We start from the raw sequence: 113,020 nt of genomic DNA on the forward strand, positions 1-113,020 counted from the left end.
ATCGACGCCTGATAGGCGGACTTGCCCATCCGCATATGGCGCACAATATTCTCAATCTCCACAATCGCATCATCGACCAGAACCCCGGCCACAAGGCCCAATGCGAGCAGTGACAGCTGGTTAAGGTTAAATCCCAGCAGATCCATAAACCAGAATGTCGGGATGGCCGATAGCGGAATGGCAACCGCAGAGATTACCGTGGCGCGCCAGTCACGCAGGAAGAAAAACACCACAACAACAGCCAGTATCGCGCCTTCGACCATCGCCGCGATGGAGCTGTCATACTGGTCCTGCGTATACTTGACCGTGTTAAACAGCGGGATGAAGTTAACGCCGGGATTTTCTGCCTCAATCTCGCCGATCACCTCTTTGGCTTCATCAAAGACGGTCACGTCCGAGGCGCCTTTGGCACGCGACATGAAAAAGTTCACGACCTCTTTGTCACGGACCATACTGATCGAGGTACGCTCGCTAAAACCGTCTCGTACCGTGGCCACCGCGGATAGCTGGACGGTCCGCCCGCCGCCAAGGCTGATTTGTTTTTGCGACAAATCATACGCGGTCGCGGCATTGCCAAGAACGCGTACAGATTGGCGTGTGCCGCCAATTTCGGCCATACCGCCCGCAGCATCGATATTATCAGAGCGTAAGACCTGATTGATTTGCCGCGCCGTGACACCGAGCGCCTGCATTTTGGCTGGGTCGAGAATCACCTCGATCTCTCGGTCAACGCCGCCAAACCGGCCCGCTTCACCCATTCCGTCAATCGTGAGCAAACGCTTAGCAACCGAATCATCGATAAACCAGCTGAGCTGTTCGATCGTCATGTCATCGGCTTCGACCGCATAAATGCCCAGGAAGCCGCCAGCGATTTCTTCCTTGCTGATGCGCGGCTCCAAAATACCCTCTGGCAGGCTGCCGCGGATCGTGTCGATGGCGCTGGTCACCTCGGCAACAGCATCGCTGGGGTCTGTACCGATCTCGAATTCGATGAACGTGTTGGTGCTGCCCTCACGTGCGGTTGAATTGAGCGTCTTGACGCCGTTGATATTGCTCACCGCAGACTCAACCAGTTGAGTGATCTGGTTTTCAATTTCCGTCGGCGCGGCGCCGGGCTGGGAGATCGATACATTGACGGCGGGAAATTCGATATCCGGGTTATTCACCACATCCATGTCGCGGAAACTGAGAATTCCTGCGAGCGTGATGGCAACAAAAAACACCAGCGGAATAACCGGGTTTCTGATCGACCATGCGGATATGTTGCGAAAATCCATGATACTTAACCCTTAGCAGCTCTCGCCGGTTTCTCTGATCCAACCGGCTTGCCGTTCACATCAACCAATTGCGGGGAAATCAGTTCGCCTTCGGTCAGGAAGCCGCCAGCGCGCAAGACAACTTTCTCACGGCCCGTCAGGCCGTCCATAACTGCAATGCCTTGTGCCGTGACCAGACCGGTTTTCACACGGCGGCGCTGCGCCTTGTTGTCGGCCCCGACCACAAACACATAGGCTCCATCATCATCGGATAGAATTGCCGATTCTGGCAGCATCGGCGCAACCAATGTACCGCTGGCGATGGTGGCATTGGCAAACCCGCCGGGCCGCAATTCAGGCGCGTAAGGCAAGGCAATGCGCGCTGTCCCCTGGCGGCTTTGCGGGTCAATAACCGGTGAGATCTGCCATATTTGGCCGGTGAAATTTTTATCCGAACCAGTCGGCACAATCGTCGCTTCCAGTCCGGTAGACAGAGCCGCAAGATCAACTTCGCTCAGCTGCGCCATCATTTCCATTTCCCCGCCTTGGGCAATTCGGAACAATGCTCCAGAACCTGCGCTGACCACCTGACCAGGCTGCACCATCCGCTCCAGCACGAGACCTGATGCCGGAGCAATAATGTTAAGCCGCGAATTGCGCGCGCGCAGCTCGCCAACCTGGGCCTGCGCCACTTTTACACGGGCGCTTGCCGCATCGCGCGTTGCGGTCAGCCGGTCAATATCAGCTTTGCTGATGAAGCCGCGCTCAACCAGTTTGAGCGCGCGGTCAAGATTGGCCTGGGCGAGATTGGCATCTGCGCGCGATACCTCCACCTGGGCGGACGAACTGGCCACTTGCTGGTTTTGTACCGATCGGTCAATGACCGCCAGCACCTGACCTGCGCGTACCCAGTCACCCGCATCAACCGAAACCAGCGTCACACGCCCGCCCTCGCCGGCCACGCCAACGGGCAGTTCGCGCCGCGCCGCCAACGTACCCACCGCGTTAATCCGCCCCTCAATCGTGGTTTGACCCGGTGCGATTACACTTATCGCCGCTGCTTGACCTTCACGGTCATCACCCGCGGGTACCGCGCCTGTGCCCTGCGTTACGTAATAATATGCACCGGCAATCAGGCCGAGCAACAGGGCAATAAGCAGAATAATAATCGGCAGTTTGCTGCGCTGTGTGCGCGCGTCCGACATATCGAATTTTTCATCCGAATATTCAGCAGTTTCTGCCCGGACAGTGGTTGCATAATTCATAGTCAGTCCTGATCGCGCTTGGTCATCATTTGCCAGACACCGCGTCAAAATGGCGCCCGCTCGGCAGGTGTATTATACGCATATATCACCCAGCGCAAACACTGATGCTGCCTGTTTAACCGCTACGCGCACCATGCCGGGCATGCAAGCAGATGCTCGACCGGCGACATTCCCAGCCGATGAACACCCGTGCGCGGCACAGCAATTCTTGCTCTGAACACATAAAAAGGGCGGAGAAGTTGCCACTTCCCCGCCCTCAAATATCTATAATGTCTGCGTGATCTAGGATTAGAACCTAGCGAACGCGGCCGCGTTGGACCAGATTCACAATTCCGAGCAAGACCACCGCACCAACGACAGCAACAAGCAGCCCTGTCAGTGAAAATTCCTGAACGCTGCCGCTAATTCCGAAGAATCCAGCAACCCAGTTTCCGATAACCGAACCGACACAGCCGACAACGATGTTCCAAAATATACCCATAGATGCATCACGGTTCATCACCATGCTTGCAAGCCACCCGGCGACACCGCCAACGATAAGTGCGATAATCCAACCCATACTAACCTCCTGATTTTTTAATGTTCTGCACAGTAACGTGTCTGCGCAGGAAAGCGTTCCCGCTCAATCAGGAAAACAGGACATAGGATCAGTTTTCGGGTGGTGTAGCAGTTTAATATTTAAGCTGGCGCTCATACAAATCGCGGTAATGCTGGATCCGCGTGACGCGCAGGCCTTGCATGCCTGAACGATCGACTGCGCGCTGCCAAGAGGCGAACTCTTCCAGAGTAAGCCCGTAGCGTTCCAGCACTTCGTCAATAGTCAGCAGACCGCCATTGACCGCAGCCACCACCTCTGCCTTGCGGCGAACAACCCACCGGCGTGTTTCCGGCGGCGGCAGGTCAGCAATAGACAGCGGTTCGCCCAAAGGACCGATCACTTTGTCAGGACGTATTTTTTGGTTCTCGATCATGGCTGCTCTCTGATTGGCATTGGCGCATCGTCTGCGCTGGCCATCACCCTTGACGCATCCACTTTGCTATGCCCTAAAATAGTTGGGTTAACGCGGACGTCTGTTTTGTTAATATGCGCGCTATCTGCTTCTGCTAGAGCCTTGGACAGAACGGAAAAGCTGCCCGCATTGGCCAATGCCGCAGGGCTCTTGCCGCTGCGCAATTCACGTGCAGCATCGAAATGTGCGACCAGCTCTGGCCAGCTTATCAGGCGTAAACCGCCCGCCTCCAGCGGCTCTGACGAGTCAGCAATAGGGATAGATCCTTCGAACATTCCCTCTCTCTAGAACGGGTTAGTCAAGATCAGGTAAAGCGCCAGTTTACATCTGGTTAGGATTACCAAACGGAATGAAAGGGCCGCTTGGAAACCATGTTTTGCCCTCTGCAAGACCTGATGCTGCCACACTAGCGATATCGATACGCTACGTGTAAAGGCGCGGCATGACCACGCAGACGCTTTTTGATTCCGCGCTCGATAGCGCCGCTTTGTTCGATCTGCCGCGCGCACCGCAGGATTGCCGCATCGTCGTAGCCATGTCGGGCGGTGTAGACTCATCGGTTGTCGCTGCTTTGGCCGCCGCCACTGGCGCCGAAGTTATCGGCATTACATTGCAGCTATATGATTACGGCGCGGCAACCGGCCGCAAAGGCGCGTGTTGTGCCGGTGATGACATTGGCGACGCGCGCGCAGTTTGCGACCGCCTGGGTATTGCGCATTATGTCTTCGATCATGAAAGCGCCTTTCGCGAAGAGGTGGTCGAGCAATTCGCCGATGATTATCTGGCCGGGAAAACACCGGTTCCCTGTATTCGCTGCAATATGGGGCCAAAATTTACCGATCTGCTGCGGATGGCCAAGGAACTGAACGCCGACTGCCTGGCCACCGGCCATTATGTGCGCCGGTTGGTAGGGGCCGCTGGTCCAGAACTGCACCGCGCGATCGATCCGGCGCGTGATCAGTCTTATTTCCTTTACGCAACGACACAGGACCAGCTTGAATTTATTCGCTACCCGCTCGGCGGCATGCCCAAGGCGCAGGTACGCGCATTGGCCGAGCAAGCGGGCCTGCGTAATGCGACCAAGCCCGACAGTCAGGATATCTGTTTCGTTCCCGATGGGGATTATGCCAAAATCGTCCGCTCAGTCCGGCCCGAAGGCGGGCTGCCGGGCGCGATCGTGCATGCGCAAACCGGTGAAGAGCTGGGCCAGCACAAGGGCGTGATCCATTACACTGTCGGCCAGCGGCGGGGCTTGGAGATTGGCGGCTTGCCAGAACCACTTTATGTCGTCGGACTGGATGCCGCAAACGCGCAAGTTCTGGTCGGCCCCAAAATGATGCTCGCAGTGCATTGCGCGAATATTATCGAAACCAACCGCATCGGCCCATTGCCCGATGCGCCTTTGACGGCCAAAGTCCGTTCCTTGTCCAAGCCTGTCCCTATAATGCTCGATGGGCCGCTCGGCGCGAGCATGGCGACGACAATCCGCTTTGCGCAGCCGGAATTTGGTGTTGCCCCGGGGCAAGCGGCCGTCATCTATTGCGGCGATCGTGTGATTGGCGGGGGATGGATCGATTCAACCGATTGATCGCCATACAGGCATTCAGTCGGGCCAACGTCCCAGGACGCAGCCATAGCCTTCGCGGTATGTTGCCGTTTCCGATATGATCAATGGAAAGCGCGCCGTCACGCTTTTGGCCTCGGCATCTTCTTTGAGCGAGATCAGCTCCATGCCGTTCAGCTTGTCTTTCTCGCAATCGTCCAGATCACGCCCGCTCACAAACCGGCAGGAACAGGCGACCCGCGCCGTATAGGCCGTGCCGGCACCTGCGTAACCCTGGATCGGTGCGCGGAAAAACCAAACCGCCGCCGCGGCCGCTGCGATCACCAGCAAGAATACCCAGAGCCAGCGGCGTGACGATGCGGCGCGACCATCTTTTATCATTGCCAAGCGTTTTCCTGTGCGCGAGTGAAGTCCCCATGACCGGACTATACTGTGCCCATATCGCGCGCTGCGCTATCTTGCCAACCTTTCTGCCGCTAATTCTTGCCGGATGCAGCGATGCGCCGACGGCCAATGTACCGCTGACTGATGCGGCGCTGGCCGCAGTGTCCAACAATGCCGGTGCGCCAAGCGATATACTCGCGCGCCAGATTGATGACCTGTTCGCCAAAGATGGCTTGGGTGAAACGCGGGCTTTACTGGTTTATCACAATGGAACGCTGGTGGCAGAACGATATGGCGCAGGATATTCCAAGGATACCCGTTTTGTCGGTTGGTCGATGGCAAAAACAGTCACTGCAGTGATGATCGGAATGCTGGTGGCTGACGGGCGCTTGCGGCTCGACGAATCGGTGCCCGAACCGCGCTGGAACAGGCCGGGTGATCCGCGCGGTGAAATTACGTTGCGACAATTGCTGCAAATGCGCGCCGGGCTGCGCCATACAGAAGCTGGCGATCCGCCTTACGAATCGTCCGAAGTGCGGATGCTGTTTCTGGATGGCCGTGATGACATGGCCGATTGGGCAACGTCCCAACCGCTAGAGGCAGAGCCAGGCGCAAAATTTGAATATTCAAGCAATACAACGGTCATTTTGGCCGATGTGGCGGCGCGCGTGCTCACCAATAGTAGCGATCCTGATACGCGGCGCGATGCGGTGGAAACCTATTTGCAAACGCGGCTGTTCGGTCCGATTGGTATGGATTCTATCGTTACCGAATATGACGCCAATGGCACGCTGATCGGTGGCAGTTTAATGCATGCATCGGCCCGGGATTGGGGCAAATTTGGGGAATTTCTGCGGAATGGCGGCTCTGTCCGCGGAGCGCAGATTGTACCGCGCAAATGGATCGACTTTATGACGTCTCCCAGCACGCGCAGTCCGCATTATGGCGGGCAGACATGGCTTAACCGGCCCACTGGTGACAACCAGCACCCGTTATTCCCTGATCGCGCCCCCGAAACGATGTTCGCAGCCATCGGGCATATGGGCCAATATGTGCTGGTATCCCCCACACAAGGCCTAACCATTGTGCGGCTTGGCCATTCGACCAGCGAGGAACGTCCACCCATGCTGCAGGAGCTGGCGGATATTATGGAGCTGTATCCGGTGCGGTAACGCGTCAGGGTAAATGAAAAACGCCTTCGACCACCGTTACACACGGCCCGCCTAGCCATGCACGCCCATCTCGTCCGTCTCCTTCGAGACGGCAGATCAGATCACCCCCTCGCTGTGATGCCTGATGCGCCGTGAACTGGTTGCGGCCCAAACGCTCTGCCCAAAACGGTGCAAGTGCGGCATGCGCTGCTCCGGTCACGCTATCCTCGTCAACGCCCCATGCGGGCACGAATACCCGGCTGACAACGTCGTGACTGCCGCCCGGCGCAGTGCAGATTGCCATGATGTCGATCGCCCCCAATGCACGGATATCAGGGGCTAGTGCGCGAATGGCAGCCTCATTTTCATACAGGATTATGGCGGTTTGCTCTGCCCCGCTGACCGAGTGGAACACTGTGCCTGCGCCGCCCAGTGCCGCCATCAGCGCCGCATCATCGCGTTTTTTTACTATAGTAACCGGTAGCGACAGTTCATAGCCGTTCTTCGTCTTATAAACCGCAAGAATATCGGCTTTGCGCGTGCGGAAAGTGACACGATCGCCTGGCTTCGCGCCATCGCGCGTCAAGGCGACATGGCCCGCGGCCAGAGTGGCATGGCCGCACAATGCCACTTCGGACGTGGGTGTAAACCAGCGGAGCTCATAATCCGCTGCGCCGGTTGCGTCGGGCACCATACATGCCGTTTCCGCGAAATTGTTTTCCGCACCAATGGCCTGCAAAACCGCATCATCAAACCAGCTTTCAAGCATCATCACTGCTGCCTGATTGCCCGTGAATGGACGGTCCGCAAAAGCATCAACGTGCCAATAGGGGAGATCTGTCATGTCTCTTTTTCCAATTTCTCAAACTCGTCGCTTTCAACCAGCGTATTTCCCGGCTCGTCTACATGGCCCGCCGGGTCAATATGGATCAGCAATTCCATATTCGGGAAATGCTGCGCCAAATCACGCTCGACCCGGTCGCTGATATTATGCGCCTGTTCGACTGTCATACTGCCCGGCAAATCAACATGAAACTGCACGAAGTCCTGATTGCCGCTGCTCCGCGTCCGCAAATCATGCAAATTGCTAAGCTCCGGATGCCGGGCCGCGATCTCAATGAATTTCAGACGCTTTTCCTCTGGCCATTCACGGTCCATCAAATGATCGATCGCCTCGCCAGCAGCCCGCCAGGCCCCCCATACGAGCCACGCCGCTATTGCAAGGCCGAATAACGGATCCGCGAACTGAAACCCGGCATATTGGTCAAGCACCAATGCCGCAATAACCGCCAGATTTAGCAATAAATCCGATTGGTAATGCATATGATCAGCAGAAATTGCGACCGATCCTGTCCGTGTGATCACGTGCCGCTGCCACAACAGCAACAGCAGCGTGGCGGCAATGGCAACTATCGACACGCCGATCCCGAGCGGTGCGGCGCGTGTCGTTTCCCCTTCCACCAAACTGATAACAGACCGGAAACAGATTGCCGCCGCAGACAGGGCGATCAATAGCACCTGGAATATCGCCGCAAGCGCCTCTGCCTTGCCATGCCCGAAACGGTGGTTTCGGTCCGCGGGTTGCGCGGCAATCCATACACCGGTCAATGTCGCAATGCTCGCAATCATATCCAGCATACTATCGGCCAGACTGCCGAGCATAGCCGCAGAGCCGGTTTCAGAGCTTGCCCATAGTTTGAGAGCTACCAGAAATATGGCTGTGATGATCGAAGCGCGCGCGGCGCTATGCGTTAGCGCAGCGCGATCTGCTGATGAATCTGGCGCTGCATCGCGGGTCATGGATACAGCAGGCCGTCATCCCAGCCGCCCGGCCCGCGCGTGAACCGGCGGCGGTCATGCAGGCGGTTGGGCCGGTCCAGCCAGAACTCAAACGCGGTGGGTTTGACGGTAAAGCCCGTCCAATGCGCAGGACGTTCTACTGGGCCATTATTGAACCGTTCCTCTGCGGCCTTGAACCGCTCAACAAATGCGGACCGTGCCGGCAAAGGGCGAGACTGGTCAGAGGCGACCGCGCCCAGTTGCGAATTGCGCGACCGGCTGTGAAAATAAGCATCGGCCACCTCTGGGGTGACTTCGCTAAGCGGCCCCTCGATGCGGATTTGCCGGCGTAGGGATTTCCAGTGAAACAGCAGCGCCGCCTGCGCATTTGCGCGTATTTCCCCGCCTTTGCGGCTTTCTGCATTGGTATAAAATGTGAAACCGTCTGCATCATGCCCCTTGAGCAGGACCATCCGCACCGACGGACTGCCATCAGGCGTGGACGTCGCCAAAGCCATCGCATTTGCGTCATTGATTTCGGTTTCAAGCGCGTCGTTAAACCACAGATCGAACAGGTCGAAAGGATCGGATGAAGGGATTTCGCTGTGTAATTGTTCTAAACTCATGAGTGCGGCTTTAACGGCTGGTGGAGTGAGTGAAAAGACACATGATCGATCTTGGCGACGGGGCAATTACTATGCAGCAATCGCTTGCGCAGCAGCACTGTTGCACCTAGCTAACACGCTATGAGTGATCCGTATGCAACCTTGGGCGTGGCCCGCAGCGCGAGCGAGAGCGAAATTAAGAGCGCCTATCGCAAACTGGCGAAGGAACTGCACCCGGACAAGAACAAAGACAATCCGAAAGCGACCGAGCGTTTTTCAGCGGCCACACAGGCATATGATTTGCTGTCTGACAAAACCAAGCGCGCGCAGTTTGATCGCGGCGAAATTGATGGTGACGGCAATCCGGCCAGTCCCTTTGGTGGTGGCGGGTTTGGTGGTAGCCGGGGGCATAGTGGTATGGGCGGCATGGGCGGCCGCAGCACACAACAGGGCGGCTTCAATGCGCAGGATTTCGAAGGGTTCACGCCAGAAGGCGTTGATCTGGGTGACATTTTTGAAGGTCTGTTCGGCGGTGCCGGCGCGCGCAGCCAGTCTGGCCCTTCGGGCTTCGGGCGGCGCCCTCCTCCTCCGCCACCGCGTAAAGGGGCCGAAATTACGTACCGCTTGCGCGTGCCCTTTATCGATGCCGCACGTCTTACCGAGCAGCGCATCACACTGGCGGATGGCAAGACCATCGACATGAAATTGCCCGCCGGTGTGGAGGACGGCACCAAGGTCCGGCTGAAAGGCAAAGGTGAGAAAGGCGCAGGCGGGGCAGGGGACGGCATCGTGGTTATTTCAATCGACAATCACGCATTTTTCCGCCGCGATGGCAGCAGCGTGCGCATGGATCTGCCGATCACTCTGGATGAGGCGGTAAATGGCGCAAAGATCAAGGTTCCCACGGTTGATGGCGCCGTGATGATGACGCTGAAACCCGGTACCAATGGCGGCACTGTGCTGAGGCTCAAGGGTAAAGGCTTTTCAGCCAAGGACGGCGCGCGCGGTGACCAATTGGTCACATTGGAAATTACCCTTCCCGAAGACCTGTCTGAACTGAACAGCCGGTTGGATGGTTGGCATGACCATGACAATCCGCGTAAGCAAATGGGCGTCTAACGCTTAGTCAGACTATCACATCACACGAGGGATCTTCCGATCAGCCACTCTCGCGACATAGAATCCACTCCTGTACCGTCTCTGTCGCCCGAAGCTCGCCGGAGAAAGCGTGATCTGGTAAAGGGTAAGCTGGGGCCGGGCTCGCGGATTTTTGATATCGTTCGCCGAACCATCGCTGGCGCGTGGAATGATGGCTTCATCCATGCTGGCAATCTTGCCTATCTGTCGATGCTTTCGATCTTCCCGTTCTTCATTTTCGGTGCCGCGCTATTTTCTGCAATAGGGGAGGAGAGCGAGCGTCTTGCGCTCGTCAATGCGATGCTTGTGGCTTTGCCGCCAACCGTTCGCGGCGTGATTGAACCGGTGGCACGCACCGTGGTGGAATCGCGCAGTGGTTTGCTGTTGTGGGTTGGCGGCGCATTTGGCCTGTGGACCGTATCCGGCTTGATCGAAACGGTGCGCGACATATTGCGGCGCGCTTACGGAACCGAGGCGACATTGGCATTCTGGCGCTCCCGTCTGCTGTCAGTCGGCATAATTATCGCTTCGGTCATCGTGCTGATGCTCTCACTCATCACGCAGTTTCTGATCGGCGCGGCGCAGCAGGTTATCGCATCTTACATACCGTGGTTCATGGAAGCGATGAACGAATTATCGCTGTCCAGAATTATACCGGCGGTTGGCCTGTTCGGGTCGATTTTCATGTTGTTTATCACATTGACACCGGTTCAATATCGCGGGCGGCGATATCCCAAGTGGCCGGGTGCTGCATTGGTCACCGCATGGTGGATCGCAGTGACCATTGCCTTACCAAAAGTTCTATCGAATTTCGTCGATTACAACCTTACCTATGGCAGCCTTGCCGGGATCATGATCTCCCTCTTTTTCTTCTGGCTGGTCGGCCTTGGCATGGTAATCGGCGCAGAGCTCAACGCTGCACTGGCAAATCCGCCAAATGAGAGTACCCCAGACAATTCTGATGGCGTAGATTTAGTGAAGGACAAGACGCAATGAACGGTTTGATGGCAGGCAAGCGCGGGTTGATTATGGGCCTCGCCAACGAGAAATCGATCGCTTGGGGTATCGCAAAGCAATTGCGCGACCAGGGGGCGGAGCTTGCCTTTACCTATCAGGGCGATGCCCTGGCCAAACGCGTAAAACCATTGGCGGAGCGGCTGGGATCAGATTTTACATTTGAATGCGATGTGTCGGAAATGCATGCGCTCGATACTGCATTTGAAACACTTAAAAGCCGCTGGGACACAATAGATTTTGTGGTTCATGCAATCGGGTTTTCCGACAAGGCCGAATTGCGCGGCCAATATATCGACACCAGTCTCGACAATTTTTTGATGACGATGAACATCTCTGCTTACAGCTTGGTGGCTGTGACCAAGCGCGCAGCAGAGATGATGCCCAATGGCGGATCGATCCTGACATTGAGCTATTATGGCGCGGAGAAAGTGATCCCGCATTATAACGTCATGGGCGTCGCCAAGGCCGCGCTGGAAACCAGTGTGCAATATCTGGCAAATGATCTTGGGCTGCAGAATATCCGCGTCAATGCGATCAGCGCGGGCCCGATCAAGACGCTGGCCGCCAGCGGTATTGGCGATTTCCGTTATATCCTCAAATGGAACGAACTCAATTCACCTCTGCGCCGTAATGTAACGATTGACGATGTCGGCGGCTCTGGCGTCTATTTCCTGTCCGAATTATCGTCCGGTGTCACAGGTGAAGTGCACCACGTCGATGGCGGATATCACGTGGTCGGTATGAAACAGGAAGACGCACCCGATATCGCGCTGGATTGACGGCTGTTACTTACTTCGAGACGATTTTGAGCTGGTTGATCTCACCGCGAATAGGCGAACGCCCAGACCAAGATCGCGCATAAATCGCAACCCGGGCGTAGTCACAGCGACCGGCAAAGTTTGGTAAGTCGATTTGCATGGGGCGAATTCGGAAAGGTTGATCAAGGACGGGCTCTGGATCGCCAGGACAACTAATTTGCATTCGAACATCTTTAACTTGCGCCGCTGGGGTAAGCGTGTGCGAGATTTGCAATTGTGCCCGAGCCGAAGGTAGTGCAATGAGGCGCTCCGCAAGAATGCCGCCCTCACCTGTGCGGACGAACACCTCTATTGCCGTACCGCTAGTGACTGATTGTGCGCGAAAGCCAGTTTCGCTCGCAAATTTCCAGTCGAAAGGGATGAACTCTGATTGCCATGAAATATCTGATGCGCTGGTAGTTTTCGGACGCTCCGAAACGGCCTTGAGATATATCTCATGAGCGGCATCTGCTTCACCAACTGCCAACAACCCTGAAATTAACCGTCGATCGATATTTTTATGTACGTGATCACGCGCAAGACGTAATCGGACTAAATTTGGCAAAGAAGCTTTGTCTTTGGCAGCAAATTCTAGGAATTGGCCATGCCAATCTGAGCTATTATCAAGTATTGCAGCCAATTCAAAAGCAGCCTCTGGGTATTGTAGAGATTCCGCCAGCACGGGAAAGAAACGGCTTTTTTGTTCCGGGTGAACCCTAACGATATTGTCTAAATTAGTCAGGGCTTCGGCAAAGTTTTTTCTATCGATATGCGATTCTAGAGCTAAACCCTGGAGTAATAAGTCTCGCCTGTTCAATTTTGAGGCCAAATCCAAAATCTGATTTTTTTTGTCTATGTCCTGTTGAGCCAAAGCGATGATGCCAAGCGATTTGGGCGTTAACGGTTCAATTGCAAATGACTTCTTTGCGATGGCTCGTGCGGCTTTTGCCGAAGGAGCAATATCGCTTTCGATTTTGACTCCCGCAATGAATTTCTGCGTGGCGATCTTTTCCAAAACAACACCATTTTGGGGCATTAGCAATGCAGCCTGCTCTGGGCTTTCACGAAGCAAAACATTGCTACTCGTTTGTGCTGCCATTACTATTGCCAGAAGGATTCCGACTATTGACGCAAAGGCTAACCGCACGGGGTGCGCTATCATTTAACTTTCCTGTGCAACTTTGCCGGTTTCACCATACCCGTAACCGTAGCCGTAGCCATACCCGTAACCGTAAGTTGAATTACGTTGGTCAAGCATGGTTATAAGTCCACCCAAAATATTGGCATTGGCTGAACGCAGACGTGTCAGAGCGTTGTCAATTGCGCGAATATTTGCACCATTGGATTCAACAACGAAAACGACGCCCTCAATTGCTTTCGACACTTCTAGAGCGTCCGCAAGCCCTAAAACAGGTGCTCCATCAACGATGATCTGATCGTAGTCTTCGAGCGCAGTCTGTACAATGTTGGATAAGGCAGGTCCAGCAAGAAGCTCTACTGGATTTGGCGGTTTGTGGCCTGTCGGCAATAAATCAAACCCATGTGAATCGATTTCAATTGTACATTCTGGCAACGACGCTTCACCGACCAGCAATGCACTAAGACCTATTTCTGGTGTGCTGTCGTAGCCGAGAAAGTCGCTCAGGCCTGAGTTGCGTAAATCAGCGTCAATGAGAAGCACTTTCTTGCCGAGTTGCGCAAAGCTGCGTGCCAAAGCGACGGAAGAGATACTTTTACCTTCATTGGGACGGGTGCTCGTCAACATGACAGAACGCGGGGCCCCTGTGGAGGTGAGGAACATCATATTGGTTCTCGCTGCCGAGTAAGCCTCACTTATCTCGGAGCTACGGAGTTGGATGGCTTCAACGATATCTTGGCCTTCTAAACGAGGGATTAGTCCGAGAGCGTACAGCCCTAGGCGACGCGAGATGTCTGATGGATCCCTGACAGTATTATCCATTGTTTCGCGAACGTATACGAGCAGTACCGCGAAAATTGATGAAAGGCCAAGGCCAACTAACAAGTTAAAAAACAAGGAAGGATAATATGAGCTCGATGGTGCGACCGCGAGGTCTACTAAGGTAATATTATTTTTACCTGCACCAGCAGCTTCAAGTCCTTTATACCGCTGCAAAAGCGCATCATAGATCTGACGATTGGTATCGACTTCACGTTGCAAAATACCATATTGAATACCCTGATTTTGCTGACCCAAGAAGGTGTTTTTAGTTTCGTTTAATTTTGCTCGGAGCAAACTCTCCTGCAACCTTGCTTTTTTGAGCTGCGACCGTAAGCTTTGATCATCATTGGAGTTTTCACGAGAAATAGCCTGCCTAATGGCTGAAATCTCAGCCTGTTTAGACTTGATTTCAGGGTAAGCAGGACCAAATTTTGATTGGAGCTCCGCCAACTGTGCTTGTGCCTCGGCCAACCTTGATTGTGAAGCAGCTAGTCCACTGTTGGCATTTTCATTGGAGGCACCGGCTCGTAAGGCACTTTCCGCTCTGATACGTTCTGTTGTAGCCAGAGCCAATGCCTCACTTAACAAAGTGAGTTCAGAGCCAATAAGCGACTGCGATGCAGTTTCTGAACCGCCCTGCTCTCCACCGCTATTTAATATTACAATACCGTTAGCATTAGCATATTGAATAAGCTCGCTTTCAGACAAGGACAGCCTCTCACGCAACTCTTCAATCTGCGCGTCCAACGAGTCGCGCGCCTCGATATTATCTCCAAATTGTTTCTCGTAATTCGCACTCAAAAACTCTCTAGCCCATAAGTTTGCAATGCTTGCCGAAACATCCGGGTCGGGACTGGAAAACTCCAAATCGATCAGAGACGAGTTTTCGACTTTCGTGATAGTGATGTTATTGAGCAAAATCCCAACTATATAACGGGCTGACACGTTTTGTTCTTCATCTATATTGAAGGCGTCTAGAAAATTCGCATCCCTGGTCAAGTTGCCTGAATCGACTACACGTTCGGCAACCGAGTACGATTGCAGCAATTCGATTTGAGTCGTGATGTAAAGACGATCATCGCCCCTGCCTTGCAATTCAAAGGTGTCAATTGCGGTTGCATTTTGCTGTGTCAGCAAAATTTCAATCCGAGAGGCGGCTTTGTATAAGTCGGTGGAAAGTAGGGTGACGACAAGGCCGGCCAACAAGCCTGCTATAACGATTCCAACCAGCCAATATTTAAGCTCCAACGCTTGGATCAATAGCCTATCAAAGTCAATCAGGGCATCATTTCGAGATACATCGTCGCCTATTGCCGCGCCTGGCAATGTTGGCATTTTTTGGGTATCGTAATCAGCTCGTGTCATAAAATTGCAATCAGTTTAGCACGCGGTCGACAAGTACGACACTCGTCGACAATAGTGGAATAAATCCAAGCACTGTTTCTAAATTTCGGCGCGCAACTGAATCGCCAACTGTCACAATATCACCTGGATATAACCGAGGGTCCGTATAGTTGCCGCGCTGGATGGCTTGGATATTGTACGCGCCGATATACCGTCGCCCATCGACTTCTCTAATAACCAGCACATCATCCTTTTTAGCATAGTCAGCCAGCCCGCCCGCATTATTAACTGCGCGCAACAGAGTGGGCGAACTTACTGCCGGATAGGATCCCGGCTTCGACACCTGCCCGCCAACTGAAATCGAAGGCGCCCCTAAAGAAGTTGCCTGCACACGGACCTGCGGATCAATCACATAATCACCCCGCAAACGGTCTGCGATGATTTTCGCGGCTTGCCGAGTAGTCTTGCCCTGCAAATAAAGATCACCGACCAAAGGATAGCTGATGTAACCCGAGCCATCCGTGATATAGGTACCACTCAGAAGCTCAGATTCAGAAACCACAATTTCTAATGTTTCCTGAGTGCCAATTATATGTTCTGTTAGCCCTGTGGGAGCAGGAAGAGCATCCAAATCCGCTACCTCTATTGTGGGTTCAGAGCCGTAAGGTTGTGTGCTAACACAGGCAACCAGGGCAAAACAGGTGCAAAAAAGAATGAACAAACTTTTGAGTGGTGTAATCATATGTGCCTTGTTTTATTCGTGCGGCCTTACCCATAGTGATGCCGTATGCAAGGGTGTTCTTCAGGCTAAATGGAAAAATACATACCCCCTTGCTCTGTGCAGACCTATCACGTTCATAAACTCGTATCGCATAGTGCCTAATCGGTTGCCGGCTCCAAGATCAGTGCAGCTAGTAGAGCGGTTATGGCAAATTGGAATAGTGGGGTTCTTAAAGGGTAATCCACTAGGCTCGCGAAAACGACAACTGCTGCGCATCCGATCCAGAACACCTGAGTTATGAGTTGTTGGCGATTGGACGCACCAAGCCCAGTCAAGCACCGCAAGAAACCAATTCCACCAATCACCAAGATGGAAAGGGCGGGAACACCGCCCTCAATAAAAAACTGCGCCCAATCATTATGGGCCTGATTCACATACTCTGGAGTCATAAGTGCCGCGGGCTCATATATGTGATATACCTCTTCAAATGATCCAAAGCCGGCACCCCAAAACCAGAATGTTGAAACCATCTCAGTTAGCACAGGTATTATTTTGAACCGCATATCGTCAAAGGCTCCGGCGCTTGTTAAAGACTGCAAGGCAGGGGCACGGTCAAATGTGAAAAACAGCGTGGTTATAGAAGTTATGGCAACCAACAAACCGACGGATAAAAGCCTTGATCCGATAGGAACACCAAATATGGTAGGCAAATCCTTTTTAGAATGTTTGTTAAGCCCTAAGTGAAGCAAAAACATAGCCGCACTAGCCAACAAAGCGAACAACGTAGAGAGTAGCCCTGCTCTAGAACCTGCCGTCAGTGAGGGCAGCAGCACGAAAACGAACGCGCCAAACAACAGAGCACTTTGCCAATGTCGAGAGTGCTTACGGTTTTGGTCACAAATAATATATGCGATGACCATGAGAGAAATTGCCCCAAACACTGCAGAGTGATTTTCGTTAGCGAACAATCCCACTGCGCTGCCGTGATTTGTGATGCGGTATTGATAAAGCCACTCATTTCCGGAACTGATAATCTGTGCCAAGCCGATCAATGCATCGACAAAGCCGATAGAAGCCACAACATACAGCAGGGTTGTGCGCTTAACTTTTGTCACCACAATGATCAGCAGGGCAACAACTGGAATTATAAGGCTGAACAGTGCGTTGAGGGTTCTTGTTGGAGTAAGTGACATCGGGCGCCAATAATCGCCCTGCCCTACTAAGAGAGACAGCTCTGCAACAAATTCACGACCTGGCAGACTTTGCCAAATCGAAGGCGGTAGCGGTATTAATTGCAGTATCATAATGACGAGCAGCACAAGAATACATATGAGAGGTGCTCTGAACGCTTTAGCGGCGACAGGCTCGTAGAGATATATCGCAGGAATTAGAAATAACGCAGCAACTGGTCGAAGGATCACCAGCTGTCCCGCATCCGCTCGAGATGCCCCGCCCAGAACAGCAACGGCCACCGCTAAGACAGCAAACATGGCCCAGCCCCCAGCGCCCACCGCGCCTTTTTTTTCTTGCAGTTTGAGGGGTTTATACAATCTTTCAGCCCTAAACGATCCAATGTCATACAACACTGATATGCCGCACAAACACAGCATTCAGTCTATTTTCAGCCTGCCTTTTGCCGCAAAAACTAGGTTCACTTTCCTGGCTTTACCCTGTACCAGCCCGGCCATCGATAGTGCCATTACGAAGGGTCGTCTACATATACAACGCTGGCGTATGAGGTGTTATGGATATTTTGAATGACCGTCTGGAAACGCAATGACTGATTCTTCTAAGAAAATCGCGATAATAGGATTGGGATATGTCGGCCTACCACTGGCGGTAGAGTTTGGAAAAATTCGCGATGTCGTTGGGTTTGATATCAATGAGCATCGGACTGCTCAGTTGCAAGCCGGAATTGACGAAACTTTAGAAGTTGAAAAAAAAGAGTTTGCGGAAGCAAGGCATCTTACTTTTACGGCCAACAGCGCTGACTTGGCTTCTGCATCTATATACATAGTAACGGTCCCTACGCCAATTGACGAACAGAAGCGTCCAGATCTCACGCCACTGATAACGGCATCCGAAACTGTAGGCCGAGTGCTTAAAAAGGGTGATATCGTGGTCTATGAGAGCACCGTATATCCCGGTGCAACTGAGGAAGATTGCGTCCCTGTGCTCGAACGCATTTCCGGACTTAAATTTAATGCTGATTTCTATGTTGGTTACTCGCCAGAGCGTATTAATCCGGGGGATAAGCAACATCGTTTGCCTGATATCCTTAAGGTTACTTCAGGTTCTACGCCTGAGATTGCTGATGCGGTTGACAAATTATATTCAGACATCATCACTGCTGGCACTTACAAAGCGGAAAGCATTCGCGTGGCAGAAGCTGCCAAAGTTATCGAGAACACGCAGCGTGACCTGAATATAGCACTGGTCAACGAGCTTGCGATTATCTTCAATAAAATAGAGATTGATACAGATTCCGTGCTAAGGGCTGCTGGCACAAAGTGGAACTTCTTACCTTTCCGTCCCGGCCTGGTGGGAGGGCACTGTATCGGGGTTGATCCGTATTATCTGACACACAAGGCAGAGGCTATGGGGTACCACCCACAAGTGATACTCGCCGGACGCCGCATAAATGACGGTATGGGTGCATATGTTGCGGGCCGGTTAGTGAAAGCAATGCTAAAGCGCAAAATCCAAGTTAACGGTTCACGCGTTTTGATACTTGGACTTGCATTTAAGGAAAATTGTCCTGACCTCCGCAACACGCGAGTGGTAGATGTAGTCGCGGAATTGCAAGACTATGGCGTGGTGGTCGATGTTCATGATCCCTGGGTCAGCGCAAAAGAAGCGCGACGGCAATACGGAATTGAGTTAATTCACCAGCCTCCAAGCAGCGCCTATGACGGAATTATTCTAGCAGTTGCGCATGAAAATTATCATGTAGATGGGGCGACAGAAATCCGCAGCTATGGACATCAGGACCATGTGTTCTGCGACCTCAAAAGCGTTTTCCCACCCGGTGAGAGCGACTTAAGATTGTGATGGACATAACGTCATTAGAACAAGCTGTGGGACCAAACATATCACTCAGGCTTATACAGCCTGAGGATGCATCGTATGTCCATCATTTGAGAACTAGCTCAAAGTATAACACGCACCTATCGCAGGTTACTGGTACAGTAAATCAGCAAAAGAAATGGATTGAGGGGTACAAGAAAAAAGAATCTGTAGGACGGGAGTTCTATTATGTAATAGAACGCAAAGATAAAATACCTTGTGGGGTAATTAGGCTATATGATATTAGCTTGGACCGATACACTTGGGGTAGTTGGATTTTGGACGAGAACAAACCCCGAAAAGCTGCACTTGAGAGCGCATTACTTTCATTTGGCATTGGGTTTGACGTGCTTAAACTTGACGTTGCAAAAATTGACGTGCGTTTAGAAAATAGCCACGCTGAAGCGTTTTATCGTCGCTTCGGCATGGTCGAAACTCACAGGACGGACAGAGACATTTTTTTCGTTTATTCGCGTAGTCAATTCCAGGCAGACAAATATGCCTACTACGACATCCTTAGTGAAGACGAGTAAGATGGCAAGATTACCTGAAACCAGCTCTTTACCTCCTAACGCTTCAATCTCTGGAAGTGCCGTGATTGACTCTCGCGCGATTTTCGCTGGTGATGGAATTGTCTTACGTGACAACGTGCGACTCGATGCTGCCTGCGTGATTGGGGAAGGCGTCACGATTGGTCAGGGTGCTTGGGTCAAGGCGGGGGCAGTTGTGCTGCGTTCTGTACCGGCCAATGCAATTGTAGAGGGTAACCCAGCAGAAGTTGTTGGTTATCTGCACGGAAGGCGCTTAAATGAACGGCCTTGTCCCACACTCATAGACATCCACAGTTATGATCACGTGGAGCGCCCGGCGCGCATACCTTTGGATATCAGCGATAGTGCCTTGTATTTAATGCGAAGGATAGATGATGCGAGGGGCGCTTTGACTGTTGGAGAGGTGCCGACAGAACTGCCGTTTACGCCCAAAAGATATTTCGCCGTTTTTGACGTTCCCACAGTTGAGCTGCGCGGCGAGCACGCACACAAGTACTGTCAGCAATTTTTGATATGCTTACATGGTTCTTGTAAAGTGCTTTTGGATGATGGCCAAAAGCGCAGTGAGGTCATTCTAGATCGACCTGATATGGGTGTGTTTATGCCCGAAATGACTTGGGGTACGCAGTATCGCTACACCTCGGATGCAGTGCTTCTGGTTTTTGCCTCCCGACCTTACGAAGAAAATGATTATCTGCGTACTTACGATGAATTTCTTGCCGAACTAGAAATACGTAAAACATGACAATACCATTCCTTGACCTTGGCTCAGCGTATCGTGAGCTTAAACCGCAAATTGATAACGCGATATCCCGCGTGCTTGACAGCGGGTGCTATATTCTTGGTCCAGAAGTTGAGGCATTCGAGGCCGAGTGGGCGGCTTTTTGCGAGGCCGACTATGCTGTTGGATTAGCAAATGGCCTAGACGCATTGACTTTAGCTTTGAGGGCACTTGATGTAGGGCCTGGCGACGAAGTAATTGTGCCATCTAACACCTATATCGCGACATGGCTGGCCGTAACCAATGTCGGCGCGACTCCAATCCCGGTAGAGCCTGATATGGCCACCTATAATATTGATCCTGCCCTTTTAGAGTGCGCTATAACTCCGCAAACACGGGCAATTCTTCCGGTGCATCTTTACGGCCAACCAGCAGATATGCATCCTATCCTAGACGTAGCAAAACGTTATAATTTACGTGTTATTGAAGATGCTGCGCAAGCGCATGGAGCGCGATATAAAGGACAAAGAATAGGGGCGCATGGCGACATTGTTTGCTGGAGCTTCTATCCCGGTAAAAACCTCGGAGCCCTTGGAGATGCTGGGGCAATTACCACAAATGATGCCAAGTTGGCCACGCGCGTTTCCATCTTGCGCAATTATGGTTCTCAGCAAAAATATATTAATGAAGAAATTGGCGTAAATTCACGGTTAGATCCGCTTCAGGCTGCGGTTTTGCGAGTAAAGCTAACGGTGCTGGACGAGTGGACAGAGCGCCGCGCCATTATAGCAGCCACATACACAGATGGATTGAAAGATACTGGTCTTATTTCGCCCTACGTTCCCGACTGGGCCCAGCCCGCTTGGCACTTATATGTGATCCGCACGCCTGATCGGGCAGCACTTCAAGTGAGACTAGCAGATGCCGGAATAGGTACGCTTATCCATTACCCTATTCCTCCTCATATGCAGAATGCCTATTCAAATCTTGGGATAGAACCAGATGCGCTACCACTAGCCCGAGATTTAGCAGGAGATATGCTAAGTCTGCCTTTGAGCCCGCATTTACGGCGCGAAAATGCGTATGACATAATTCGCTTTGTTGACTCAAAATGATTTCAAGGCTTTTCAAAGGTGCCTTCAGGCGTTTTGTAAGATTTACTAGAGTGCAAAAATTTAAATTGCTTTCCACGAATACTTCGGTCGGACCAAATCCACAGACTTACCAGCCGCTAAATTTAGTTGGTGAAGGAACCATTGAATTCGGAGAAAAAGTGAAGATTGGAGTAGGTAGTTCACCGAGCTTTTGGTCTTCTGAATGTTACATTGAGGCGCGAGAAGATTCGTCTTTGGTGAAAATTGGGGATTATACTTGGATTAACAATAATTTTTCGGTTATTTCTGAAAGATCTTTCATAGATATTGGTGAAAATTGTTTCATAGGCCATGACGTGTTTATCATAGACAGTGATTTTCATTCTATTGATCCTGATCAGAGGCATGCCGGGCAGTCATCTGCATCACAATCGGTGACTGTGGGAGGAAATGTCTTTGTTGGCTCTAGAGTTATCATATTGAAAAATACCGACATTGGGGCTGGCAGCGTTATTGCTGCTGGGTCAGTGGTTTCTGGTAAATTTCCTCCTCGAAGTTTAATTGCTGGTAATCCAGCCAAGATTGTGAAGTCAATTTAATTGACTCAGGCGCGCGGGTTGGTCCGCTCTATGGTGGTTATAGGTTCTGCACAGGCTGTAAATATTCTGATTTCAATAGTCAGAATGAAAGTGCTGTCAATCTTACTCGGCCCCAGCGGTGTCGGCCTATTAAGTGTTTACAGCAATTTTCAAATTACTGTGCAACAGGCGTCTGGGATCGGCATGAGCTCCAGTGGTGTTCGTGAAATTGCAGCTTCGCGTGGAGAACCAGTAGCTCTGAGCCGGGTGCGCCGGGTTTTATTTGCCGCCCACCTTGTGCAAGGCGGGCTGGCAATGGTCGTTGTTTGGCTGCTGCAGAACGAGATTGCTTCACTGTTGTTTGGCAGCACGGCACACGCAACAGAAGTCGGGCTCATAGGGGTTGCAGTTCTTTTTGCGCTATTGAGTACTGCGCAAACTGCCTTGTTACAGGGCATGCGTCGTATAGCGGACCTTGGCCAAATAACCGTTATTGCGGCCTTTCTTGGCACAATAGCGGGACTTGGCGCGGTGTGGCTCAAAGGCGAAGCTGGTTTGATTGTTTTTGTCATAGTGCAACCTTTGTCTACGGCCCTGATTGCACTGCGGTACACTCGACGTCTGGCCAAACCAATAAACCTCAAGTTGTCGCTCGTGGAAATATGGGAAACTTGGAAACCGCTGGCTTCGCTAGGCTCTGCCTTCATGCTGGGCGGGTTGGCTACAACTGTTACACTTCTGCTGGTTCTTGGCAGGATCACACAAGAACTTGGCCTAGACTCCGCCGGACACTTTGCTGCAGCTTGGGGTATTTCGATGACATATGTTGGCTTGCTTTTAGCCGCGATGGGTGCAGATTATTATCCTAGACTAACCGAAGCTATCACAAACCGGGCTGCGGCTGTTGATCTTATGAACGATCAGGCCCAATTGGCACTAGCCATAGGGGGGCCAATTTTGCTGCTACTGATCGGCTTGGCACCCATCGCTATTGCTCTATTGTATTCTGCAGAATTCGAGCCTTCCGTTAACTTACTGCAATGGCAGACTGTCGGTAATGTATTCAAACTTGCAAGCTGGCCGCTTGGCTTTGCTATCGCTGCCTCTGCTAGAGGTAAGACTTTTTTAGCCATACAGCTAAATTTTAATATCCTGTTTCTTTTGATGCTTTGGCCCACTCTTGAAACGTTCGGTATACAAGTAGCAGGCCCAGCGTTCACCCTCGCATATTTCCTGCACTTCTTACTGGTTGTTTTTCTGGTTCGTAACATTCATGGCTTTTGTTGGCAGTCTCTGTCCCTCGGCCTGCTGGGTTTGCATGCTACTCTTTCCATATTATTACTTTCTCTCGCGCTAACAGCGCCATTTGCGGCAGCCTTGGCATCGCCGATTTTTGCTGGAATCACGGGGCTTTTCGGCCTACGCGTCGTTCTAACCAAAGTGGGCACTGAAGGGCGGCTAGCTTCTAGGCTTTCGGGTCTGTACACTCTCATCGGTTGGCCGATACAGAATATACACAATGACTAACTCTAACCTTAAGCCTCCGCTTGTAACATTTGCCCTCTTCACATACAATCAGGAGGATTATGTGCGTGAAGCAATAGCGGGTGCTTTTGCTCAGACGTACCAACCGTTAGAAATCGTTCTTTCTGACGATTGCTCAACCGACGAAACATACGAAATTATGAAGGAAATGGCCGAGAAATATACCGGCCCGCATAAGGTGGCTATCCGCCAGAACAGCGTCAATGCAGGCACGCTGCGTCATGTGCAACAGGCTGTGGAGGCAAGTTCAGGTGAATTGATAGTCATAGCAGCCGGGGATGATGTTTCGCGCCCAAATCGCGTCGCAAGACTTTATGAAACTTGGAGCCAGTGCGACAGCTGGGCTGTATTTTCAGACTTCGCCGAAATCGATGATCAAGGTAAAATCACTGCTTATCACAAGCAAAATGACTGCATTGCAGCTCCAGGATATAGATTAAGATCTTATATGAATGGCCCGGTCAACGAGCGAAGCATCGTTCATGGCGCCACCTCTGCGTATGACAGATCGCTTTTCCAGTTTCTTGAGCTATCAGATGATGCCTATATCCTTTCAGAAGACGGAGCCTTGAGTTTACTTTTACATATTTTGAACAAGGATGTGTCGTACATACGAGAGCCACTCGTGGAATATAGAGTGCACGATAGGTCTCTAACCAATTCGAAAATAGGCCGCAATTCGTGGTCAGACCTGGTTGACGCGGAGACGAAAATAGCCAAGCACGCACTGTCGCAATCTCACAGGTGTTCATTCATTCTTGAAGCCAACCGTCGCTTTTCTAAAGGGGACGAAAAGCGCGTTGACGAGCACAAGGTATTCCAAGACTATAAAAGGCAACAACTATTAGCTAGTTGGTGGGACATTCGTCCGTCCCAACGCCTAAAAGGCATTATCAAGCACAAAGTCATGTTTGAAAAATGGGCGCTTCCGCGAATTCTGCCGATGAAAATCTTTCTATCTTTCAAATACGTATCCGAAATTTTTCGGCGGTATTAGTTCGCGATTCTCTAGATTATCAGTTTTGAAAAATAGGTGCCTCCTCCAGCCTGTCTAGTTGAAAGAAAGAGCGATATGAAAATTTGGTCTGGTTTGCCATTTAAAATCGTAAGACTTTTTAGAACTTTGCGTAGCAGGTTAAAAATTCACGAGCTTCGTCTACGTGGGGTCGACATAGCCGATGGCGCGTTTGTTCATCATAGTGCTGTATTAGAACCATCTGGCGGTACAATTACTATTGGCGAAGGCACTTATATCGATAGCGGGGTCATCCTACGTCCGCTTGGTGGCCTGATTAAAATTGGCAAGAACTGTTCCATAAATGCGTATTCTGTTCTTTATGGCGGCGGCGGCCTAGAAATTGGTGATAATACCCGAATAGCAGCACATACCGTTATCATCCCTTCAAACCATATTTTTGCAGACCGCGATATACCCATTAAAGATCAAGGGCTTAGCCAAATAGGTATAGTTGTTGAAAACGATGTTTGGGTCGGTGCTGGTACCAGAATCCTAGACGGTGTGACAGTTAATACCGGCGCCGTTATTGGGGCGGGATCGGTGGTAACAAAATCAATCTCAAGCAACACAGTGGTCGTCGGTGTCCCTGCAAAGCAAATTGCATTTCGATGAAAATTAACAGGCAAAAAGCGATTAGGGCGTTACTGATCACTCCACAACTCAAAGCCCAAGGCGGTCGCGAGCAGCTGTCTGACTTATTAATGAATAGCTTACGCCGAGTGGTAGGTGGCCAGTTGGAGGTTTATCGCCTGCCTCATCCTGATACGCGAATACCGATAACAGAACGTATAATGGGGCGGATAGACGGCATCACTTCTCGCGTAGAAAGAGAGTTGCTTACCCATCTTTCTAATTCATCCTACGATTGCGTTTTGATTGAAGGGTCCAACCTAGGTCGGCTGGCGCAGACATTAAAAAAAGCAAAAATCACTATCCCAATCGTAACGTTTTATCATAATGTTGAAGCTCGATTTTTTTGGGATGGATTTCGCGCCAATCCATCGCTGCGTTCTATAGGTGTTTTGGCCGCAAACATAGTTTCAGAATTCAAGGCGTCTAAATATTCTGATCGCCGCGTCATGTTGACAAATCGTGATTCTCAATTGTTGGAAAAAATATATTGGAGAAAAGGCACAGACATTTTACCGATGGCTTTGCGTGATCAACTCACATTAGCGACAGAAAAAACCGGACGCCCCTACCGAGAACCATATGCTCTTTTTGTCGGAGGTGCATTTTATGCAAATGTTGAGGGCATGGCATGGTACGCTCGCAAAATTGCTCCGCATGCGCAAATACCGACAGTAGTAATCGGCCGCGGTATGGGCGCGCACAAATCCAGACTAGAGCAATGGGGCGGAGTGCATGTCATTGGCGCCGTTGATGATCTAGAGGCGTGGTACTCTCATGCGCAAACCGTAGTAGCGCCAATTCTCTCTGGCTCCGGTATGAAAACAAAAACGGCAGAAGCCCTGATGCACGGCAAGCCTGTGATAGGTACTCCAGAGGCTTTTGTGGGCTATAATCTCAGCGATAATGTTAATCTGAAGGTTTGCCAGAAACCTGCAGAATTCTTAGACGCATTGAAGCTTGCCGCTGCAGACTCCACAATGTTCAACGAAGAATTGCGGGCTTTATACGAGGGGAATCACTCGGAAAAGGCGATGCAAGAACGCCTTGCTGTGATTTTGGAGCACGTTACTCGAGACAGCGTTTATCGTAACTCCGAGGCTCGCTAGGGATGCGGCAAACTATATCGTGCGTTCAAGTTGGGAAAACAGGCAAACCTTTGCCCACCAGAAAACGAAATTCATGTCCTGTTGCGCATTATATCATTACATTATAACGCAATCTTCCTTTGCCCGAGGTGATCGCATTCAAGCCCCAACGGCTGAACAAGGGTACGAATCGTAATGAAATATTTGTTAAGATCATTGGTACCAGCTTCCATGCAGGTTCCGGTTAAATACATGATAAACAAGTGGAGAAAGCAACTCGAGCCTGAAATGGAATTGCTGCCTTTTTTGGCTAAACCAGGAGAGAGGGCTCTCGATATCGGTGGAAATCGAGGGCTATATACGTACGCTCTTTGGCGGCTCGGATCGAAGGTAGATGTCTTCGAACCTAATCCTGAATGTTCGAAAGTCCTAACTGCGTGGGCCTCAAACAAAAAAACCGTGGTTGTTCATACAGTCGGGCTATCAAATGAGACAGGCGAAGCAGAACTTCACATTCCTTTAGACAAGTTTGGTAACGCGCACGATGCTTCTGCATCCTTGAACCGATCGGTTTCCGCGACGACACGCGATGAGCGCATTGTACTATCTACGTTGGATAGCTTCGCTTTTGATATGGTGAGCGTCGTAAAAATTGATGTAGAAGGACACGAATATAATGCGCTAATGGGAGGGAAGCGATTGTTTCAATCCCAACGCCCAAGTTTAATAGTGGAAATTGAGCAAAGGCACAATACCGAATCAATAAGCAATATTTTCTGCCTGATAAAATCATGGGGATATTGCGGTTACTTCTTGAGGGCAGGAAAGCTTGTTGATTTAGAGCTATTTGATTTGCACAAAGATCAAAATTTAGAGAATCTTGCTAAAAATATTGGAAGTTACATAAATAATTTCTTGTTTCTACATACAACCCGATTGGAGCAGGGCTCATACACAGATCTTATTTCCAAATGGGGTCCTAAATGAAAATATTAGTTATAACCCCTCTGTTCGCAATAGCTGGGGTACCATTGGCTCAAGTGCGCTTCGCCAACGCCTTGCAAACAAGAGGGCATACAGTCGAATTGGTAATTGGACATGTGCATGCAGATCATGAATTTACGCCGCCAAAAAATTTGAAGGTCACAATTTGGAACAAACCTAACGTACAGGGTATGTTTTGGCCACTGGTTCAATATTTGCGCCGAGAGAAGCCAGACGTCGTCTTCTCTGCGGAAGACCATCTGAACATCGTGGCGCTTATGGCAGCCATTGTAAGTCGGTCTAAAGCCAAGTTTAGCGGCTCTTGCAGAGTTACGCCCTTTGATACCTATTCGGACAAGCTATTTAGCAAGGGCTGGTTGTTGAAACAACTCGCTAGGTTTGTAATGAAGCGCGCTGATGCTTTAACGTGTGTTTCCAAAGATATGGTTGCGCAGTACCAACGCGTGTTTTCATCACCGCCCCATCAATGTGTTTATAATATCGTGGATGATACGCAATCGCGTACAAAAATGCGCGAGAGCTGCGACCATCCTTGGTTGCAAGAGGGACGTACAACCCCTGTCGCAGTAGCCGCCGGCCGTTTGGCCACATGGAAGGGGTTTGCCGGTGCGATCGAAGCCATTCATCTGGTTAATAAACGTCGGCAAATCAGATTGCTTATATTGGGCGACGGCCCATTACGCTCAGATCTTCAGGAAATGATAGAAAGCCTCGGTCTAGCTAATATCATAGAATTGTCAGGTTATGTTCAAAACCCACTTAAATATTTCACGAAGGCCGACATCTTTCTCCTATCCTCGTTGGTGGAAGGTATGCCTAATGTCTTAGTAGAGGCAATGATGTGCGGCTGTACACCAGTGGCTGCTGACTGCCCCACAGGGCCGCGCGAATTACTACAGGGTGGAAGATTCGGATACCTTGTACCAGTCAAAGATGCCGCGGCCATGGCCGAGGCAATCGAAGCTGCATTAGACAAACCCATATCGAAAGAAAATCTAGATTTGGCTGTGGCGCCGTTCAAAGAGGAGCTCGTTCTTGATCGACACTTTGAAATTTTAGGCGTCCCGGGATGAAAGTGGCCCTCAATGCTACCAGCCTTAATGATCGACCTTCTGGTGCTCGGCATCGCTTCGTCGGTATCTACGGGCCTTTGTTTAAGCATCTCAAAGATGTGGAATTCATTATATATGAGCCTAAGGACTGTAGCGTCGTCGACTGGTTCCCAGATCAGCCCAACATTTCAAACCGGAAAACGCCTATTCCAAGCTTTGGGAGAACGGGAAAATTTCTGGCTGGCATAAATTATTGGCCACGTGCGTTATCCAAAGAAAAGTTCGACATATTCGAAGCTATGCATCTGCCCCTTACACGGCCGCCTGCAGGAAAAACTATACTCACCATTCACGATATACGAGGATTAAACAAACAAAATAATTTTACCAACCGCGCTTTGTTTGCCGCCGTTTTGAAAGACGCTTTGAAGCGCGCCGATCACATTGTCACTGTTTCTCATACTATGCGTTCAGAAATTTTAAAATTTCATGCCGCAGCTTCTGTATCTGTAATTTACAATGGCATTGACAAGGCTGCGATGGCCAACGTGGCCAAAGGGCGAATAGATAAGTTTCGTACTCGATACGGTTTAGCGCAAGAGTATATCCTCGCCGTTGGACATTTCGAGCCGCGAAAAAATTATCCTCGCCTGATCGAGGCTATGTCTCTATTGAAGCAGCGCGGGACTGATTGCCCCCTCGTGATTATCGGTAATGATAGCGGAGAAGCATCGGCATTGAAGCGGTTGATCGTAGGACTGGGTCTAGATCAGCAAGTTACCTTACTGACAGGCCTATCTGATGATGACGTCCGTTGCGCCTATCTAAATTGTAAACTATTCGTATTTCCATCATTTTATGAAGGGTTTGGTATCCCAATCCTGGAAGCAATGGCTGCTAGAAAACCAATGGTACTCAGTGATGTAGCTATATTTCGGGAGATCACACAAAATCGCAGTATTTATTTTAATCAATATTGTGTTGAATCAATGGCGGATGCCATTGAAATTGGAATATGTTCTGAGGAGGCCGTTGCCAATATGGTCGAATATGGTGACCAACGCTTAGAAGATTTTAAATTTACGCGGCAAGCAGAAAAGTTGGCGCAACTATACAAGGCCCAGTCATCACAATGAGATATGCTCGGACCACAATGAGGTCCCTATGCTTATAGGTATTACTTTGTGCACCAAAACCTTAGGTTGGATGCAGCCAGACAGCTTTGGATGTCTTTGGCTCAATGCAGACCGGGCAAATTGATATGTGCGGAATTTGTGGATTGCTCCGCCCTGCCTTAAACCGTGATTTGAAGGGCGCCGTCACCCAGATGGCAGATGCCTTACATCACAGGGGGCCGGATGAGTGCGGTATTTGGGCAGACCGTGAAAATGGCATCGCCCTTGGCCATCGCAGATTGTCTGTTCAGGATTTGACTGCTGCCGGTTCGCAGCCCATGACATCGGCCTGTGGGCGCTATGTTATGGCGTTCAACGGCGAGATATATAATCATCTGACTTTGCGCTCAGAACTGCATGCTACAGGATTTACATCGGCTTGGCGCGGTGAGTCGGATACGGAAACACTTCTAGCAAGCATTGCGCAATTAGGAATCAAAAGAGCTTTAAAACGGGCCTACGGTATGTTCAGCCTGGCTGTCTGGGATACAGAACGCCGCCAGCTCCACTTGGCGCGTGATAGGATGGGAGAGAAACCGCTTTACTTGGCCCGGATAGATCAAGGTTGGGCCTTCGGATCAGAATTAAAGGCATTGCTGTCTGCCCCTGATTTTAACGCACGCCTTTGCTGTGATGCAATCACCTCGTATCTTGCATACGGCTATGTTCCTGACACGCAGTGCATATTTGAGGGCGTCGAAAAAGTGCCCCCTGGTTATATTACCACCTTGTCGTTGACTGGCGATACGTATGCTTCCGAGCCCTTCGATACTTTTAACGATCTACTTAACAGCGGCCTTGCATCTAGAAAGCACAATGCTCGAGACCCTGTAGATTTTGTCGAAGCGACTCTTACCCACGTTGTGAAAGAGCAGATGTTAAGCGATGTGCCGCTTGGGAGCTTTCTATCTGGCGGAGTGGATTCATCGTTAATCACAGCTCTTATGCAGAGCCATAGCGCGCAGCCTGTGCGAACATTCGCAATTGGTTTCAAAGAACAACGCTTCAATGAGGCTCAATATGCTGCTATTGTCGCAAAGCACCTTAAGACAGAACATGCTGAATTTATTCTTTCTGAAAACGATGCGTTAAACGTAATCACGAACCTTCCAAATATTTATGACGAACCTTTTGCAGATTCTTCACAAATTCCAACAGCTTTATTATGCCGAGAGGCACGTAAAGAGGTTACCGTAGCGTTGACTGGAGATGGTGGTGATGAAGTGTTTGGAGGCTATAATCGACATGTAATTGGCCCTAAGCTTTTATCTCGTTTGCAACGTATCCCGCGCAGCCTGCGCCGCTTTACAGGGAAGGCAGTATTATTCTGCGCCCCGGCCGTGGGTCGGGAGCGCGGACTGTTACGTCAATTTATGTCTAAGATGCACATGCCCGTAACATTGTTAGATACAGCAGTGAAATTAGCGCCCAAATTAGACCAAATTGATGCGTTGTCGAAACTTTATGAGCATTTTACTCAAAGCGCTTACAGCTCAGAACTTTTGCTTCAAGAGACCACAACACAACTGCCTCTTGCAAAGTCATTTGACGTTGAAGGTGCGGAATGGATGATGGCTATGGACAGCGTCACATATCTAAGGGGCGATATACTGGTTAAAGTAGACCGGGCGGCAATGGCTGCTTCACTAGAAACACGGGCGCCTTTTCTTGATCCCAGAGTCATCAGTGCGGCTTGGAGTTTGCCACTCGAGCTTAAAATCTCAGATGGCAAAGGAAAACAAGTGTTGCGTTCCTTACTTGATAGGCATGTTCCAAGAGACTTAATAGATCGTCCAAAGCAAGGTTTTGCAATTCCTATAGATCGCTGGCTACGCCAAGACTTATATCATTGGGCCGAAGCTTTGATATCAAACGATGATTTGATCGGATTTGTTAAACTCGACTCTGTTTTCGTGCACAAACTGTGGACGCAGCACCAGCAACGCGCGGCTAATAACGGCACAATACTTTGGACCATTCTAATGCTCTTGGATTGGATTCAGCATTATCGCGGGCACCTTACAGGTTTACCCATTACAACGATGCAACGTGTTGATAGCGTGTAACTGATGCTACCGTATTGGGCCTTTTTCGCTGTGCTCGCTATGATAGCTATGGTGTCTGATTCTCGGATTGACTTGCGAAGAGATGGGACACACGCGCTGCAAATTGATGCCGTATGGATTTTCGTAATCTTGTCACTGACCATTATAATCGGCTTTCGATATGAAGTAGGCGGCGATTGGGCCAATTATTATCAGTACCTTGCAAGCGCGGCCAATCTAGATTTTTCTGATCTATTGACTTTAGAAGACCCTGGGTATTGGGCGTTGAACATTCTTTCGAACAAGCTTGGATTTGGCATAACCGGAGTCAATGTTTTTGGCGCCCTGCTATTTTCTACGGGGCTAGTAGTCTTTTGCAGAAGTCTACCGCGAGCTTGGCTGGCGTTGGCCTGCGCAATGCCTTACCTCGTGACTGTAGTTGCAATGGGTTACACTCGGCAAGCAATAGCTTTAGGCTTTGTGATGATTGGTCTCGTCATGCTATCCCGCACAAACTTCAAAGCTTTTGTAGTTTGGGTCCTGTTGGGAGCATTGTTTCATAAATCGGCTGTTTTGATGATACCGATTGCAGCGTTGACGATTTCGACGAATCGCTGGTTTACTTTTTTGCTTGTCGGGGTTGTAACATTTTTAAGTTATTCAGTTCTGTTAGAAAGCAGCGTCGATCGTTTCATACAATTCTATTCCGATGAAGTTATGCAATCTTCAGGGGCCTTGATTAGACTAGCAATGAACCTTACGCCTGCAGTGCTTTTTCTAGTGTATCGCAAGAGAATTATATGTGCAGAGCAAGAAAAAAGAATTTGGACATTATTTGCTCTAATGGCGATCTTTATGTTTTTCGTATTTTTTCCGACCAGTCTTAGTACGGCCCTTGATAGAATGGCTCTTTATTTAATTCCCTTGCAATTGTTTGTTTTTGCACATTTACCGGATGCATTGGGCGGTTACAAAAGAAGAAACCAAGTTATTGTAGTAGCAATTCTAATATATTACGCTGCCGTCATGTTTACTTGGTTAAATTTTGCGTCACATTCGAGATATTGGGTCCCTTACAACGTCGGGATAATCTAAACGGTATTTGCGCTCAGCGGTAATATCTGAGTACTGCGGCGCAATTGAGGAATATGGCGTAGGTTTTAACGAGTTTTTTGTAATTAGGCTCAGAATTTATTGATCGAGCCAGAAGATGACGGTTGCGGCGATGCAGATGGCGGACATGAAGGTGTGTGCGCAGCGGTCGTAGCGGGTGTGGATGCGGCGCCAGTGCTTTAATCTGCCGAACATGTTCTCAATCTTGTGGCGCTGGCGATAGAGGACTTTGTCATGCGGGATGTGGACTTTACGATTGGCCTTTGACGGGATGCAGGCGGCGATCTTGCGGCTGGCCAGTGCTTCCCGAAACCAGTCAGCATCATACGTTTTGTCACCGAGCAAGGCCTTGACCTTGGGAAAGGCGCCGATCATCAGCGCCGCGCCTTTGAAGTCGCTCATCTGGCCTTCGCTCAGCAACATGATCAGGGGGGCGTCCATAGCCATCACAGACCGCGTGAAGCTTGGAGTTAAGGCCGCCTTTGGTGCGCCCGATACGTCTGGGAACAGCCCCTTTTTTAACAGGCTGGCCGCCGTGCGGTGCGCCTTGACGTGCTCCCCTGAAATGTGACCGTTTTTTGGTAGAGTCTGACACAGAGGAGTCAGACGAGAATGAAACGAAGCCGTTTTAGTGAAGAGCAGATCATTGCAATTTTGAAGGAGCAGGAGGCAGGGATGCCGACCGCTGATGTGTGCCGCAAGCACGGGATCAGCTCAGCGACGTTCTACAAATATAAATCGAAGTTTGGCGGTCTGGAGGTGTCGGATGCGCGGCGTCTGCCGACGCTGGAGCAGGAGAACGCACGGCTGAAGAGGCTGCTGGCGGACCAGATGCTGGACAATGCTGTGCTCAAGGATTTGACATCAAAAAAATGGTGACGCCCGGTGCAAAGAGAGACGCCGTTGCTCATGCCCGCGAACAGCATGGTCTGAGCGAGCTCCGGGCGTGCAGGTTGGTTGGCGTAAGCCGCCGAGTGATACGGTATGAGCCCACAGGATCTGACGACAAGGAACTACGTCAGAGACTGCGCGAGCTAGCCAGTGAGCGCAGGCGGTTCGGCTATCGCCGCCTGGGCTATTTGCTGGCACGTGAAGGGCTCACACCCAATCACAAGAAGCTGTTGCGCATCTACCGCGAGGAAGGCTTGATGGTTCGCAAGCGTGGTGGTCGCAAGCGAGCGCTGGGGACCCGCAGACCCCTGACACTGCCTGATGGGGTAAACCAGCGATGGTCTTTGGACTTCGTCTCTGACAGCCTTGTATGCGGCAGACGGTTCCGCATGCTGTGCGTGATCGATGACTACACGCGAGAGTGTCTTGCCCTTGTGGCGGATACATCGCTGTCGGGTGGCAGCAGGGTTGCGCGTGAGCTGGATCATCTGATCGCCTTGCGCGGTAAGCCGCGCACAGTGGTCAGCGATAATGGAACAGAGCTTACCTCATCAGCCATCCTGCGCTGGTCGCAGGAGCGGCGGGTTGAGTGGCATTATATCGCCCCTGGCAGACCGATGCAGAACGGCTTCGTGGAGAGCTTTAATGGCCGCCTGCGTGATGAATGCCTCAACGAGACCCTGTTCACCTCGCTGTCGCATGCTCGAAGCGTGCTCACGGCATGGAAGGAAGACTATAATACTGTGAGACCACACTCGAAACTGGGCGGCAAGACACCCGCCGAGATCGCCGGCAAAGCTGTATGGGGGCATGCCCCCACACAGCTTGCCATCCCATCAAACATCAATAATGAAAGAAAAAGACTCTACCTCTGAATGGTAACAATCGGGGGAGCACGTCATGTCGTATTTATGATTAGCACATCGGTTGCGCATGCTTGCTTCAACACCAATGTCAACGCTAATGCATCCTGACACTAGCAAATTGGCTAATTCGTTGTAATGCTGTGATGTGCTTGTGAGGCTGATACGATTCCAATTATGGTATAGCTCAGCGACAAGCGGGTGGCGCGCGTCCAAGCGCAACTCTCAAGGGAGGTAGCAACGCTCGAGGTCATCATGCTTTAAACTGAAAAGAGGTCCATCGTCCATAAAATTCATTAAATGCTACGTCAAAAAATTTTGACGTTCAATCAAAAGACATTACAATATGATAAGTTTTTTAATATCCAAAGCAAAACAGAAATATCCGCCGCTTTTTTTGGCAGTCCAGCTCTTTCGAAATAGAGTGGGTTCCACTAATGAAACTTTAGAAGAAATTCACCTGAAATACAGAAATCCTCAAAATCAATCTGACGTAGCGCTGGACCTCGGCTGCGGGAAAGCACCTAGAAACCTATTTCACGCAAAAACCGTTTATGGAGCGGACTTGCAAGAAGATATAGCATCGAATGTTTTAGAGGTTAATTTGGGATATCAAAGGTTACCTTTTGAGGATGCGAGCATAGACTATATCACCGCATACGATCTACTTGAGCACATTCCTAGACACTCCGAAAGTCGCGAAAATGGCAGAGCACCGTTTATATTTTTAATGAATGAAATATGGCGCATTTTACGTTACGACGGTGTGTTTCTTTCGGTTACGCCGATATATCCCTATATGGCGGCTTTTCAAGATCCGACCCACAATAATATTATTACCTCTGATACATTTGAACTTTATTTTTGTCGGGAAAAATATGCGATCGCCAACCACTATGGTATAAAAACTAACTTTACAATGCTATATAAAAAAATGCAAGGTCAGCACCTAGTTGCTGCTTTAAAAAAATGAATTTGTGTCTGTTTTAAAAAGCCTTTTCTATTTGTTAAGTGCGTAAGATTATTTATGGATGTTAAAGCAACTTATTTAAATGACATCAAGATCATTGCCGCCGATAAATTTCATGACGATCGAGGTTGGTTTTCCGAGTCTTGGAGTGCTGCGGCTTATGCGGACCAGGAGCTGGGGTTTGATTGGGTGCAAGACAACCATTCTTTCTCTGCAGAAAGAGGTACCTTGCGCGGGCTGCATTATCAGAATCCGCCTCATGCGCAGGATAAGCTGGTTCGCTGCACCCGTGGTTCGATTTGGGATGTTGCCGTTGATTTTCGCAAGAAATCCCCGACTTTCATGAAGCATGTCACGGTTGTTTTGTCAGCCGAGAACGGGCGTCAATTACTTGTTCCAAAAGGTTTTTTGCATGGGTTTTTAACGTTGACCTCGAATTGCGAGGTACAATATAAATGTAGTGATTATTACGCGCCTGATTGTGATGCAACAATCAGATGGAATGATCCCGACCTTGCCATTGACTGGCCGATAGACTTTGAGCCGAATTTATCTGAGAAAGACTCAATCGCCCCTTTTGTGACTGATACCTCTTCACCTTTCTAGGAAATTTCATGCGTATTCTCATCACTGGCGGCGCTGGTTTTATCGGATCGGCTGTTGTCCGTGCGGCAATTGCAGCGGGCCATGAAGTGATCAATATTGACGCACTCACCTATGCTGCCAATCTGGAAAACGTCGCATCTGTTGCCACCGATCCTGCCTATGTCTTCGAAAAGGCGGATATCCGAGATCGCGCAGAATTGGAAAGGATCTTTGCCGCGCACGCACCCGATGCAGTCATGCATTTGGCTGCAGAAAGCCATGTGGACCGGTCGATTGACGGACCCGGCGATTTCATTGCGACCAATATCACCGGAACGTTCAACATGCTGGAGGCGGCACGCGGATATTGGATGGATCAAGGCAAACCGGCAGATTTCCGGTTTCATCATGTCTCTACCGATGAAGTCTATGGAAGCCTAGGGGCATCGGGTTTGTTTACCGAAGATATGCCGTACGATCCCAGATCGCCTTATTCGGCATCGAAAGCATCCTCCGATCATCTTGTCCGCGCATGGCATGAAACTTACGGCCTGCCGGTCATAATCACTAATTGCTCCAATAATTACGGACCGTTCCATTTCCCGGAAAAGCTGGTTCCGGTGATCATCATCAATGCCCTGCATGGCGCGCCCATTCCTGTATACGGAAAAGGCGAGAACGTTCGCGATTGGCTTTATGTTGACGACCATGCAGGTGCTTTGCTGGCGGTCATCTCGCGCGGCGAAAACGGCAGAACCTATAATATTGGTGGCAATAATGAACGCCGGAATATCGATCTGGTGATGACCATTTGCGAACTGCTCGACAGGTTACGCCCCGGCGATACCCCGTATTCAGAATTGATTGAATTTGTTACCGATCGTCCTGGTCACGATATGCGTTACGCAATTGACGCAAGCCGGATTGAACGAGAATTAGGCTGGAAACCCTCAGTCTCGGTCGAGGAAGGTCTGCGGAAAACGGTGGAATGGTACCTCACCAACGAAGCCTGGTGGCGCCCCTTATGGGAGGCTGGCGCCGGTAAGCGGGCAGGGAGAAAAGCATGAATCTTCTGGTGTTCGGAAAAACAGGTCAAGTTGCTGCCGAACTTGCCAAAGCTGTGCCACGCGGGTGGGTCGCGCAATTTCTGGACCGCAGCGAAGCGGACCTGGAACATCCTGAAGAATGTGCGGCACAGATTAACAATATTCACCCGGACATTATCATCAATGCCGCTGCCTATACCGCCGTCGATAAAGCGGAAGACGAGGAGCCGCGCGCCCATGTTATCAATGCATTAGCACCGGCGGCTATGGCGTCTGCGGCTGGCCAGATCGGTGTACCTTTTGTTCATATATCGACCGATTATGTTTTTGACGGATCTGGAAATACTGCCTTTCTGCCCTGCGACGCGGTCAATCCGCTCGGGGCGTATGGTCGTACAAAACTGGCAGGCGAGCAGGCCGTTATGAGAAGCGTGGCACAGTGGTTAATCATTAGGACCAGTTGGGTTTTTAGCGGGCATGGCAGCAACTTTGTCCGGACCATGTTACACTTGGGAGCAAAGCGTGACGCGATCAACGTGGTTAATGACCAATTTGGCGGCCCCACTCCGGCGAGCGCAATTGCACGCTGCCTGATCACATGCGCCCAGCATATGCGGGACAGGCCCGTTGGCGGCATACATCACTTTGCTGGTCAACCGGCGGTTAGCTGGGCAGGCTTTGCTGAAGCCATCATGGATGAATCTGAGCTCGATTGCGGCATAGACGCCATTCCTTCCAGCGGCTATCCGACGCCTGCAAAGCGCCCGGCCAATTCACGGCTGGACTGCACATCATTAGAACAAGAGTTCGGCATCAGCGCCCCTGACTGGAGAGCCGAGCTTCCGCATGTTATCAAGGAGCTAAGGCAGTGAGTCAGCGCAAAGGCATTATTCTGGCCGGCGGGTCAGGCACACGCCTTTGGCCAATAACAATTTCGGTCTCCAAACAATTACTGCCTATTTATGATAAGCCGATGATCTATTATCCGCTTTCAGTTCTGATGCTTGCAGGGATTCGTGAAATTGCAATCATCACAACCCCTGAAGATCGGGAGCAATTTCAGCGTGCTTTGGGTGACGGCAGTCAATGGGGTTTGCAATTTCAATATATTGTGCAGGCCTCTCCTGATGGCCTAGCCCAAGCTTATCTTTTGACCGAAGACTTTCTTGATCGCGCACCTTCCGCAATGGTACTGGGCGACAATATCTTTTACGGACATGGTCTGCCTGACATTCTTTCATCCGCCAGTAAGCAAACTCAAGGCGGAACCGTATTCGGTTACCATGTAGCCGATCCGGAGAGATATGGTGTAGTAGCATTCGACGAGAGCGGCGCGGCGAAGCAGCTGATTGAGAAGCCGCAAATCCCGCCATCCAATTACGCCGTTACCGGCCTGTATTTCCTTGATGGCAGAGCCAGCGAATTGGCCAAACGCGTTAAACCATCGCCCCGGGGCGAGCTGGAGATAACAGAGCTTCTTCAGCTCTATCTGGACGATAAATCCCTGCAGGTGGAAACCCTTGGGCGTGGCTTCGCGTGGCTCGACACTGGAACGCATGGGTCCCTGCTGGATGCCGGGAATTTCGTACGTACTTTGAGTGAGCGACAAAGCTACCAAGTCGGTTCCCCCGATGAAATCGCATTCCAGATGGGATGGATTGGGCGTGATGGTCTGCAAATCAGAGCTGATGCGTTCAGAAAAAATGATTACGGGCAATATCTACAGGCACTGGCTGATAATAGCTAAAGCGCGCTGTCAAGATGCCGCAAGGTCTCCATATCATCCTGACTGTCAATGCAGCGTGGAACATCGCAAATTTCAGGATGCCTCTTATCCGGGCACTTCTGGCAAACGGACACACAGTCACTGTACTGGCACCAAAAGATGATGCGGTTGAAACATTGCGTAATGTCGGGTGCCAATGGGTGGATCTCGAAATAGATAAACAAGGCCTCAACCCGCTCAAGGACGCCAAACTGATTGCCGAGTTTCGCAAACATTTTAAATCATTGAAGCCCGATATAATACTCAGCTTCACGATTAAAAATAATGTGTTCGGGGCTCTTGCTGCAAAACCGCTTAGAATTCCTTTTGTGCCGAATGTCACTGGCCTGGGCACCGCATTTTTATCAAGCGGAATATTACTACGTTTGGCACGCGGATTATACCGTACAGCATTTCGTAGCTTACCCGTTGTGTTCTTTCAAAACAGAGATGACAGAGACCTGTTTGTGAAATTCGGCCTGATCGCTCCAAACCAAGCACAATTGCTTCCCGGATCGGGTATTGATTTGAGCGCATTTTCACCTGCTCCCTACTCTGATGGTACAGGCGCGCTACGTTATCTGTTTGTCGGACGCATTATTCGCGACAAAGGCGTCATCGAGTTTGTGGAAGCCGCCCGTATTGTGAAGGCAGAACGAAGCAATATTCGCTTTCAAATGTTGGGTGCCATTGGTTTCGCCAACCGAACTAGCATTCCCGTTCAGCAGGTGCAGGAATGGCAGGATGAAGGATTGATTGAATACCTTGGAATAACCACAGACGTGCGGGTTCCAATGGCGGATTCCGATTGTATCGTACTTCCATCGTACCGCGAAGGTGCCCCGCGCACTTTAATTGAAGGGGCGGCATTGGGCCGCCCAGCTATCGCGACCAACGTACCCGGGTGTAATGCGGTCGTGGATCATGGCATCACAGGCTTGCTCTGCGCAGCCCGAGATTCCTCAGCTTTAGCCTGTGCTATGCTGCAATTTGGAGAGATGAGCCAGGCGGAAAGAGCAGAAATGGGCCGCAAAGCGCGCTCGAAAATCGAGAAGGAATATTCTGTAGAGCATATAATTGCAGCCTATCGCGGCGTAATTGCCGCAATGGTAAAATAGCCTCTCTCATGCCTACCTATGTTGCCTTGAACGGAGCAACTCTTTACGAGTTGGCTAGTTTAAAATTATATATGATCGCCTAGGGGACCAGCGGTGATAATACAGCAAGGCCAACATCTGGCGCTAGATCGCGGCAATCCCCTTTCAGAGCCAAGCGTAAAATTTATCTGCTACCTATTGTTCGGCGTGCTGACCCCGTTTCTCGTGTGGTATGCTTTGCGGCTCCCGTCGTTTCTCGGTAACTACATGCCGAACACCGCAATCGCTACCAGCATAGCCGCTTTTTTTACTTGGTATACGCTCGAAAAATTTCGGTTTTACGCCAAAGCACGCATTCTTTCCTACGTAGTTCCCATCAATCTTCTGACATTCGGTAGCGCATTTGCTATTATCGGCCTATTTAGGGCGCCGTATAGTACCTCGCTTTTTTTGAGCGGCTTTGCTGCGACCATCATAACCAGCTATCTTCTCACCGCGCTAACGCGTTTCGGCAGCAGGACTGAATATATCGCACCTGGCGGACAGGTGACCGAATTACGTGAGCAAGCCAACCGGGTGCTTGCGAACTCTCCTGCGGAGCTATCGCGTATGATTGACAACCGGGAATTGTTCGGATCAATCGTCGGGGATTTACACTTCGATCATCCGCCAGAATGGGCGCGGCTGTTCGCAAAAGCGGCTCTGCACGGTATTCCTGTGTACCATTATCGCCAGATAAGCGAATTGGTGACGGGGCAGGTGCGGATTGATCACTTGAGCGAAAACGTCTTGGGATCTCTGATACCCAACCTACCCTATATGGCTGTGAAGCGCGGTGTTGATGTTCTCGCTGTGTTCGTGGCTTTGCCGGTATTGCTCCCCGTTTTTGTGATCATTGCAATCCTGATTAAAATCGATTCCCAGGGGCAAGTCTTTTTTATTCAGGACCGCGTCGGTTTCCGCGGGGAAGTCTTTCGTCTGGTGAAATTTCGTACAATGGTGCCTCGTGAGATTGGTAACACTCCGGAAGCGCAGCGCGAAGATTCAATGACTCAATCGGATGATGATAGAATAACCCGCTTGGGCAGGTTTATCCGTAAAGTCAGACTGGATGAATTACCGCAAGCCTGGAATGTTCTTAAAGGTGAAATGAGCTGGATTGGCCCGCGCCCCGAAGCGATGAGCCTGTCAGAGTGGTACGAGAGTCAAATTCCGTTCTATTCCTACAGACACATCGTCCGTCCCGGGCTAACCGGATGGGCACAGGTCAATCAGGGGCACGTCACAAATCTAAATGATGTGAACGCCAAGCTTCGATACGATTTTTACTACGTGAAAAACATATCGCATTGGCTCGATATGCTGATTGCGCTCAAAACAATCCGCGTCGTTTTACGCGGGCTCGGCGCAAAGTAACTGTCACTCTTTTAATATCAGGGGCCTCAAATCTCATGCGCAAAGTTCTGGTTACCGGTTCTGCTGGTTTTATCGGCTTTCACCTATCCAACCTGCTTTTGAAAGAGGGGTTTCAGGTAATCGGGTTTGATGGAATGACTGACTATTATGATGTTCGCATCAAAAAGCGGCGCCATCAGATGCTGCTTCAGAATGAGCACTTTTCCGCGCATGTCGGCATGCTTGAAGATTTCGAGGCTCTGCGCGACCTTATGCTCGCGGAGAAGCCTGACGTCATCGTCCATCTCGCGGCGCAGGCCGGTGTCCGGTACAGCCTTGAAAATCCCCGCGCCTATCTGGATGCCAATATTATCGGCACATTCAACATCATGGAATGCGCGCGCGAACTGGCCGTCGATCACCTGCTGATGGCATCAACTAGCTCGGTATATGGCGCGAATGAGGATATGCCGTTTGACGAGCTGGAGCGGGTCGAAACACCGATGACATTTTACGCCGCGACCAAAAAAGCCAATGAATCTATGGCGCATAGCTATGCCCATTTGTGGAACATGCCAACGACTATGTTCCGCTTCTTTACGGTCTATGGGCCTTGGGGGCGCCCCGACATGGCGCTGTTCAAATTCACCAAGGGTATCCTCGATGGGACGCCCATTGATATTTACAATCACGGCGAGATGTACCGCGATTTCACCTTCGTGACTGATCTGGTTCGCGGCATACGCCTGCTGATCGGCGCTGTGCCAGAGCGGCGCGAAACCAAAGACGTCATCGCTGAGGGTGACAGCCTGTCACCTGTTGCCCCATTCCGGGTCGTTAATATCGGCAATAGCGATAAGGTGAAATTGACTGATTTCATTGACGAGATCGAACGCCAATGCGGAAAAGAGGCCAATCGCAATTACATGGAGATGCAAAAAGGCGATGTACCGGCGACATGGGCCAATGCTGAACTGCTTAAACGCCTCACGGGATATCAGCCACAGACCGATTACCGGGAAGGAATCCGGCAGTTTGTCGAATGGTACCGCGCATATTATAGTGTTTAGATGGTTTAACTTGCCAGACGTAACCCGGGCTTGCCCGGCTGCCCGGCGGTATTGGGCCAGATACCGCGCGTATCATAAACCAGTGCGCCGCCCCGCTCCTGTGCTGGGACGACTTTGAAAATATCGTGATCGACCAGGACAATTAGAATGCCGCAATTCTCGAGCGCAAAGTCGATATCGACCAGTTCAGCACCCGTATTATCAAATTCCAGCGGAAGCGCGCTGGCATAAGGTTCGACAATCTTCACCCGTTCGCCGAACCGGCGAGCGATTTTGCCAGCGATAAAGCGAGCAGGGCTCTCGCGGAAATCATCTATATTCGCTTTGAACGCCAGGCCCAGGCACGCTACCGGAACGCCCGGATTGTCTTCAATCAGCTTGCTTGCGGCAGCAACCACGTGATGCATTTTTGCGTCGTTTACTTCGCGGCCGGTGCGAATAAGCGGTGAATGATCAGGCGCGCCATGAATGATGAAATAGGGGTCAACCGCGATACAGTGGCCGCCCACACCGGGGCCAGGCTGAAGAATGTTGACGCGCGGGTGACGGTTAGCAAGTTTGATAACTTCCCACACATCCAGGCCCATCGCGTCAGAAATCATCGATAGCTCGTTCGCAAAGGCGATATTCACGTCGCGATAGGCATTTTCAACCAGCTTGGTCATTTCTGCCGAACGGGCATCTGTCGTCACACAGGTGCCGCGCACAAATTGTTTGTAAAACGCCAATGCTTTGCGGGCGCATCGCGGTGTAATGCCGCCAATGGAGCGGTCGTTATGTGTCAGCTCCTCCAAAATCTTGCCCGGCAATACGCGTTCCGGGCAATATGCGATCGATATGTCGGGTGTGCCATCGGTTTTGCCGGGCATTTTGAGATCAGGGCGCAAACCGGCGATCATATCGCGCATCGCCTCTGTAGTGCCAACCGGCGAGGTCGATTCCAGAATTATAGTGTCACCCTGTTTTAATACGCCTGCAACTTCGGTCGCAGCTGACATTACGTATGATGTGTCAGGCGTATGATTTCCATCCTTCTCGAACGGCGTGGGCACTGCAATTACAAACACATCAGCCGGTACGATTTGCGTTGACGCCTTCAGAGTGCCGCGCTGGACAACGCCGCGCACAAGACCATCCAGATCTACTTCCTCTATATGGATTTCGCCGCGGTTAATCGTGTCTACCACGGTCTGGGACACATCGATTCCGGTTACCGGGCAGTTGGCGCGCGCGATAATCGCCGCTGTCGGCAAGCCAATATAGCCAAGGCCAATAACGCAAGTGTTGGGTTTGTTGTCGCCGCGCATGATATCCTGCCAGTGTTCGTGTGTCCGGCACCCATACGGGCAGAGAGTAAATATTGCGGTAACGCTGGCAGTCTATCCTTGCGCCAAAGCTGTTACAATCCGTGCGACGGCATGTCCGTCACCAAACGGATTGTGCGCGGTAGACATGGCGGCATAGGCATCTGCATCGTCAAGCAGCTTGAAACACTCCGACACGATGACATCAGCATCTGTCCCAACCAGTTTGGCGGTTCCTGCGTCAACCCCCTCTGGGCGTTCTGTGGTTTCGCGCATCACCAGTACCGGCTTGCCTAGAGCGGGTGCCTCCTCCTGAACACCGCCACTGTCGGTCAGCATCAAGGTGCAGATATCGAGCAGCCGCGCAAAATGCGGATAATCGAGCGGTTCGATCAAGGCGACATTGTCGAGCCCTGCGAGCTCCGCATTCATCACTTTGCGCACATTCGGATTGAGGTGGACGGGGAAAATCATGGCGACATCGTCCCGCATTGCAATACGGCGGATAGCTTCGGCGATCGCTTCCATTCCCCCACCAAAATTCTCGCGCCGATGGCTGGTTACGCCAATGATCCGCCTCCCGGCAAAGCGGGTCTCAAGGTCGGCAAGATTGTTAGCGAGACCGGGGTTATTGGTGATCTGGCCGGTGATCCAGTGCAAGGCGTCGATTACCGTATTACCGGTGACATGAACTGTAGCTGGGTCGATGGCTTCTCGCTTCAGCGCATTGGCTGCCGTTTCAGTCGGCGCGAAATGCAATGCGGCAAAGCTGCCAACAATCTTGCGATTGACCTCTTCGGGCCAGGGGTGATGGATATTACCGCTGCGCAGACCCGCCTCTACATGGGCGACAGGAATTTTACGGTAATAGGCCGCCAGGGCTCCGCTCATGGCGGTGGCCGTATCACCTTGAACAATGACCCAATCAGGGTTCTCTTTGTCGAGCACTTTGCCGATACCGGTCAGCAGATTGGCAGTAAGGCCATCCAGCGTCTGGTCGGGCTGCATCAGATCAAGATCATGATCCGGAACAATCCCTGCAATGTCCAGCACCTGGTCCAGCATCCCGCGATGCTGGCCCGAAACACATACACGCGAATCAAAGCGCGGATCGGCGCTGAGCGCATGCACGAGCGGAAAGAATTTAATGGCTTCGGGCCGGGTGCCGAAAACAGACAGTATTTTGATTGGTTTGCTCATGCGCCCGCCCATAGAGCAATAAAGTTACCAGCGTCCACGCAATTAGCGCAAGGACCTAGGGAGCGTTCGGGTCCGGCAGAGCGCCTTCTTCGCCCGCAATTTCGCCGGCGCGTTCACGCTCCAGCCGTTCAGTATATTCGCGCTCGATCTGCTCGACCCGGTCTTGCTCCTCAGCAGCGATTGCATCAATCTCGCTCAGCCGCTCTGCACGCGCTGCGGATATAAGTTCACTAAACCGGACATTGGATCCCTCGCGCTTTTCACCATAGGCTTGCCGAAGCAATTGCTGAGTGCAGCCAGTAAACCCGCCCGCACCTACGGTCGAACACGAAAGCGTACCGAATGCGCCAGTCATTTCCAGTGATTCCACCCGTTCAGCCCAGGCTTCATTTTCAGGATTATCGGAGAACCGTAAGGCTTCGGGGATACGATACCTGTCGCCTTCGGGCAGACGGGCGATGACAACAATTTCCTTTTCACTGCATTCTGGTGCTTCATCATCACCATATACAATCGCCATGCAGACATCGTCACTCGGCGCGTCCTGTGCTGCGGCAGAAGTTCCGCCAGCCATCAATCCAGCCCAGCACAGTGCGGCTCCCAATAGCGGCGATATAATTTTCATAGTGACTATCCGTTGGTTTGAGAGTTGAAATATCCCTTATCATCTGCGGCGGTGAATAGGATATGAAGGGCGTGGCTGGCTTAGATCCGCTCCGAAATCTTGATCGCGACTTTACAGCCCAGCCGGATTGCACTCGACAGTAGCGGGTATGCAGGAGCCTTTTCCGCACCAGCAGCCAGTGCAGCATCGCGGTGTTCCCGCTCATCTTCGCGAAATTCCTCAATCATACCCGCCAGTTCCGGGTCAGCATCGGTTTCAGCAAGAGCATCAAGCTGATCGGAATAATGTTTGTCAATCTCGGTTTCCACCGCCGCAGTACAGGCCATGGCCGCTTCGGGGCCGAGCAAGGCCGTGCCTGCTCCCAGCGCATAACCAGCCACCGACCAGAATGGATGCAGTGCCGTGGGGCGAACACCGCGCCTTGCCATTAACGCATTGAATTTCTTATGGTGGCCATCTTCCTGTGCCGCCATTGCTGCAATTTCTGCCGATAGCGGGTGACGATCACCCATGACTGCCAATTGTCCGGCATAGATACGCGTCGCGCCATATTCTCCAGCCTGATCGACCCGGATCATCCGGTCCAGTTCTGCCTTATTCATGCTGCACTATCCTTTGCCAAGTTTGGCCTTATAATACCCTTATTAAACCCGGCTAACATCCGGCTTCATCAAAATTACTGAAATCGCGATTGCTGAACCTGTGGAGATCACACAGTTCCAGCCGGCAAGACTGATCCCGAACAAATCCCACGGTGCTGCGTCGCAGCGCACCATCGGTGCGTTCATCACAGATTCTAGCGCATTACCGCCCGCTGCAGCGGCGATTATGGCACAGCTGGTAATGCCGTCCCACCAGCCATATTCAACCCCGGCATGAAAGCCGCCGATTGCGCCTGACGCCAGAATGGCAACAGCTGCCAGCCCGGTCATCATGCGCCTAAATGGCGTAGCTATTGATGAAAGAGCGAAAGCAAGCGCCGCAAAATGCGGCCAGCGTTGCCACCAGCACATTTCGCAAGGATAAAGCCCGAAAATAAGTTCCGAAACATACGCACCGCCGAGCAAAAGAGCCGGAACCGCAATGGCTAGAGATTGGGCTGTTTTAACGGTCGGAGCAAAAGCCATACACGATAATTAGGGACTTATCGGGCCCGCGCAACTGCATTCGGTGCGCCGCGCTGCAAAGTCTCCAGCGCATAATACAATTGAAAGTCTGCAACGCCCCGCTGCTCCAGCTCTGCGGCTGTCATTTGAAAACGCGGATCATCACGCTTGTCGGTCTCCAGAGCCTTGTCTTCCAATTTCAGCTCATTAACCAGATGGCCGCGCAAATCGGATTCGCGCATCTGGAATTTCGTCCGGCGCTCAAGGTCGGGGTCAGAGAGCTGCGGAACGTTAATGTCGGGTGTGATGCCGCCTTCCTGAACCGAATTGCCAGCGGGAGTGTAATATCGTGCTGTCGTCAATTTCAGGGCGGTGTCGCGGGTAAGCGGCAGAAGGGTCTGCACGCTGCCCTTACCAAAGCTCTGATCGCCCATAATGACCGCCCGGCGGTGATCTTGCAGCGCGCCCGCAACAATCTCTGAGGCAGAGGCGGAGCCTGCGTCAATCAGCACAATCATTGGCAGACCTTCGGCAATCTGACCGCGAAACACGCTTTCTGCATCATACAGGATTGTCTCGCCGCGCGCTCGGCCGCGCTGCGAAACAATCCGCCCGCGATCAAGAAACAGATCGGACAGGGCCACGGCCTCATCAAGCGAACCGCCTGGATTGGAGCGTAGATCAAGCACCAGGCCCGATACCCGGCCAGTGGCTTCGCGCTGGATTTTCTGCCACGCCGCATAGACATCGGCGCCCACATCGCGGGAGAATTCATTGACGGTAATCACGCCGATATTACCGGTCTCGACTGTGTACGTCACCGGTTCCAGTTCGATCACGCCGCGCGTCACGGTTACATCAAAAGGTTCCTCACGCCCGGCGCGGAAGATGGTCAGCCGGATGGAAGTACCGGCGGGGCCGCGCATCCGTGAAACCGCCTCATCCAGTTCCCCCCCATAGATCAAATCACCCTCAAGATGGGTGATATAGTCGCCCGCTTTCAGGCCCGCTTCTTCTGCGGGGCTGCCGCGGAATGGGGAGATGACTTTTACAGCGCCATCATCCAGCACAACCGACAGGCCTAGCCCGGAATAATTGCCATCAATCATCGTATTGAGACGCTCAAGATCCTGACCATCGAGATAGCCGGAATGCGGATCGAGCGATGCGAGCATCCCGTCAATCGCGCCGCGAATCAGCTTCTCATCATCAACCGGCTCGACATAGTTCGCTTTGATCTGCTGATAGGTCGCGAATAATTTCGAGAATTCGGGGCCAACGCGCCCGTCAACTTGGGCCAAACCAGCGGTGGTGGCCGGTATCAGGGCAACCGCAGTAACCAGAGCGGCAGAACGGGCAAGAGCAGCGAATTTCATACAGAATGACCTCGTGATTTAACAAAGGTCTATCGCGCAATTGATGTGAACGCCAGATGATGATTGCTGTGCCGTCCCGGAGCGGGGCGAAGAGCGGACAGAAGCTTACTGTAAAGCCTCGCCCAAGCTGCCCGGGTTCAGCGTATCTGATCGAGCGGATTGACCGGCTTGCCATCGCGCCGCAATTCCAGTGTCACCACCGGTTGATCGACGCCGGCGACCCCAAGCGGCGCGCCTGCGACCAATGCGTCACCTACACTGACATCTGTTCGGGCCATGCCGGTCACCAGGCTTGTCCAGCCGCCATCATGTTCCAATATCACGATCCGGTCATATCCGCGATAGGGCCCAGCAAAGGCCACGCGCCCTTGCGCCGGCGCAGTGACTTGGGCTCCGCTGCGCGGGGCAAGCGACAATCCTTTCACGCGAATGCCGCTCTCGCCCATATCGCCAAAACCCGCCACAGTCCTGCCAGTGACCGGCAGCTGGAAGGCAGGCGCGCTGCCGGTGGCAGATGATGGCGGTAACCCGCCCGCCGCGGCGATGCCCCGTTCAGGGCTATTCGGGCGCAGGAGCGGACCCGGCAAATCGGCCAAAGATTTTCGAACACGCGCTTCGGCACCAAATTTTTCTGCCAAAGCATCCAGATCGCGCGCTTGTTCTGCCAAGGCTAAAGCACGCTCATTCTCGCGGTCGGCCCTACCCCCCGCTTGCCGGGACACCAGACGTTGCTGAGTCTCGAGAATTGCCAGGCGTTTCTGCCGCTCTTCCAATTCGGTTTCGCTTGTCTGTAGCGCGGCGAGAGCCTGTTGTGCTTCTTGCTCAAGCTGTTTTCCGCGATCAATCTCAGCCCGCAAAGCCGCAGTACGCTGCCGCACTTGCGGAATGGTGCTGTCCAGCATCGCCCGCAAATATACAGTTTCGCGCACACTGCCGGGCTTTAATGCCGATAAAGCGAGAGGGCGCCGCGCCAGTTTTTGCAACGCCCCGGTTAGCCGGACCAAAGGCTCTCGCCGTTCAGCCAGGCGCCGGTTTAACTGCGATCTTTGGCCGCCAATGATGGTAATGCGCGCCTCGGCAGCGGCGATACCCGCTTCCGCCTGCTGGATCCGGGCTGCCATCGCAGCTGCTTGGCGCGCCGTGCGCTCGGCCGCTTCGCGGGCGTCCTCCGCCTCCGCTTCCAAGCGTTTTCCGCGAATATCTGCGGCGTTGGCGTCTGCCAAAGCCCGCTGTAAAGCCTCGCGCGCTTCGGCGGCGGAATTGACCCCGCTGCTCTGCTGGGCCCAGACCGCACCGCCTGCAAGACAAACGAATGCCAGCGTTGCCAATGCTGCATAAGCGGGATGGGTCAGGCGGCGCATAATCATCCTTTGCCCGATCATCACGACCGATGATAGGGGTGGCCTGAAAGGATCGTGGTGGCGCGGTAAATTTGTTCCATCACCATCGCGCGGGCCAGCAGATGCGGCCAAGTCGCTCTGCCGAAAGCAAACAGAATATCTGCCTCGCGCCGCGCGTCTGCGCTATGGCCGTCGGCAGCGCCAAGGATGAAGCGTGCCTCCCTAACGCCATCATCGCGCCATTGGCCCAGTATACTGGCAAATTCTTCTGATCCAAGCTGCTTTCCGCGCTCATCCAGCAATATTGTGCGTAAGGGCGCTTGCGGCGGTGCAATATTTCCGCCTGTCTCTGGCAATTCGGTCAATTTAACCGGCCAGGTGATCCGTTTCTCGTAGCGCGCCACCAGTTCAGCCTCTGGAGAACGGGCTATTTTTCCTCGTCCGATAATATGCAGCAGCATGCCTATCGCTTGCCTGATCGCACGGTGCCCGGCGCTTATGCCGCGCCGTTTGCAACCGGAGGAGCATCACCAAAGGCCCACATGCGTTCCAGATTGTAGAAACTGCGCACCTCGGGGCGGAACAGATGGACAACCACATCGCCGGCATCGATCAAAACCCAATCGGCCGCAGGCAAACCTTCCAAGCGGACTGGACCATGACCGTCTTTCTTGAGACGCTCCGCCAGCTTCTGCGCCATTGTTGCAACCTGTCGAGTCGAGCGACCTGACGCGATCACCATATGATCGGCAATGCTGCTTTTACCAGCCAGCGGGATCGTCACCATTTCTTGCGCCTGATCATCGTCAAGCTGTGCGTGAACAGTGGCCAGCGATGTGCCCGGCTCCGCAATGACTGCTGGAACGTCTGGATGGATGTTCGTATCTGTAACGGTTGATGATGTTGGCGCCTTGGTCATGGACGGTGCCGAAACTCCTGTGTGCAAGGTAATAATATGTCTTGTGTAGTGACCGGTATGAGGCAATCGCGCATCATTGCGAAACCTGCCCGGCCTGATGGTCGTCGGTAACAATCCGGTGCGTCACTTGGTCGCGGGGCGCGCTGTTTATCATACGCGATGCCCAATCCGGGTCCGCCTGGCGGATTGCCGTCGCAGACCGTGTGTCGGGATCAAAATTCAAAATCACCAGTGCCGGTGCGCTCCATTGTGTCCGCTGTTTGAAAACGCCCGCAGCGACACGATATCGCCGCAACCATGCCATTGCCGGACTCGCAATCGCTGCTCTGTTATAGCCAGGGCGGGCAATAACCGCAATCGGCATGGTTCGCCCGATTGTTCGCCATTGCCGCCAAAGGTGAAACTGGGCCAAATTATCGGACCCCATCAGCCAGACAAAATCATGCCCGGGATAACGGCGCGCGATCGCCCTGAGAGTATCGCACGTATAGCGGGTACCGAGCTGCTGCTCAATGGCGGTCACCCTTATCGGGGCGCGGCGCGCCTGCTCAATCGCCGAGTGGACGCGCGCAGAAAGCGGCGCCATCCCGGCCGCTGGTTTCAGAGGATTTCCCGGAGAAACGAGCCACCACGCCGCGTCCAGGCCGAGCGCATCCAAAGCGAACCGTGTAATGCGCCAGTGCCCGCCATGCGCAGGGTTAAAACTGCCGCCAAGCAGGCCGATTCGCATGATCAGGGGCGCACCTGGCCGGTGCCGCGGACGCACCATTTATAGGTGGTCAAACCTTCCAGCGCGACTGGGCCGCGGGCATGCAAACGGCCTGTGGCAATACCAATTTCGGCCCCCAGACCGAATTCCCCGCCATCAGCAAACTGGCTGGAGGCGTTAACCATGACTATGGCAGAATCGACCCGGTTGAGGAATTTTTCCGCAACATCGGCGTCGTCAGTGATGATTGCGTCGGTGTGACCCGATGAGTGATCCGCAATATGCGCAAGCGCCTCGTCCAGCCCGTCGACAAGGCGAACTGACACAATCGGTTCGAGATATTCTGTATCCCAATCGCTGGATTGCGCAGGGGCAATTCGGCTGTCGATGGCCATCACCCTCGCATCGCCGCGGACCGCGCAGCCCCCTTCGATCAGACGCTCCAGCACGCCATGCGCGCCGCCAAATTGCGTATCGATCAGCAGACTCTCCATCGCGCCGCAAATCCCCGGACGGCGCATTTTGGCATTGAACGCCACCTCGCCAGCCATAGCGGGATCGGCGGCAGAATGGATATAGGTGTGACAAATACCGTCCAGATGCGCCAGAACGGGAACTCTGGCGTCCTGCTGCACGCGCGCGACCAGCCCTTTGCCGCCGCGCGGGATGATCATGTCAATTTGCCCTGCCGCCGCCAGCATTGCGCCCACTGCTGCGCGGTCTTGCGTTGGAACCAGTTGAACCGCAGCGGCAGGTACGCCGCCAGCCACAAGTCCGGTCACAAAGGCATGATGGATGGCGGCGTTGGAGCGTACAGCTTCGCTGCCGCCCCGCAAAATGACAGCATTACCGGCACGGATACACAGCGCCGCAGCATCCGCCGTTACGTTGGGGCGGCTTTCGTAAATGATTCCCAAAACCCCGATGGGAACCCGCACGCGGCTAAGCTCGAGACCGTTGGGCCGCTCGCTTTTCTCCAATATTTCGCCAACTGGATCGGGCAGGTCCGCCACCGCCTCCACCGCCAGCGCAATGCCGTCCAGTCGGGCGTCATCCAGTCGCAAGCGGTCGAGCATAGCCGGGGACAAGCCGCCACGTTCGCTCTCGGCGCTATCTTTGGCATTGGCCGCCAGTATGGCGCCGGCCGAATCGCGCAGCGATGCAGCGGCACGATGCAAGGCAGCGGCCTTTTGCGGATCGCTCAATTGCGCAAGATGGTGCTGGGCAGCGCGCGCAGCGGCGGCGCACCGGCCGACAATCGCTTCGGGGGTGTTAGCTGATGATAGGCCGGCTTGCATGGAATTACTGTAGCAGTGAAATGCGGCGATGCCAGTGCCCGGTGCCAGTGCCCGGCGCCAGTGCGGGATACCAGTGCCGGTAATCTGCAGGCCAGCCGGTCAATAAACATATGCCAGCTGGCATAACTACGCACATTCTGGCCGGGTTCCGCCATAATCGCTCGCTTCATCGCGGGACTCCGTCACCTCGGCGTAATCAAACGGTTAACCGATTCGACGGTCACCGATTCGCGTGATAACGGCGCGCCAAGAGAGAGAATCGGTTGGGCCGCATCACGGGGGAAGCCTCATTGGATAACAATTTATCTGCCAACGGTTGGAAAAGCCGGGTGGCTGGCTGGTTCCCAGACCGCGAATTCTTCATGCGGTCGCAGGGGCAGGTCCGCTTCATCAAGGTTTCATCCACGGTCCAGAAAGTGACGGCAGCGTTGGCTCTGGGCGCGTTGCTTGTCTGGGCAATATCGATGGCGATCATGGCGTGGAGCCAGTACCGCGCGCAAGCTGACCGTAGTTCCTTGCTGGAGCGCGTCGCGGAGGTCCAATCTAAAGAAGCACTGGTTGCAGAATATTCCGGCAACATCGAAGATAAAATTGACGAGCTGGAAAAGCGCCACGAGTTTCTCGAAGCGATGGCGCCCATGCTGCCCGACGATGTCCAGGCGGATGAAACGGTGTCCGATTCCTCATCTGAAACAGCCAAGGCCGTGTCCGAAGTAAGTGCATTGATTCCCGAAGCGGCTGGCCTCATTCAGTTTGAGGCCGAACAATTGGCTTTCGTTGAAAATCTGACGCGCTATGCAGACCGCCGGGCTGCGCGGGCTTCCAACGCCATTCGCAAACTCGGCCTGAACCCTGATGCCATTGCAGTTGCCGCTGATAAAGATGCGATGGGCGGCCCGCTTGAACTGCTGACGACCGGCGCCAATGGTAAAATTGATCCCCGGTTTGAGCGGCTCGGCCTGAGCATGGCCCGGATGGCAGCGTTAGAGCGCGGACTGGATGGTATTCCGCAGGTTCTGCCAGCTGCTCGGGAAAATCTTTCATCCGGCTTCGGATACCGCAGAGACCCGTTCAGTGGCGGCGGCGCGATGCATTCCGGCCTTGATTTCCGCGGGCCCTATGGTGCGCCGATATACGCAGCGGCCAAAGGCACGGTGTCATTCTCCGGATGGAAATCGGGCTATGGCAAAACAGTCGAAATTACTCACGGTAATGGTATGCTGACACGGTATGCGCACATGTCGCGCTTCGCGATTGCCAAGGGGCAGACGGTTGATGCCGGGACCGTTATCGGAGCGATCGGCAGTACCGGGCGCTCAACCGGACCGCACCTACATTTTGAAGTGCGGATCAACGACCGCGCGGTAAACCCATTGCCGTTTTTGGAAAGAGCTCCCAATGTTCTCAAAGAAGCCCGAACACCCGGCGCCGCGCGCCAATCTGGCCAGTAAGCCGGTGGCCAATAATTCAACGTTTTCGGTCATCGGATCGGACGTGACGATTAAGGGTGATGTGGCGGCGACAACAGAGCTGCATGTCGATGGCGCCATTCAAGGCGACATCAGCTGCGCGTCAATCGTTCAGGGCGAAACCAGTACGATCGAAGGCGCCATAGAAGCCGAAAGCGCACGGATGGCAGGTGTGGTAAAAGGGTCAATTTCAGCCCGCGAGCTGGTGATCCTGCGTAGCGCGAAAATTCACGGTGATGTGCATTATGATGCTCTGACCATCGAACAGGGCGCAGAAGTGGAGGGGCGGTTCGCCCCCAAGAAAGCCGCCGGCGAAGCTCCGTCCAAGTCAAAAGCTTCCAACAAAGGCGGAGAGCCTGCGCTGAGTGTTGCCAGCTAGGCCTGTATTTCGGCACGCAGCGCCTTGCGGTCCAGTTTTCCGATCATGGTTTTGGGCAGTTCGTCACGGATCTCCATATGCGTGACCCGCTCATGCTTGCCTATTCGCCCATTGAGCCAGCCGGTGAGCGCCTCGGCCGTTTCCTTCGCTCCTTCATTGAGCGTAACAAAAGCATGCGGCGTTTCGCCCAGATAATCGTCAGGCATGCCCAGCACCAACGCTTCCTTCACCCCGTCATGTTTGACCAATACGGCTTCAACCTGGCTGGGAAATACTTTGAAACCGCCAACCGCAATCATGTCCTTGCTGCGATCGACGATCGTGATGAACCCTTCATCATCAATAACCGCAATGTCACCGGTGCGCAGCCATGACTGCCCGTCGATTATGACAAAAGCGGTCGCGGCGGCTTCTGGCCGGTTCCAATAACCGCCCATGATCTGCGGCCCGCGAATGACCAGTTCGCCCGGCTCTCCATCCGGCGCGGCTTTCGAGGCGTCGTCCTTATCGACCAGCCGGATCAAGGTGCCGGGCACAACCTGCCCGATAGTACCTGGCTTACGAACGCCGTCATAGGGGTTGGCCGAAACGACGCCGGAGCTTTCCGTCAATCCATAGCCTTCAACCACCCGCACGCCGGTTTTTGCCTCAAATTTCTCGCGCAAAGGGGCCGAAATTGGCGCGCCGCCGGAAATACACACTTTGAGAGCGGAGAAATCAGTCGCCGCAAATTTGGGGTGGTCGATCAATGCCTGGAACATCGTCGGCACACCGGGGAAACCGGTTGCGCCGTATTTGCCAACCACATCCAGCACCTGGGCTGCCTCGAACCGCGGGACCATCGCGATAGAGCCGCCCGATACGACAGCATGGTTCAGCAAGGCGGTATTGGCAAATACGTGGAAGAACGGCAGCGCGCCCACAAACACTTCGTCCTGCGGCCTGCCAAACGGATTGATCGACGCCACCTGCTGGGCATTTATCGATAGATTAGAATGGCTGAGCATTGCGCCTTTGGGCGCGCCAGTTGTGCCGCCTGTATATTGCAGCAGCGCAAGATCATCAGGATCAATGGAGGGAAGGTCAGCGTGCTTGCCGCCGGATTGCTGCGGCGCCTCCCCCTGGCTGAGGACATCATTCCAGCCCAGCACCGCGTCGGAATAAGAAACTTTGGCAATCTTGCTGCGGGCAAGCAGCTTCATCGCCAAGCCTTTGACAGTCGGCAGCATGCCGGAAAGCCGGCCGATGATGAGCGATTCGAGCGCCGAGCAATCCAGAACATCCTCGGCAGTACGGTACAGCTCTGGCACGTCTATCGTCACCAGCATTTTGGTGCCTGAATCTGCCACTTGCTGTGCCAGTTCTTCAACCGAATATAGCGGCGAAAAATTGACCACGACGGCCCCTGCCATCATCGCCCCGTAATAAGCGGAAATATACATCGGCACATTCGGTAAAAACAGACCAATCCGGTCCCCCGCCATAATCCCGCGCCGCCTGAGCGCCAGCGCGAAACGGTGCGCATCAGCGTAGAGCGAACCATAGGTGAAGCCGCGCCCCATAAAATGCGCCAGCACAGCATCGGGCGCGCGTTTGGCGCTGGCAGCGAACATATCGGGCAGCGCCATAGGCTCGAAGGCCGTATCCCACGCTTTCGGGTGATGATAGGCAATGGCAGAAAACGGATTGGGAGCGTTATTGACAGTCATGTCAATAGGATGGCGCATGCCACCAGCCGGAGCAAGTGCAAAGCGCCGTCCCGGTCCAGATTAACGCAATTTACCCGGAGATCAGTCGGTCGGCGGTGCGGGTTCGGCTGCACCATCCGCTTCGCCAGCACGCTTTGCTTCAAGCCACGCTGCCGCTTCTGCTTCCTGAACCGCTTCCGATGCAGCCTTTTCGGCTTCAGCACGTTCGGCGTGGAGTTCGGCGATCAATTTGTCCTTATCGCTGACGACGGGCGTAGCCGGCGCAGGGGCCACTGCATCCTCGTCAACCTCTGGCGCGGGAATATTCTTTGCCGATTTGGCCACAACCGCATCAAGCTCGCGCTGCGAGCACAGGCCCAACGTCACCGGATCTTTGGGCTGAATGTTCTGGATGTTCCAATGGCTTCGGTCACGAATGGCATTGATCGTATTGCGCGTGGTTCCGATCAGTTTCGACAATTGTGCATCGGAAATTTCCGGATGATTGCGCAAAATCCACGCGATACCGTCTGGCTTATCCTGCCGCTTTGACACCGGCGTGTAACGCGGCCCCTTGGTGCGAGTAACCTCGACCGGAGCCTTCTGCATCACCAAACTGTAAGCCGGATCGGCTTGGCCGCGCTCGATTTCTTCATGCGTCAATTCGCCGGAATGCACCGGGTCACGGCCCGTATATTTACTGCCTGCAAGATCATCTGCCATCGCTTGCACTTCGAGAATATGCAGGCCGCAAAATTCGGCTACCTGCTCGAATGCGAGCGCGGTATTATCGATCAGCCATGTGGCTGTCGCATGCGGCATGAGCGGTTTGGCTTGAGTGTTCGCCACGGGAAATCTCCGGTAAAAATAATAGGGCCGCCCCTTTCGGAGCGGCCGTGCGGATATTCAACTAGGGTATCTCGCACCTTACGGCAAGCGATTACGTGACCTTGGTCTGGGCGATGTCCAGCACGATCTTGCCAATATGATCGCCCGCCTCCATCCGCTGATGTGCCGCAGCGACCTCTAGCAGAGGGAATATGCGGTCCATTTCAGGACGAAGGTCGCCGTCCTCGACGGCTGGCCAGACTGTGCTTGCTATTTCATCACACAGCAGCGCCTTAAACTCGTCAGCGCGGGCGCGTAAAGTCGAACCGGTGAGCGTCAAGCGGCGTGCCATAATCTGCGCCATGTTCAATTCCGCTGTCATCCCGCCCAAAACCGCGATCGTCACATGACGGCCATCCTGCGCCAGACAGGCCAGATTGCGCGGAACGTAATCGCCCGACACCATATCGAGCACCAACTGCACACCTGCACCATGAGTGATCCGCTTCACGTCCTCAACAAAATCAACCGCGCGGTAATTGATCGCATGGTCCGCCCCGATCTGAATTGCCGCAGCGCATTTCTCATCCGAGCCGCACGTGACAATCACGGCAAGATCAAACATCTTCGCCAGTTTGATCGCCATCGTGCCGATACCGCTGGTTCCGCCATGCACCAGCAATGTCTCCCCATCACAGGCCCAGCCGCGCTGAAACACATTATGCCACACAGTGAACAATGTTTCAGGCAAGGCCGCCGCCTCAGCCAGAGGCATCGCGTCTGGCACAGGCAAGCAATGTGCAATTTTGGCAAGGCAATATTCGGCATAGCCGCCGCCGCTCACCAACGCGCAAACATTCTTGCCCGCCATATCAGGAGCGTCACTGTCGCCGCACGCGACCACTCGGCCGGCGATTTCCAGGCCCGGTATCGGCGAGGCACCGGGCGGCGCGGGATAATGCCCCATCCGCTGGATCACATCGGGCCGGTTCACACCTGCATATGCAACCCGGATCAGACACTCGCCCGCCCCCGGTGCGGGAATGGGCAGGGTTTCTGCCCGAAAAACTTCGGGGCCGCCCGGCGCATCAAAGCCCATAGCGGTCATCGTTTTCGGTATCACGGCGGTCTGCCCCCACTGCCTGTCGTCTGCCCAATCGCTCTCAATGCTGTTGCCCAGGGGAAACACCCCCATCACTAAGCACTTGCGCTACAGGAAACTAACCCCACCTTGAGTTGACAGCAAGCACCGTCGCTTGCGAGATTGTAACCTGATGCAAGACGAAGATCTTCCCCGCCCCCGAGGCGATGCTGCGGAAAAGCTTGCGAGCGAGGATCTCGCGCCTTTGTCTCAGGACGAGCTGGCAACGCGGATTGATCTATTGCGCGCAGAGATTGCACGCGTTGAAACCCACCGTGACATGGCGGCAGCGCATAGGAAAGCCGCTGATGCTCTGTTTGGAAAGCCCGCGTGACCGGACTTGCACCGCCGGTTTTTTGCCCTCTTGCAAGCGGGTACTGTTTAGATCACGTTAACCATAAAACTGCATATTTGCTCAACACCCTACCCGCCTCCCCCTCTGCCGAAAGATTGTAGCATGCCTAGCTTTGCCCAGAACCTGGAAAAGACACTCCACACCGCGCTCACCCATGCGTCTGAAAGGCGGCATGAATATGCCACGCTGGAGCATTTACTGTTGGCGCTCATCAATGATGAGGATGCGATTCAGGTCATGGATGCCTGCGGGGTGGATGGCGCGGAATTGGGCGAAGTGGTGAAAACCTATCTCGACCAGGAATATCAATCGCTCCAGACAGAAGAAAGCGCCGATCCGCAGCCAACGGCAGGATTCCAGCGGGTGATCCAGCGGGCCATCCTGCACGTGCAGTCTTCCGGTAAGGACACTGTCACGGGTGCAAACGTGCTGGTTGCGTTATTTTCCGAGCGCGATTCCTATGCGGTCTATTTCCTGCAGCAGCAGGATATGTCCCGCCTCGACGCAGTCAGCTTCATCAGCCACGGCATCGGCAAGGGCGGAAAATCGGTTGATGGCAGCAAAACGCCGCAGGGCACCGAAGGTGTTCAAGGCGAAGACAAGGGCGCTGATGGCGGAAAGAAAGAAACCGCACTCGACCAGTTCACCGTCAATCTGAATGCCAAGGCTGAAAACGGCAAGATCGATCCGCTGATCGGCCGCGGACCCGAAGTCGACCGGACTGTCCAGATCCTGTGCCGCCGCAGCAAGAACAACCCGCTTTATGTCGGCGACCCCGGCGTTGGCAAAACCGCCATTGCGGAAGGTCTTGCCCGCAAGATCGTAGAAGGCGATGTTCCCGAAGTCCTGGCCGATGCGGTAATTTACTCACTCGATATGGGCGCATTGCTCGCAGGGACGCGGTATCGTGGTGATTTTGAGGAACGGCTCAAGCAAGTTGTCAATGAACTTGAGCAGATGCCGGATGCGGTGCTGTTCATTGACGAGATTCATACAGTTATCGGTGCCGGGGCGACCAGCGGCGGCGCGATGGATGCCTCCAACCTGCTCAAACCTGCATTGAGCGGAGGAACGATCCGCTGTGTTGGATCGACCACCTATAAGGAGTTCCGCAATCACTTCGAGAAAGACCGCGCATTGCTGCGCCGGTTCCAGAAAATCGATGTGAACGAGCCGACGATTGATGACACTGTCAAAATCCTCAAAGGGTTACGCAGCGCCTTCGAAGATCACCACAAAGTGAAATATACGCCCGACGCGCTGAAAACGGCGGTCGAGCTGTCCGCGCGCTATATCAATGACCGCAAATTGCCCGACAAGGCGATCGACGTGATTGATGAGGTCGGGGCGATGCAGATGCTGGTACCGCCAAGCCGCCGGAAAAAGAAAATCACCGCGCGCGAGATTGAACAGGTCATCGCGACGATGGCCCGTATCCCGCCAAAATCCGTGTCGAAAGATGACAAGAAAGCGCTCGAAAATCTCGACCGTGACCTGAAGCATGTCGTGTTTGGCCAGGATGAGGCAATTTCACGCCTTGCAAGCGCGATGAAGCTGAGCCGTGCCGGGCTTCGCGACCCGGACAAGCCCATTGGTTCGTTCCTGTTCAGCGGTCCGACCGGTGTGGGTAAAACCGAAGTCGCGCGCCAACTCGCCAGCATTATGGGTATCGAACTGAAACGCTTTGATATGTCCGAATATATGGAACGGCACAGCGTGTCGCGTTTGATCGGCGCCCCTCCCGGCTATGTCGGATATGATCAGGGCGGTTTGCTGACCGATGCGATTGACCAGAACCCGCATTGCGTATTGCTGCTCGATGAAATCGAGAAAGCGCACCCCGATCTGTTCAATATTCTGCTTCAAGTCATGGATAATGGCCGCCTGACCGATCATCACGGCAAAACGGTCGATTTCCGTAATGTCGTTTTGATTATGACCACCAATGCCGGTGCCTCCGATATGGCGCGTAGCGGTATCGGCTTTGGCGATGTGTCGAAAGCCGATGCCGGAACCGAGGCAGTGAAGAAGATGTTCACTCCGGAATTCCGCAACCGTTTGGATGCGATTGTTCCATTTGCCTATCTTGGCACCGACACAGTCAGCCGTGTGGTCGACAAATTCATCCTGCAACTGGAATTGCAGCTGGCCGATCAGAATGTGCACATCCAGTTCGATACGGATGCCCGCGCATGGCTGGCGGACAAGGGGTATGATAAACTCTACGGTGCCCGCCCAATGGGCCGATTGATCCAGGATAAGGTCAAGCAGCCTCTTGCGGAGGAATTGCTGTTCGGTAAGCTGGTTGATGGCGGCGAGGTGCATGTGACGGTGAAAGACGGAAAACCATCTTTCGAAGTTACGCCCGCGCCGCCAAAATCTACCCCCAAGCGCAAACCGCGCAAAAAACCGGCTGCGAAGAAAGCCGCACCGAAAAAGCCGGACGCCGGTGCCGACGAAAGCGCAGGCGAAAGCGCAGGCGAGAGCGCGGACGGGACGGCTGGTGACAAGAGCTAAACGCTCCTGAATCAAATATTAAGAGGCCATATTGCTGCAGCGCAGGGCACGAACCGGGAACGGTTCGTGCCCTGTTTTCATTCTAACTTCATGAGCGCCGACTTCTCCTGGATACAGCCGCACCCGCACGGTATATATGTGGCCCCTGCTGATTGCTGGGTTGATCCATCGCGCGCGGTTGATCATGCGCTGGTGACGCACGGCCATGCGGATCATGCCCGCGGCGGGCATGGCACGACTGTGGCCACTGCGGAAACGCTGGCAATCATGAAGTTGCGCTACGCAACAGATGACGGCGCGACGCCGGTTGCTTACGGGGAAACTGTCGCATTACCGGGCGGAGTCAGTGCAACCTATTTGCCAGCCGGTCACGTCTTGGGTTCGGCACAAATCCTGCTGGAACATGCGGGGGAGCGGGTTATTGTTACCGGCGATTACAAACGCCGCGCTGACCCCACCTGCCCGGAATATGCGGTCACGCCGTGCGATATTCTGATCACAGAGGCGACATTCGGCCTCCCGCTGTTTATCCACCCGCCGATTGCCGGAGAAATTGCCAAGATCACAGACGCTCTGGCGGCACATCCTCACCGCTGCGTACTCGTCGGAGCCTACGCATTGGGGAAGGCGCAGCGAGTGATTGCCGAGTTGCGAGCGGCAGGCCACTCAAATCCCATCTATCTGCACGGCGCGATGGAGAAAATGTGCAGGCTGTATGAAGAATACGGTGTTTGTCTCGGCGACCTGCGGCTGGTCGCAGGAACTGAAAAAGATGCGATGCGCGGTGCGATTGTCATCTGCCCTCCATCTGCGCTCAACGACCGCTGGTCGCGGCGTCTGCCGGAACCTATTACCGCGATGGCTTCGGGCTGGATGCGGGTTCGCCAGCGCGCGCGGCAACGCAATGTCGAATTGCCGCTGATCATATCCGACCATTCGGATTGGAACGAGCTCACCCGGACCATCACTGAAGTGAACCCGCAGGAAAGCTGGATCACTCACGGGCGGGAGGACGCATTGCTACGCTGGTGCGAACTTAACCAGCGTAAAGCGCGCGCGCTTGCCATGATCGGCCGCGAGGATGACGATGATTAGACCGCCCTTTGCCTCACCTCAACGCGGTGGGTCCATCGGCAGTTGCGGTGATCATTCCGACAAAGGCGGAGCCTGAACGGTGGACAGCTTCGCTGCCCTGTTGGATATGCTGGTATTCACTCGCAGTCGCAACGAGAAATTGCGGCTGATTTCCGAGTATTTACGCCAGACCCCCGATCCTGACCGTGGTTGGGCGCTGGCGGCGCTCACTGATGGTCTTGATTTCAAAGCGGTCAAAAGCGCGACCATTCGAACGATAATGAAGGACCGGATCGACCCTGTACTGTGGTCACTCAGCCGAGATTTCGTTGGCGACACGGCGGAAACGGCGAGTCTGCTGTGGCCTGATCCTATCACTCAAGCAGCTGATCCTCCCAGCGTGACCGAAGCGGTCGATCTGCTCCACACTATGACTCGCCAAAGCGTGATCAGGGATCTGCCGCGTTTGCTTGATAGGCTCGATTCCTCAGGGCGGTATGCATTGCTGAAAATGGCAACGGGCGCGATGCGGATCGGCATATCGGCACGGCTGGGCAAGACAGCTTTTGCACAGGCTTTCGATGTGTCGGTCGATGATGTCGAGGAGTATTGGCACGCGCTCTGCCCGCCTTTTGCGGATCTCTTCGCCTGGGCGGCTGACGATGCGGACCCCCCAGACACAGACAATATCCCTTTATTTCGGCCATTTATGCTGGCCCACCCGCTCGAAGAAACCGTCATATCGATGGACGATTACGCTGCCGAATGGAAATGGGACGGTATCCGTGTGCAAATGGTGCATGTCGGCGGCGAGACGCGGGTCTATTCACGCTCGGGCGATGATATCTCAGCCACCTTCCCCGAGCTGGTTGAGGCTTTGCAGATACCAGCGGTGCTCGACGGCGAATTGCTGGTCCGCGGCAATGTCCAGGGCGGAGATAGCGGCGGCGCGGCCAGCTTTAACGCATTGCAGCAGCGTTTGGGCCGCAAAACCGTGAGCAAGAAAATGCTTGCCGAAGCGCCCGCCTTTGTTCGCCTTTACGATGTCTTGCTGTCAGATAGCGAAGATGTACGGCGCCTCGGCTGGGAAGACCGGCGCAAACGGCTGGAGGCGCTAATGCCGCGCCTTCCCGCAAGCCATTTCGATATATCCAGCATAGTCGAAGCGAGCGACTTTGCCGAGCTCGCCAAAATTCGCGAAGGTACACGCGATGATGCAATCGAAGGGCTGATGCTCAAACGCCGTGACGCACCCTATATTGCTGGCCGTAAGACAGGGCTATGGTATAAATGGAAACGCGATCCGTTGCTGATTGATTGTGTTCTGATGTATGCCCAGCGCGGCAGCGGCAAACGGTCCAGCTTCTATTCCGATTACACATTCGGATGCTGGAATGGTGACCCGGATGCGGGCGGCAGCGGCGCAGAGCTGCTCCCCGTAGGCAAAGCCTATTCCGGTTTCACCGACGCCGAATTGAAAAAGATCGACCGGCATGTGCGGCAGAACACGGTGAACCGGTATGGGCCGGTACGTGAAACTGACAAAAGCCTCGTCTTTGAAGTGGCCTTTGACAGCGTCCATGACAGCAAGCGGCATAAATCGGGCCTCGCCATGCGGTTCCCGCGTATCCACCGCATCCGGTGGGACAAGCCCGCGCATGAGGCCGACCGTATCGAAGCATTAAGGGCGCTCATCAGCAATTGAGTTGTGTGCTTGAACACGCGGCGCTACCTCCTTTTTTGCAGGAGAGCCTCGATGACATTGTTTGATGATGCAGTACCCGTCTATCGCCGCAGCTTAACGACCTTATCGGCCATGCTGACCAAGGCTGAGGCTCATGTCAGCGGGGATGCTCTGCTGGACGCTAAACTGGCGGACGATATGCATCCGCTCGCTGTCCAGTTACGATTTTTATCGAACCAGCCGGGCGTGGCGATCGAACGCCTTACCAATCGCACGTTTACATCGCGCAATGATGCCGAAACAACATTGGCATCGGCGAGGTCCGTGCTGGCCGAAATGGACGATTACCTGGGCGGCGTCTCTGCGGATGAGTTGATCGATGCGGCGACCACCATCGTAGTGGCCATTCCCAACGGGATCGAATTCACCATGACGGCAGAACAATATGTGCGTGATTGGTCGCTGCCAAATTTCTATTTTCACTTGAGCATGGCATATGCCATCTTGCGCCATGCGGGTGTGCCCTTGGGCAAAGCGGATTTCGTGCCGCATATGAACCGTTATGTGACCAGGATGCCCACGAGCTAGCCGAAGCTGGCCAGGTGGTTTTGCCCACCCGATGTTGCGCCGCGCGACATCTGGCCGCGCTATGGATCAGCTTGTGTCCGCCTCGGCAATGGCGGCAGCGTGCAGCTTCGCGTTTTGGGTATAGTGCGTCACACCCGCCTGCATGCCCGCTATTGCCGGGGCGGGCAGATCGCGCAGGAATTTTGCGGGCCGCCCCGCCCATAATTGACGCGGCTCCATCACTTTGCCTTCGGTCAGCATTGCTCCGGCGGCGAGCATTGCATCACTACCGACCCGTGATTTGTTCATCGCAATCGCGCCCAGGCCCACAAAACCGCGATCCTCAATCGTGCAGCCGTGGATCATCGCCATATGGCCGACCAGCACATCATCGCCGATGACCGCCGGATTGCCATCAGGATCACCGGGGCGCGGCGGATCGCAATGAACGATTGTGCCATCCTGAATGTTGGTCCTTTCCCCGATACGGATCGTGAACACATCGGCGCGCAGCACGCAATTATACCAGATCGAGGAATCTGCCCCGATCTCAATATCACCGATCAACACGCAGCCCGGGGCGACAAACGCACTATCGTGAATTTTCGGGCTATTGCCGTGTATAGGAATAATTGTCACGCCTGGCCGTGCCGCCGATTGAATGCTCATACTGTCTGTTCCCATTCTGCCCGGTCGATCGAATAAACAATAACCGTATCTGTCCCAAAGTCGCTGTTTTCAAAATCAAGATCGTCGCGTCGGCGCATGCCCAGCCGTTTCATCAAGCCCCAGCTGCCAGTATTCGGCGCGACAGTGAGTGCGATAATATAAGGCGCGCCAAAGCTTTCAAAGCCAAGCCTAAGGCTCGCTTGCGCAGCTTCTTTTGCATAACCATGGCCCCACGCATCTTCGCGCAGGCGCCAGCCAATCTCATGCTCGCCCATAGGGCCGCCCGGCTGGTTGGACATTTTGAGCCCGCAGAACCCGATAATTTCGCCAGCAAGATGCCCGCCATCCACTTTCCGCTCCACCACCCAAAAGGTGAAGCCATTGTTGCGGCTATATCCCTCCAGCCGATCACGCATCCATTGCTGCTTGGCAGTGTCCAGAACTCCGCCGAGCCACTGCATAACGGCTGGCGTGTTGGTATGGCGCAGAAATTCGGGCCAATCTTCTTCACGCCAATCGCGCAAAATCAGCCGGTTGGTTTCGATAATCAGATCACCCATTGAGCAAACGCGCGGCGTCCTGCGCGTGATAGGTCAATATGCCGCTGCACCCTGCCCGCTTGAAGCTGGTCAGCGTTTCGAGCACCAGAGCGTCGCGGTCCCCCGCACCCGTCGCAGCAGCCGCTTCGATCATCGCATATTCGCCGCTCACCTGATAGGCAAAAGTCGGCACTTCGAACCGCTCCTTCACCCGGCGGACAATGTCGAGATAGGGCAGGCCCGGCTTGACCATCACGCTATCAGCGCCTTCGGACAGATCCAGCGCCACTTCGCGCAGAGCCTCTTCCCCATTGGCGGGGTCCATCTGGTAGGATTTCTTATCACCCTTAAGCAAGCCGCCAGAACCAACCGCATCGCGAAACGGCCCATAAAAAGCTGACGCGTATTTGGCGGCGTAAGCCATGATCTGCACGTTGACATGGCTGTCCGCTTCCAATGCGCGGCGAATGGCGCCGATCCGGCCATCCATCATATCGGACGGCGCGATAATATCTGCTCCTGCCGCTGCCTGATTGAGTGCCTGCCCGGTCAAAACATCAACCGTCGGATCATTCACGACATAGCCCGCATTATCGAGCAGACCGTCCTGGCCATGAACGGTGTAAGGGTCGAGAGCCACATCGGTGAGAATACCGATATCGCTGCCGCATCTATCGCGAATGGCGCGGATGGCGCGGCACATGAGATTGTCCGGGTTCAATGCCTCTGCGCCGTTATCGCTGCGCCGGTCGGGCTGCGTATTGGGAAACAGAGCAATACACGGAATACCCAAAGCGGCAGCTTCCTTGGCGCGGGCTGCAATGTGATCCACCGACCAACGCGACACACCCGGAAGCGAGGCAACGGGTTCCTCAACCTGGGTGCCTTCTGTCACGAATAGCGGCCAGATGAAATCTGCCGGAGTTAAATGTGTCTCTCGGTGAAGCGCGCGGCTCCAACCAGCTGCTCGGGTCCGCCGCAAGCGGGTGTCGGGAAATTGGCCTGTCATCTGGCAAGCTGTGCCGCAAATGCGGGCGTACTTCAATCAGGCTGGATAATATTGAACAAAACGCAGAACAATCAATCAACCTGCTTTGGCTGTTCCAATTTATCGATCTCCCGCACCGGCTCCGCATTGACTGGCGCGTCGGGTGCAATATCCGCAAGAGCCTCACCCGCTTCGACCAATTTCAACGCCGCCAGAGCGGCACGGAATTTGCGCAATTCGTCACCGGACAATTGCGCGCGGGTCACAAAGTTGACCGAGGCGGGGTTCACCGCCCGGCCGTTGCGATACATTTCATAGTGCAAATGCGGCCCGGTCGAAAGGCCGGTGGATCCAACATAGCCGATCACTTGCCCGCGGCGCACCGATTGACCGCGCCGAACAGCCATCCGGCTCATATGGCAATAGCGTGTCGCCATGCCGCCTCCATGATCAAGCCGTACCGCATTGCCACAGCCGCCCATACGTCCCGCCCCGACGACGCGGCCATCTGTCACCGCCGCAATCGGCGTGCCATGCCGCGCGCGGAAATCCATACCAGAATGCATCCGCCGATAACCCAGGATCGGGTGACGGCGCATCCCGAAACGGGAACTGATCGGTCCGGGCACGGGCGCAACCAGGCCGCTGCGCTGTTCCCCGACACCCGATGCCTCGTAAAACCGCCCGTCATTGCCCCAGCGCATCAATTGAACTTCAGACCGCGCGCCGCGATCAATACCGGCATACAGCAATTTTCCCGCCTGGCGCTCACCAGTGGCGGCGCGGCGATGCGAAATGATTATATCAAACGTGTCCGTCGCACGGACGGTACGGTCCATATCAACCTGATCACCCAACGCTTTGAGGTATTGCTGCACAGCACTGGCAGGCGCGCCTGCGGCGCGGGCGGACCGGTACAGGCTGTTTCCTACCGTGCCGCGAACACGCAGCGGCGTATCATCGACAGTAATCGGGATACGTTTGAGTGACAGATTGCCATCAACCCGCTCGATTTCCAGCGCAAGGTCAAACCGTGCCCGAAAGTTCAGCGCATCCAAAGGCCGCGCCGCGCCGGCTTCGGGGCGGCGGCCAAGCGTAATATCGACCTGCGTTCCAGGCTCGATATCACCGAGGCTCATGGCGCGGGAGATGAGCTCGTTGACCCGCCCTGCATCGCCCGATCCCACTCCGGCACGTTGCAGCATTCGGGTGAAGCTGTCCCCTCGGGCCAGCGTGGCCAGAACATCCAGCCGGGGCCGCTCCGGAGCGTTTTGTAAGGGAATCACAGACGCTGTCGCCCCCATATGTCGGCCGCTATCTCCGCCCAAGGCAAGTGGCAGGATCATTTGGCTGCGAAATTCGTCGCGCACCCCATCATCCACATCCATCGCCGGGGCGGCTTCCAAAGGAGAAAAGTCCGGCCACATCGCCAGTGCCGCAACCGATAGAACCGCCAGAGTTCCTGCGCCGCGAAACCAGCGCATACTGCCAATGCTGTCCGCCAAATCTGGCGCAAGATCCATCGCGTGAAATTTTTCCGAGGCCGAGAACCGCCATTCACCCAATTTTTCACCGATGCTGCGTGCGCGGCGGATGACGGCGGGCTGCGTGGCCTGATCGTCACGGATGACCTGCTCATGGGTCAGAACGGCCATGCGCCAATCCTCGGCCTCTGACCAGTTCGCGTCAGGCACGTCATCGTATAACGCATCGCCGACAATACTGTCACTGCGCGGATTGTCCAACGCGGTCTCCTATATCCAATGCGCTTATGCCAGCCCTGACGGCATGCGTCACTGACGCAGGCGGGTCATTTATGAAGCATTCCATAAAGAATCAAAGTTAACATGGGTCAAAGATGTGCGGGTTTTTGCGTTGAATACGCCGGACGGGTGATCGCTTGCGATGAACGGTTGCGGCGAAGCGGCGTGAATGCCACATTCACGCAGTGCCCCATCGCTCTCATGCCTCAACACCTGTCAAAGCCGTTTTGGGCCCTACCAATACTGGCAAAACGCATCTCGCGATAGAGCGGATGTGCGCCCATTCCAGCGGGCTTATGGGATTCCCGCTCCGCCTGCTGGCGCGTGAGGTGTATGACCGGGTTGTCACGATCAAGGGCGAGGCGCAGGTCGCGTTGATAACCGGTGAAGAGCGTATCGAGCCGCCCACGGCGCGCTATTTCTGCTGCACCGCCGAAGCCATGCCGTCCGATGGCGGCGGGCATGCCTTTGTCGCTCTGGATGAGGCGCAATTGGGCGGCACCCATGAACGCGGTCACATTTTTACCGACCGGTTGCTGCATGCGCGAGGGCGGGAGGAGACGATGTTGCTGGGTGCATCCACTCTGGCACCGATTATCCGCTCGTTGATCCCGGAGGCCGAAATTACCGAACGGCCACGCTTTTCAACACTGACCCATATCGGCCCGCGCAAATTGTCCCGCTTGCCCCCGCGCAGCGCCATTGTCGCATTTTCGGCAGAGCAGGTCTACGCCGTTGCAGAAATGCTGCGGCGGTTCCGCGGCGGATCGGCAGTGGTAATGGGCGCGCTCAGTCCGGAAACACGGAACCGTCAGGTGGACTTGTTCCAGTCGGGCGAGGTCGACTACATCGTCGCGACCGATGCAATCGGAATGGGCCTCAATCTGGATGTCCGCCATGTCGCCTTTGCATCATTGGTGAAGTTTGACGGAATGCGGCAGCGGCGGTTGATCCCATCGGAAATGGCGCAAATTGCCGGACGGGCGGGGCGCCATCAAACCGACGGGACATTCGGCGTCATGACAGGCGGGAAGGATGGAGAACCCGCAGAATTTTCCGAAGAAGACATCTATGCCATCGAAACGCACCGTTTCGCGCCCCTGACCCAGTTGTTCTGGCGCGATTCTCGGCCGCGCTATCATTCGCTTGCGACATTGATAGCCGATCTGGAGCGTATTCCGCACGAGCGTGAATTGTCCCTCGCACCCGAATCGATTGATCTGGCTGTGCTAAAGCGCCTGTCGGAAGAACCCCTCGCACAGGATATTCGCGGCGCCGGTGCGGTACGGCGTTTTTGGGAAGTGTGTTCTTTACCTGATTTCCGCCAGCAAGGCGCGGAAACGCATTCACGCTTTGTCGCGCGTCTGTGGCAGGATTTGCGCGGCGGTTATCTGGGTGCTGATTACGTTGCCGCGCGGATTGCCGAACTGGATAATGTCCAGGGTGATATTCATACGCTGCAGGGGCGGATTGCCGCGATCCGCAGTTGGGCGTATATCTGCCAGCGGCCCGATTGGGTTCTGGCGCGCGATGAAATGGCATCCAGAGCGCGCGCCGCAGAGGCCAAGCTGTCCGATGCCCTGCATGGGCGGCTGACGGAAAGATTCGTGAACAGAAGGACTGCTATCCTGATGAAAACACTGGGCCAGGACCCTGCCTTATTGCCTGTAACATTGACCGAGGATGGCGCGCTGTGCGTGGAAGACGAACCCATCGGTAGAATAGAGGGTTTCCGTTTCACCGTCGATAAGGCGGCCAATCATGCAGACCGCAAAATGCTTCTTTCCGCGGCTGAAAAGGCGTTGCCGCGAATATTGGGCATCAAAGCGCGGGCATTGATCGATAGCGGATGCGAAGGACTGGAGATCGCCAAAGGCGCAATCTGGCAGGAGCGTCAGAAAATCGCGATTGTCGAAACCGGATCGTTTCCGGCACAGTTGAAAATACGCCCGGCACAGGACCTTGCACTGCTACATGATGCAGATCGTGACGCTCTGGTCGGCGCCTTGCAAAGGTGGCTCAAGGCAAAAACAGCCGCGCTCGATCCGCTGTTGAAAATGGAAGAGGCCACGCAAGATGCCGCCGCTGGATCGCAAGCCCGTGCATTGCTGCTAACGCTGATTGCCGGGCACGGCTATGTCACGCGTGAGAAAGCGGGCCTTGAACATTTGCCAAAAGACATGCGGCCATTTCTGCGCCGTCTGGGCGTCACTTTCGGTGCGCTCGATATTTTTGCTCCCTTGCTGCTCAAACCGGCACCGCGCCAGTTGCTGCATGCGCTCGGTATGGATCGCAGGCCGCTGCAAACAGCGATGATCCCGGTTATTGAAGGCAGCGGCCGGCTTCCGTCGGGCTATCGCTCGGCGGGCACGCAGTTCATCCGCATCGATATCGCTGAAAAAATCCTGAAAACTGCGCATGAAGCGCGCAGCAAGATAGCTCCCAAGGGCAAAAACCGCCGGTTTCGTTTAGACCCCGCTTTGGCGGTGTCCACGGGCCTGACGCCCGATAGCTTTGAAAAATTGTTAGGCGCAGGCGGTTTCCGGCTACATCCTGCACGCAGGCTGGCAAATGGGGCATCTGGCCCGCCGGCGCCGCCACAATGGCAATGGCGTCCCGCACGCCGCAAGCCGCCGCGCGCCGCCCCTGCCAAACCTGCTGCCGGCAACGCGTTTGCTGGATTGGCAGATCTGGTCCGGTGAGCATAACCATGCGTATCGACCGCCTGTTATGCTATTTGCGTTTCGTGCGTACGCGCAGCCAGGCACTCGAACTGGTTCAGACCGGACATATCCGCTGTAATGCTGCATCAGGCACACACCGTGTGACCCGGCCCAGCCATTCGGTTGCGATCGGCGATGTGTTGGCGTTTCCTATGGGAAAGACCGTGCGGATAATAGAGCTGATCGCACTGCCTGACCGCCGCAGATCACCGGAGCAGGCGCGATTATGCTATCGTGATCTTGACCCCGGCGCTGAAACCGCCATAGCGGGGTCACATCATGCTATTGAATAAAAGGACTATCCGGCCATGACTTACGTCGTCACCGACGCTTGCATCAAATGCAAATACACTGATTGCGTTGAGGTATGTCCCGTCGATTGTTTCTATGAAGGCGAAAATATGCTGGTCATCAACCCCAGCGAATGTATTGATTGCGGCGTGTGTGAGCCAGAATGCCCGGCAGAAGCAATTTTGCCCGATACGGAAGACAATCTGGAAAAATGGCTGGAGCTGAACACAAAATATTCTGCCGAATGGCCGAACATTACCAGCCAGAAAGAGCCGCCCGCAGACGCTGACGAGTATAAGGGAGCCGAGGGCAAATTTGAGCAGTTTTTCTCTGAAGCGCCTGGCGAAGGCGATTAAACCAGAGCATCTGTTGGCCTGTGCAGACCTTATCTCTTTGCGACTCGCAATATTGCCCATTTTGTGCTATTTCATAGTTGAGCGCACTGGTCCTGACCGGTGACAGCTGAGTATGTGGAAGGGCGCAGACCACCAATAACACAGTGAAACGAGGGTTCGGGCCGCTCCCCCTAGGTGCGGCTTTCAAGCCGTTTGACCGCGTGAATGGTACCGGCCCGTATGAAAGGATTATTTATGGCAGCCAAAGGCTTGGCCTTCGATGTCGGCGATTATGTCGTCTATCCCAAACACGGCGTTGGCCGTGTGACCGAAATCCAAAATGAGGAAATCGCAGGCATGCAGCTTGAGCTGTATGTTCTCCGCTTTGAAAAAGAGCGGATGACATTGCGCGTGCCCACCAACAAGGTGGATGCAATTGGCATGCGCAAGCTTTCCAGCGATAAAACGCTGAAAGAGGCGATGGAAACGCTCAAAGGCAAACCAAAAGTCAAGCGCACCATGTGGAGCCGCCGCGCACAGGAATATGAAGCCAAGATCAATTCCGGCGATCTGGTATCCATTGCCGAGGTAACGCGCGATCTTTTCCGGCCTGATGACCAGCCAGAGCAAAGCTATTCCGAGCGGCAGATTTTTGAGGCGGCCTCCAGCCGTCTCGCGCGCGAACTTGCAGCGATGGACAAGACCGACGAACCGACCGCGCTGGAGAAAGTTCTCGATATTCTGCGCGAACATGCTCCGCAATATTATGACAACCCGGATGATGATAGCTGAACCGCCGGTGCCAGACCGAGAACAAAAAAGGGTCGCCTGATCGGCGGCCCTTTTCCTTGGAGCCGCTTGCTTCGCGCAACTTGCGAAACTGACCGGCCGATGGGTAAATCAAGAAACCCTAACGATTGACAGGAAACTGTGCTACCACTTGCCGATAGGGAGCGTGTTTATGCGCAGCTACCGCGTTTTGCCTCTGATATTGGCCATTTTGATACTGCCAGGATGCTTGGCAAAGACCGCTTTTGATACGGTAACCGCGCCGGTCAGAGTGGCAGGCAGAGTCGTTGATTTGGCAACCACCAGCCAGTCAGAAAGCGACGAGAAACGCGGGCGGGCACTGCGTGAACAAGACGAAAAGCTGGGCAAGCTGGAACGCGAGTATAGCAAACAGCGCGGAAACTGCATGGATGGTGATAGAAACGCATGCGTCGATGCCCGTTCTACATATCAGGACATTCAGACACTCCTGGCGGATATGCCGCAGCCATAAAACGACCTGTGTTCTTCAGGATGCAGCGCGGCGAAGCCGGTCATTGATTGCTTTGCCGATCCCCTTATCTGGGATGCGGCTGACCGCAATTCGCGGGCGGGATGACTGGGCGGCCAGGTGCAGACAGGCATAAAGGCGCGCAGCCGCCTCTTGCAAATTGCCGCTTTCCGACAAATTGCAATCACCGCCGCTCGAACCGAACCCGATCAGAAATTCGCCGTTCTTCTTTGTGGAGGCCGACAGTCTGACAGGCTTGCCTGGCGAGTAGTGCCGCGTCAATTGGCCCGGCGCTTCGATGGAGGCGCTGGGTTGAACTGGGGCCAGCGCAGACCCGTAAAGCTGGCGGTGCAGTGCATCAAGGTCCACCGGACCGGCTCGCAATTGGTCCCATCTGCCATTTTGGCGGATCGCCAGAATGCTGGATTCGAGCCCGGTCGGGCAATCCCCGCCATCCAGTATCATATCAATCCGGCCATCCAACGTGGCCGCTACATGATGCGCAGAGGTCGGACTGACAGTATTGCTAAGATTGGCAGAAGGAGCGCCCAGCGGCACGCCAACCCGGGTAATGAGCGCCCGCATCACCTGATGGTCTGGCATCCGCACGGCAATGGTCGGCAGACCTGCGGATATGGCGTTTGCCAAATCAGCATCCTTCCTGCGGGGCAGCACCAGTGTGACAGAGCCTGGCCAGACACGTGCCGCCACACGCTCCGCTTCGTCAGAAAAATCTGCCACTTTGCGAGCTTCATCCATAGAAGCGATATGGACGATCAGAGGATTGATGCTTGGCCGCCCTTTGGCCGCATAGATCCTGGCGATAGCGGCATCGCTGTCGGCGCGCGCCGCCAGACCATAAACTGTCTCGGTCGGAACGGCGACTATCCCGCCGCCGCGCACAATTTCAGCCGCACGGGACACCCCCGCCGGGTCTGCGCGCAGCATTTCCGTAGCGTTCTTGTCGCTCATACCGCCGCGCTATACACGGTGATAGCAAATGCAAAGAGAATCGCGGCGATCCGCAGCGATATAGTGCATATAAAGGCCAATATAGATGACTCCCTTCACCGCGCCCACTCAAGACCAATTGCTGGCGATAAAGGTCAATGCTGGCATTGCCGAACTTGGACAAAGCGAGAAATTCGCGGCTGCAGAGCCAGATATGGTCGAGGCTATTGTCGAGGGCGTCGGCGTTTTTGCTGCTGGCGAATTTGCGCCGCTCAACCGGATCGGTGATCTTGAGGGCGCGCAGCTGGAAAACGGTGTTGTCCGCCTACCTGCTGGATTTGAGGCAGCTTACGAACAGTATGTTGCGCAAGGCTGGAACTCCATCGCCTCGCCAACCGAATTTGGCGGACAAGGCCTGCCGTTTACCCTGGCATGCAACGTTCTGGAAAATCTTGGTGCGGCCAATATGGCATTTACACTGCTACCGATGCTGTCGGTCGGTGCGATCGAAGCGATCGAGCATCACGGTAGTGACGCGCAAAAGGCAGCCTATATGCCCAAGCTCGTCAGCGGTGAATGGTCAGGCACAATGAATCTGACCGAACCACAGGCCGGTAGCGATGTCGGTGCGCTACGGGCCACCGCAGAACCAATTGAAGCGGGCGAACATGCCGGAAAATACCGTATTCATGGCCAAAAGATATATATCACCTGGGGCGAGCACGAACTGGCCGGTAACATTATTCATCTGGTGCTGGCACGTCTTCCCGGCGCGCCCGAGGGGAGCCGCGGTATATCGCTGTTTCTCGTACCAAAGTACCATGTAAACGCAGATGGCTCGCTTGGCTCGAGAAACGATCTTCGATGCGTTAGCCTCGAACATAAGCTTGGTATTAACGCCTCACCCACCTGCGTGATGAGTTACGGCGATAAAGGCGAATGTATCGGCGAGCTGGTCGGCGCAGAAAATCGCGGGCTCGCGGCAATGTTCACCATGATGAACAATGCGCGGATCAATGTCGGGAGCCAGGGTGTGCAAATTGCCGAACGCGCACTGCAACAGGCGCTTTATTACGCCAATGACCGGGTTCAGTCAGCCCGTGCTGGGGCAGCAGACCGGGACCCGGTGGCAATTGTCGAACATCCCGATGTCCGCCGCATGATCGTGCGGATGAAATCACTGACCGAAGCCATGCGTGCGCTTCTTTACTACACCAGTGGTCAAGTTGATCGCGGCACTCTGGGTGATGACGATGCAGCCATGCGCGGCGATATATTGGTGCCAATGATCAAAGCATGGGGCACGGATACTGGTATCGATGTCGCCAGCATCGGTATCCAGATTCACGGCGGGATGGGCTTCGTCGAGGAAACCGGCGCCGCCCAGCATTACCGCGATGCCCGGATCGCCCCGATATATGAAGGCACCAACGGTATTCAGGCGGCCGATCTGGTTACGCGTAAGCTTGGTCTGGAAAATGGCGCAGCCTATGCTGTTTTAATGGCCGATATCGTGAAGGACGCGCATGACGAGCCTGCCTTGGCGAATTTGGCCAGTGAATGCGCAGCCATTGCAGAATGGATGCGTGGCGCGGCATCGCTTGATGACAGGCTCGCTGGAAGCGTTCCGTTCTGCACAATGTCAGCCGTCGCTGTTGCGGGGTGGCAGATGTTGCGCCAAAAACGCGCGGTGGAAAGCGGCAGCGCGCCTGCGTTGGCCGCAATCAAACCGGTAACAGCGCGCTATTTCCTCGACCATATCGTGCCCGAGGCCACCGGTTTGAAAGCTGCAGCAACAGATGGTGCTGCCTTGCTCTACGCACTCAGCGCAGAACAATTGACCGGTTGAGGCAGGGCACAATCAAGCGAATGTCGTAGAGTTTCCCCCAGGCGGTAGGCGTCAGTTAACCGGCATAGGCATGGGTACCTCACGCGCAAATTCTTCCGTGAAACTCGCGCGCGGATCACCGCGCAATTCGCGCTGAGGGGGCAGTGATTGGCCGGAAATCCGTGCAATGCCTGCACCGGGCTCTGCACCGGGCGCTACAACACGCCAAATAATGCCAGCCGTATCATCGCTGATCAGCAGCGCACCGTCTCCGGCCCATTCCGCCCAGGTCGGGCGGCCGCGCGTGGTGCCTTCGCCGGTTAAAAATCCTGTCAAAACAGGGACCGGTTTGCCGACTGGATTACCCAGATCATCAAATGCGATATAGACGACATCATAACCCGAAGCCGGTTTACGGTTCCACGAACCGTGGCGAGCGATAAATGCGCCTTGCGCAAAATCGCCGCCCATCCGGTGACCCCCTTTGGTAAACACCATGCCCAATGCCGCAACATGCGGACCAAGCGCATAAACCGGGCGCCGCGCATATTCTGACAAATAGGCAGGCATTGGTTCTTCCACGCGGTCATCAAAATTATCGCGGAAATAAATCCACGGCCATCCATATTGCGCACCAAGCGGCACGTTGGTGAGGTAATCGGGCACAAGATCCGAACCGAGCATGTCGCGCTCGTTTACGGTCGTCCATAATTCGCCGCTCCACGGGCTCCAATCCATGCCATTGGGGTTGCGAAGACCAGAGGCGAAAACCCGCGCTCCGCCCGATTCGAGAGTATATTCCCAGATCGCGGCGCGGCCTTCCTCAATGTCCATCCCCTGTTCGCCAATATTGGAAACAGAACCGACCGCGACATAGAGCGTCTTACCGTCGGGGTGCAGTTCGATATTGCGCATCCAATGCCCGCCGCCTGGCGGTAGATCCATCAGTTTGCGCCCTTCACTCACAACCGAAGTTTGGCCGAGAGTATAGGGAAATGCGACCAGGGCATCATGATTGGCAATATACAGCGTATCATCCGCCCATGCGATGCCCGACGGCGAATCGAGCGATTCGGTAAGAGTAATCCGCTCTTCGGCTGCGCCGTCGCCGTCATTATCGCGCAGCAGAACCAACTGATTGGGCGAATCGCCCTTGGCACCGGCCCGTGTCATCAACCAGTCGGCGATCCACGCGGTCAGGCCGCCAGCGTCTTTGGCCGCCGGGGCTCTGGTCAAAGTGACCAGTACATCGCCATTGGGCAATGTATGCACCACTCTGGGGTGATCGAGCCCTTCGGCAAACCGCGTCACAGACAGCCCGTTTGCGGCGGTGGGCAATTCGCCTTCTGCCCAGCCGACAGGTTTGGCAATATTGACAGTGGGTACCGTCTCGGCACTGGCCTGCTGCAATTCCGGATCCGTGCCGGCAACCGCGTCAACCGAAAGATCGGCCGTGTCACCGCGCGATAGCCAGAATATACCAAGGGCGAGGACAATCAGGATCACTGTGATCCACAGAAGAGCTTTGCGTGTTCTTGTCATGGCCATGAGAATAGTCGCAGTCCGGCCTTGCGGCAATGGCGCATCGCCCTAGATGGGAACGATGTTTGATTTTACCGCTGATCCAGACTTGCCCAAACCCGAACGATATCGCCAATTGGTATCCGCTGCCGCAGCACTGACCAGCGGCGAGACGGATAGTACAGCCAATATGGCCAATGTCGCCGCATTGATGGCGGAGTTTCTGCCGGGGCTGAATTGGGCCGGATTTTACAGACTGGTCGATGGCGCGCTGATATTGGGACCGTTCATTGGTCGCCCGGCCTGTATTCATATAGCATTGAATCAAGGCGTATGCGGTGCAGCAGCCAAGACCGGCACCACCCAATTGGTCAAAGATGTTCACGCATTTCCGGGGCACATTGCCTGCGACGCCGCCAGCCGGTCCGAACTGGTCGTACCGGTTTATCGCGGCGACACCATCTGCGCCGTGATTGATCTCGACAGCCCGGAAACGGGACATTTTGATGCGGAGGATGCCGCAGGTATCGAAGGCTTGGCACGGGCGCTTAACGGGCGCATTTAATTGCCGGTCCGCTGCCGTAAGAAATGGGGCCCAAAGAAAATGGGGCACAGAAGAGATGAGACCGGGAGGAGAAGGGACCCGGAAGCGGCGTGAAACGCTATAGATATCATTCTTTACATCACGCCAGGTAATCGCCCCGAAACGGGACAGCGGCGGAGCGGCCCTTAGATTTGCGGCGATTGCGATGGTATACAAATCCCTAACGCCGGGAATCGCCCCGGCTCTGTTTTCTTAAGGGATAGCCATGACAACCCGCGCAAATGTTTCGATTCGTCAGTGTGTTTCACTCTCAGCAGCGGCCAGCGTGATTGCTGTCGCCTCACCCGCCCTTGCTCAACCGGAAATGACCTATGAAGAACGCGCCTATGAATATGCGCGTCCGGCGGCATCCACTGCAGAGACCGAAGACGTGATTTACCGCGAGCAACCTGTGGTGCAGCCTGTCCCTGCCGCGCGCTACGAAAGTGAAGCGGGTGCTGACTATGCTGTCCGCAATGATACCCGCAGTCCAGCACCGCAATATGTGAAGACCCGGTACGTCAAAACGCACGCTGCGCCGCAGCAAGTCGTCTACACACAGCGTCAGGCGCAGCCGGTCGTTTATCCTGCCAGCCACCAAACGCAGAGAGTTCAGCATCACGCCGTACAACCCCAGATTGTGCACTATCCGCAGCAGGGAAATCTCGTCCAGCAGCCGTCATTTGACCGCGAAGCGTGGCTTGCGGAATGCCGGGACCGCGTTGGCGGCGGGCAGCGCCGCGACAGCAATGGAGATGTCATTGGCGGACTGGTTGGCGCAGCGGCAGGCGGCCTGATCGGAAATCGCATCGCTGGCCGCGGTGACCGGCTTGGCGGCACTTTGATCGGTGCCGGCGTCGGCGGTCTGGCGGGTTTGGCCGTTGGCAATGCAATTGATCGTGGAAACCGTGCAGACCGCGATGAGACAGCCCAATATTGCGAAGAATATCTGGCATATTATTCAAACGGTTACGCACAAAATCGCGGCTATTACAGCCAGCAGCAGATGATGCTGGTTCCAGTGATGATCCAGGTACCGCAACAAGCTGTCACGCGCGAAATCGTGACATATGAGACTGTTGAAGAGCATGTGACAACGTATGAAAACGTGCCCGCGCAGCGCCGCGTAGCGCCGCGTCCGACCAAGCGTATTCAGGTCGCACCGCAACCGGCTAAACGCGTGCGTTACATAAAAGGTAACTAAACGGCGAGCCGGCTCTGGCAGTCGGCCGGGCCAAGCCTTACAGATTTGAAAACGGGATTGGTTAAAGTTGCGCCGCGCGACTTTAACCTTTTTCCTTGGTGATCGGTGCGCGCGCTATCCTGGCAGGATCATTCGCCGCCCCCCGCTGCGTCCGCCCGCGCGATATTCAATCCGACACAGCTCGCTCTGCCTTCCGGCACATCAAAGCTCTCTATCTCGGCCTTGGGGACAGCCATGATGCAGGGTGCGCGACCCGGTTGCACGATGCTGAAACTATCGTCACCCGACAGAATATTGAAATCGACCAATCCGTCATAGCCGACGCTATACTCCGTGCCCGAAGGCTCCGCGACCAGCTGTGTACCGACCGCCAGCGGCTTCCCTAGCGCATCGACCAGTTTGATCAGCTGGGAGCGGTACGCATCCACGTCGAGCTTCACCGAAGCCACAGCGCCGCGCGAGACGATGATCCGGCGATAGGTCGAACGGGCAATCGCATCAAACGGCAGCTTATCGGGATCAATATCAAATTGCAGCGGGACCAGCGGCGTAAGCGATTCGACCAGCAAGCGGCCTTTACTGTCAGTTACGCCCGCCTCACGGTTTTCGCGCAGAACGGTGATACCGGGGACCTGACCCGTCTGGACCAGTGCATAGGACCCGCCCGTCTGGTTGCGCGCATAGAACGTGTTGCCCGCAAAAATGATCGTGCCGCGCGCATTGGCACGTGCGGCCAGTTGCCCGCCATTATATTCAGCTTGCCCCTCCAGCCGCGTAAATCGGTTGCGCCAGGATACGGTACCGGCGACACGCGGCCGGTCCGCGACCAGAGCCTCTACCCCGTATCCTATATCACCGGGATCAATATCGGGACGGAACAGGGCCGCTTGCGCACTGTTCTGGCCGCCGCTGCGTGTGATACTGGCCTGGGCAGAGCGTTTTTTGCCCAATTGAATGCTGAGACCCGCCATTACTGCAAAATTGGACTGTTCGCTTTTCCGGTAGGACACATCGCTGTAAAAATCGATCGAGTCAGTTACTTTGGTGCGGAAACTTGCCCGTAACAGGTCAACTTTGCGTGTTTGGCGCGGGAAACGGGGGTCAAACTGGCGCCGCTGGCGGCTCGCCGTGAGTTGAATTTGTATCGTATCGCGCAAATCGAAATTTATCGATGCATTGATCTGCTGTGCGGGCAAGGGGTCCCCCGCTTCGGCGGCCAAATCGCGGTAACCCGTGGAGGGGATCACCGCATCGGCGCGAATCGAAAAGCCGGAACCGATCGATTCAAATCCAGTCCGGAGCAAAAACCCGTTATTTTGAGCCGTCTTGCTATAGCGCAGCTCAGAAAACACCAAAGCACGGTCAAATATAGTTGTTTCAAGCTGAGCGCCGATATTGGCCACGCCAAGACCCGCCTCCCCAGAAAGCCCTAAGGAGAGACTTTGGGAAAAGCCTCTCCTTAGAAAGAATGTGCCGGTCAGGTCACGATAGTCATTACTCACTTGGCCAAATCGCCGCCTTATATAGCCGACATTGGCTGCCCCCTCCCACAGGCCGGGTGCCAACAGATCCTGAGAAACATATATTCGCGCATTCTGCACGACCTCCCTCCCCAATTCATCCCTGACAATGACCGACACTTCCCCGCGTCCGGGGTTGATCGGAATGTTGCGAACCTGGAATTCGCCCGCCTCCAGTTCGCCGGTCGTGAAACGGCGGTCGTTAACGATCAAATCCAGTCCGGTGGGAACAGCCACACTGCCTTCGAAGGCTGGCAGCGGGTTGGTGATCAAATCGGGGCGAAGCGCGAAGTCGGTACCGAATTGCAATCCGCCGATACGCAATGGCCGCTGGCTCTGCGTGCCCGATGTGATGGTATCGCCTGCACGAGCAATCAGACCCTTTTCGGGCATTGCCAGCGTAACAGTTGTATCAAGCCGCCGGACTTTATTTTGCCCTGGCGCCGGCTGGGAAATATATTGCACCGCGCCGCCAGCCTGGACATTGCCAAATACCGCGCGCGGTGAAATGACGGCGGCAGCCTGGACGCCGCTGCTGGAAATTGTCGAAGTAAGGTTGTAATCGATCAGCACGGCCGGAAGCGGGGCACGTTCGCCGCCGCCGCTCCGTGCAAATTGCGCCAGATTCACATCATTCGCGCCGTCTTTGTTGCGGAACAAAGTGATTTCAAGCTGCTGGCTTAATTTATCGAAGCTCCAATCCGCAATCTCGATATTCTTGATGAGGATAAACCCGGTTGTTCCCGGATTGACTGGCAAACTTGCCATTTCGGCTGATTGGGCATCAATGGCGAGCTCGCCATTGATGTAAGCGAGGTCCACCATCCGGGTCAAAGCGCGCCCGTCAACCGAAATCGCGCTCAAACCCGGGCCGTTCGCTTCTTCTGAGCGGGCATTGTCGATAGTAACGTCATTAGAAAGCGCGAACGGATCTTCGGCCTGGGCTAGAACGGGTGATTGTCCCGAAACCAGTACCGCAAACGCTAAATAAAGCGGTGCGAAGCGTTTAGCTGCAGGTATTTGTAGCCTGGGCATTTACTTCTTCGCCGTCGATCAGCGCAGTGACCGTGATCGGACCGGATGTACAAGGGCCCTCAAGCGGCCATTGCAATGCGCTGCCGCCATGAATGTAATGCAGCCCGGTTATGTCGACAGGAACCGGTTGGCCGCCAGCTGTGGTTACCGACACATTAACCATACGCGCTGTTTGCTCACCGGAGTTTTCAGCGCGCAATCCATCGGGCCCGAATGTCCAGCCCATCTTCACCGGCGCAGCGGAAGCGCGGTCAAAAAACATCGGAATGGTGAAACGGATACGCGCCTGTGCCTCGCCAGCGCGCATCAATTCCGGGTCAGGAAGTTGGTCAATCGCGACCCGGAAACGGCGCTCCCCTTGAGCGGCCAGGTCGCGGCGGACAACTCTGAAAATCTGGGTTTCCCCTGCGGCAATCGTAATAATTGACGGGGAAACAGTAACGGCATTGGATGGAAAAAAGGCATCTTCACCATTTTCCTGCTTCCAGCCAAAGGCTCGGACCTGAACGCCTATCGCGCGGCCCGATGGGTTGAACACGCGCAATGTCTCTGCGCGTTGTTCCCCATCCATTTCGATGCGAAGCGGTGCCAGTGAAACGTTTGCTCTGCGATCCTCGGCGCTCGTCGCAACCGATGGGGCAGACACAGAGCCTTCCTGTGCCATAGCAACGCCGCCAGATAGCAGCACCGCGAGAGGCAAAGTGGCAAAAGTGTGAAGTTTCATGGCACCGCTCGTCATCTTTACTATCCGATCAGAACGTAACGGTGACCGTCACGCTGTCGTTATATACGCCGGCGGTTACAGAGCTGGCTGAGGCCGGAATACGGCCGTAAGCGGTTAATGTTTGAACGGCGCCAGTGCCGACACCCGCTTGTGTGTTTGTACCATTCCAGTCAGTCGCACGCGCAGCGTCGGTGAAAACGCCATACGGGATCAATTGTGCTGCATCAGTGCTGTTAACGAGCTGACGCTGGGCGCCTGATGCGTTTGCACCAGCATCCATAGACACATCATATGTTGCGCCCAGGGTGCACAGGATCGCGACCGATGATGTCGAATCGATGTTAGCGGAACCGAGTGTTGTCAATGTACCGAAGGACATTGGCGATGCGGTAATTGTGCAGCTGTCCAGAACGTTAGCTGTTACTGGCATTGTTGCATCTTCAGTAGCCGCGAAGGCAGGTGATGCAGAAAGTACAGCAGCTCCGGCTGCCATCATGATAATTTTACGCATTTTTTAAGTCTCCTAGCCGCTTGGTTTTAGTGGCAGGGGGAGAGATACGTAGTGACCGTATAAAAATGGTTAAATTTAGAAGGAATAGTGCCGGAAATAGGATTTTTCCGCGCGGATGTGCTTCAAATCAGATGGTTATATCGTTAATTATGGCGCGTCCATGATGCCGATAGAGAGCTGCCCAGCGTCTATTATACAGGGCTCAAAAATAGGGCTCAAAATTCGACTGAAACGGTTACGGTATCGTAATATCCGCCCGCTCGGCTGGCGAAGTTGGGGTTGCGAATTTCGCCGTAAGCGGTGTGGCTGACAATGCCAGTCGCCCCGCTATTGCCGACAACCCGGCGTCTGTTTCGAGAATCCCAAAGCTGGGTCATCGCTGCATCCTGATAAATTTTGTACCGGAGAAACCGGCCATCAACAGGGTTGCGCATGCGGCGGTTGAACCTGTTTGCATTTTGCCCGTTATCAATCGCAATCTCGTAATCGACATTTGGATTACATTGCAGATAAATCTCTGCGGTCGTGGTGGGCTGAACCGCCGTTCCAGTGATGACACCAAACGCCATCGGCGCAGCCATAATCGTGCAGCCATTCAAAATCGTGATCTCGGACCCCAACACATAGGTGTCGGTCTCGGCATGCGCAGGCACGGCCATTGCAGCGGCCATCAAGCCCGCCCCGCTCAGCGCCGTGCGGCGTGTAGTAAAGAAGATATCGCTTACCGTCATAGTCACACGGCCGGTGGCTTAACGGGCGCATCTTAAGATCTTCTTTCGAATATGAAACAATCGCGATTGCGGCGCGGTATGCACAATGCGATCAGACATCGCCCCCGGTCAGGCGCTGGCACACCAAATCCAACTGATCCAATGTTCTGTAACGGATTGTTACCGACCCTGAACGCGGATCGCTGTCCGTTTTAATGCTCACCGGTAGACCAAGGAGATCTTCCAGATGGCTTTGCACCGCAGCAATATCTGCATCTTTGGCCGGGTCGCGCGATGGCCGGGCCTTGCGCTGCGCCGTTTCGCCCGGAAGATTCGCGGTTTTAACCAGTTTCTCAATTTCACGGACTGACAGTTTTTTCGCCACTGCCCGATTGGCCAATTGTACCGCGTTTTCATGACCGATCAGAGCGCGCGCGTGCCCCATCGATAATGAACCGGCCTCTACCAAGTCCAATACTTCGCTCGGCAACACCAATAGCCGCTGGAGATTGGCCACGTGGCTGCGTGATTTATCGACAAGTTTGGCAATTTCCTCCTGCGTCATATCATCTTGTTCAGCCAGCCGATGATATGCGCGTGCTTCCTCCACCGGGTTGAGGTCTTCTCGCTGGATATTTTCGATCAGCGCCAGGGCCATGATCTCGCGCTCGTCTAAGTCGCGAATGATGGCCGGAATCTGATGCAAATGCGCCTTCTGCGCTGCGCGCCAACGCCGCTCACCTGCAACCAGTTGATACCGCCCCTGCGGCAGTGGGCGGACAATAATCGGCTGGATAACGCCCCGCGCGGCGATTGAAGCTGCAAGTTCATCCAGCGACGCTTCGTCGAAATGCGTCCTTGGTTGATTTGGGAGCGGTTCGATACGCGCGACATCGATCGGACCCAAACCTGTTATGGGGGCAGCAGCGCCGCTCTCCTTTGTCGGCGCTGCACCGGCCTCCCCTGTGCCTGTATTCAGCACCAGTGGCTCCTCTTTGCGGGTTTCACCAAGCAGCGCGCCAAGGCCCTTGCCCAGTTTCCGTTTTTTACCGGCGGCCGGTCGCGAGGGCACGCTAAAACGGATAGGATTTGCTAAATCATTGCGATTATCATTCATGCGGCTTTCCTTTTTTCTGGCAGGCGGCTGATTAGTTCACGTGCCAAAGAAATATAGGCGCGGCTGCCGGAACATCCGTGGTCATAAACCAGCGCAGGCATCCCGTAACTCGGGGCTTCTGATAGGCGCACATTGCGCGGGATAACCGATTCGAACACCAGATTGCCAAGGCACTCACGCACATCATCAGAGACCTGATCAGTAAGCCGGTTGCGCCGGTCGAACATCGTCAATACAACCCCGACAATGCTGAGATCAGGGTTGAACCGTTGCTGCACCCGTTCCACTGTCTGCAATAGCTGGCTGAGGCCCTCTAGCGCAAAAAATTCGCATTGCAGCGGCACCATCAACGTATCAGATGCGCTGAGTGCATTCAGCGTAAGCAGCCCCAGAGACGGCGGGCAATCGATAAAACATATCTCGTGGCCCATATGACCCGACAGCGCGCCGCTGAGCCGCGCGGTCCGGTCCTCTACTGATACCAGTTCGACTTCCGCACCGCTCAGATCGACGGTGGCGGGGACGATATCCAAACCCGGAATATCGGTCCCCTGTACACATTCGGAAAGTGGTACCTGTTCCACCAGCAAATCATAGCTGGAGCGTTCGCGATCTCCCTGATCTACGCCCATACCAGTTGAGGCATTGCCTTGCGGATCAAGATCAATCAGGAGCGTTCGCCAGCCCGTAGCGGCCATAGCCGTGGCGATGTTGATGGCGGTAGTGGTTTTACCCACGCCGCCCTTCTGATTGGCAATTGCGATTGTAATCATGATGCGCGCCTCAACCCCTTAGCCAGCTTGCCAACCAGAATTCCGGCCGTATCATCCGTTACAGACTGTTCCACGTGGAACATCTGCCTGACCTTCCTTGATGATCCTGTCAATTCTTGGGCCGCTGACCGCCCTTTGGGCAACACAAACACCGTTTGCGCTGTGGAGAACCGTGCGGATAAATCCAGAATCGACGCAAGCGGCGCAAAAGCGCGCGCCGTTATGACCGATGCCGGAGTGCTCTCCACATGTTCCAGCCGTGCGCCAGCGATAGTGCAATGGTCAAGCGCGAGTTCGTCAACCATCCGTTGCAGCCAGTCAATTCGGCGGCGACGCGATTCGACCAACAGCATTTGCCGGTTGGGTCTGAGAATCGATATTACCAGCCCTGGCAGTCCGGCTCCGGTACCCAGATCCAACCACAGACCTGTTTCACGTGGAACATGGTGCAGCAACTGCGCACTGTCCGCGATGTGACGCTGCCAGGCTATATTAAGCGTTGGTTTGGCCACGAGATTTTGCCGGGTGTTTTCGTCCTTTAGCGCGGCGAGAAAATAGTTCAGACGCTCCAAAGCCTGTGCATCGCACATTTGTTGAACGTAACAACGGGCCGTATCTTCGTCATGGATCACTGACATACTCATGCGGCGATCTGCGCAAGCCGGCGGGCATGGACCAGCAATGCCGAAAGTGCTGCGGGCGTTATGCCAGGCACCCGGCCCGCTGCCGCCAAAGTGTCTGGCCTGGATTTGGACAGACGTTCAACCATCTCGTTCGACAATCCTGGGACCGAGCCATACGCAAAATCAGCTGGAAGTGAGACATTCTCGCTCGCTCGCAAGTCCCGCAGCTCGGCTTCCTGCCGTGCAAGATATGGAGCATAGGCGGCGTCCTCCGCCAGCTCACTTGCAATTTCGCTTTCCGGATCGAAATCGTCGGGAAGCCACTTTCGCAAAGAGGATAGATCAATGCTGTTCATTCTTAGCCATTCATTGAGCGGTTTCTTTCCCCCGTCGCGGCGTATTGGCAGACCGGCGCTTTCCAGATCAGTGGCATTTACTTCAGCGTCCAAACCTGCGGCCCACCCGGTCAACGTATCTGCGCGCCGCGCAAACCAAACCGCGCGCTCGGTACTTATGCAACCAAGTTCTCGCGCGATCGGCGTTAAACGAGTGGCCGCATTATTGGCGCGCAAACGCAGCCGGTATTCCGCGCGCGATGTCAGCATTCGGTAAGGTTCGGTCACACCATGCAGGGTGAGATCATCGACCATGACCGCCATGTAAGAATTGGCGCGATCAAGTCCGGGGGGCTCGCGGTTCAATGTCTTGCTGGCCGCATGCATTCCGGCAATCAGCCCCTGTGCGGCAGCCTCCTCATAACCGGTGGTGCCATTGATCTGACCTGCGCAGTATAGACCGCCAATATCGCGCAGTTCCAAGCCGGAGGTGAGCGCACGCGGATCGATATGGTCATACTCGACAGCATATCCAGGCTCGACCATGTCAACCTGAGCGAGGCCGCGCATGGTACGGAGCATATTGCGCTGAACATCCACGGGGAGCGAGGTGCTGATCCCGTTGGGGTAGACCATATGCGTATCAAGGCCTTCGGGTTCCAGGAAAACCTGATGGCCGTCGCGATCGCCAAATCGATGAATTTTGTCTTCTATCGATGGGCAATATCGCGGTCCTTGCGCGTCAATGGCACCAGAAAAAAGCGGAGACCGGTGCAGGTTTTCTCGGATGATATCGTGACTATGTGCCGTTGTTCGCGTGATTGCGCAAAAAATCTGAGGATTTGGTCGCCGCAATGTCAGCGGAGACATCGTCCAGTGGTCACTATCCGAAGGTTGTTCTTCAAGCGCGCTCCAGTCGATCGTTCGGCCGTCCAGCCGCGGCGGCGTGCCAGTTTTCAGACGCGCGATAGGCAGATCCGCATCGCGCAATTGCTCGGCCAGACGCCGAGCGGCGCTTTCCCCTATCCGTCCTCCTTCAAAGCGTTCCTCACCCCTGAATAGAGTTCCACCCAAGAAAGTGCCTGTGCACAAAATGACGGCCTGTGCGTGCAAAATCGTGCCATCTGCAAGTGTTAGCCCTTTCACCCGCCCCTGTTCCAGCACAAGACTGGCCGCTTCACCCTCGATCAAAGTCAAATCGCCCTGATTCTGAAGCTGTGTTTGTATGAAAGCCTTGAACAGCTTACGGTCTGCCTGGACACGTGGACCCCAAACGGCACTACCTTTGGAGCGGTTGAGCATCCTGTAATGGATCGCAGCTGCATCTGCCGCGCGGGCGATCAGACCGTCAAATGCGTCAACTTCGCGCACCAGATGGCCTTTGCCCAACCCTCCAATGGCAGGGTTGCAGCTCATCGCTCCGATGGCGCCCAGCGTAAAGTTAACCAACCCTACTCGCGCACCCATACGGGCAGCAACAGCTGCCGCTTCTACACCGGCATGGCCTCCGCCAATAACGAGGACTTCAAAATTATGCATATTTAACGAATAGGCACGCATGCACACAGGGTCAAAGGATGAATTGCGAAATGCCTGCCGGGCAGCCGTACTGTTTCACGTGAAACAGTTACTTCCCGATACAAAACCGCCCGAATAGAGCATCAAGCATATCCTCTGTCGAAGTGCGTCCGATCAAACTGTCGAATGCCAACCGCGCCAACCGTAACTGTTCCGCGACCAGCAACGGGTCCTCGGTCACGGCAATTTCCGACAAAGCATCGGATGCACTTTCAATCAGCCGATGTTGGCGCATATTGAGAGCAATAGAACCGGGCTGCGGCATTGCGTTACTGGCCCGGCTTATCAGACGCTCGCGCAACAGGCCGACACCCTCCCCGGTTTTGGCAGACAGGCTCAGATCGGGCCGATGCTTAGCAATCCTATCATCTCTGTCGCATTTGGGATCAATTTCCCACGCGCCGCTTGGCCCCTCTCCCTCATCGCCCAGCCACAGAACGAGATCCGCAGCGAGGGCTTCAGCATGGGCGCGCTCAATACCAATGACTTCAATGGAATCGTCGCTGTGAGATCGAAGGCCTGCAGTGTCCACAAATGTGAACGGGATGCCCGCCAAGGAAACCGACCGTTCTAGAACATCGCGGGTGGTGCCTGCTATGGGAGAAACAATTGCTGCATCGTCATCCAGCAAAGCGTTGAATAGAGTGGATTTTCCGCTATTTGGCGGACCCGCCATTACCACTTTGAAGCCTTCTTTCAAACGCTCGGCCCGTGGTTTAGCCAACCATTCCAGCAACTCTGCTGATAAGGCGTTCAGGCGCTGCGTAAATTCGGCCGGTAAAACCGCGACATCATCCTCGTCGGAGAAATCAAGCACTGCCTCTATCTGGGCGGATACATGCAGCACCGCTTCACGCCAGTCATTGACCTGCCGGGAAAACTTGCCGTCCAGCATTTCCAGAGCCGAGCGGCGTTGCAGTTCAGTCTCTGCAGCCAGCAAATCCGCCAGCCCTTCCGCTTCAGCCAGATCAAGCCGACCATTTGCGAAAGCCCTGCGGGTAAATTCGCCGGGTTTGGCGCGGCGCAGACCGGGAAATGCCGAAAGTGCTTCTTCGACCGCAGCGACTACGGCGCGGCCCCCATGAAGGTGCAATTCCGCGATGTCTTCACCGGTGGCAGTGCCCGGACCCGGCAACCACAATACCAGCGCGTCATCGAGTGTAACCCCTGACCGGTTACGCAATCTCCGCGCGCTGGCTCTTCGCGGTGCGGGTAACGATCCTGCGAGATCGTTCAATGCGGCTTTAGCGTGCGGACCACTTACCCGGATGACTGCAATACCCGCCGGCGGAGCGCCGCTGGAAAGAGCGTAAACAGTATCCACGCGCTGTTCCCGACAGATCTTTAGTCGGGCTGCGCGGATTTAGCAGATTTATTGCCCGCGCCAGTCGCTGCAGAAGCCGCGCCCTCGACAAAGTTCTGAAATAACTTGAAGCCAACCTGGCCCATAGGCGCCAATTGCTTGGCAAATTGTTGCAACTGTTCAGGGTTGCTGACGCCCTTCATCGCTTTGGCCATAGTCTCAACATATACATCATTGGCCTTACCCACATCTGGTAAACCCAGAAAACTGCGAGCTTCTTCTGGCGAACATTCGATTTCGACATTGACCTTCATTGACGTTCTCCCTCGGCTCCAACAGCCATTTCACGTAGCCAGCCGCGCCTATACCGCATCTGCCCGGATAAATCCCACACACAGCCGAATAATTTCACCACAGTTAGGTTCTTTTACCGCAATTCCAAGGCAGTGGTCTTTTGGCACTCATCCCCCGCGCCGACTTACACTGCCATACACTATTTACCGCGTTGCCTAAAATGACAGCGATGGCACGCATATGTGCTTGGTGCTTCGGGCCGTATTGCGTGACGGTATTGCCGTCTTTTAGTGTCATCGCAGCAAGCTTATGTCGGGCGCGGCCAGTGGGCTAAAACCCCTAGTTCAGAACTGCGAAATTAAGAATGATGCGTTTCAATTGCGCGCTAAGCGTGCTCGGCAACTGCCCCTCAAGTGCTGCCCGCCGATCTTCCACCTTATCTACCAGGCGAATATGACGCATTAACCAATCGGGGCATGCGCGCGCGCCGACTGGCATGTCTTCAAGCACTGACAAGCCGCTATGGCGCGGGTCAGTGCTGATCCGGCGCATGACCCACAACAGGTCTGCTTCTTCACCCTCCAACAGCTGAATGAAATTTCGTCCGTTATACAGCAAAAACCCGGTGATCCGGCGCGCAGCGTTATTTCTCTCGCACGATGCAATAATCGCATCAAGCTCGTCGCGCTGCAAACCGGGCGCAGTGCTCACGTAGAGATATTGGCGAAGCATAAGGCAGTCATTACTCAAAGAATGTCGAAAAACAAGGGTTTAACGACCACACTGACAGACAGGGCGGACCGTTCCTGCAACCGCAACCCGGCTGTTTACTGATTCATCGTTTCGAAGAATTCTTCATTGGTCTTGGAATCCTTCATCTTATCGAGCAAGAACTCCATCGCGTCGATCGTACCCATTTGCATCAGAATACGGCGCAGCACCCACATCTTGGAAAGCTTGTCTTTCTCAACCAACAGCTCTTCCTTACGCGTGCCAGACTTGCCTACATCGAGCGCCGGGAAAATACGTTTATCAGCAACTTTACGGTCCAGCACGATTTCAGAGTTACCGGTGCCCTTGAATTCCTCAAAGATCACCTCATCCATCCGGCTGCCAGTATCAATCAGCGCGGTCGCGATGATTGACAGCGAGCCGCCCTCCTCAATATTCCGGGCCGCACCAAAGAACCGTTTCGGGCGCTGCAATGCATTGGCATCAACACCGCCGGTCAGGACTTTACCCGAACTTGGTACGACCGTGTTGTAAGCCCGGCCCAGACGTGTGATCGAATCGAGCAGAATCACCACATCGCGCTTGTGCTCGACCAGGCGTTTCGCTTTTTCGATCACCATTTCAGCAACCTGCACGTGGCGCGTGGCCGGCTCGTCAAACGTGGAGGAGATGACCTCGCCCTTCACGCTGCGCTGCATATCGGTCACCTCTTCGGGACGTTCATCAACCAGAAGCACCAGCAAGAACACTTCCGGGTGGTTGTCAGTAATGGCTTTGGCGATATTCTGCAGCAGCACAGTTTTACCGGTTCGCGGCGGTGCCACGATCAACGCCCGCTGACCTTTGCCTTGCGGCGAGATGATATCGATAACGCGGGCTGATTTGTCTTTCACTGTCGGATCGAGCGTATCCAGTGACAGCTTTTGTTCCGGATAAAGCGGGGTAAGATTGTCAAAATTTGTCCGCATACGGACCTGGTCGGGATCTTCAAAATTGACGGTCGTCAGCTTCTCGATCGCAAAGTAGCGTTCCCCCTCTTTTGGCGCGCGAATTTCGCCCTCCACCGTATCACCGGTGCGCAGACCCCATTTGCGAACCTGGTTGGGCGAGACATAGATATCATCCGGACCGGCAAGATAATTCGCTTCGGGGCTGCGCAGGAAACCGAACCCATCCTGCATGACTTCAATTGTGCCAATGCCCATAATATCAGAGGTATATTCCTCATCTTCGGCCAATTCCCGCAAAATACAAAACATCAAATCCTGCCGCCGCATCGTCGATGCGCCCTCAACGCCAAGCTCCTCTGCCATACCCACCAAATCGGCCGGTGTTTTCAGTTTCAGATCTTTAAGATGCATGTCGAGTGTCTTTCAAAGCCGGTAATGGGCGAATATCAAAAATGGGCGGTAGCCTGTGTAACAGGCGGTCTATCGGGCTTGGAGAAAGCAGACCGGAACCGCCGCGGCGGATCGATACCGTAAGCGGACTGTTTACGCGCAGCAGATAGCTGCGTCAATTTGTTTGCTGTGCCGCATTTGCAGGGCAATTGCCGATCAGCTCAGATAGGGACGCGCTACGATAACCACAATGACGATAATGGCCGTCAAAATGCCCGGTATTTCATTCGCCAGACGGAGAGCCTTACCCGTTAATGTTCGCTCGCCTCTCGCCAATTTTTTGGCATAGGCTGCCATCCATCCGTGATAGCCCGAGAGCAGAACCACCAGCAGGAACTTGATGTGAAACCATGTATCCGCATGAACTTGCAGTGCTGACATTAACGATAAACCAAGCACCCAGACAATGATCATGGCAGGCGTCAAAATGATCTTCAGCAGCATCCGCTCCCGGTTGATCCATACCGCGTCCATATCCGATCCTGCTGGCCCATCTTCCTGATGATAGACAAAGAAGCGTGGCAGCATAAACAGGCCCGCCATCCAGAAAATCACGAAAATGATGTGACCTGCTTTTAGCCAGGGGTAGATAGGAAGAAGAATCTCTTGCATGAGCAGTCTCTACAGCAGATGCTGGACAATAGATACCGGTGCCGGTTCACCGGGCCGATCACCGTCTATGGTCCGCATCACGCTTCCCAATTACGGATTATCGATACCAATTCTTCAACATGTTTAATCGGCGTGAATTGTCCAATTCCGTGCCCCAGATTGAAGACATGCGGCCGATCGGCAAATGCTTCCAAAATCCGTTTTGCACCTGCATCAAGGGCTTTACCGCCTGATAATAACATCAAGGGATCCAGATTGCCCTGAACCGGAAATCCAGCGGGCAGGACTTTGGCGGCCCAAAACGGGTCTATGGTTTCGTCTAGGCCAGCGGCCGACACGCCCGTCTCATTCATATACGCCGGTAATTTTTCGCCTGCGCCTTTGGGAAAACCAATTATCGGGACATCAGGGCACCGCTCTGAAACGGCGGCGCTGATCTTCGCATTGGGTGCAATGACCCAGCGTTCAAATTCACTCGGAGCAAGACTGCCCGACCAGCTGTCGAACAGTTGCACAGCCTCTGCACCGGCTTCGATCTGGCCCACCAGATATTCAATGGTCAAGTCCGCAATTGCATCGATAATTGCGCCGAATGCTGCTGGATCACTATAGGCCATTGAGCGGGTCTGATGCTGATCACGGCTTCCCTCGCCAGCGCACATATAAGTCGCCACTGTCCAGGGTGACCCGGCAAATCCGAGCAACGTTGTCCCGGGCTCTAAGGCAGCCTTCACCTTGCTGACGGTTTCATAGATGGGTGACAGGCGTTCTGGCACTGCGGTTAAGCCGTTTAGCGCATGGTCAACCAATGTAGGTGAGAGCTTTGGTCCCTCGCCTGCCAGAAACTCCAGCTTCTGACCCATTGCGTAGGGAATTATCAGAATATCAGAGAACAGGATTGCGCCATCAAAACCAAACCGTCTGATGGGCTGAATGGTGACCTCTGCCGCAGCATCGGGATCATATACCAGTTCAAGAAACCCGCCCTTCTCAGCGCGTAACGCCTGGTATTCGGGCAAATACCGCCCTGCCTGGCGCATCAGCCACAGGGGCACCTGACGGGCGCGTTGTCCGCGCATGGTATCGAGAAGAATTCCAGGCATGAAGACCTTCTTACTAAATAATAATAGTATTTAAATAGGATGTTGGAAGATGTTGGCCCTGTGGATAGCGGGGACAGCGGTGTCTTGCCCGATTTATACCAGAAGGCAAAGGCTTATCTGCCTGCCGACTCCGTGGATATGCGCGTCAATCAATAGATATCCACGTTGTACCCAGCCTGTCGACAAGCCAGTTTTCTGTCCAAAAATATAGCTGCTAATGACCCGGATTGGGCATGGAATTGGCGATCAAACTTGTCGTCAGCATTATCCCGTGGTTTATGCGTGGTCTTGTCCACAAGGCGAAGATCTGCCTGTCAGCCATGAAAGACCGTCCTTTTTTATGAGCCGTTTCCATCTGCATCTTGTGTCCGATTCCACAGGGGAAACTCTTGAAATGGTCGCCAAAGCCGCGCTCGCACAGTTCGAACATGCGGATATCGTACGGCACTTTTGGCCAATGGTTCGTTCACGCCAGCACCTTGACCGGATTGTGCCGCAACTGGCGGATAATCCCGGATTGGTGCTGTTTACGCTGGTAAACCCGGAAACCCGCCAGCGATTGGAGGATCATTGCCGTCAGCTCAGTTTGCCCGCCGTTCCTGCGCTGGATGCGGTTACCGCTGCGCTGGAGGATCAGTTGGGGCAGGAAGCGCATGGCCGCCCCGGTCGCCAGCATCTGATGGATGATGCCTATTTCAAACGGGTTGATGCGATTCATTACACGATCGCGCATGATGATGGGATCGGGTGGGAAAATTGGGAAGAGGCTGACATTGTTCTTGCCGGTGTGTCGCGTTCTTCGAAAACGCCGACCAGCATCTATCTCGCCAATAGAGGATTTAAGACCGCGAATATTCCGCTGGTGATTGAAAGCCCGCCGCCCGAGATGCTTTACAAATTGCGCAAACCGCTCGTGGTTGGGCTTACCACCGCCCCTGAACGGCTGGTGCAAATCCGGCGCAACCGGCTGCTAAGCCTGAATGAGCAAACCGAAACATCCTATGTCGATGATGAACGGGTCCGCGAGGAAGTAAAGTTTGCTCGGCGAATGTTTGCCGATAATGGCTGGCCGGTAATTGATGTAACGCGGCGATCGATCGAAGAGACTGCAGCTGCTGTCATTAACCTGGTTGGAGAGCGCGAACGCCGCGATGTTTCGCCCAAAACGGGGCCAAAGCCGATATGATAATCCTCGCCTCGAACAGCGCCAGCCGCAAGGCCATGCTGGATGCCGCGGGTGTGCCCTACCGGGCCGTACCGGCGGATATTGATGAACGGGCTGTAGAAGCGGATATGGCGGACGCGCCCTGCCCTCAGATTGCGCAAAGGCTGTCGATTGCGAAGGCTGAAGCTGTTTCGGGCAAACATATCGACCAGCTCGTTCTTGGCAGCGATTCGCTGGTCGTGGTGAACGGTAGACGGTTTGACAAACCTGCCAGCCGTACCGAGGCTGCAGAGCATTTACGGTTCTTTTCCGGCAAAATGATTGAGCTGCATAGCGCCGCCGCTCTGGTGCGTGGCGGAACGTGCGTTTGGTCGGCTTGCGATGCTGCAAGACTGCATGTGCGCGATCTGTCGGACGATTTTATCGAGCATTATCTGGCGGCAGAATGGCCTGAAGTATCGTTCTGCGTGGGCGTGTTTCGTATAGAGGCAATGGGTGTGCAATTGTTCAGCCAGATCGAAGGCGATCAATTTACTGTTCTTGGCATGCCGTTATTGCCAGTGCTTGGCGCGCTGCGTGAATATGGCGAGCTCCTTTCATGAGTACTGCCTGTTCGCAGGCGCGGTACGCACATGTGATAGGTGATCCTGTCGCGCATTCCAGATCACCGCATATTCACCGGTTCTGGCTTGAAAGGCTGGGCATTGCCGGCGGCTACAGCGCACACCGCGTCAAAATGGGCGAGTTGGCCGATTATCTCGCCAGTTTTCGCATCGATGCGGATTGGCTTGGCTGTAACGTCACGATGCCGCATAAGCAGGCGGTTATCCCGCTGCTTGATGCTGTCGACCCGGTTGCAAAGGCTGTTGGCGCCGTCAACACGGTAATCCGTCAGAGAGACGGAAGGCTCAAAGGATATAACACCGATGTTGCAGGGTTTCTGGAACCTTTAACCAGCGAACTGGCCAAGGCGCACCTATTTCGCATGGCCCGTATTCTTGGAACAGGGGGCGCAGCGCGCGCAGTCATGGCCGGTCTGGCGCAGAACGGCGTCGTGCTGGTCCTCGCGGGGCGCAATGTGAATAAGGCGAAACAGCTGATTGCAGACCTTGCCCCGCAAGGACAACACCATGCCGTGTCATTGTCTCATTTTGCAGATCCGACGGATTTCCCGTTTGATGACCGGAAAAACTGTTTGGATATCATCGTCAATGCGAGCCCGCTGGGTATGCGTGGTCAACCCGAACTGGATTTTGATTTCAGCCATGCGCCGCCGGGCAGCATCGTGTATGATATTGTAACCGATCCTGTCGAAACGCGGTTTCTTAAAAATGCGCGCGCAGCAGGTTTTCAGACGGTGGATGGTTACGCAATGTTGATCGGCCAGGCCGCCGCGGCATTCACTTATTTTTTTGGCGAAAGACCGCCCCGGCACCATGATGCCGAATTGCGTGACAGGTTGCTGTCATGATGCCGGCCGATGGGCCACGCATAATTGGGCTGACCGGCTCTATCGCAATGGGTAAGTCGGCAGTGGCAGCGATGTTTGATGATGCCGGTATACCCGTGTTTGATGCCGATGCAGCGGTGCGCGCAATGCAAGCGCCGGGCGGCGCGCTCCTTAACGCTATCGAGCGGGCGTTTCCGGGAAGCACCGGCCCTGAAGGTGTGGATCGCCGCGCTTTGGGCGAGCTGGTATTTGCCGATGCAGACGCTCTTGCGCGTCTCGAGGCGATCATGCACCCCGCAGTCGCTGAAAAGCGGCAAGCTTTTCTACGCGCTCATGCCCGAGAACCATTGGTCCTGTTTGATATTCCGCTTCTGTTTGAGAAAGGCGGCAATACCCAAGTTGATCACGTTGTTGTCGTTTCTGCACCGGAGGATATTCAGCGCGAGCGGGTATTGCAGCGGCCCGGCATGACAGCCGAAAAATTCTCCCATATCCTGTCATTGCAAATGCCAGACGCAGAAAAGCGGGCCCGGGCCGATTACATCATTGATACCGGAACGGCGCTGGATGCAACACGCAGGCAAGTGGAAGCTTTGATCACGAAACTACAAACCTTGCCACGTAAAAAGAGATGACACCCCCTTGCCTAAAGCTATTTGCGGGACGATATCAAATCTGATGCGCGAGATCATTTTCGATACCGAAACAACCGGGCTGGATCCCAAAACCGGGGATCGCATGGTCGAGATGGGCTGTGTCGAAATGGTCAACCGGGTGGAAACCGGCGCGACCTATCATTGTTACTACAACCCGGAACGCGACATGCCAGCCGGTGCCGAGGCGGTTCACGGTCTGTCGAGCGCGTTTTTGGCAGACAAGCCTTTATTTCGTGATCGGGCTCAGGAATTGCTTGATTTTATCGGCGATGCGCCACTCGTCGCGCATAATGCGGGGTTCGATTTCGGTTTTCTCAATAATGAACTCGCAATGATCGGGTATGAGCCAGTCAGTTTGGACCGGATGATCGATACCGTTGCTATTGCACGCAAAAAACATCCCGGCGCAAAGAATTCCCTCGATGCATTATGCTCGCGTTACGGCGTGGACCGAAGCCAGCGTATCAAACATGGTGCCTTGCTCGACGCGGAACTGCTTGCGCAGGTGTATGTTGAATTGCTCGGGGGCCGTCAGATCGGACTGGAACTCGGCGCTGATCAATCCGCTGCCAATATCGCAAGTCATCCCGCGCCCGCGCCGCAAACCCAACGCAGTAAACGTGAACCGCGCCCGCATAATGCCTCCGCAGAGGAATTGGCGCGGCATCAAGAGTTTCTCAAGCAAATTACGTCACCCCTTTGGGTGCAATAGATATGCCACTGATCAGCCGGTTTGCACGCCGGCAGTGTTGAAGGAGTAGTACACAATGGATATTCGTGTTTCAGGCCACCAAGTCGAAACCGGTGCGGCACTTCAGGACCATGCATCTGACCGTCTAAATGCCATTGTTGAAAAGTATTTTGGGCGGGCAATCTCCTCACACGTCACTTTGGGCAAAGCGCCTGCGGGTGCTTTCAGCTGTGATATCGTGACCCATGTGATGCAGGGGTTGACGGTGAAAGGTCACGCCGAAGCGCATGATGCGCACCAAGCGGTCGATCACGCATCTGCAAAAATTGAAAAACAGCTGCGCCGCTATAAACGCCGCCTGAAAGACCGGCATGAGCAAGCAGCCTATGCGCTGAAAGAAGAAGAAGCGGCATATACGATCTTTGCCAGTGAGGAGCCTGAGGTAGAGACCGAGGCGCCTGATGCTCCGCCTATTATTGCCGAGACAAAAGTCGATATTCCTGAATCGAGCGTTGCTGATGCGGTGATGATGCTTGATCTACGCGATACCAACGCCATGTTTTTCAAAAATGCTGGCACAGGCCGGCATAATATGGTTTATCGCCGCAGAGATGGGTCAATCGGCTGGGTTGAACCAAGCTGAGACTGTACAGCCTTGCTGATGCAGGCGGCAGCACACAGCAATATTCCCTTACGCTTTGCTGCCGTCCGGCAAAGCTCTATTTCGCGCCCTAAGGGCGTTATTTTCGAGTGTTCTTGAAACAATCATCTGATGTTAGACGCAAATTTCATACTTGGACCTGAGGCGGTCGGTGTTTCCTATGCCGCTGATAAAACGGCGGTGCTGTGCACTTTGGCCGAACGGTTCGCGCATATCTACGCTGTTGACCGTAGTGCAGTGCTGGAATCGCTTGAGGAGCGTGAGGCTTTGGGCAGTACGGGCTTCGGACGCGGCGTTGCCATCCCCCATGCCCGCATCGAGGGAATTTCGCGGCCAGTGTCGATAGTGATCAGGCTGGAGAGATCCATCGCATTTGATTCTGCGGATGGAATGCCTGTCGATCTGGTGTTTGGATTATTATCACCGGCAGGATCGGGCGCGGCTCACCTGCATGCGCTGGCAGCAATCTCGCGGCTTATCCGCGATGAGACCATCCGTGACGCATTGGGTAACGCTGCCGATGGAGAGGAGCTTTACGCGATGCTCTCCAATGTGTGGGACCGTGACGCAGCATAGCGCGGGGGGTGATGCCGATGCGGCATCGGCAGGTGCAAAATTGCACTTCCGCGCGCTCGAGCGGCTCTACGCCGTCGCTCCGGTCAATCAACTGTTTGAATCGACGCTTCAGATTACCGAGGAGGGCCGTTCACGATTGCAGTTTGAAGTCACCCAAAATGCCTATCATGCTGCTGGCGCTGCACATGGTACGATCTATTTTAAAATGCTCGATGATGCGGCATTCTATGCAGCCAATACGCTGGTCACCGATCGCTTTTTGCTCACCACATCTTTCAATCTGCATTTCACCAAGCCTGTCCGCGAAGGCCGCGTCATTGCTGAAGGATATTGGGTAAGCGGTAAGCGCCGCGTGTTTGTGGCCGAGTCCCGCCTGATCGATGAAGAGGGCGATGAAATTGGCCGGGGAACGGGCACTTTCATGCGTTCGCACATCGCGTTATCCGGTCTGCCGGGTTACAGTGACGGACAGGCCCGGTGAATACGCGGCTTCCCACGCATCTTGAAGTAACCGGCCTCATTCGCGCTGTGGAAGCAGCTGGCGGCTTTGCCACGGTTCTGGCCAAAGGCGAGCGAGATGCCGGGACTTTGCTGATCAGCACGCTAGGCCGCGGCGAGCAGGCACGGCTTTATGAGCGTATGCCGCAATTGGATGGCGACCGGATGTTCTCTGTAACGCGGGAGCAGGATCCCGATAACCCAATGGAATTTAACGAATATTTAACCAAACGCAGCCAGCTGGACCCTGATATTTGGATCGTGGAGCTGGATATCGCGGATCCGGCACGGTTTGTCGCACTGCAACATAAACCGCGTTGACTTAATTTCATTTGTAACTAGTTACCTCCATGAACTTCCGATGCGCAGGCGGCGGGATGGCATTCGGCCATTTGGTTAGCACGCAGACGGGGGACGGCCGGCAGGCTTTATCTGGACCCTCTTTATTTTGTTATTTTCCTGAAGGCCCCAGCCTGCGCCAGTGCTCGTCCACCGCATAATGTAGTATTTTCATGGCTCGTAAGACCCATTTTGCTGGATTTATCACTCTTGTATCAGCAGTAAGCGTTGCGTTTGCCAGCGCAGAATTTTCCGGTGTCAACGCCGAAGAAGGCGGCAACGCATCAATTGCGGCTGAAACCGGTATCGAACCTGCTGAAACATTGCCAGCAACCGGCCAGATCTCCCCTGTTTTCGTAGCGCGTGAAGTGGTTCAACCGCTTCCCGCGGAACCGGAAGCACCCGAACCGGTTCAGGCATCCTCCCTTCGCCAATTGGTAAGCGCCACCGACACCAGCGGCTCTCTGTCGCGTGAAATGCGCTGTCTGGCGGGAACTGTTTATTTTGAAGCGCGCGGCGAGCCGCTCACCGGTCAATTGGCGGTGGCACAGGTGGTCATTAACCGCGCTGAGTCCAGCCGCTTCCCATCCAGCTATTGCGGTGTGGTCCACCAACGCTCGCAATTTTCTTTCGTGCGCGGGGGATCAATGCCGCGCATCAATGAGGCTTCAGCGGCATGGAACCGGGCCAAGGCAATCGCCCGGATTGCGCATACCGGCCAGTGGGACAGCGAAGCTGCCGATGCATTGTACTTCCATGCCACATACGTGTCGCCGCAATGGAGCCGCAATAAGATCCGCCGCGCCGCGATCAATACCCATATTTTCTACCGGTAAACAGCAGCGTTTGGAATAATGGGAGGCCCCGCGCGATTACCGGGGTTCTGCGTATTACAAACCGGAATTACGGGACCGAAATGTCGACCCATACAGGGGTATGGTCGCTCGCCTTCTCGCGCCCGCGATATGCACGATCAACCCCCACCGCTTGCATCCGGTCGGCCAGTTCCGGCGTCAGCAATATATGGTCGATACGGAACCCGTGATCACGCTGCCACGCGCCGGCTTGATAATCCCAATATGTCCATACACCTCCGCGCGGGTTTCGCGTGCGCACGGCATCGGTCCAGCCTTGCGCCAATAGGTGTTGATAGACGTCACGCGCCTCTGGCTGCATCAGCGCGTCGGACGCCATTGCATTTGGTGCCCACACATCGTCATCATTGGGAATAACATTATAGTCGCCCACAATAGCGCAGGGGATTTCGAGCGCCCATAATTCGCGCATCCGGGCGCGCAGACGTTTCATCCATGCAATTTTGTAGTCAAATTTTGGGCCCGGCAACGGATTGCCATTGGGCAAATAGATGCTGGCAATACGTACTCCGTGTACGTCTGCCTCGAGATAGCGGGCCTGATCATCGTGTGCATCGTCCAAACTGAGCGAGGGAAGGCCGCGCTGCGTTTCCACAGGTTCCGTTCCGTCTGCCAGAATGGCAACGCCATTGAAGCTTTTCTGGCCATGCCAAATCGCTCGGTAGCCAATCTTTTCAAATTCTTCAGCGGGGAACGCAGCGTCCTGGCTTTTCACTTCTTGCAGGCACGCGACTGCTGGCCGCGTTTCCTGAAGCCATTCAATCAAACGCGGCAAGCGCGCTTTAATCCCGTTAATATTGTAAGTTGCGATCCGCACTATATGCCAAAGCTCGATCCGCACCCACAGCCCGCAGCAGCGTTAGGATTTTCAACCCGGAAGGCTGCTCCGCCAAGCGACTCGACAAAATCAACCACGCTGCCGCTTACCAAATCAAGGCTCACCGGATCGACAACCAGGCGTACACCATCCGTTTCACTGATCAGATCATCACTGTCAGGCTGCTCGGCCAGATCAAACTTGTACTGAAAGCCTGAACAGCCCCCGCCTTCGACAGACAATCGCAATATTGGCGGCTTTGCCTGCCTTTCAGCTATCCATGCCACACGCTTTGCGGCGGAGTCGGTAAGGGTCAACATCTGGCTCATATTGTGTATGTAAGCGCAGTACTGTTAAGGCTCAAGCGGTCTGGATGTAGTTTCGCAGGGCTGCTGCCTCCAACTCCACCTCATCCATGCGCGATTTGACCAGATCACCGATCGATATAAAACCGCACATCGCACCATTATCAACCACCGGAAGGTGTCTGATGCGCCGCCGGGTCATCATCGCCAGAGCATCATCAATTTTGGTTTGCGGGCCCACCGTAATCGCTGGCGCGGTCATGATTTCGCCGACTTTTTTGTCCAGACAATCTGCGCCCAGATCCGCCAATCGATAAATGACGTCACGTTCTGAAAAAATGCCTGCGAGCGATCCTGCTTTCATCACCGGCAGGGCCCCGATCCGCTTGCTGGCCAGTATTGCAACTGTATCACGAACCGAGGCGCTTACATCACAGCTCACCACATCAGTGACGCGGCGCCCCTCGATCAATTTGGAAATGGTCATGGCAATCCCCCTTTTTTTCTCTGCATCAGGATGCCACGAAAACTGCATAATGGCGAATCTGTGTGCGCTATTTTGGCCAATTGCCGGTTAAGCACAGGGAACATTGGGACTTGCCAAAGCATTATTGAGTCAGCACGAGGCGCAAGATGATCCCGAAATCTCCCCTAGATGACCCCGAAACCGCGGCCTATGCGTGGTCGCGCTATAAACGCCTGATGCGCTTTATGCTGCTGGTTACAATCGGCGTGGTGATCATCGCCATCGCACTGCTTTATGACGGGGACAGCCCGGCTACAGTTCATTTTTACATCGCGGCGGCGTTGGGTATCGGGTTCATGATGTTGCTCACTGCTGCACTGATGGGCCTGGTTTTTCTGTCGAGCGGTACCGGTCATGACGAATCGGTTATTGATTTGATGGAAGAGGAGGGGGCGGGCAGTGATGCTGATGACGAGACGCCCCGCCATTAGCCTGGTTTAACGATCTAAAAAATCATGCAGCCGGTATTTCTCGACCGGCTGCCCCCCGATCAGATGTTGCTGAATAATCTGTTCCAATGCATGTTCGTCGCAGGAATGATACCAGATATTGTCAGGCCACACGACCGCGATCGGCCCGGCGCTGCATATCTGCAGGCAGTCGGCCTTGGCGCGTTGAATTCCGCCTGACTTTTCTGTCTGTTTTGGGCCGACAAGACCAAGTTGTTTGAGCCGTTTCTTAAGAAAATTCCACGCTTGCCTGCCTTCTTCTCGGCTGCAGCATTTTTGTTTTTCCGATATGGCACAGAGAAATATCTGCCGGTCTAGCGTGGCAGCGCCGATCTTGCCGAGCGCAAGGCGTGCGCGGAGCAGATCGGGGTTTTCCGGCGCGATATCCCCTGTCTCACCACTCATTCGGCCGCTGGACCTTCGCCCAAATGGCTGTTCAGCCAGTCAAACACGGTATTGTGCCACTGCAATGAATTGGCTGGTTTCAGCACCCAATGGTTCTCATCAGGAAAAACCAGCAATTTCGAGGGTACCCCCTGTTCCTGCAGGGCCGTGAAACTTTGGAGGCCTTGCGTGTAAGGTACGCGGAAATCTTTCTCTCCCGTAATCACGAGCATCGGCGTTTGCCAATTTGCGACATAGTTGACCGGATTCCATTTTTCATAATTTTGCGGTACTTTAGTGTAGGATCCGCCAAAATCCCAGCGCGGAAACCACAGTTCTTCGGTCGCATAATAGAAGCTGCGCATATCGAACAGCCCATCATGCTGAACAAGGCAGTTGAAACGCTCCGGCCAATTGCCGGCGATCCAATTGACCATATAGCCGCCATAGGATGCTCCCATAGCGCACGCTTTTTCGCCATTTATCTGCGCGTCACTGGCAAGCGCCGCAGCCAAACCTTTCTGTAAATCTTCCAGTGGTTTGCCGCCCCAGTCCCGATTGATAGAATCGGTGAAGGCCTGGCCGTATCCGGTGCTGCCATGAAAATCGACTGAAATCACGGCATAGCCCTGGCTGGCAAGAACGCGGGGGTTCCACCGGCTCGACCAGCCATCATTGAAACTGCCTTGCGGGCCGCCATGAATATACAGGATTGCGGGCAGAGTGCCCTGATGCTTTTCCAGCTTGGTGATTTGGCCCCAGACAGTTTCGGCTCCGGCTCCCGCAAAATTGAACCGTGTGGTGACAATTGCGGCGCGCTGACCCAGCAGTGACATGGCGATGTCGGTCAGCGGTTCTGCCTGTGCCCAGTTTTTGGACAGATACAACTCCGGGGGGCCGCCAATCGAATCGCGCGTAAACAGAAGGCTTTCTCCTGCGAGAGGCGTGATATTCGCAATATGTGCTTCGTTACCGGCCATAAGATCAAGCCGATCTACCGCTCCGGATACCGGATCAATCCTGAATGCCGGTGTATCGAGCACATCCTGCGCGCTTGCGATAATCCAGCGCGAATCCGGCGTCCAAGCAAGCGATCCGAACGACCGGTCAAATTCGCCCGTAAGTGCGCGCGTTTTGCCCGAGGCGATATCACGCAGATGAATGACCAGACGATCGGCTTCATAACCCGGCCGCTCCATTGCCAGATAAGCGAGCCATTTGCCGTCTGGGGAGGGTGCCGGCTGCGTGTCAGTGGCACGATTATCTGCAGTGAGGTTGGTGGGGGCAGCTCCGTCCAATGAAGACCAGTACAGATCGATATTGGTAGATGCCGGTTCCGCCGCATCGGATGGCCGGGCGGCAAAATACAGACCGGAACTGTCTGCTGACCACGCGATTTCCTCGGTCCCGCCAAACGGTCTGGTGGGCGTATCGCCCGTCAGCCCGCCTTCGGAGGGGGCACCGTCGGCTGCGATGCCGCCGCTCGCTTTCCCGTCCACCAGATCGAAAGCGAATACGCGGCTGAACGTGCCGGGTGTTTCCCACGCGTCCCAATGCCGGACGAATCCATCCTGCGCATCATAGAGCCGGCCCGTTCCCGGGCCCGGCAAATGGGCAACCCCGTCACCTTCGCAGCCAAAGGCCGGGCAGGCTCTGCCAACATTGCCGAACAGCGCAATTTTTGAGGCATCGGGCGACAGTTTGAAGCCATGCACATCCGCGCGCGTGTCAGTGACTTGCATCGCGCCGGTGATATTACCGTCTGCATCCAACGCTGCGCGCCAGACATGTACGGCAGTATTGTCCTGTTCACCTACTGGACGGTCAGATAGAAAATAGAGGAAATTATCAGAACCAAAGGTCAGATCGAAGGCAGAGCCGCCAAGATCCACTGCAACAGGCTCCGCATCGGCGTCGGTCAGGCTCCGCAAATAATGGCGGGTCGTGCGTTCAAAACTATCCGCATCGGTATGGGTCACTGAATACACGGCGAAGCGGCCATCAGGCGTTGCTGCAGGAGCCCCGAGGCGCGGCATCGTAACCAGGTCCTGCGCGCTCATCGGGGCGCGGTCTGATGTCGCAAGACCAGCAGGACGGCTATCAGAGTGCCCTTCGGCCAAGGCAGGTGTCGCAGTGCATAAAGCCAGCATGCAGGCGGTCAGAAGTGCATTTTTATGTGAGAATGTTTTCATGCGCAGCAGAATTAGCCACTCGCCCAAAAGGCGCAAGTCTAATTCAGAGCGTTTAATCGCCGGAAGCTGCGCATCACGCGCAGAGGAGCCTAACCGCGTTTTCCAGCAATCCGGCTGATTTCGTCACGGACCATAGTCTCCACCATATCAGGCAGATTGGCGTCAAGCCACTCCGCCAGCATCGGACGCACCATTTCGCGCACCATCCCCTCAAGCGAAGTTTCCCCGCTACGGACGATTTGCGGGGGCTTACTTGGCTCTGACATCATTGCCAATGCAGCGAGATTTTCGCGCATGGAGTTGCGCACCGCTTCGCCGATCAGCGGACTTTCAGGAATAGCGTCTTCCTCCGCTTCGCTTTCAAAGAACGCAGCAGAGCCCAGGTCAAGAACGTCGTCGGCCGCCTCTTCACCGTCTGCCTCTTCATCATCGGCTTCCAATGACACGGAGACGGCCTCACTCATACCGTTCGTGGCACGTCTCTGGCGCTCCCCGACTGCATTTGAGCGGTTATCACGCGCAATGACTTTCTTGATCGATTCGAGAATTTCTTCGACGGAGGCTTCGCCATTGTGATTCATGCAGTCGTTACCCCGTACCCTTCACCTGATGTCGCCGCCTATCGCCGTGCCGCAGAGGACTGCACAGACCCATCATCAAGCGGTCCAATCAGCGGAATGTCTGCGTCTGGCGCAGGAATGTCAACGGTTTGTGTCGAAACGGCTGCGGGTTCGGGGCCATTATCCCAGTCCCAAATCCTGTTTTCCACTCGGTCATAATTCAGTGCCGGATCGTATAGAAGGCCGTCACTATCGAGGCCCAGATCGCGTGCTTCGGCCTTGCCCATTGCCGATAGCAGGGCGAAACCTGCGACATAGGCATTGCGCCGGGCGGTAACCAGCTGGACGCGCGCGGACAGCAATTCCTGCTCTGCATTGAGGACGTCAAGGATGGTCCGATTGCCGATTGAATTTTCAGCACGAACACCTTCCAGGCCAAGTTCCGCCGCAGCGACCGCCGCCTGCGATGATTCGATAATTGCGTTAGATGCAAGCCAGCTGGAATAGCGTGCCCGTGTTTGCGCGATCACTTCGCGCTCTGCTGCTATAATCTGTTCCAGCGCCGCTGAAACGCGTGCCCCGGCCTGGCGTTTCAAAGCTGCTGGCCGCCCACCTTGGAAAATCGGGATGGTCAACCGGACACCGGCATTGGCAGTCGTCTCAGCCTGTGCAAAATCCGACGCGATCGGGCCGCCCAGCGTACCGAAGAAATTCGAATAATCACCACCGGCGAATAATGCCACCGACGGCAAGCGTGATGCCCCCGCCGCCTTGAAATCAAACCCAGCCGCCTCCGCCAACTGGCGTGCGGCGATCAATCCGGGGTTATATTCCAGCGCGGTGATGACAGCGATTTCGGGAGTGTCGGGCAAGCCCGGCAAAGGTGGCGGCGGCTCCAATTCATCAGGCGCGGTCCCGACCAGCTGAATATATGTTTCACGCGCATTGATCAGATTGGCCTGGGCGGTACGAAAATCGCTCTGTGCTATGGCCAGTCTTGATTGCGATTGTGCAATATCTGTGCGGGTGAGATCGCCTATTTCGAACCGGTCATTGGTCGCTTCCAGATTTATCCGCAGCACCTCTACCTGATTTTGTGTCAGGCCCACGATGGCTTCGTTGCGGACGACTTCCATATAGGCTGAAACGACCAGTGTGAAGACAGCCGACTCGGTATCCCGCAAGCTCGCCTGCCCTGCTGCAACCCGCTCTTTGGCTGCGCTGATACGGTTTTTTACCGCCCCGCCAGAATAAATCGGTATGCCAAGATCAAGCGAGACACCCAGATTGCGCTCTGGTGCGGTAAAGCTGTTGCCCGAGGGTTTTATAAATTCGACATGCGTGGCCGTGCTGCGCAGATCAGGTAGGCCATCCGCTCTTGCAATCGGTACATTTTCATCCGTTGCGCGCTGGTTGGCCCGCGCCGCCTGTAAAGTCGGATTGGTGTTATAGGCGCTGACCAATGCTTCGCGCAGAGTGTCAGCATGCGCTGCTGTCGATAGGCTGCCGGTGCCCAGGATCAATGCAATCGCGCTCACTTTGGCAGACAGGCGTTGCTGGTCGTGTGCGCGGCGGCTCATGATTCAGAAGCTCCAGCTCTTCTCAGCATCGAACTCGGTCAATCGCGGAATACCGATTTCAGCCAAAGGCAATAATGCGATGTCGCTGCCAGATTTGCGCCCGGTGGCCAGACGGGTGACGCCCGCCTGGGTGACGCCTGTCACAATCCGTCCGTCCGCATCCAGTCGCTTGGCCAGGCTATCGGGCAGTTGTTCTACCGCCCCATCAACAAGAATAAGCGAATATGTTGAGCGTTTTCGACTGGAGCCTGCTGCATCTTCGGGCCGGATCACATCCACCTTGCTGACCAGCGGCTTTATGAGAGCGGGCAAATATCCGCTACCGGCATCGATGACCAATACGCTATCTTCTGCCCCTGGTTGCGCCTCTTCGAGCACCATTCCATAAAATAATGGTGCTGCGATGCGGCGGCCGTTTTCCAGAGCGATGGCGCGGTCGATATAGGCAGTGCCTTTGGCGTGCGCAGGAACGTGGTCTTCGCGCGGGACGCTGAGCATGCGTGCCAGGACAAATTCCTCATTCACCCCGCTCGTGCGCAACTGGCTGTCCACCATCGCCCGCCGGGCAGTGGCAGAGCTGTATGTTTTATCCAGAGTGATGTCGGTAACAGTCATAGCGGCTCTTCAAAATGTTCGGACGCTGTGTTATCACAGTAATACAGCGCGTCAACTCCGTTTCAGATGTCCAGCGCCTTAGGCGGATGCACTCGGTAGGCCAAGAGGTTTGCAAACAGCTGTGCGGTAGACGGCATGGGGCAGAACCTTTCGACTTTGACGATCCGCACTCCCTCCGCCTATGGCGCTGGCGAGCCGAGGCCCGATCGACAGGCAGGAGTATGAATTCGATGAGTGACATGGTGGTAATCGCAGAAGATGATCTGATCGAAAGCGTGGCCGATGCGCTGCAATATATTTCCTATTATCACCCGATGGATTATATTCGCGCGCTGGGCAAAGCCTATGAGGCGGAACAAGGCCCTGCTGCGAAGGACGCAATCGCCCAGATTTTGACGAATAGCAGAATGTGTGCGGAGGGGCATCGCCCGCTATGTCAGGATACCGGCATCGTCAATGTGTTCGTCAAGTGGGGCCAGAATTGCCGCCTCGCGTCCAAGCTAAGCCTGCAGGATGTCGTCGATGAGGGCGTCCGCCGTGCATACACACATCCAGAAAACAAGCTGCGGGCGTCCATTTTGGCTGACCCGGCATTCACCCGCCGTAACACGCGCGATAATACGCCCAGCGTTCTATCGGTGGAAATGGTCGCTGGCGATACCGTGTCGATCGATGTTGCTGCCAAAGGCGGGGGTAGCGAGAATAAATCCAGATTCAAAATGATGAACCCATCGGACAATATTGTCGATTGGGTTCTGGAACAGATCCCCAGTATGGGCGCTGGCTGGTGCCCGCCGGGAATGCTCGGCATCGGTATTGGCGGAACTGCAGAACATTGCATGAAGCTTGCCAAACACAGCCTGATGGACCCGATTGATATGGGCCAATTGAAAGCGCGCGGCGCACAGACTGATATTGAACAATTGCGGATCGATATCTTTGATGCGGTGAACGCACAAGGTGTCGGCGCGCAAGGGCTGGGCGGGCTGTCGACCGTGCTCGATGTGAAAATCCATGACGCACCATGTCATGCAGCGGGTAAGCCGGTGGCTATGATTCCCAATTGCGCCGCTACACGCCATGCGCATTTTATTCTGGATGGGTCGGGCCCCGCTTATCTGGAACAGCCAAAACTTGACGAATGGCCTGACGTAAACTGGCAACCTGATGCTGCCGCCAGGCGCGTTGATCTTGATGCGCTGACGGCTGAAGAGGTTGCGAGTTGGGAGCATGGTGACCGGCTCTTGCTTTCGGGCAAAATGCTCACCGGACGCGATGCGGCGCATAAGCGGATTCATGATATGCTCGCCAAGGGTGAGGAGTTGCCGGTAAGTTTTAAGGGCCGCGCGATCTATTATGTCGGCCCGGTTGATCCCGTGATGGGCGAAGCGGTGGGTCCCGCCGGCCCCACCACTGCCACGCGGATGGATAAATTCACCGAAATGATGCTTGATCAGGGATTGCTCGCGATGATTGGCAAGGCAGAGCGCGGTGCCGATGCGGTGGATATGATCAGCCGGTTCAAGGTGTCCTATCTGATGGCGACCGGCGGTGCCGCCTATCTCGTCAGCCGCGCAATCAAGGAAGCCAAAGTGGTCGGGTTTGAGGATCTCGGCATGGAAGCGATCTATGAATTTACGGTTGAGAATATGCCGGTAACTGTCGCGGTGGATAGCCGGGGCAACAATGTCCACACGCTTGCCCCGGCGCTGTGGAAAGAGAAAATAGCGAAGGAAAATCTGCTCGGCTGATCCTCGACCAAAGTCCAACAGTTTCCGACCGCGGCTATGGCGTGGGGGCGGGGTTCTGTTCTAGACGGACTGCATCCTATGGCCTTAGATTTTTCATCCAGCGCACCCGCCCGCGTACCCTTCCGAACCGTTTTGCTGTCTATGGCCGGGTTGTGGGCCTGCTATTTCGTGCTCACGACATTGCGCGGGTCGATTGTTGGAATTGATCCGCAATTCGATCTGCTTTGGCGCCGCGGTTTGGTTACCCTTTCCGGCCTCGCAATCACAGCCGCTCTCTGGTTGTTGCTGCGGCTGTTTGACGAGCGAGCACTCTGGCTGAAAGTGGTGGCTGCGCTGGCGCTGTCCTTGCCCGCGGCAATCATGGTTGCACAGACAAACCAGCTCGTCTTCTCTCCGGTACAGGGCAAGGTCGCTCAACAAATGGCCAAAGATCGCGGGGTGGGTATCCGCCAGGATGAATCGGGTAATATTTTTATCGAGATGCCTGCCGAAACGCCTGCCGATACCGATATGCCTGATCCGCGCGCGGACCGAACGCCCAAGCAGGAGGTTCTGATCGCAAAAGCCCCCACCGGGTGGGAAAGCTGGCGGCTGATCGTTGACATCGCGATTGGCCGGTATTTTCTTCTGCTCGCCTGGTGTTCCTTATATTTTGCATTGCTTGCTGTCGCGCAAACCAAAAGGGCCGAGCGGCGCGAGGCGGCTTTCCGCCGCCAAGCCAAGGAGGCAGAGCTACGCTCGCTGCGTTATCAGGTAAATCCGCATTTCCTGTTCAATTCACTCAATTCGCTTAGCGCATTGGTGATGACCGGCAAGGCGGACCGCGCTGAACACATGATCCAAACGCTTTCCAGTTTCTACCGCCATTCATTGGCGGATGAGCCCACATCGGACGTTATTCTCGCCGATGAGTTTGCTTTGCAGGCGCGCTATCTGGAGATTGAGGCGATCCGTTTTCCTGATCGTCTGCGCTCCAAGATGGACCTTCCCGCAGCATTGGCAAATGCCAAGATCCCGGGCATGATTTTACAACCATTGATTGAGAATTCGGTGAAATATGCAGTAGCACCGCTCAGTCGGCCCGTCACCATTTCCGTTATTGCGGGCGAGGATTCTGGCCGCCTGGTCATTACCGTGAGCGATGATGGTCCCGGTGCACAGGAAAGTGCTGCCAAACACGGTTTTGGTATTGGGCTCGCCAACGTACGGGACCGGCTGGAGGCGCGTTTTGGCAAGGACGCGGCGGTGGTCGCCGGACCGGTGCATGGCGGCTACTCGACCGAATTGCACATCCCGCTCCAGCAATCCGAGGGCGCGGCATGAGTGATACCGGCCCCAAAACACTCAGGACATTGATTGTTGATGATGAACCGCTGGCCGTAGAGCGGATGCAGGTTATTTGCACCAAAATCGATGCATTATCGGTTGTTGGAACGGCGAATGACGGGGCAGCAGCACTGCGCCTGATCAAAGCATTGACGCCCGATCTAGTTTTACTGGATATGACAATGCCAGAGGCGGACGGCCTCTCTGTGGCGCGCCAGCTCGCTAAATTGGAAAAACGGCCAGCAATCATTTTTGTAACAGCGCATGATCACTTTGCCGTCGAGGCATTTGATCTTGATGCGGTTGATTATGTTCTGAAACCTGTTGCAACCGACCGGTTGGAACGTGCGATTGAACGGGCTTTCGCGCGTCGCGGCTCGCAGGATGTGCCGCAAAGTGACTGGTTGACCGAATTGTGGGTACCGCACCGCAGCGAGTTGCTGCGGATTGACGTGTCACAGGTCAGCCGGATCGATGCGGAACGCGACTATGTCCGGTTGCATGTAGCCGATCGGACCTACCTGTTGCTACAGACCATTGCAGGCCTGGAAAAGCGCCTTGATCCAACGCAATTTATCCGGATCCACCGTTCAAATATCCTCCGGCGCGAGAAGATTCGCGGGCTCAAGCATGACGGTTTGGGCGTGTGGTCGGTTGAATTGGCTGACGGCGCCACCATGCGAATTGGCCGCACATATTTGCCGAAAGTGAAAGCGATGGCTGGCCGGTGATGTGACCAGCAAAAACACGGTAAAAGCGCCGCAAAAGTCATCGCAACATCGGCATCCTATCGTGCAAAAAAAGCCCGGATCAGGGGACTGGTCTGATCCGGGCCAAGCGGCTGCGCCATTTTCGGGGGGCGCGCGCAGCATCAAGGACGATTGGTGATACTCAGCCGCCCGTTACCGAAAGATGCGCGTTATCCGCCGAGCCGTTCATCATCGACAAGCGTTGCCATTTGCTGCGACCCCTGCCGTTTGGCCTGGTCATAACATTCGCGTATTTCCGGTGACGGAATGCGTGTGCCTGATTTTCGATTGCCCAGGCCGCAAACCTTGCGCGCCGCGCGGTCAATCCGGCGTTCAAGCACGTCCTGGCCCTGTATTGTGGCAAGGTTGAGATCACGATATTCAATCGCAATGCTCTCCGCATAAACAGGCGTGGTTGCAGTCAGCAGGCCCATTGCCGCAAGGCTCATACATGTCTTTTTCATTACTTCCTCCATTCGCGGGCCTTTTCGAGAGAAAGGGGTGAAAGGCACATCGCGTTATGGTGTAATAGGGCGGCGGGCCGGTGCACGCAGCACACGCTCGACCATTGCCGCAAGCGTCTCGACCGGAAGATTACGGTTCAGACGTAAGGCGCATATTTACTGACAAACAGCCCTTGCAGGGCGATGAAGGTTTCCGCACAGATGCAATATGATGGCTGTCGCACTCATATTCTGTCTCGGCATCGCGAATTTCGCGCTGCATAAGGCCGTGATGGATAGCCGCCACCCGATGACGGAGCAGATCCCCTGGCTGGCCAACCCCAATGGCCGCAAAGTGGCATTGGCAATAGAATTTGGCGTTCTATTTGCCGCCATGCTGCTTGCCGCCAATGGCTGGCCCGCGCCGGTATGGGGGTATTTCGTCTATAGTAGCCTGAACGGATTATCGGCGTGGCTGATCCTGAGCGGCAAGGTGTGAGCCGCGCTATGTTTGACGGCCACCGCCTGTTTCACGTCAGCGATGTGCATTTCGGCGCTGAAAATAGGGATGCTATTGCCTGGTTTGCTGATGCTGTACGTGCTGAAAACCCGGATGTGGTGGTTTGCACAGGCGACCTTACCCAGCGTGCGACGCATAGGCAATTTGATCGGGCCAGGCAGTTTTTTGACAGTCTGAATGTGCCGGTCACTCTGGAGCCGGGCAATCACGATATGCCCTATTACAATCTGTGGGAGCGTTTTATCCAGCCCTATAAACGGTATGGGACACTGGCTGATCTGGTGCGGGCTCCGGTCGAGCTTGCGCATTGTGTCTTGATCCCGCTCAAAACAACGGTCCGGATACAGCCGCGTTTCCCGTGGTCGGATGGTTACGTCCGTGAGGAGGCCTTGGCCCGGACGGTGACGGCGCTCGGGAAGCTATCCGGTGATACGCGGCAAAAGATCGTCACCTGCCATCATCCATTGTTGCCTGCGCGTCCTGAGGACAAGAACCCAACTATTGGCGGCGATAGCGCGTTTGCTGCCATCGCTGCAGCTGGCGCAGATGCCGTTTTGACCGGTCATGTGCATGTACCCTTCGATATTATGCGCGCCTCGGGCAATAAATCTGTCCGTATGATCGGGGCGGGGACCTTATCGACGCGGCTACGCGGTGCGCAGCCCGGCTATAATGTCGTCACCATTTCTGCCGGCGGGCATATCGCATCAGAACAGCGTGTTTTTTCGCCGGTATAGCTGACGGCGAAAAACTACTTAGGCGCTTAACAGAAAAGGCGGCCCATTGCTGGACCGCCCGTTTTGTATTCGCGCAGATGCGAGAATTACCGCTTCGAAAATTGGAAGCTACGGCGCGCTTTGGCGCGGCCATATTTCTTACGCTCGACAACGCGGCTGTCACGCGTGAGGAAGCCAGC

General features: G+C 54.5%; 117 protein-coding genes (2 of these 117 only partly in view). 59 read left to right on the forward strand and 58 right to left on the reverse strand.

Going from position 1 to position 113,020, the window contains the following annotated elements; translation table 11 throughout:
- The 5 genes from WA922_RS04885 to WA922_RS04905 all read right to left on the reverse strand — a co-directional run.
- Positions 1–1,277: the 5' end (the start) of an efflux RND transporter permease subunit gene (locus tag WA922_RS04885; RefSeq protein ID WP_424770551.1), read on the reverse strand. Its footprint begins 2,197 nt before the window's first position; the window shows 1,277 of its 3,474 coding nt (coding positions 1–1,277); the start codon lies at positions 1,275–1,277; its stop codon lies beyond the left edge, outside the window.
- Positions 1,278–1,282: 5 nt separating this feature from the next.
- Complete coding sequence (locus tag WA922_RS04890) at positions 1,283–2,521, reverse strand: efflux RND transporter periplasmic adaptor subunit (protein ID WP_424770552.1); 1,239 nt, start codon at positions 2,519–2,521, stop codon at positions 1,283–1,285.
- A 295-nt stretch (positions 2,522–2,816) separates the two neighbouring features.
- On the reverse strand, positions 2,817–3,080 hold the full coding sequence (locus tag WA922_RS04895; protein ID WP_424770553.1) for a GlsB/YeaQ/YmgE family stress response membrane protein: 264 nt from the start codon (positions 3,078–3,080) through the stop codon (positions 2,817–2,819).
- 112 nt (positions 3,081–3,192) lie between these two features.
- The gene (locus WA922_RS04900; protein ID WP_424770554.1) at positions 3,193–3,492 is read right to left on the reverse strand and encodes a DUF1153 domain-containing protein; all 300 of its coding nucleotides are present in this window, start codon (positions 3,490–3,492) and stop codon (positions 3,193–3,195) included.
- Positions 3,489–3,806 carry a hypothetical protein gene (locus tag WA922_RS04905; protein WP_424770555.1) on the reverse strand — a complete coding sequence of 106 codons (318 nt, stop codon included), beginning with the start codon at positions 3,804–3,806 and terminating at the stop codon, positions 3,489–3,491. The genes WA922_RS04900 and WA922_RS04905 overlap by 4 nt, the downstream gene beginning before the upstream one ends.
- A 167-nt stretch (positions 3,807–3,973) precedes the next feature.
- On the opposite strand from WA922_RS04905, the gene mnmA reads away from it, so the two are divergent.
- On the forward strand, positions 3,974–5,119 hold the full coding sequence (gene mnmA / locus WA922_RS04910) for a tRNA 2-thiouridine(34) synthase MnmA (protein ID WP_424770556.1): 1,146 nt from the start codon (positions 3,974–3,976) through the stop codon (positions 5,117–5,119).
- Between the two features lie 15 nt (positions 5,120–5,134).
- Here the strand turns inward: mnmA and WA922_RS04915 are convergent, their stop codons facing one another.
- Positions 5,135–5,476: a hypothetical protein gene (locus WA922_RS04915; RefSeq protein WP_424770557.1), complete on the reverse strand. Its 342-nt coding sequence runs from the start codon at positions 5,474–5,476 to the stop codon at positions 5,135–5,137.
- A gap of 35 nt (positions 5,477–5,511) precedes the next feature.
- On the opposite strand from WA922_RS04915, the gene WA922_RS04920 reads away from it, so the two are divergent.
- Complete coding sequence (locus WA922_RS04920; protein ID WP_424770558.1) at positions 5,512–6,651, forward strand: serine hydrolase domain-containing protein; 1,140 nt, start codon at positions 5,512–5,514, stop codon at positions 6,649–6,651.
- A gap of 4 nt (positions 6,652–6,655) precedes the next feature.
- Here WA922_RS04920 and WA922_RS04925 read toward each other — a convergent pair whose 3' ends face one another.
- The 3 genes from WA922_RS04925 to pdxH are packed head-to-tail and all read right to left on the reverse strand — an operon-like array spanning position 6,656 to position 9,035.
- Positions 6,656–7,474 carry a PhzF family phenazine biosynthesis protein gene (locus WA922_RS04925; RefSeq protein ID WP_424770559.1) on the reverse strand — a complete coding sequence of 273 codons (819 nt, stop codon included), beginning with the start codon at positions 7,472–7,474 and terminating at the stop codon, positions 6,656–6,658.
- Positions 7,471–8,430 (reverse strand): cation diffusion facilitator family transporter, encoded by a 960-nt coding sequence (locus tag WA922_RS04930; protein ID WP_424770560.1) that lies wholly within the window; start codon positions 8,428–8,430, stop codon positions 7,471–7,473. The genes WA922_RS04925 and WA922_RS04930 overlap by 4 nt, the downstream gene beginning before the upstream one ends.
- Positions 8,427–9,035 (reverse strand): pyridoxamine 5'-phosphate oxidase, encoded by a 609-nt coding sequence (pdxH, locus tag WA922_RS04935; RefSeq protein WP_424770561.1) that lies wholly within the window; start codon positions 9,033–9,035, stop codon positions 8,427–8,429. The genes WA922_RS04930 and pdxH overlap by 4 nt, the downstream gene beginning before the upstream one ends.
- 120 nt (positions 9,036–9,155) lie before the next feature.
- Here pdxH and WA922_RS04940 point away from each other — a divergent pair, with 120 nt between their 5' ends.
- The 3 genes from WA922_RS04940 (at position 9,156) to fabI (ending at position 11,947) form a co-directional block, all read left to right on the forward strand.
- Complete coding sequence (locus tag WA922_RS04940) at positions 9,156–10,133, forward strand: DnaJ C-terminal domain-containing protein (protein ID WP_424770562.1); 978 nt, start codon at positions 9,156–9,158, stop codon at positions 10,131–10,133.
- A 198-nt stretch (positions 10,134–10,331) separates the two neighbouring features.
- Positions 10,332–11,147, forward strand: coding sequence for a YihY/virulence factor BrkB family protein (locus tag WA922_RS04945; protein ID WP_424770718.1), 816 nt, complete (start codon positions 10,332–10,334; stop codon positions 11,145–11,147).
- Positions 11,144–11,947, forward strand: coding sequence for an enoyl-ACP reductase FabI (gene fabI, locus WA922_RS04950; RefSeq protein ID WP_424770563.1), 804 nt, complete (start codon positions 11,144–11,146; stop codon positions 11,945–11,947). Before WA922_RS04945 ends, fabI begins: the two co-directional genes overlap by 4 nt.
- Positions 11,948–11,957: 10 nt before the next feature.
- Here fabI and WA922_RS04955 read toward each other — a convergent pair whose 3' ends face one another.
- The 4 genes from WA922_RS04955 to WA922_RS04970 form a co-directional block, all read right to left on the reverse strand.
- Positions 11,958–13,064, reverse strand: coding sequence for a hypothetical protein (locus WA922_RS04955; protein ID WP_424770564.1), 1,107 nt, complete (start codon positions 13,062–13,064; stop codon positions 11,958–11,960).
- A gap of 63 nt (positions 13,065–13,127) precedes the next feature.
- On the reverse strand, positions 13,128–15,290 hold the full coding sequence (locus WA922_RS04960) for a GumC family protein (protein WP_424770565.1): 2,163 nt from the start codon (positions 15,288–15,290) through the stop codon (positions 13,128–13,130).
- Positions 15,291–15,300: 10 nt separating this feature from the next.
- Positions 15,301–16,011, reverse strand: coding sequence for a polysaccharide biosynthesis/export family protein (locus tag WA922_RS04965; RefSeq protein WP_424770566.1), 711 nt, complete (start codon positions 16,009–16,011; stop codon positions 15,301–15,303).
- 137 nt (positions 16,012–16,148) lie between these two features.
- Positions 16,149–17,540, reverse strand: a complete 1,392-nt coding sequence (locus WA922_RS04970; RefSeq protein ID WP_424770567.1) for an O-antigen ligase family protein — start codon at positions 17,538–17,540, stop codon at positions 16,149–16,151.
- Positions 17,541–17,766: 226 nt separating this feature from the next.
- Between WA922_RS04970 and tviB the strand changes: the two genes are divergently transcribed.
- From tviB to WA922_RS05040, 14 genes are all read left to right on the forward strand, one after another.
- The gene (gene tviB, locus WA922_RS04975; RefSeq protein ID WP_424770568.1) at positions 17,767–19,041 is read left to right on the forward strand and encodes a Vi polysaccharide biosynthesis UDP-N-acetylglucosamine C-6 dehydrogenase TviB; all 1,275 of its coding nucleotides are present in this window, start codon (positions 17,767–17,769) and stop codon (positions 19,039–19,041) included.
- Positions 19,041–19,589, forward strand: a complete 549-nt coding sequence (locus WA922_RS04980; protein WP_424770719.1) for a GNAT family N-acetyltransferase — start codon at positions 19,041–19,043, stop codon at positions 19,587–19,589. Before tviB ends, WA922_RS04980 begins: the two co-directional genes overlap by 1 nt.
- Positions 19,555–20,352 (forward strand): WxcM-like domain-containing protein, encoded by a 798-nt coding sequence (locus WA922_RS04985; RefSeq protein WP_424770569.1) that lies wholly within the window; start codon positions 19,555–19,557, stop codon positions 20,350–20,352. The genes WA922_RS04980 and WA922_RS04985 overlap by 35 nt, the downstream gene beginning before the upstream one ends.
- On the forward strand, positions 20,349–21,443 hold the full coding sequence (locus WA922_RS04990; RefSeq protein ID WP_424770570.1) for a DegT/DnrJ/EryC1/StrS family aminotransferase: 1,095 nt from the start codon (positions 20,349–20,351) through the stop codon (positions 21,441–21,443). The genes WA922_RS04985 and WA922_RS04990 overlap by 4 nt, the downstream gene beginning before the upstream one ends.
- A 50-nt stretch (positions 21,444–21,493) precedes the next feature.
- Complete coding sequence (locus tag WA922_RS04995; protein WP_424770571.1) at positions 21,494–22,021, forward strand: acyltransferase; 528 nt, start codon at positions 21,494–21,496, stop codon at positions 22,019–22,021.
- A gap of 30 nt (positions 22,022–22,051) precedes the next feature.
- Positions 22,052–23,527, forward strand: a complete 1,476-nt coding sequence (locus tag WA922_RS05000) for an O-antigen translocase (RefSeq protein ID WP_424770572.1) — start codon at positions 22,052–22,054, stop codon at positions 23,525–23,527.
- A complete protein-coding gene (locus WA922_RS05005; protein WP_424770573.1) occupies positions 23,520–24,542 on the forward strand; it encodes a glycosyltransferase in 1,023 nt (340 codons plus the stop codon). Before WA922_RS05000 ends, WA922_RS05005 begins: the two co-directional genes overlap by 8 nt.
- A 75-nt stretch (positions 24,543–24,617) precedes the next feature.
- Positions 24,618–25,175, forward strand: a complete 558-nt coding sequence (locus WA922_RS05010) for an acyltransferase (RefSeq protein ID WP_424770574.1) — start codon at positions 24,618–24,620, stop codon at positions 25,173–25,175.
- A complete protein-coding gene (locus tag WA922_RS05015) occupies positions 25,172–26,302 on the forward strand; it encodes a glycosyltransferase (RefSeq protein ID WP_424770575.1) in 1,131 nt (376 codons plus the stop codon). Before WA922_RS05010 ends, WA922_RS05015 begins: the two co-directional genes overlap by 4 nt.
- Before the next feature lie 174 nt (positions 26,303–26,476).
- Positions 26,477–27,268: an FkbM family methyltransferase gene (locus WA922_RS05020; RefSeq protein ID WP_424770576.1), complete on the forward strand. Its 792-nt coding sequence runs from the start codon at positions 26,477–26,479 to the stop codon at positions 27,266–27,268.
- Positions 27,265–28,359, forward strand: a complete 1,095-nt coding sequence (locus tag WA922_RS05025; protein WP_424770577.1) for a glycosyltransferase — start codon at positions 27,265–27,267, stop codon at positions 28,357–28,359. The genes WA922_RS05020 and WA922_RS05025 overlap by 4 nt, the downstream gene beginning before the upstream one ends.
- On the forward strand, positions 28,356–29,474 hold the full coding sequence (locus tag WA922_RS05030) for a glycosyltransferase family 4 protein (protein WP_424770578.1): 1,119 nt from the start codon (positions 28,356–28,358) through the stop codon (positions 29,472–29,474). The genes WA922_RS05025 and WA922_RS05030 overlap by 4 nt, the downstream gene beginning before the upstream one ends.
- 104 nt (positions 29,475–29,578) lie before the next feature.
- Positions 29,579–31,579 carry an asparagine synthase (glutamine-hydrolyzing) gene (gene asnB / locus WA922_RS05035; protein WP_424770579.1) on the forward strand — a complete coding sequence of 667 codons (2,001 nt, stop codon included), beginning with the start codon at positions 29,579–29,581 and terminating at the stop codon, positions 31,577–31,579.
- Between the two features lie 48 nt (positions 31,580–31,627).
- Positions 31,628–32,653 carry an EpsG family protein gene (locus tag WA922_RS05040; RefSeq protein WP_424770720.1) on the forward strand — a complete coding sequence of 342 codons (1,026 nt, stop codon included), beginning with the start codon at positions 31,628–31,630 and terminating at the stop codon, positions 32,651–32,653.
- Between the two features lie 96 nt (positions 32,654–32,749).
- Here the strand turns inward: WA922_RS05040 and WA922_RS05045 are convergent, their stop codons facing one another.
- A complete protein-coding gene (locus tag WA922_RS05045; RefSeq protein WP_424770580.1) occupies positions 32,750–33,376 on the reverse strand; it encodes an IS5 family transposase in 627 nt (208 codons plus the stop codon).
- Between WA922_RS05045 and WA922_RS05050 the strand changes: the two genes are divergently transcribed.
- From WA922_RS05050 to WA922_RS05090, 9 genes are all read left to right on the forward strand, one after another.
- A protein-coding gene (locus WA922_RS05050; protein WP_424770581.1) for an IS3 family transposase occupies positions 33,284–34,437 on the forward strand; the annotation gives its coding sequence in 2 pieces (ribosomal slippage) (positions 33,284–33,536 and positions 33,536–34,437; 1,155 coding nt in all). The two genes, WA922_RS05045 and WA922_RS05050, sit on opposite strands and share 93 nt — an antisense overlap.
- A gap of 334 nt (positions 34,438–34,771) precedes the next feature.
- Complete coding sequence (locus WA922_RS05055; RefSeq protein ID WP_424770582.1) at positions 34,772–35,398, forward strand: methyltransferase domain-containing protein; 627 nt, start codon at positions 34,772–34,774, stop codon at positions 35,396–35,398.
- Positions 35,399–35,452: 54 nt separating this feature from the next.
- Positions 35,453–36,001 carry a dTDP-4-dehydrorhamnose 3,5-epimerase gene (gene rfbC, locus WA922_RS05060; RefSeq protein ID WP_424770583.1) on the forward strand — a complete coding sequence of 183 codons (549 nt, stop codon included), beginning with the start codon at positions 35,453–35,455 and terminating at the stop codon, positions 35,999–36,001.
- 8 nt (positions 36,002–36,009) lie between these two features.
- Positions 36,010–37,047, forward strand: a complete 1,038-nt coding sequence (rfbB, locus tag WA922_RS05065) for a dTDP-glucose 4,6-dehydratase (RefSeq protein WP_424770584.1) — start codon at positions 36,010–36,012, stop codon at positions 37,045–37,047.
- Positions 37,044–37,898: a dTDP-4-dehydrorhamnose reductase gene (rfbD, locus tag WA922_RS05070; RefSeq protein WP_424770585.1), complete on the forward strand. Its 855-nt coding sequence runs from the start codon at positions 37,044–37,046 to the stop codon at positions 37,896–37,898. The genes rfbB and rfbD overlap by 4 nt, the downstream gene beginning before the upstream one ends.
- Positions 37,895–38,773 (forward strand): glucose-1-phosphate thymidylyltransferase RfbA, encoded by an 879-nt coding sequence (rfbA, locus tag WA922_RS05075; RefSeq protein WP_424770586.1) that lies wholly within the window; start codon positions 37,895–37,897, stop codon positions 38,771–38,773. Before rfbD ends, rfbA begins: the two co-directional genes overlap by 4 nt.
- Positions 38,774–38,787: 14 nt before the next feature.
- Positions 38,788–39,909, forward strand: a complete 1,122-nt coding sequence (locus WA922_RS05080; protein ID WP_424770587.1) for a glycosyltransferase family 4 protein — start codon at positions 38,788–38,790, stop codon at positions 39,907–39,909.
- A gap of 93 nt (positions 39,910–40,002) precedes the next feature.
- A complete protein-coding gene (locus tag WA922_RS05085; RefSeq protein ID WP_424770588.1) occupies positions 40,003–41,304 on the forward strand; it encodes a sugar transferase in 1,302 nt (433 codons plus the stop codon).
- A gap of 35 nt (positions 41,305–41,339) precedes the next feature.
- A complete protein-coding gene (locus WA922_RS05090) occupies positions 41,340–42,353 on the forward strand; it encodes a GDP-mannose 4,6-dehydratase (protein ID WP_424770589.1) in 1,014 nt (337 codons plus the stop codon).
- Between the two features lie 5 nt (positions 42,354–42,358).
- On the opposite strand, the gene wecC is transcribed toward WA922_RS05090, so the two are convergent.
- The 11 genes from wecC to WA922_RS05145 form a co-directional block, all read right to left on the reverse strand.
- A complete protein-coding gene (gene wecC / locus WA922_RS05095; RefSeq protein WP_424770590.1) occupies positions 42,359–43,660 on the reverse strand; it encodes a UDP-N-acetyl-D-mannosamine dehydrogenase in 1,302 nt (433 codons plus the stop codon).
- 72 nt (positions 43,661–43,732) lie between these two features.
- Positions 43,733–44,857: a non-hydrolyzing UDP-N-acetylglucosamine 2-epimerase gene (gene wecB / locus WA922_RS05100; protein ID WP_424770591.1), complete on the reverse strand. Its 1,125-nt coding sequence runs from the start codon at positions 44,855–44,857 to the stop codon at positions 43,733–43,735.
- Between the two features lie 55 nt (positions 44,858–44,912).
- Positions 44,913–45,482: a hypothetical protein gene (locus WA922_RS05105; RefSeq protein ID WP_424770592.1), complete on the reverse strand. Its 570-nt coding sequence runs from the start codon at positions 45,480–45,482 to the stop codon at positions 44,913–44,915.
- An 80-nt stretch (positions 45,483–45,562) separates the two neighbouring features.
- Complete coding sequence (locus tag WA922_RS05110; protein ID WP_424770593.1) at positions 45,563–46,084, reverse strand: demethoxyubiquinone hydroxylase family protein; 522 nt, start codon at positions 46,082–46,084, stop codon at positions 45,563–45,565.
- 42 nt (positions 46,085–46,126) lie between these two features.
- Positions 46,127–46,609 carry a disulfide bond formation protein B gene (locus WA922_RS05115; RefSeq protein ID WP_424770594.1) on the reverse strand — a complete coding sequence of 161 codons (483 nt, stop codon included), beginning with the start codon at positions 46,607–46,609 and terminating at the stop codon, positions 46,127–46,129.
- Positions 46,610–46,626: 17 nt separating this feature from the next.
- The gene (locus WA922_RS05120) at positions 46,627–47,964 is read right to left on the reverse strand and encodes a S41 family peptidase (RefSeq protein ID WP_424770595.1); all 1,338 of its coding nucleotides are present in this window, start codon (positions 47,962–47,964) and stop codon (positions 46,627–46,629) included.
- Positions 47,965–48,101: 137 nt separating this feature from the next.
- Positions 48,102–49,325 carry a murein hydrolase activator EnvC family protein gene (locus WA922_RS05125; RefSeq protein ID WP_424770596.1) on the reverse strand — a complete coding sequence of 408 codons (1,224 nt, stop codon included), beginning with the start codon at positions 49,323–49,325 and terminating at the stop codon, positions 48,102–48,104.
- 20 nt (positions 49,326–49,345) lie between these two features.
- Entirely contained in the window at positions 49,346–49,765 is a 420-nt protein-coding gene (locus WA922_RS05130) for a 23S rRNA (pseudouridine(1915)-N(3))-methyltransferase RlmH (RefSeq protein ID WP_424770597.1), read from the reverse strand.
- Positions 49,766–49,800: 35 nt separating this feature from the next.
- Entirely contained in the window at positions 49,801–50,223 is a 423-nt protein-coding gene (rsfS, locus tag WA922_RS05135) for a ribosome silencing factor (RefSeq protein ID WP_424770598.1), read from the reverse strand.
- A gap of 73 nt (positions 50,224–50,296) precedes the next feature.
- Positions 50,297–50,953: a nicotinate-nucleotide adenylyltransferase gene (locus WA922_RS05140; protein WP_424770599.1), complete on the reverse strand. Its 657-nt coding sequence runs from the start codon at positions 50,951–50,953 to the stop codon at positions 50,297–50,299.
- Positions 50,954–50,955: 2 nt separating this feature from the next.
- Positions 50,956–52,230 carry a glutamate-5-semialdehyde dehydrogenase gene (locus tag WA922_RS05145; RefSeq protein ID WP_424770600.1) on the reverse strand — a complete coding sequence of 425 codons (1,275 nt, stop codon included), beginning with the start codon at positions 52,228–52,230 and terminating at the stop codon, positions 50,956–50,958.
- A gap of 329 nt (positions 52,231–52,559) precedes the next feature.
- Between WA922_RS05145 and WA922_RS05150 the strand changes: the two genes are divergently transcribed.
- On the forward strand, positions 52,560–53,681 hold the full coding sequence (locus tag WA922_RS05150) for a M23 family metallopeptidase (protein ID WP_424770601.1): 1,122 nt from the start codon (positions 52,560–52,562) through the stop codon (positions 53,679–53,681).
- Positions 53,629–54,078, forward strand: a complete 450-nt coding sequence (locus WA922_RS05155) for a bactofilin family protein (protein WP_424770602.1) — start codon at positions 53,629–53,631, stop codon at positions 54,076–54,078. Before WA922_RS05150 ends, WA922_RS05155 begins: the two co-directional genes overlap by 53 nt.
- Here the strand turns inward: WA922_RS05155 and WA922_RS05160 are convergent.
- From WA922_RS05160 to WA922_RS05170, 3 genes are all read right to left on the reverse strand, one after another.
- Positions 54,075–55,787 (reverse strand): long-chain-fatty-acid--CoA ligase, encoded by a 1,713-nt coding sequence (locus WA922_RS05160; protein WP_424770603.1) that lies wholly within the window; start codon positions 55,785–55,787, stop codon positions 54,075–54,077. The genes WA922_RS05155 and WA922_RS05160 overlap by 4 nt on opposite strands.
- Before the next feature lie 81 nt (positions 55,788–55,868).
- Complete coding sequence (locus WA922_RS05165) at positions 55,869–56,588, reverse strand: DUF1013 domain-containing protein (protein ID WP_424770721.1); 720 nt, start codon at positions 56,586–56,588, stop codon at positions 55,869–55,871.
- A 118-nt stretch (positions 56,589–56,706) separates the two neighbouring features.
- Positions 56,707–57,702, reverse strand: coding sequence for an NAD(P)H-quinone oxidoreductase (locus tag WA922_RS05170; RefSeq protein ID WP_424770722.1), 996 nt, complete (start codon positions 57,700–57,702; stop codon positions 56,707–56,709).
- Between the two features lie 166 nt (positions 57,703–57,868).
- Between WA922_RS05170 and WA922_RS05175 the strand changes: the two genes are divergently transcribed.
- The 5 genes from WA922_RS05175 to WA922_RS05195 all read left to right on the forward strand — a co-directional run bounded on the left by WA922_RS05175 (position 57,869) and on the right by WA922_RS05195 (position 63,953).
- On the forward strand, positions 57,869–58,069 hold the full coding sequence (locus WA922_RS05175) for a DUF1192 family protein (protein ID WP_424770604.1): 201 nt from the start codon (positions 57,869–57,871) through the stop codon (positions 58,067–58,069).
- 123 nt (positions 58,070–58,192) lie between these two features.
- Positions 58,193–60,607: an ATP-dependent Clp protease ATP-binding subunit ClpA gene (clpA, locus tag WA922_RS05180; protein WP_424770605.1), complete on the forward strand. Its 2,415-nt coding sequence runs from the start codon at positions 58,193–58,195 to the stop codon at positions 60,605–60,607.
- 90 nt (positions 60,608–60,697) lie between these two features.
- Entirely contained in the window at positions 60,698–61,702 is a 1,005-nt protein-coding gene (locus WA922_RS05185; protein ID WP_424770606.1) for a ligase-associated DNA damage response exonuclease, read from the forward strand.
- Between the two features lie 79 nt (positions 61,703–61,781).
- A complete protein-coding gene (locus tag WA922_RS05190; protein WP_424770607.1) occupies positions 61,782–63,386 on the forward strand; it encodes a cisplatin damage response ATP-dependent DNA ligase in 1,605 nt (534 codons plus the stop codon).
- A 51-nt stretch (positions 63,387–63,437) separates the two neighbouring features.
- Positions 63,438–63,953, forward strand: coding sequence for a DUF1993 domain-containing protein (locus tag WA922_RS05195; protein ID WP_424770608.1), 516 nt, complete (start codon positions 63,438–63,440; stop codon positions 63,951–63,953).
- 66 nt (positions 63,954–64,019) lie between these two features.
- Here the strand turns inward: WA922_RS05195 and WA922_RS05200 are convergent, their stop codons facing one another.
- From WA922_RS05200 to WA922_RS05215, 4 genes are all read right to left on the reverse strand, one after another.
- The gene (locus WA922_RS05200; RefSeq protein WP_424770609.1) at positions 64,020–64,601 is read right to left on the reverse strand and encodes a gamma carbonic anhydrase family protein; all 582 of its coding nucleotides are present in this window, start codon (positions 64,599–64,601) and stop codon (positions 64,020–64,022) included.
- A complete protein-coding gene (locus WA922_RS05205) occupies positions 64,598–65,161 on the reverse strand; it encodes a GNAT family N-acetyltransferase (protein WP_424770610.1) in 564 nt (187 codons plus the stop codon). The genes WA922_RS05200 and WA922_RS05205 overlap by 4 nt, the downstream gene beginning before the upstream one ends.
- Positions 65,154–66,149, reverse strand: coding sequence for a porphobilinogen synthase (gene hemB, locus WA922_RS05210; protein ID WP_424770611.1), 996 nt, complete (start codon positions 66,147–66,149; stop codon positions 65,154–65,156). The genes WA922_RS05205 and hemB overlap by 8 nt, the downstream gene beginning before the upstream one ends.
- A gap of 71 nt (positions 66,150–66,220) precedes the next feature.
- Positions 66,221–67,873 (reverse strand): M23 family metallopeptidase, encoded by a 1,653-nt coding sequence (locus WA922_RS05215; RefSeq protein WP_424770612.1) that lies wholly within the window; start codon positions 67,871–67,873, stop codon positions 66,221–66,223.
- A gap of 290 nt (positions 67,874–68,163) precedes the next feature.
- On the opposite strand from WA922_RS05215, the gene WA922_RS05220 reads away from it, so the two are divergent.
- The 5 genes from WA922_RS05220 (at position 68,164) to WA922_RS05240 (ending at position 72,522) form a co-directional block, all read left to right on the forward strand.
- Positions 68,164–70,593 carry a helicase-related protein gene (locus WA922_RS05220; protein WP_424770723.1) on the forward strand — a complete coding sequence of 810 codons (2,430 nt, stop codon included), beginning with the start codon at positions 68,164–68,166 and terminating at the stop codon, positions 70,591–70,593.
- 8 nt (positions 70,594–70,601) lie between these two features.
- The gene (locus tag WA922_RS05225) at positions 70,602–70,907 is read left to right on the forward strand and encodes an RNA-binding S4 domain-containing protein (protein ID WP_424770613.1); all 306 of its coding nucleotides are present in this window, start codon (positions 70,602–70,604) and stop codon (positions 70,905–70,907) included.
- Positions 70,908–70,922: 15 nt separating this feature from the next.
- The gene (fdxA, locus tag WA922_RS05230) at positions 70,923–71,261 is read left to right on the forward strand and encodes a ferredoxin FdxA (protein WP_424770614.1); all 339 of its coding nucleotides are present in this window, start codon (positions 70,923–70,925) and stop codon (positions 71,259–71,261) included.
- 234 nt (positions 71,262–71,495) lie between these two features.
- Entirely contained in the window at positions 71,496–72,032 is a 537-nt protein-coding gene (locus WA922_RS05235) for a CarD family transcriptional regulator (protein ID WP_424770615.1), read from the forward strand.
- Positions 72,033–72,201: 169 nt separating this feature from the next.
- The gene (locus WA922_RS05240) at positions 72,202–72,522 is read left to right on the forward strand and encodes a hypothetical protein (RefSeq protein WP_424770616.1); all 321 of its coding nucleotides are present in this window, start codon (positions 72,202–72,204) and stop codon (positions 72,520–72,522) included.
- 15 nt (positions 72,523–72,537) lie between these two features.
- Here the strand turns inward: WA922_RS05240 and WA922_RS05245 are convergent, their stop codons facing one another.
- Positions 72,538–73,491 (reverse strand): L-threonylcarbamoyladenylate synthase, encoded by a 954-nt coding sequence (locus WA922_RS05245; RefSeq protein ID WP_424770617.1) that lies wholly within the window; start codon positions 73,489–73,491, stop codon positions 72,538–72,540.
- A gap of 85 nt (positions 73,492–73,576) precedes the next feature.
- On the opposite strand from WA922_RS05245, the gene WA922_RS05250 reads away from it, so the two are divergent.
- Entirely contained in the window at positions 73,577–75,319 is a 1,743-nt protein-coding gene (locus WA922_RS05250; RefSeq protein WP_424770618.1) for an acyl-CoA dehydrogenase, read from the forward strand.
- A gap of 51 nt (positions 75,320–75,370) precedes the next feature.
- Here WA922_RS05250 and WA922_RS05255 read toward each other — a convergent pair whose 3' ends face one another.
- Complete coding sequence (locus WA922_RS05255; protein WP_424770619.1) at positions 75,371–76,840, reverse strand: PQQ-dependent sugar dehydrogenase; 1,470 nt, start codon at positions 76,838–76,840, stop codon at positions 75,371–75,373.
- 61 nt (positions 76,841–76,901) lie between these two features.
- On the opposite strand from WA922_RS05255, the gene WA922_RS05260 reads away from it, so the two are divergent.
- Positions 76,902–77,384: a GAF domain-containing protein gene (locus WA922_RS05260; protein ID WP_424770620.1), complete on the forward strand. Its 483-nt coding sequence runs from the start codon at positions 76,902–76,904 to the stop codon at positions 77,382–77,384.
- A gap of 244 nt (positions 77,385–77,628) precedes the next feature.
- Entirely contained in the window at positions 77,629–78,606 is a 978-nt protein-coding gene (locus WA922_RS05265) for a glycine zipper 2TM domain-containing protein (protein WP_424770621.1), read from the forward strand.
- A gap of 128 nt (positions 78,607–78,734) precedes the next feature.
- Here WA922_RS05265 and WA922_RS05270 read toward each other — a convergent pair whose 3' ends face one another.
- The 14 genes from WA922_RS05270 to hemE all read right to left on the reverse strand — a co-directional run bounded on the left by WA922_RS05270 (position 78,735) and on the right by hemE (position 92,976).
- The gene (locus tag WA922_RS05270) at positions 78,735–81,161 is read right to left on the reverse strand and encodes a fimbria/pilus outer membrane usher protein (protein ID WP_424770622.1); all 2,427 of its coding nucleotides are present in this window, start codon (positions 81,159–81,161) and stop codon (positions 78,735–78,737) included.
- Positions 81,133–81,885 (reverse strand): fimbrial biogenesis chaperone, encoded by a 753-nt coding sequence (locus WA922_RS05275; protein WP_424770623.1) that lies wholly within the window; start codon positions 81,883–81,885, stop codon positions 81,133–81,135. The genes WA922_RS05270 and WA922_RS05275 overlap by 29 nt, the downstream gene beginning before the upstream one ends.
- 28 nt (positions 81,886–81,913) lie before the next feature.
- The gene (locus WA922_RS05280; RefSeq protein WP_424770624.1) at positions 81,914–82,396 is read right to left on the reverse strand and encodes a Csu type fimbrial protein; all 483 of its coding nucleotides are present in this window, start codon (positions 82,394–82,396) and stop codon (positions 81,914–81,916) included.
- A gap of 215 nt (positions 82,397–82,611) precedes the next feature.
- Positions 82,612–83,127 (reverse strand): Csu type fimbrial protein, encoded by a 516-nt coding sequence (locus WA922_RS05285; protein ID WP_424770625.1) that lies wholly within the window; start codon positions 83,125–83,127, stop codon positions 82,612–82,614.
- A 91-nt stretch (positions 83,128–83,218) separates the two neighbouring features.
- On the reverse strand, positions 83,219–84,223 hold the full coding sequence (locus tag WA922_RS05290) for a ParB/RepB/Spo0J family partition protein (RefSeq protein ID WP_424770626.1): 1,005 nt from the start codon (positions 84,221–84,223) through the stop codon (positions 83,219–83,221).
- Positions 84,220–84,996: a ParA family protein gene (locus tag WA922_RS05295; RefSeq protein WP_424770627.1), complete on the reverse strand. Its 777-nt coding sequence runs from the start codon at positions 84,994–84,996 to the stop codon at positions 84,220–84,222. The genes WA922_RS05290 and WA922_RS05295 overlap by 4 nt, the downstream gene beginning before the upstream one ends.
- Positions 84,993–85,640: a 16S rRNA (guanine(527)-N(7))-methyltransferase RsmG gene (gene rsmG / locus WA922_RS05300; RefSeq protein ID WP_424770628.1), complete on the reverse strand. Its 648-nt coding sequence runs from the start codon at positions 85,638–85,640 to the stop codon at positions 84,993–84,995. The genes WA922_RS05295 and rsmG overlap by 4 nt, the downstream gene beginning before the upstream one ends.
- Entirely contained in the window at positions 85,637–87,493 is a 1,857-nt protein-coding gene (mnmG, locus tag WA922_RS05305; RefSeq protein ID WP_424770629.1) for a tRNA uridine-5-carboxymethylaminomethyl(34) synthesis enzyme MnmG, read from the reverse strand. The genes rsmG and mnmG overlap by 4 nt, the downstream gene beginning before the upstream one ends.
- Before the next feature lie 88 nt (positions 87,494–87,581).
- Entirely contained in the window at positions 87,582–88,856 is a 1,275-nt protein-coding gene (mnmE, locus tag WA922_RS05310) for a tRNA uridine-5-carboxymethylaminomethyl(34) synthesis GTPase MnmE (protein WP_424770630.1), read from the reverse strand.
- A gap of 20 nt (positions 88,857–88,876) precedes the next feature.
- Positions 88,877–89,149 carry a DUF6489 family protein gene (locus WA922_RS05315; RefSeq protein WP_424770631.1) on the reverse strand — a complete coding sequence of 91 codons (273 nt, stop codon included), beginning with the start codon at positions 89,147–89,149 and terminating at the stop codon, positions 88,877–88,879.
- A 319-nt stretch (positions 89,150–89,468) separates the two neighbouring features.
- Complete coding sequence (locus WA922_RS05320; protein WP_424770632.1) at positions 89,469–89,861, reverse strand: BLUF domain-containing protein; 393 nt, start codon at positions 89,859–89,861, stop codon at positions 89,469–89,471.
- Positions 89,862–89,956: 95 nt separating this feature from the next.
- Positions 89,957–91,222 carry a transcription termination factor Rho gene (gene rho, locus WA922_RS05325; RefSeq protein WP_424770633.1) on the reverse strand — a complete coding sequence of 422 codons (1,266 nt, stop codon included), beginning with the start codon at positions 91,220–91,222 and terminating at the stop codon, positions 89,957–89,959.
- 195 nt (positions 91,223–91,417) lie between these two features.
- Complete coding sequence (locus WA922_RS05330) at positions 91,418–91,873, reverse strand: CopD family protein (protein ID WP_424770634.1); 456 nt, start codon at positions 91,871–91,873, stop codon at positions 91,418–91,420.
- A gap of 77 nt (positions 91,874–91,950) precedes the next feature.
- Entirely contained in the window at positions 91,951–92,976 is a 1,026-nt protein-coding gene (gene hemE / locus WA922_RS05335; RefSeq protein ID WP_424770635.1) for a uroporphyrinogen decarboxylase, read from the reverse strand.
- Between the two features lie 340 nt (positions 92,977–93,316).
- Here hemE and WA922_RS05340 point away from each other — a divergent pair, with 340 nt between their 5' ends.
- From WA922_RS05340 to WA922_RS05385, 10 genes are all read left to right on the forward strand, one after another.
- Complete coding sequence (locus WA922_RS05340) at positions 93,317–94,162, forward strand: pyruvate, water dikinase regulatory protein (RefSeq protein WP_424770636.1); 846 nt, start codon at positions 93,317–93,319, stop codon at positions 94,160–94,162.
- Positions 94,159–94,743: a Maf family protein gene (locus tag WA922_RS05345; RefSeq protein WP_424770637.1), complete on the forward strand. Its 585-nt coding sequence runs from the start codon at positions 94,159–94,161 to the stop codon at positions 94,741–94,743. The genes WA922_RS05340 and WA922_RS05345 overlap by 4 nt, the downstream gene beginning before the upstream one ends.
- Entirely contained in the window at positions 94,740–95,612 is an 873-nt protein-coding gene (gene aroE / locus WA922_RS05350) for a shikimate dehydrogenase (RefSeq protein ID WP_424770638.1), read from the forward strand. The genes WA922_RS05345 and aroE overlap by 4 nt, the downstream gene beginning before the upstream one ends.
- Entirely contained in the window at positions 95,612–96,226 is a 615-nt protein-coding gene (coaE, locus tag WA922_RS05355) for a dephospho-CoA kinase (RefSeq protein ID WP_424770724.1), read from the forward strand. Before aroE ends, coaE begins: the two co-directional genes overlap by 1 nt.
- Positions 96,227–96,269: 43 nt before the next feature.
- On the forward strand, positions 96,270–96,959 hold the full coding sequence (gene dnaQ / locus WA922_RS05360) for a DNA polymerase III subunit epsilon (protein WP_424770639.1): 690 nt from the start codon (positions 96,270–96,272) through the stop codon (positions 96,957–96,959).
- 55 nt (positions 96,960–97,014) lie between these two features.
- Positions 97,015–97,581 carry a ribosome hibernation-promoting factor, HPF/YfiA family gene (gene hpf / locus WA922_RS05365; protein ID WP_424770640.1) on the forward strand — a complete coding sequence of 189 codons (567 nt, stop codon included), beginning with the start codon at positions 97,015–97,017 and terminating at the stop codon, positions 97,579–97,581.
- A 129-nt stretch (positions 97,582–97,710) separates the two neighbouring features.
- On the forward strand, positions 97,711–98,175 hold the full coding sequence (locus WA922_RS05370) for a PTS sugar transporter subunit IIA (protein WP_424770641.1): 465 nt from the start codon (positions 97,711–97,713) through the stop codon (positions 98,173–98,175).
- On the forward strand, positions 98,150–98,656 hold the full coding sequence (locus WA922_RS05375; RefSeq protein ID WP_424770642.1) for a PaaI family thioesterase: 507 nt from the start codon (positions 98,150–98,152) through the stop codon (positions 98,654–98,656). The genes WA922_RS05370 and WA922_RS05375 overlap by 26 nt, the downstream gene beginning before the upstream one ends.
- Complete coding sequence (locus WA922_RS05380; protein WP_424770643.1) at positions 98,653–98,994, forward strand: DUF1491 family protein; 342 nt, start codon at positions 98,653–98,655, stop codon at positions 98,992–98,994. Before WA922_RS05375 ends, WA922_RS05380 begins: the two co-directional genes overlap by 4 nt.
- A gap of 191 nt (positions 98,995–99,185) precedes the next feature.
- The gene (locus tag WA922_RS05385; RefSeq protein WP_424770644.1) at positions 99,186–99,848 is read left to right on the forward strand and encodes a cell wall hydrolase; all 663 of its coding nucleotides are present in this window, start codon (positions 99,186–99,188) and stop codon (positions 99,846–99,848) included.
- Between the two features lie 67 nt (positions 99,849–99,915).
- On the opposite strand, the gene xth is transcribed toward WA922_RS05385, so the two are convergent.
- Genes xth through WA922_RS05400 form a run of 3 tightly spaced genes read right to left on the reverse strand, consistent with a single transcriptional unit; the run spans position 99,916 to position 101,496 of the window.
- Positions 99,916–100,704 (reverse strand): exodeoxyribonuclease III, encoded by a 789-nt coding sequence (xth, locus tag WA922_RS05390; protein ID WP_424770645.1) that lies wholly within the window; start codon positions 100,702–100,704, stop codon positions 99,916–99,918.
- Positions 100,704–101,033, reverse strand: coding sequence for an iron-sulfur cluster insertion protein ErpA (gene erpA, locus WA922_RS05395; protein WP_424770646.1), 330 nt, complete (start codon positions 101,031–101,033; stop codon positions 100,704–100,706). Before erpA ends, xth begins: the two co-directional genes overlap by 1 nt.
- Positions 101,034–101,064: 31 nt before the next feature.
- Positions 101,065–101,496: a CBS domain-containing protein gene (locus tag WA922_RS05400; RefSeq protein ID WP_424770647.1), complete on the reverse strand. Its 432-nt coding sequence runs from the start codon at positions 101,494–101,496 to the stop codon at positions 101,065–101,067.
- Positions 101,497–101,642: 146 nt separating this feature from the next.
- On the opposite strand from WA922_RS05400, the gene WA922_RS05405 reads away from it, so the two are divergent.
- Entirely contained in the window at positions 101,643–101,966 is a 324-nt protein-coding gene (locus tag WA922_RS05405) for a hypothetical protein (RefSeq protein ID WP_424770648.1), read from the forward strand.
- 6 nt (positions 101,967–101,972) lie between these two features.
- Here the strand turns inward: WA922_RS05405 and WA922_RS05410 are convergent, their stop codons facing one another.
- From WA922_RS05410 to WA922_RS05430, 5 genes are all read right to left on the reverse strand, one after another.
- Complete coding sequence (locus tag WA922_RS05410) at positions 101,973–102,389, reverse strand: (2Fe-2S) ferredoxin domain-containing protein (protein ID WP_424770649.1); 417 nt, start codon at positions 102,387–102,389, stop codon at positions 101,973–101,975.
- A complete protein-coding gene (locus WA922_RS05415; RefSeq protein ID WP_424770650.1) occupies positions 102,386–104,560 on the reverse strand; it encodes a prolyl oligopeptidase family serine peptidase in 2,175 nt (724 codons plus the stop codon). The genes WA922_RS05410 and WA922_RS05415 overlap by 4 nt, the downstream gene beginning before the upstream one ends.
- Positions 104,561–104,649: 89 nt before the next feature.
- The gene (locus WA922_RS05420) at positions 104,650–105,141 is read right to left on the reverse strand and encodes a DUF2497 domain-containing protein (protein WP_424770651.1); all 492 of its coding nucleotides are present in this window, start codon (positions 105,139–105,141) and stop codon (positions 104,650–104,652) included.
- A 38-nt stretch (positions 105,142–105,179) separates the two neighbouring features.
- Complete coding sequence (locus WA922_RS05425) at positions 105,180–106,700, reverse strand: TolC family outer membrane protein (RefSeq protein ID WP_424770652.1); 1,521 nt, start codon at positions 106,698–106,700, stop codon at positions 105,180–105,182.
- Positions 106,701–106,703: 3 nt separating this feature from the next.
- A complete protein-coding gene (locus WA922_RS05430) occupies positions 106,704–107,315 on the reverse strand; it encodes a protein-L-isoaspartate O-methyltransferase family protein (RefSeq protein WP_424770653.1) in 612 nt (203 codons plus the stop codon).
- A gap of 230 nt (positions 107,316–107,545) precedes the next feature.
- On the opposite strand from WA922_RS05430, the gene WA922_RS05435 reads away from it, so the two are divergent.
- The 3 genes from WA922_RS05435 (at position 107,546) to WA922_RS05445 (ending at position 111,123) form a co-directional block, all read left to right on the forward strand.
- The gene (locus WA922_RS05435; protein WP_424770654.1) at positions 107,546–109,066 is read left to right on the forward strand and encodes a fumarate hydratase; all 1,521 of its coding nucleotides are present in this window, start codon (positions 107,546–107,548) and stop codon (positions 109,064–109,066) included.
- Positions 109,067–109,144: 78 nt separating this feature from the next.
- Entirely contained in the window at positions 109,145–110,389 is a 1,245-nt protein-coding gene (locus tag WA922_RS05440; protein WP_424770655.1) for a sensor histidine kinase, read from the forward strand.
- Positions 110,386–111,123: a LytR/AlgR family response regulator transcription factor gene (locus tag WA922_RS05445; protein WP_424770656.1), complete on the forward strand. Its 738-nt coding sequence runs from the start codon at positions 110,386–110,388 to the stop codon at positions 111,121–111,123. The genes WA922_RS05440 and WA922_RS05445 overlap by 4 nt, the downstream gene beginning before the upstream one ends.
- A 188-nt stretch (positions 111,124–111,311) precedes the next feature.
- On the opposite strand, the gene WA922_RS05450 is transcribed toward WA922_RS05445, so the two are convergent.
- The gene (locus WA922_RS05450; RefSeq protein WP_424770657.1) at positions 111,312–111,605 is read right to left on the reverse strand and encodes a UrcA family protein; all 294 of its coding nucleotides are present in this window, start codon (positions 111,603–111,605) and stop codon (positions 111,312–111,314) included.
- Positions 111,606–111,813: 208 nt separating this feature from the next.
- Here WA922_RS05450 and WA922_RS05455 point away from each other — a divergent pair, with 208 nt between their 5' ends.
- Both WA922_RS05455 and WA922_RS05460 read left to right on the forward strand, forming a co-directional pair.
- Positions 111,814–112,083 (forward strand): hypothetical protein, encoded by a 270-nt coding sequence (locus tag WA922_RS05455; protein ID WP_424770658.1) that lies wholly within the window; start codon positions 111,814–111,816, stop codon positions 112,081–112,083.
- On the forward strand, positions 112,056–112,841 hold the full coding sequence (locus WA922_RS05460) for a metallophosphoesterase family protein (RefSeq protein ID WP_424770659.1): 786 nt from the start codon (positions 112,056–112,058) through the stop codon (positions 112,839–112,841). Before WA922_RS05455 ends, WA922_RS05460 begins: the two co-directional genes overlap by 28 nt.
- Before the next feature lie 86 nt (positions 112,842–112,927).
- On the opposite strand, the gene rpsI is transcribed toward WA922_RS05460, so the two are convergent.
- On the reverse strand, positions 112,928–113,020 hold the end of the coding sequence (gene rpsI, locus WA922_RS05465) for a 30S ribosomal protein S9 (RefSeq protein WP_424770660.1). The gene runs 453 nt beyond the window's last position; only the last 93 of its 546 coding nucleotides appear in the window; its start codon lies beyond the right edge, outside the window; it ends in the stop codon at positions 112,928–112,930.

Source organism: Pontixanthobacter sp. (assembly GCF_049682855.1).
Lineage (GTDB): Bacteria > Pseudomonadota > Alphaproteobacteria > Sphingomonadales > Sphingomonadaceae > Pontixanthobacter.

What these genes read in the sequence shown, in the direction of transcription:
- WA922_RS04890 (WP_424770552.1), bottom strand. Translation starts at nt 2,521, where the DNA reads ATGAATTATGCAACCACTGTCCGGGCAGAAACTGCTGAATATTCGGAT.
- WA922_RS04895 (WP_424770553.1), bottom strand. Translation starts at nt 3,080, where the DNA reads ATGGGTTGGATTATCGCACTTATCGTTGGCGGTGTCGCCGGGTGGCTT.
- WA922_RS04900 (WP_424770554.1), bottom strand. Translation starts at nt 3,492, where the DNA reads ATGATCGAGAACCAAAAAATACGTCCTGACAAAGTGATCGGTCCTTTG.
- WA922_RS04905 (WP_424770555.1), bottom strand. Translation starts at nt 3,806, where the DNA reads ATGTTCGAAGGATCTATCCCTATTGCTGACTCGTCAGAGCCGCTGGAG.
- mnmA (WP_424770556.1), top strand. Translation starts at nt 3,974, where the DNA reads ATGACCACGCAGACGCTTTTTGATTCCGCGCTCGATAGCGCCGCTTTG.
- WA922_RS04915 (WP_424770557.1), bottom strand. Translation starts at nt 5,476, where the DNA reads ATGATAAAAGATGGTCGCGCCGCATCGTCACGCCGCTGGCTCTGGGTA.
- WA922_RS04920 (WP_424770558.1), top strand. Translation starts at nt 5,512, where the DNA reads ATGACCGGACTATACTGTGCCCATATCGCGCGCTGCGCTATCTTGCCA.
- WA922_RS04925 (WP_424770559.1), bottom strand. Translation starts at nt 7,474, where the DNA reads ATGACAGATCTCCCCTATTGGCACGTTGATGCTTTTGCGGACCGTCCA.
- WA922_RS04930 (WP_424770560.1), bottom strand. Translation starts at nt 8,430, where the DNA reads ATGACCCGCGATGCAGCGCCAGATTCATCAGCAGATCGCGCTGCGCTA.
- pdxH (WP_424770561.1), bottom strand. Translation starts at nt 9,035, where the DNA reads ATGAGTTTAGAACAATTACACAGCGAAATCCCTTCATCCGATCCTTTC.
- WA922_RS04940 (WP_424770562.1), top strand. Translation starts at nt 9,156, where the DNA reads ATGAGTGATCCGTATGCAACCTTGGGCGTGGCCCGCAGCGCGAGCGAG.
- fabI (WP_424770563.1), top strand. Translation starts at nt 11,144, where the DNA reads ATGAACGGTTTGATGGCAGGCAAGCGCGGGTTGATTATGGGCCTCGCC.
- WA922_RS04955 (WP_424770564.1), bottom strand. Translation starts at nt 13,064, where the DNA reads ATGGCAGCACAAACGAGTAGCAATGTTTTGCTTCGTGAAAGCCCAGAG.
- WA922_RS04960 (WP_424770565.1), bottom strand. Translation starts at nt 15,290, where the DNA reads ATGACACGAGCTGATTACGATACCCAAAAAATGCCAACATTGCCAGGC.
- WA922_RS04965 (WP_424770566.1), bottom strand. Translation starts at nt 16,011, where the DNA reads ATGATTACACCACTCAAAAGTTTGTTCATTCTTTTTTGCACCTGTTTT.
- tviB (WP_424770568.1), top strand. Translation starts at nt 17,767, where the DNA reads ATGACTGATTCTTCTAAGAAAATCGCGATAATAGGATTGGGATATGTC.
- WA922_RS04980 (WP_424770719.1), top strand. Translation starts at nt 19,041, where the DNA reads ATGGACATAACGTCATTAGAACAAGCTGTGGGACCAAACATATCACTC.
- WA922_RS04985 (WP_424770569.1), top strand. Translation starts at nt 19,555, where the DNA reads ATGCCTACTACGACATCCTTAGTGAAGACGAGTAAGATGGCAAGATTA.
- WA922_RS04990 (WP_424770570.1), top strand. Translation starts at nt 20,349, where the DNA reads ATGACAATACCATTCCTTGACCTTGGCTCAGCGTATCGTGAGCTTAAA.
- WA922_RS05000 (WP_424770572.1), top strand. Translation starts at nt 22,052, where the DNA reads ATGGTGGTTATAGGTTCTGCACAGGCTGTAAATATTCTGATTTCAATA.
- WA922_RS05005 (WP_424770573.1), top strand. Translation starts at nt 23,520, where the DNA reads ATGACTAACTCTAACCTTAAGCCTCCGCTTGTAACATTTGCCCTCTTC.
- WA922_RS05010 (WP_424770574.1), top strand. Translation starts at nt 24,618, where the DNA reads ATGAAAATTTGGTCTGGTTTGCCATTTAAAATCGTAAGACTTTTTAGA.
- WA922_RS05015 (WP_424770575.1), top strand. Translation starts at nt 25,172, where the DNA reads ATGAAAATTAACAGGCAAAAAGCGATTAGGGCGTTACTGATCACTCCA.
- WA922_RS05020 (WP_424770576.1), top strand. Translation starts at nt 26,477, where the DNA reads ATGAAATATTTGTTAAGATCATTGGTACCAGCTTCCATGCAGGTTCCG.
- WA922_RS05025 (WP_424770577.1), top strand. Translation starts at nt 27,265, where the DNA reads ATGAAAATATTAGTTATAACCCCTCTGTTCGCAATAGCTGGGGTACCA.
- WA922_RS05030 (WP_424770578.1), top strand. Translation starts at nt 28,356, where the DNA reads ATGAAAGTGGCCCTCAATGCTACCAGCCTTAATGATCGACCTTCTGGT.
- asnB (WP_424770579.1), top strand. Translation starts at nt 29,579, where the DNA reads ATGCAGACCGGGCAAATTGATATGTGCGGAATTTGTGGATTGCTCCGC.
- WA922_RS05040 (WP_424770720.1), top strand. Translation starts at nt 31,628, where the DNA reads ATGGTGTCTGATTCTCGGATTGACTTGCGAAGAGATGGGACACACGCG.
- WA922_RS05055 (WP_424770582.1), top strand. Translation starts at nt 34,772, where the DNA reads ATGATAAGTTTTTTAATATCCAAAGCAAAACAGAAATATCCGCCGCTT.
- rfbC (WP_424770583.1), top strand. Translation starts at nt 35,453, where the DNA reads ATGGATGTTAAAGCAACTTATTTAAATGACATCAAGATCATTGCCGCC.
- rfbB (WP_424770584.1), top strand. Translation starts at nt 36,010, where the DNA reads ATGCGTATTCTCATCACTGGCGGCGCTGGTTTTATCGGATCGGCTGTT.
- rfbD (WP_424770585.1), top strand. Translation starts at nt 37,044, where the DNA reads ATGAATCTTCTGGTGTTCGGAAAAACAGGTCAAGTTGCTGCCGAACTT.
- WA922_RS05080 (WP_424770587.1), top strand. Translation starts at nt 38,788, where the DNA reads ATGCCGCAAGGTCTCCATATCATCCTGACTGTCAATGCAGCGTGGAAC.
- WA922_RS05090 (WP_424770589.1), top strand. Translation starts at nt 41,340, where the DNA reads ATGCGCAAAGTTCTGGTTACCGGTTCTGCTGGTTTTATCGGCTTTCAC.
- wecC (WP_424770590.1), bottom strand. Translation starts at nt 43,660, where the DNA reads ATGCGCGGCGACAACAAACCCAACACTTGCGTTATTGGCCTTGGCTAT.
- wecB (WP_424770591.1), bottom strand. Translation starts at nt 44,857, where the DNA reads ATGAGCAAACCAATCAAAATACTGTCTGTTTTCGGCACCCGGCCCGAA.
- WA922_RS05105 (WP_424770592.1), bottom strand. Translation starts at nt 45,482, where the DNA reads ATGAAAATTATATCGCCGCTATTGGGAGCCGCACTGTGCTGGGCTGGA.
- WA922_RS05110 (WP_424770593.1), bottom strand. Translation starts at nt 46,084, where the DNA reads ATGAATAAGGCAGAACTGGACCGGATGATCCGGGTCGATCAGGCTGGA.
- WA922_RS05115 (WP_424770594.1), bottom strand. Translation starts at nt 46,609, where the DNA reads ATGGCTTTTGCTCCGACCGTTAAAACAGCCCAATCTCTAGCCATTGCG.
- WA922_RS05120 (WP_424770595.1), bottom strand. Translation starts at nt 47,964, where the DNA reads ATGAAATTCGCTGCTCTTGCCCGTTCTGCCGCTCTGGTTACTGCGGTT.
- WA922_RS05125 (WP_424770596.1), bottom strand. Translation starts at nt 49,325, where the DNA reads ATGCGCCGCCTGACCCATCCCGCTTATGCAGCATTGGCAACGCTGGCA.
- WA922_RS05130 (WP_424770597.1), bottom strand. Translation starts at nt 49,765, where the DNA reads ATGCTGCTGCATATTATCGGACGAGGAAAAATAGCCCGTTCTCCAGAG.
- rsfS (WP_424770598.1), bottom strand. Translation starts at nt 50,223, where the DNA reads ATGACCAAGGCGCCAACATCATCAACCGTTACAGATACGAACATCCAT.
- WA922_RS05140 (WP_424770599.1), bottom strand. Translation starts at nt 50,953, where the DNA reads ATGCGAATCGGCCTGCTTGGCGGCAGTTTTAACCCTGCGCATGGCGGG.
- WA922_RS05145 (WP_424770600.1), bottom strand. Translation starts at nt 52,230, where the DNA reads ATGCAAGCCGGCCTATCATCAGCTAACACCCCCGAAGCGATTGTCGGC.
- WA922_RS05155 (WP_424770602.1), top strand. Translation starts at nt 53,629, where the DNA reads ATGTTCTCAAAGAAGCCCGAACACCCGGCGCCGCGCGCCAATCTGGCC.
- WA922_RS05160 (WP_424770603.1), bottom strand. Translation starts at nt 55,787, where the DNA reads ATGACTGTCAATAACGCTCCCAATCCGTTTTCTGCCATTGCCTATCAT.
- WA922_RS05165 (WP_424770721.1), bottom strand. Translation starts at nt 56,588, where the DNA reads ATGCCGCATGCGACAGCCACATGGCTGATCGATAATACCGCGCTCGCA.
- WA922_RS05170 (WP_424770722.1), bottom strand. Translation starts at nt 57,702, where the DNA reads ATGACCGCTATGGGCTTTGATGCGCCGGGCGGCCCCGAAGTTTTTCGG.
- WA922_RS05175 (WP_424770604.1), top strand. Translation starts at nt 57,869, where the DNA reads ATGCAAGACGAAGATCTTCCCCGCCCCCGAGGCGATGCTGCGGAAAAG.
- clpA (WP_424770605.1), top strand. Translation starts at nt 58,193, where the DNA reads ATGCCTAGCTTTGCCCAGAACCTGGAAAAGACACTCCACACCGCGCTC.
- WA922_RS05185 (WP_424770606.1), top strand. Translation starts at nt 60,698, where the DNA reads ATGAGCGCCGACTTCTCCTGGATACAGCCGCACCCGCACGGTATATAT.
- WA922_RS05195 (WP_424770608.1), top strand. Translation starts at nt 63,438, where the DNA reads ATGACATTGTTTGATGATGCAGTACCCGTCTATCGCCGCAGCTTAACG.
- WA922_RS05200 (WP_424770609.1), bottom strand. Translation starts at nt 64,601, where the DNA reads ATGAGCATTCAATCGGCGGCACGGCCAGGCGTGACAATTATTCCTATA.
- WA922_RS05205 (WP_424770610.1), bottom strand. Translation starts at nt 65,161, where the DNA reads ATGGGTGATCTGATTATCGAAACCAACCGGCTGATTTTGCGCGATTGG.
- hemB (WP_424770611.1), bottom strand. Translation starts at nt 66,149, where the DNA reads ATGACAGGCCAATTTCCCGACACCCGCTTGCGGCGGACCCGAGCAGCT.
- WA922_RS05220 (WP_424770723.1), top strand. Translation starts at nt 68,164, where the DNA reads ATGTGCGCCCATTCCAGCGGGCTTATGGGATTCCCGCTCCGCCTGCTG.
- WA922_RS05225 (WP_424770613.1), top strand. Translation starts at nt 70,602, where the DNA reads ATGCGTATCGACCGCCTGTTATGCTATTTGCGTTTCGTGCGTACGCGC.
- fdxA (WP_424770614.1), top strand. Translation starts at nt 70,923, where the DNA reads ATGACTTACGTCGTCACCGACGCTTGCATCAAATGCAAATACACTGAT.
- WA922_RS05235 (WP_424770615.1), top strand. Translation starts at nt 71,496, where the DNA reads ATGGCAGCCAAAGGCTTGGCCTTCGATGTCGGCGATTATGTCGTCTAT.
- WA922_RS05240 (WP_424770616.1), top strand. Translation starts at nt 72,202, where the DNA reads ATGCGCAGCTACCGCGTTTTGCCTCTGATATTGGCCATTTTGATACTG.
- WA922_RS05245 (WP_424770617.1), bottom strand. Translation starts at nt 73,491, where the DNA reads ATGAGCGACAAGAACGCTACGGAAATGCTGCGCGCAGACCCGGCGGGG.
- WA922_RS05250 (WP_424770618.1), top strand. Translation starts at nt 73,577, where the DNA reads ATGACTCCCTTCACCGCGCCCACTCAAGACCAATTGCTGGCGATAAAG.
- WA922_RS05255 (WP_424770619.1), bottom strand. Translation starts at nt 76,840, where the DNA reads ATGACAAGAACACGCAAAGCTCTTCTGTGGATCACAGTGATCCTGATT.
- WA922_RS05260 (WP_424770620.1), top strand. Translation starts at nt 76,902, where the DNA reads ATGTTTGATTTTACCGCTGATCCAGACTTGCCCAAACCCGAACGATAT.
- WA922_RS05265 (WP_424770621.1), top strand. Translation starts at nt 77,629, where the DNA reads ATGACAACCCGCGCAAATGTTTCGATTCGTCAGTGTGTTTCACTCTCA.
- WA922_RS05270 (WP_424770622.1), bottom strand. Translation starts at nt 81,161, where the DNA reads ATGCCCAGGCTACAAATACCTGCAGCTAAACGCTTCGCACCGCTTTAT.
- WA922_RS05275 (WP_424770623.1), bottom strand. Translation starts at nt 81,885, where the DNA reads ATGAAACTTCACACTTTTGCCACTTTGCCTCTCGCGGTGCTGCTATCT.
- WA922_RS05280 (WP_424770624.1), bottom strand. Translation starts at nt 82,396, where the DNA reads ATGCGTAAAATTATCATGATGGCAGCCGGAGCTGCTGTACTTTCTGCA.
- WA922_RS05285 (WP_424770625.1), bottom strand. Translation starts at nt 83,127, where the DNA reads ATGACGGTAAGCGATATCTTCTTTACTACACGCCGCACGGCGCTGAGC.
- WA922_RS05290 (WP_424770626.1), bottom strand. Translation starts at nt 84,223, where the DNA reads ATGAATGATAATCGCAATGATTTAGCAAATCCTATCCGTTTTAGCGTG.
- WA922_RS05295 (WP_424770627.1), bottom strand. Translation starts at nt 84,996, where the DNA reads ATGATTACAATCGCAATTGCCAATCAGAAGGGCGGCGTGGGTAAAACC.
- rsmG (WP_424770628.1), bottom strand. Translation starts at nt 85,640, where the DNA reads ATGAGTATGTCAGTGATCCATGACGAAGATACGGCCCGTTGTTACGTT.
- mnmG (WP_424770629.1), bottom strand. Translation starts at nt 87,493, where the DNA reads ATGCATAATTTTGAAGTCCTCGTTATTGGCGGAGGCCATGCCGGTGTA.
- WA922_RS05315 (WP_424770631.1), bottom strand. Translation starts at nt 89,149, where the DNA reads ATGAAGGTCAATGTCGAAATCGAATGTTCGCCAGAAGAAGCTCGCAGT.
- WA922_RS05320 (WP_424770632.1), bottom strand. Translation starts at nt 89,861, where the DNA reads ATGCTTCGCCAATATCTCTACGTGAGCACTGCGCCCGGTTTGCAGCGC.
- rho (WP_424770633.1), bottom strand. Translation starts at nt 91,222, where the DNA reads ATGCATCTTAAAGATCTGAAACTGAAAACACCGGCCGATTTGGTGGGT.
- WA922_RS05330 (WP_424770634.1), bottom strand. Translation starts at nt 91,873, where the DNA reads ATGCAAGAGATTCTTCTTCCTATCTACCCCTGGCTAAAAGCAGGTCAC.
- hemE (WP_424770635.1), bottom strand. Translation starts at nt 92,976, where the DNA reads ATGCCTGGAATTCTTCTCGATACCATGCGCGGACAACGCGCCCGTCAG.
- WA922_RS05340 (WP_424770636.1), top strand. Translation starts at nt 93,317, where the DNA reads ATGAGCCGTTTCCATCTGCATCTTGTGTCCGATTCCACAGGGGAAACT.
- WA922_RS05345 (WP_424770637.1), top strand. Translation starts at nt 94,159, where the DNA reads ATGATAATCCTCGCCTCGAACAGCGCCAGCCGCAAGGCCATGCTGGAT.
- aroE (WP_424770638.1), top strand. Translation starts at nt 94,740, where the DNA reads ATGAGTACTGCCTGTTCGCAGGCGCGGTACGCACATGTGATAGGTGAT.
- coaE (WP_424770724.1), top strand. Translation starts at nt 95,612, where the DNA reads ATGCCGGCCGATGGGCCACGCATAATTGGGCTGACCGGCTCTATCGCA.
- dnaQ (WP_424770639.1), top strand. Translation starts at nt 96,270, where the DNA reads ATGCGCGAGATCATTTTCGATACCGAAACAACCGGGCTGGATCCCAAA.
- hpf (WP_424770640.1), top strand. Translation starts at nt 97,015, where the DNA reads ATGGATATTCGTGTTTCAGGCCACCAAGTCGAAACCGGTGCGGCACTT.
- WA922_RS05370 (WP_424770641.1), top strand. Translation starts at nt 97,711, where the DNA reads ATGTTAGACGCAAATTTCATACTTGGACCTGAGGCGGTCGGTGTTTCC.
- WA922_RS05375 (WP_424770642.1), top strand. Translation starts at nt 98,150, where the DNA reads ATGTGTGGGACCGTGACGCAGCATAGCGCGGGGGGTGATGCCGATGCG.
- WA922_RS05385 (WP_424770644.1), top strand. Translation starts at nt 99,186, where the DNA reads ATGGCTCGTAAGACCCATTTTGCTGGATTTATCACTCTTGTATCAGCA.
- erpA (WP_424770646.1), bottom strand. Translation starts at nt 101,033, where the DNA reads ATGAGCCAGATGTTGACCCTTACCGACTCCGCCGCAAAGCGTGTGGCA.
- WA922_RS05400 (WP_424770647.1), bottom strand. Translation starts at nt 101,496, where the DNA reads ATGACCATTTCCAAATTGATCGAGGGGCGCCGCGTCACTGATGTGGTG.
- WA922_RS05405 (WP_424770648.1), top strand. Translation starts at nt 101,643, where the DNA reads ATGATCCCGAAATCTCCCCTAGATGACCCCGAAACCGCGGCCTATGCG.
- WA922_RS05410 (WP_424770649.1), bottom strand. Translation starts at nt 102,389, where the DNA reads ATGAGTGGTGAGACAGGGGATATCGCGCCGGAAAACCCCGATCTGCTC.
- WA922_RS05415 (WP_424770650.1), bottom strand. Translation starts at nt 104,560, where the DNA reads ATGAAAACATTCTCACATAAAAATGCACTTCTGACCGCCTGCATGCTG.
- WA922_RS05420 (WP_424770651.1), bottom strand. Translation starts at nt 105,141, where the DNA reads ATGAATCACAATGGCGAAGCCTCCGTCGAAGAAATTCTCGAATCGATC.
- WA922_RS05425 (WP_424770652.1), bottom strand. Translation starts at nt 106,700, where the DNA reads ATGAGCCGCCGCGCACACGACCAGCAACGCCTGTCTGCCAAAGTGAGC.
- WA922_RS05430 (WP_424770653.1), bottom strand. Translation starts at nt 107,315, where the DNA reads ATGACTGTTACCGACATCACTCTGGATAAAACATACAGCTCTGCCACT.
- WA922_RS05435 (WP_424770654.1), top strand. Translation starts at nt 107,546, where the DNA reads ATGAGTGACATGGTGGTAATCGCAGAAGATGATCTGATCGAAAGCGTG.
- WA922_RS05440 (WP_424770655.1), top strand. Translation starts at nt 109,145, where the DNA reads ATGGCCTTAGATTTTTCATCCAGCGCACCCGCCCGCGTACCCTTCCGA.
- WA922_RS05445 (WP_424770656.1), top strand. Translation starts at nt 110,386, where the DNA reads ATGAGTGATACCGGCCCCAAAACACTCAGGACATTGATTGTTGATGAT.
- WA922_RS05450 (WP_424770657.1), bottom strand. Translation starts at nt 111,605, where the DNA reads ATGAAAAAGACATGTATGAGCCTTGCGGCAATGGGCCTGCTGACTGCA.
- WA922_RS05455 (WP_424770658.1), top strand. Translation starts at nt 111,814, where the DNA reads ATGATGGCTGTCGCACTCATATTCTGTCTCGGCATCGCGAATTTCGCG.